The 115,343-nt window shown below is 42.7% G+C and carries 94 protein-coding genes (2 of these 94 running past the window's edge); 41 read left to right on the forward strand and 53 right to left on the reverse strand.

Going from position 1 to position 115,343, the window contains the following annotated elements; genetic code table 11:
* The 10 genes from OKW21_RS24530 to OKW21_RS24575 form a co-directional block, all read right to left on the reverse strand.
* Positions 1–2,877 carry the 5' portion of an ATP-binding cassette domain-containing protein gene (locus tag OKW21_RS24530; RefSeq protein WP_277484713.1) on the reverse strand. 207 nt of this gene lie to the left of the window's left edge, so only the first 2,877 of its 3,084 coding nucleotides appear in the window; the start codon lies at positions 2,875–2,877; the stop codon falls past the left edge of the window.
* Between the two features lie 128 nt (positions 2,878–3,005).
* Positions 3,006–3,368 carry a DUF1987 domain-containing protein gene (locus OKW21_RS24535; RefSeq protein WP_277484715.1) on the reverse strand — a complete coding sequence of 121 codons (363 nt, stop codon included), beginning with the start codon at positions 3,366–3,368 and terminating at the stop codon, positions 3,006–3,008.
* A gap of 47 nt (positions 3,369–3,415) precedes the next feature.
* Positions 3,416–3,958: a SiaB family protein kinase gene (locus OKW21_RS24540; protein ID WP_277484717.1), complete on the reverse strand. Its 543-nt coding sequence runs from the start codon at positions 3,956–3,958 to the stop codon at positions 3,416–3,418.
* Positions 3,959–3,991: 33 nt separating this feature from the next.
* Positions 3,992–7,405, reverse strand: coding sequence for a PAS domain S-box protein (locus OKW21_RS24545; protein ID WP_277484719.1), 3,414 nt, complete (start codon positions 7,403–7,405; stop codon positions 3,992–3,994).
* 92 nt (positions 7,406–7,497) lie between these two features.
* On the reverse strand, positions 7,498–8,328 hold the full coding sequence (locus OKW21_RS24550) for a GAF domain-containing protein (protein ID WP_277484722.1): 831 nt from the start codon (positions 8,326–8,328) through the stop codon (positions 7,498–7,500).
* A gap of 4 nt (positions 8,329–8,332) precedes the next feature.
* Positions 8,333–8,926, reverse strand: a complete 594-nt coding sequence (locus tag OKW21_RS24555; RefSeq protein ID WP_277484724.1) for a chemotaxis protein CheB — start codon at positions 8,924–8,926, stop codon at positions 8,333–8,335.
* A 25-nt stretch (positions 8,927–8,951) separates the two neighbouring features.
* Positions 8,952–9,776: a CheR family methyltransferase gene (locus OKW21_RS24560; RefSeq protein ID WP_277487783.1), complete on the reverse strand. Its 825-nt coding sequence runs from the start codon at positions 9,774–9,776 to the stop codon at positions 8,952–8,954.
* Between the two features lie 369 nt (positions 9,777–10,145).
* Positions 10,146–11,429, reverse strand: coding sequence for a M16 family metallopeptidase (locus OKW21_RS24565; protein ID WP_277484727.1), 1,284 nt, complete (start codon positions 11,427–11,429; stop codon positions 10,146–10,148).
* Between the two features lie 11 nt (positions 11,430–11,440).
* Positions 11,441–11,698, reverse strand: a complete 258-nt coding sequence (locus OKW21_RS24570) for a hypothetical protein (protein ID WP_277484729.1) — start codon at positions 11,696–11,698, stop codon at positions 11,441–11,443.
* A 21-nt stretch (positions 11,699–11,719) separates the two neighbouring features.
* The gene (locus tag OKW21_RS24575; protein ID WP_277484731.1) at positions 11,720–12,748 is read right to left on the reverse strand and encodes a glycosyltransferase; all 1,029 of its coding nucleotides are present in this window, start codon (positions 12,746–12,748) and stop codon (positions 11,720–11,722) included.
* Between the two features lie 360 nt (positions 12,749–13,108).
* Here OKW21_RS24575 and ruvC point away from each other — a divergent pair, with 360 nt between their 5' ends.
* The 12 genes from ruvC (at position 13,109) to OKW21_RS24635 (ending at position 26,437) form a co-directional block, all read left to right on the forward strand.
* Positions 13,109–13,696, forward strand: a complete 588-nt coding sequence (gene ruvC / locus OKW21_RS24580; RefSeq protein ID WP_277484736.1) for a crossover junction endodeoxyribonuclease RuvC — start codon at positions 13,109–13,111, stop codon at positions 13,694–13,696.
* Positions 13,697–13,700: 4 nt separating this feature from the next.
* Positions 13,701–14,795, forward strand: coding sequence for a DUF3616 domain-containing protein (locus OKW21_RS24585; protein ID WP_277484739.1), 1,095 nt, complete (start codon positions 13,701–13,703; stop codon positions 14,793–14,795).
* A 65-nt stretch (positions 14,796–14,860) separates the two neighbouring features.
* Positions 14,861–15,529, forward strand: coding sequence for an HAD family hydrolase (locus OKW21_RS24590; RefSeq protein ID WP_277484741.1), 669 nt, complete (start codon positions 14,861–14,863; stop codon positions 15,527–15,529).
* Between the two features lie 172 nt (positions 15,530–15,701).
* Complete coding sequence (locus OKW21_RS24595) at positions 15,702–16,373, forward strand: DUF4159 domain-containing protein (protein WP_277484747.1); 672 nt, start codon at positions 15,702–15,704, stop codon at positions 16,371–16,373.
* A gap of 99 nt (positions 16,374–16,472) precedes the next feature.
* The gene (locus OKW21_RS24600) at positions 16,473–17,231 is read left to right on the forward strand and encodes an acyl-CoA desaturase (protein WP_277484750.1); all 759 of its coding nucleotides are present in this window, start codon (positions 16,473–16,475) and stop codon (positions 17,229–17,231) included.
* Positions 17,232–17,404: 173 nt separating this feature from the next.
* The gene (locus tag OKW21_RS24605; RefSeq protein WP_277484751.1) at positions 17,405–18,076 is read left to right on the forward strand and encodes an energy transducer TonB; all 672 of its coding nucleotides are present in this window, start codon (positions 17,405–17,407) and stop codon (positions 18,074–18,076) included.
* Positions 18,077–18,132: 56 nt separating this feature from the next.
* Positions 18,133–18,546: a BlaI/MecI/CopY family transcriptional regulator gene (locus tag OKW21_RS24610; protein WP_277484753.1), complete on the forward strand. Its 414-nt coding sequence runs from the start codon at positions 18,133–18,135 to the stop codon at positions 18,544–18,546.
* Between the two features lie 6 nt (positions 18,547–18,552).
* Positions 18,553–19,533: a hypothetical protein gene (locus tag OKW21_RS24615; RefSeq protein ID WP_277484755.1), complete on the forward strand. Its 981-nt coding sequence runs from the start codon at positions 18,553–18,555 to the stop codon at positions 19,531–19,533.
* Between the two features lie 19 nt (positions 19,534–19,552).
* A complete protein-coding gene (locus OKW21_RS24620; protein WP_277484756.1) occupies positions 19,553–21,154 on the forward strand; it encodes a TonB family protein in 1,602 nt (533 codons plus the stop codon).
* 114 nt (positions 21,155–21,268) lie between these two features.
* A complete protein-coding gene (locus OKW21_RS24625) occupies positions 21,269–22,054 on the forward strand; it encodes a sulfotransferase (protein WP_277484759.1) in 786 nt (261 codons plus the stop codon).
* Between the two features lie 107 nt (positions 22,055–22,161).
* Positions 22,162–24,972 carry a PSD1 and planctomycete cytochrome C domain-containing protein gene (locus tag OKW21_RS24630; protein ID WP_277484761.1) on the forward strand — a complete coding sequence of 937 codons (2,811 nt, stop codon included), beginning with the start codon at positions 22,162–22,164 and terminating at the stop codon, positions 24,970–24,972.
* Position 24,973: 1 nt separating this feature from the next.
* Complete coding sequence (locus OKW21_RS24635) at positions 24,974–26,437, forward strand: DUF1501 domain-containing protein (RefSeq protein ID WP_277484762.1); 1,464 nt, start codon at positions 24,974–24,976, stop codon at positions 26,435–26,437.
* A gap of 14 nt (positions 26,438–26,451) precedes the next feature.
* On the opposite strand, the gene OKW21_RS24640 is transcribed toward OKW21_RS24635, so the two are convergent.
* The 3 genes from OKW21_RS24640 to OKW21_RS24650 all read right to left on the reverse strand — a co-directional run bounded on the left by OKW21_RS24640 (position 26,452) and on the right by OKW21_RS24650 (position 28,439).
* Positions 26,452–27,537: a potassium channel family protein gene (locus tag OKW21_RS24640; protein ID WP_277484763.1), complete on the reverse strand. Its 1,086-nt coding sequence runs from the start codon at positions 27,535–27,537 to the stop codon at positions 26,452–26,454.
* A gap of 85 nt (positions 27,538–27,622) precedes the next feature.
* Entirely contained in the window at positions 27,623–27,808 is a 186-nt protein-coding gene (locus OKW21_RS24645) for a CPXCG motif-containing cysteine-rich protein (RefSeq protein ID WP_277484765.1), read from the reverse strand.
* 1 nt (position 27,809) lies between these two features.
* Positions 27,810–28,439 (reverse strand): hypothetical protein, encoded by a 630-nt coding sequence (locus OKW21_RS24650; protein WP_277484767.1) that lies wholly within the window; start codon positions 28,437–28,439, stop codon positions 27,810–27,812.
* A gap of 205 nt (positions 28,440–28,644) precedes the next feature.
* Between OKW21_RS24650 and smc the strand changes: the two genes are divergently transcribed.
* Positions 28,645–32,190, forward strand: coding sequence for a chromosome segregation protein SMC (smc, locus tag OKW21_RS24655; protein ID WP_277484769.1), 3,546 nt, complete (start codon positions 28,645–28,647; stop codon positions 32,188–32,190).
* A gap of 438 nt (positions 32,191–32,628) precedes the next feature.
* On the opposite strand, the gene OKW21_RS24660 is transcribed toward smc, so the two are convergent.
* Positions 32,629–33,219: a pseudouridine synthase gene (locus tag OKW21_RS24660; protein ID WP_277484772.1), complete on the reverse strand. Its 591-nt coding sequence runs from the start codon at positions 33,217–33,219 to the stop codon at positions 32,629–32,631.
* A gap of 236 nt (positions 33,220–33,455) precedes the next feature.
* Here OKW21_RS24660 and OKW21_RS24665 point away from each other — a divergent pair, with 236 nt between their 5' ends.
* Positions 33,456–34,058, forward strand: coding sequence for a class I SAM-dependent methyltransferase (locus OKW21_RS24665; RefSeq protein ID WP_277484774.1), 603 nt, complete (start codon positions 33,456–33,458; stop codon positions 34,056–34,058).
* Between the two features lie 114 nt (positions 34,059–34,172).
* Here the strand turns inward: OKW21_RS24665 and OKW21_RS24670 are convergent, their stop codons facing one another.
* Positions 34,173–34,523, reverse strand: coding sequence for a hypothetical protein (locus OKW21_RS24670; protein WP_277484775.1), 351 nt, complete (start codon positions 34,521–34,523; stop codon positions 34,173–34,175).
* A gap of 24 nt (positions 34,524–34,547) precedes the next feature.
* On the reverse strand, positions 34,548–35,582 hold the full coding sequence (locus OKW21_RS24675) for an SDR family NAD(P)-dependent oxidoreductase (protein ID WP_277484778.1): 1,035 nt from the start codon (positions 35,580–35,582) through the stop codon (positions 34,548–34,550).
* A 206-nt stretch (positions 35,583–35,788) separates the two neighbouring features.
* On the opposite strand from OKW21_RS24675, the gene OKW21_RS24680 reads away from it, so the two are divergent.
* Positions 35,789–36,679: a hydroxypyruvate isomerase family protein gene (locus OKW21_RS24680; RefSeq protein ID WP_277484780.1), complete on the forward strand. Its 891-nt coding sequence runs from the start codon at positions 35,789–35,791 to the stop codon at positions 36,677–36,679.
* Here OKW21_RS24680 and OKW21_RS24685 read toward each other — a convergent pair.
* On the reverse strand, positions 36,676–37,365 hold the full coding sequence (locus OKW21_RS24685; protein ID WP_277484782.1) for a class I SAM-dependent methyltransferase: 690 nt from the start codon (positions 37,363–37,365) through the stop codon (positions 36,676–36,678). The genes OKW21_RS24680 and OKW21_RS24685 overlap by 4 nt on opposite strands.
* Positions 37,366–37,710: 345 nt before the next feature.
* Here OKW21_RS24685 and OKW21_RS24690 point away from each other — a divergent pair, with 345 nt between their 5' ends.
* Positions 37,711–38,394 (forward strand): outer membrane beta-barrel protein, encoded by a 684-nt coding sequence (locus OKW21_RS24690; protein ID WP_277484784.1) that lies wholly within the window; start codon positions 37,711–37,713, stop codon positions 38,392–38,394.
* A gap of 139 nt (positions 38,395–38,533) precedes the next feature.
* On the opposite strand, the gene OKW21_RS24695 is transcribed toward OKW21_RS24690, so the two are convergent.
* Positions 38,534–38,713, reverse strand: a complete 180-nt coding sequence (locus OKW21_RS24695; protein ID WP_277484785.1) for a hypothetical protein — start codon at positions 38,711–38,713, stop codon at positions 38,534–38,536.
* 256 nt (positions 38,714–38,969) lie between these two features.
* Entirely contained in the window at positions 38,970–43,166 is a 4,197-nt protein-coding gene (gene dnaE / locus OKW21_RS24700) for a DNA polymerase III subunit alpha (RefSeq protein ID WP_277484786.1), read from the reverse strand.
* Positions 43,167–43,875: 709 nt separating this feature from the next.
* Between dnaE and OKW21_RS24705 the strand changes: the two genes are divergently transcribed.
* Positions 43,876–45,189, forward strand: coding sequence for an NAD(P)H-dependent oxidoreductase (locus OKW21_RS24705; protein ID WP_277484788.1), 1,314 nt, complete (start codon positions 43,876–43,878; stop codon positions 45,187–45,189).
* Between the two features lie 59 nt (positions 45,190–45,248).
* Here OKW21_RS24705 and OKW21_RS24710 read toward each other — a convergent pair whose 3' ends face one another.
* The 7 genes from OKW21_RS24710 to alr form a co-directional block, all read right to left on the reverse strand.
* Entirely contained in the window at positions 45,249–46,322 is a 1,074-nt protein-coding gene (locus tag OKW21_RS24710) for a sugar phosphate isomerase/epimerase family protein (protein ID WP_277484792.1), read from the reverse strand.
* 196 nt (positions 46,323–46,518) lie between these two features.
* A complete protein-coding gene (locus OKW21_RS24715) occupies positions 46,519–47,496 on the reverse strand; it encodes a tryptophan 2,3-dioxygenase family protein (RefSeq protein WP_277484794.1) in 978 nt (325 codons plus the stop codon).
* 65 nt (positions 47,497–47,561) lie between these two features.
* Positions 47,562–47,963, reverse strand: coding sequence for a hypothetical protein (locus OKW21_RS24720; RefSeq protein WP_277484797.1), 402 nt, complete (start codon positions 47,961–47,963; stop codon positions 47,562–47,564).
* A gap of 227 nt (positions 47,964–48,190) precedes the next feature.
* Complete coding sequence (dapA, locus tag OKW21_RS24725) at positions 48,191–49,078, reverse strand: 4-hydroxy-tetrahydrodipicolinate synthase (RefSeq protein ID WP_277484799.1); 888 nt, start codon at positions 49,076–49,078, stop codon at positions 48,191–48,193.
* Between the two features lie 85 nt (positions 49,079–49,163).
* Positions 49,164–49,688 (reverse strand): class I SAM-dependent methyltransferase, encoded by a 525-nt coding sequence (locus OKW21_RS24730; RefSeq protein WP_277484801.1) that lies wholly within the window; start codon positions 49,686–49,688, stop codon positions 49,164–49,166.
* A gap of 115 nt (positions 49,689–49,803) precedes the next feature.
* Positions 49,804–50,550, reverse strand: coding sequence for a TVP38/TMEM64 family protein (locus OKW21_RS24735; protein ID WP_277484804.1), 747 nt, complete (start codon positions 50,548–50,550; stop codon positions 49,804–49,806).
* A gap of 79 nt (positions 50,551–50,629) precedes the next feature.
* Positions 50,630–51,820, reverse strand: coding sequence for an alanine racemase (gene alr / locus OKW21_RS24740; RefSeq protein WP_277484807.1), 1,191 nt, complete (start codon positions 51,818–51,820; stop codon positions 50,630–50,632).
* A 215-nt stretch (positions 51,821–52,035) separates the two neighbouring features.
* Here alr and guaB point away from each other — a divergent pair, with 215 nt between their 5' ends.
* From guaB to OKW21_RS24760, 4 genes are all read left to right on the forward strand, one after another.
* Positions 52,036–53,505 (forward strand): IMP dehydrogenase, encoded by a 1,470-nt coding sequence (gene guaB, locus OKW21_RS24745; protein WP_277484809.1) that lies wholly within the window; start codon positions 52,036–52,038, stop codon positions 53,503–53,505.
* A 127-nt stretch (positions 53,506–53,632) separates the two neighbouring features.
* The gene (locus tag OKW21_RS24750; RefSeq protein ID WP_277484811.1) at positions 53,633–55,723 is read left to right on the forward strand and encodes a GAF domain-containing SpoIIE family protein phosphatase; all 2,091 of its coding nucleotides are present in this window, start codon (positions 53,633–53,635) and stop codon (positions 55,721–55,723) included.
* A gap of 44 nt (positions 55,724–55,767) precedes the next feature.
* On the forward strand, positions 55,768–56,109 hold the full coding sequence (locus OKW21_RS24755) for an STAS domain-containing protein (RefSeq protein ID WP_277484814.1): 342 nt from the start codon (positions 55,768–55,770) through the stop codon (positions 56,107–56,109).
* On the forward strand, positions 56,106–56,564 hold the full coding sequence (locus tag OKW21_RS24760) for an ATP-binding protein (RefSeq protein ID WP_277484818.1): 459 nt from the start codon (positions 56,106–56,108) through the stop codon (positions 56,562–56,564). The genes OKW21_RS24755 and OKW21_RS24760 overlap by 4 nt, the downstream gene beginning before the upstream one ends.
* 48 nt (positions 56,565–56,612) lie before the next feature.
* Here the strand turns inward: OKW21_RS24760 and OKW21_RS24765 are convergent, their stop codons facing one another.
* From OKW21_RS24765 to pdhA, 5 genes are all read right to left on the reverse strand, one after another.
* Complete coding sequence (locus OKW21_RS24765) at positions 56,613–56,936, reverse strand: DciA family protein (RefSeq protein WP_277484825.1); 324 nt, start codon at positions 56,934–56,936, stop codon at positions 56,613–56,615.
* 132 nt (positions 56,937–57,068) lie between these two features.
* Positions 57,069–58,397 (reverse strand): aspartate kinase, encoded by a 1,329-nt coding sequence (locus OKW21_RS24770; protein ID WP_277484826.1) that lies wholly within the window; start codon positions 58,395–58,397, stop codon positions 57,069–57,071.
* Between the two features lie 54 nt (positions 58,398–58,451).
* The gene (ribH, locus tag OKW21_RS24775; protein WP_277484828.1) at positions 58,452–58,928 is read right to left on the reverse strand and encodes a 6,7-dimethyl-8-ribityllumazine synthase; all 477 of its coding nucleotides are present in this window, start codon (positions 58,926–58,928) and stop codon (positions 58,452–58,454) included.
* Positions 58,929–59,035: 107 nt separating this feature from the next.
* Positions 59,036–59,782 (reverse strand): tetratricopeptide repeat protein, encoded by a 747-nt coding sequence (locus OKW21_RS24780; RefSeq protein ID WP_277484830.1) that lies wholly within the window; start codon positions 59,780–59,782, stop codon positions 59,036–59,038.
* A gap of 105 nt (positions 59,783–59,887) precedes the next feature.
* Positions 59,888–60,850, reverse strand: coding sequence for a pyruvate dehydrogenase (acetyl-transferring) E1 component subunit alpha (gene pdhA / locus OKW21_RS24785; RefSeq protein WP_420870144.1), 963 nt, complete (start codon positions 60,848–60,850; stop codon positions 59,888–59,890).
* A gap of 193 nt (positions 60,851–61,043) precedes the next feature.
* On the opposite strand from pdhA, the gene recF reads away from it, so the two are divergent.
* Positions 61,044–62,156 carry a DNA replication/repair protein RecF gene (gene recF, locus OKW21_RS24790; RefSeq protein WP_277484833.1) on the forward strand — a complete coding sequence of 371 codons (1,113 nt, stop codon included), beginning with the start codon at positions 61,044–61,046 and terminating at the stop codon, positions 62,154–62,156.
* Positions 62,157–62,161: 5 nt separating this feature from the next.
* On the opposite strand, the gene OKW21_RS24795 is transcribed toward recF, so the two are convergent.
* Positions 62,162–63,694: a sodium:proton antiporter gene (locus OKW21_RS24795; RefSeq protein ID WP_277484835.1), complete on the reverse strand. Its 1,533-nt coding sequence runs from the start codon at positions 63,692–63,694 to the stop codon at positions 62,162–62,164.
* Positions 63,695–63,860: 166 nt separating this feature from the next.
* On the opposite strand from OKW21_RS24795, the gene OKW21_RS24800 reads away from it, so the two are divergent.
* The 9 genes from OKW21_RS24800 (at position 63,861) to OKW21_RS24840 (ending at position 74,698) form a co-directional block, all read left to right on the forward strand.
* A complete protein-coding gene (locus OKW21_RS24800; RefSeq protein ID WP_277484837.1) occupies positions 63,861–64,598 on the forward strand; it encodes a type III pantothenate kinase in 738 nt (245 codons plus the stop codon).
* A gap of 19 nt (positions 64,599–64,617) precedes the next feature.
* Positions 64,618–65,880 (forward strand): BamG family beta-barrel-assembly machinery protein, encoded by a 1,263-nt coding sequence (gene bamG / locus OKW21_RS24805; protein ID WP_277484839.1) that lies wholly within the window; start codon positions 64,618–64,620, stop codon positions 65,878–65,880.
* 353 nt (positions 65,881–66,233) lie between these two features.
* Positions 66,234–67,550 carry a tetratricopeptide repeat protein gene (locus OKW21_RS24810; protein WP_277484840.1) on the forward strand — a complete coding sequence of 439 codons (1,317 nt, stop codon included), beginning with the start codon at positions 66,234–66,236 and terminating at the stop codon, positions 67,548–67,550.
* Positions 67,551–67,664: 114 nt separating this feature from the next.
* Complete coding sequence (gene lptC / locus OKW21_RS24815; protein ID WP_277484842.1) at positions 67,665–68,207, forward strand: LPS export ABC transporter periplasmic protein LptC; 543 nt, start codon at positions 67,665–67,667, stop codon at positions 68,205–68,207.
* Between the two features lie 6 nt (positions 68,208–68,213).
* Positions 68,214–68,450 carry a hypothetical protein gene (locus tag OKW21_RS24820; protein ID WP_277484844.1) on the forward strand — a complete coding sequence of 79 codons (237 nt, stop codon included), beginning with the start codon at positions 68,214–68,216 and terminating at the stop codon, positions 68,448–68,450.
* Positions 68,451–68,513: 63 nt separating this feature from the next.
* Positions 68,514–69,824 carry a hemolysin family protein gene (locus OKW21_RS24825; RefSeq protein WP_277484846.1) on the forward strand — a complete coding sequence of 437 codons (1,311 nt, stop codon included), beginning with the start codon at positions 68,514–68,516 and terminating at the stop codon, positions 69,822–69,824.
* 128 nt (positions 69,825–69,952) lie between these two features.
* Positions 69,953–72,046: a peptidylprolyl isomerase gene (locus OKW21_RS24830; RefSeq protein ID WP_277484847.1), complete on the forward strand. Its 2,094-nt coding sequence runs from the start codon at positions 69,953–69,955 to the stop codon at positions 72,044–72,046.
* 219 nt (positions 72,047–72,265) lie between these two features.
* Entirely contained in the window at positions 72,266–73,981 is a 1,716-nt protein-coding gene (locus tag OKW21_RS24835) for a GMC oxidoreductase (RefSeq protein ID WP_277484850.1), read from the forward strand.
* A 12-nt stretch (positions 73,982–73,993) separates the two neighbouring features.
* Positions 73,994–74,698: a gluconate 2-dehydrogenase subunit 3 family protein gene (locus tag OKW21_RS24840; protein ID WP_277484852.1), complete on the forward strand. Its 705-nt coding sequence runs from the start codon at positions 73,994–73,996 to the stop codon at positions 74,696–74,698.
* A gap of 421 nt (positions 74,699–75,119) precedes the next feature.
* On the opposite strand, the gene OKW21_RS24845 is transcribed toward OKW21_RS24840, so the two are convergent.
* The 3 genes from OKW21_RS24845 to OKW21_RS24855 all read right to left on the reverse strand — a co-directional run bounded on the left by OKW21_RS24845 (position 75,120) and on the right by OKW21_RS24855 (position 82,614).
* Positions 75,120–77,519: an ABC transporter permease gene (locus OKW21_RS24845; RefSeq protein ID WP_277484854.1), complete on the reverse strand. Its 2,400-nt coding sequence runs from the start codon at positions 77,517–77,519 to the stop codon at positions 75,120–75,122.
* 80 nt (positions 77,520–77,599) lie between these two features.
* Entirely contained in the window at positions 77,600–80,011 is a 2,412-nt protein-coding gene (locus tag OKW21_RS24850; RefSeq protein WP_277484855.1) for an ABC transporter permease, read from the reverse strand.
* 221 nt (positions 80,012–80,232) lie between these two features.
* Complete coding sequence (locus OKW21_RS24855; protein ID WP_277484857.1) at positions 80,233–82,614, reverse strand: ABC transporter permease; 2,382 nt, start codon at positions 82,612–82,614, stop codon at positions 80,233–80,235.
* A 232-nt stretch (positions 82,615–82,846) separates the two neighbouring features.
* Between OKW21_RS24855 and OKW21_RS24860 the strand changes: the two genes are divergently transcribed.
* Positions 82,847–83,911 carry a WD40/YVTN/BNR-like repeat-containing protein gene (locus tag OKW21_RS24860; RefSeq protein ID WP_277484859.1) on the forward strand — a complete coding sequence of 355 codons (1,065 nt, stop codon included), beginning with the start codon at positions 82,847–82,849 and terminating at the stop codon, positions 83,909–83,911.
* Between the two features lie 59 nt (positions 83,912–83,970).
* Here OKW21_RS24860 and OKW21_RS24865 read toward each other — a convergent pair whose 3' ends face one another.
* Positions 83,971–84,531 carry a putative adhesin gene (locus OKW21_RS24865; RefSeq protein WP_277484862.1) on the reverse strand — a complete coding sequence of 187 codons (561 nt, stop codon included), beginning with the start codon at positions 84,529–84,531 and terminating at the stop codon, positions 83,971–83,973.
* A 404-nt stretch (positions 84,532–84,935) separates the two neighbouring features.
* Entirely contained in the window at positions 84,936–85,691 is a 756-nt protein-coding gene (gene ppgK, locus OKW21_RS24870) for a polyphosphate--glucose phosphotransferase (protein WP_277484864.1), read from the reverse strand.
* 245 nt (positions 85,692–85,936) lie between these two features.
* Between ppgK and OKW21_RS24875 the strand changes: the two genes are divergently transcribed.
* The gene (locus OKW21_RS24875; RefSeq protein ID WP_277484866.1) at positions 85,937–86,524 is read left to right on the forward strand and encodes a helix-turn-helix domain-containing protein; all 588 of its coding nucleotides are present in this window, start codon (positions 85,937–85,939) and stop codon (positions 86,522–86,524) included.
* Between the two features lie 618 nt (positions 86,525–87,142).
* Here the strand turns inward: OKW21_RS24875 and OKW21_RS24880 are convergent.
* The 5 genes from OKW21_RS24880 to OKW21_RS24900 form a co-directional block, all read right to left on the reverse strand.
* Positions 87,143–88,291: a DUF2911 domain-containing protein gene (locus OKW21_RS24880; RefSeq protein WP_277484869.1), complete on the reverse strand. Its 1,149-nt coding sequence runs from the start codon at positions 88,289–88,291 to the stop codon at positions 87,143–87,145.
* 179 nt (positions 88,292–88,470) lie between these two features.
* Positions 88,471–88,674, reverse strand: coding sequence for a DUF433 domain-containing protein (locus tag OKW21_RS24885; protein WP_277484871.1), 204 nt, complete (start codon positions 88,672–88,674; stop codon positions 88,471–88,473).
* 554 nt (positions 88,675–89,228) lie between these two features.
* A complete protein-coding gene (locus OKW21_RS24890; protein ID WP_277484872.1) occupies positions 89,229–89,684 on the reverse strand; it encodes a nuclear transport factor 2 family protein in 456 nt (151 codons plus the stop codon).
* Between the two features lie 264 nt (positions 89,685–89,948).
* Complete coding sequence (locus tag OKW21_RS24895; protein WP_277484875.1) at positions 89,949–90,725, reverse strand: transposase; 777 nt, start codon at positions 90,723–90,725, stop codon at positions 89,949–89,951.
* Entirely contained in the window at positions 90,644–90,958 is a 315-nt protein-coding gene (locus OKW21_RS24900; RefSeq protein ID WP_277484877.1) for an IS110 family transposase, read from the reverse strand. The genes OKW21_RS24895 and OKW21_RS24900 overlap by 82 nt, the downstream gene beginning before the upstream one ends.
* Before the next feature lie 949 nt (positions 90,959–91,907).
* Here OKW21_RS24900 and OKW21_RS24905 point away from each other — a divergent pair.
* Positions 91,908–92,840 (forward strand): NAD(P)-dependent alcohol dehydrogenase, encoded by a 933-nt coding sequence (locus OKW21_RS24905; RefSeq protein ID WP_277484879.1) that lies wholly within the window; start codon positions 91,908–91,910, stop codon positions 92,838–92,840.
* A 20-nt stretch (positions 92,841–92,860) separates the two neighbouring features.
* On the opposite strand, the gene OKW21_RS24910 is transcribed toward OKW21_RS24905, so the two are convergent.
* The 5 genes from OKW21_RS24910 to OKW21_RS24930 form a co-directional block, all read right to left on the reverse strand.
* On the reverse strand, positions 92,861–93,442 hold the full coding sequence (locus OKW21_RS24910) for a Crp/Fnr family transcriptional regulator (RefSeq protein ID WP_277484881.1): 582 nt from the start codon (positions 93,440–93,442) through the stop codon (positions 92,861–92,863).
* A 227-nt stretch (positions 93,443–93,669) separates the two neighbouring features.
* Positions 93,670–94,044, reverse strand: a complete 375-nt coding sequence (locus OKW21_RS24915) for a VOC family protein (protein WP_277484883.1) — start codon at positions 94,042–94,044, stop codon at positions 93,670–93,672.
* A 55-nt stretch (positions 94,045–94,099) separates the two neighbouring features.
* Positions 94,100–95,458, reverse strand: coding sequence for an IS110 family RNA-guided transposase (locus OKW21_RS24920; RefSeq protein WP_277484885.1), 1,359 nt, complete (start codon positions 95,456–95,458; stop codon positions 94,100–94,102).
* Between the two features lie 348 nt (positions 95,459–95,806).
* On the reverse strand, positions 95,807–96,262 hold the full coding sequence (locus OKW21_RS24925; RefSeq protein ID WP_277484887.1) for a cupin domain-containing protein: 456 nt from the start codon (positions 96,260–96,262) through the stop codon (positions 95,807–95,809).
* A gap of 526 nt (positions 96,263–96,788) precedes the next feature.
* Positions 96,789–99,182 (reverse strand): ABC transporter permease, encoded by a 2,394-nt coding sequence (locus OKW21_RS24930; RefSeq protein WP_277484890.1) that lies wholly within the window; start codon positions 99,180–99,182, stop codon positions 96,789–96,791.
* Positions 99,183–99,402: 220 nt separating this feature from the next.
* Here OKW21_RS24930 and OKW21_RS24935 point away from each other — a divergent pair, with 220 nt between their 5' ends.
* From OKW21_RS24935 to OKW21_RS24960, 6 genes are all read left to right on the forward strand, one after another.
* On the forward strand, positions 99,403–100,761 hold the full coding sequence (locus tag OKW21_RS24935; RefSeq protein ID WP_277484893.1) for a sigma-54-dependent transcriptional regulator: 1,359 nt from the start codon (positions 99,403–99,405) through the stop codon (positions 100,759–100,761).
* A gap of 56 nt (positions 100,762–100,817) precedes the next feature.
* The gene (locus tag OKW21_RS24940) at positions 100,818–101,405 is read left to right on the forward strand and encodes a hypothetical protein (RefSeq protein WP_277484894.1); all 588 of its coding nucleotides are present in this window, start codon (positions 100,818–100,820) and stop codon (positions 101,403–101,405) included.
* An 83-nt stretch (positions 101,406–101,488) separates the two neighbouring features.
* The gene (locus OKW21_RS24945; protein WP_277484895.1) at positions 101,489–102,874 is read left to right on the forward strand and encodes a sensor histidine kinase; all 1,386 of its coding nucleotides are present in this window, start codon (positions 101,489–101,491) and stop codon (positions 102,872–102,874) included.
* 15 nt (positions 102,875–102,889) lie between these two features.
* Positions 102,890–103,777, forward strand: coding sequence for a sugar phosphate isomerase/epimerase family protein (locus tag OKW21_RS24950; RefSeq protein WP_277484897.1), 888 nt, complete (start codon positions 102,890–102,892; stop codon positions 103,775–103,777).
* Between the two features lie 80 nt (positions 103,778–103,857).
* Complete coding sequence (locus tag OKW21_RS24955) at positions 103,858–104,445, forward strand: HD domain-containing protein (protein ID WP_277484899.1); 588 nt, start codon at positions 103,858–103,860, stop codon at positions 104,443–104,445.
* A 214-nt stretch (positions 104,446–104,659) separates the two neighbouring features.
* The gene (locus OKW21_RS24960) at positions 104,660–105,007 is read left to right on the forward strand and encodes a hypothetical protein (protein ID WP_277484902.1); all 348 of its coding nucleotides are present in this window, start codon (positions 104,660–104,662) and stop codon (positions 105,005–105,007) included.
* A 52-nt stretch (positions 105,008–105,059) separates the two neighbouring features.
* Here the strand turns inward: OKW21_RS24960 and OKW21_RS24965 are convergent, their stop codons facing one another.
* Complete coding sequence (locus OKW21_RS24965; protein WP_277484904.1) at positions 105,060–106,412, reverse strand: neutral/alkaline non-lysosomal ceramidase N-terminal domain-containing protein; 1,353 nt, start codon at positions 106,410–106,412, stop codon at positions 105,060–105,062.
* Between the two features lie 199 nt (positions 106,413–106,611).
* Between OKW21_RS24965 and OKW21_RS24970 the strand changes: the two genes are divergently transcribed.
* Complete coding sequence (locus OKW21_RS24970) at positions 106,612–107,472, forward strand: aldo/keto reductase (RefSeq protein ID WP_277484906.1); 861 nt, start codon at positions 106,612–106,614, stop codon at positions 107,470–107,472.
* Positions 107,473–107,665: 193 nt separating this feature from the next.
* Here OKW21_RS24970 and OKW21_RS24975 read toward each other — a convergent pair whose 3' ends face one another.
* The 5 genes from OKW21_RS24975 to fucP form a co-directional block, all read right to left on the reverse strand.
* Positions 107,666–109,177 carry a RagB/SusD family nutrient uptake outer membrane protein gene (locus OKW21_RS24975; RefSeq protein ID WP_277484908.1) on the reverse strand — a complete coding sequence of 504 codons (1,512 nt, stop codon included), beginning with the start codon at positions 109,175–109,177 and terminating at the stop codon, positions 107,666–107,668.
* Positions 109,178–109,195: 18 nt separating this feature from the next.
* The gene (locus OKW21_RS24980; protein WP_277484912.1) at positions 109,196–112,603 is read right to left on the reverse strand and encodes a SusC/RagA family TonB-linked outer membrane protein; all 3,408 of its coding nucleotides are present in this window, start codon (positions 112,601–112,603) and stop codon (positions 109,196–109,198) included.
* 93 nt (positions 112,604–112,696) lie between these two features.
* Entirely contained in the window at positions 112,697–113,728 is a 1,032-nt protein-coding gene (locus OKW21_RS24985) for a FecR family protein (RefSeq protein WP_277484916.1), read from the reverse strand.
* A 131-nt stretch (positions 113,729–113,859) separates the two neighbouring features.
* Complete coding sequence (locus OKW21_RS24990) at positions 113,860–114,486, reverse strand: RNA polymerase sigma factor (RefSeq protein ID WP_277484918.1); 627 nt, start codon at positions 114,484–114,486, stop codon at positions 113,860–113,862.
* A gap of 258 nt (positions 114,487–114,744) precedes the next feature.
* On the reverse strand, positions 114,745–115,343 hold the end of the coding sequence (gene fucP / locus OKW21_RS24995; RefSeq protein ID WP_277484920.1) for an L-fucose:H+ symporter permease. The gene runs 673 nt beyond the window's last position; 599 of the gene's 1,272 nt are visible here — the last part of the coding sequence; its start codon lies beyond the right edge, outside the window; its stop codon occupies positions 114,745–114,747.

Raw genomic sequence — 115,343 nt, forward strand, 5'->3', positions numbered from 1 at the left:
AGGCTCATTAAAAACAGGGTCTATACGTTGTAATAGTTTACCTTCATACTCTATGATACGGTCGGAAACATTGATATTACGCACCAAATCAGCTAAGCTCTCATTAAAGTACCTATTTTTATAGTCATTCAAATCATACTCAATGCCTGGTTGGCTTTCAAAGTAGTACACTAACTTTTCCTGCTTCTCTACTGCCTTATTAAAGCTCTGCATATAGTGCTTCTTCATTCCTTCAAAATAGGCATTTACCTTATTGATGTTAGCTTGACTTAAACCCTCAAGCGTAAACAATGAATTTAGATCAGTATCCTCTAGCCCTTCTTTATAAGCTTCTTTTGTAAGTTCAGTTTTTAATATATGTAAATCTTTTAGAACGAGACTCCGAACTGAATCACGCTCATCCCCCACGTGCTCTACTACAAACTGTAGCTTACTTTCCAGTTCAGGAATCAAATACGCAGATTTAAAATCTGCCTGGCGTTCTTGTTTCTCAAGCTCATAATAAGGTCTCTCGTAAGAATTCTCTTGAAACTGGTACACTGCCATTGCTTCGTAAGCCCAGCGTGAAGCCATCATATCTGCCACGATGGGGACCTCTCCCTTAGAGCTGATCATACTATTCAGTTTATCAAAATTGAATAACAATCCGCATAAGATAAGTTGAGGAATCAGCAGTAATGGAATCAGTATGTAAACGGTGACGGCAGAATTAAAAGATGCAGAAACATTTAATCCCAGAATACATGCAAAGCAGGAAACTGAAAATAAAACCAGCCAGAAACTCAGCGTCATTTCTTTAATTTCCAGAATAGAATTACCAATAATCACAAAAGTAAGTGTCTGGACTGCAGAGAGAGCAAAAAGAATTAATACTTTAGATGACAGGTAACTATTCCAACTTAAATTCAGAAAAGATTCCCGCTTGAGTATTTTGCGATCTCGGATAATCTCCTCCGCACTTACTGTTAGCCCCATAAACAAGGCTACTACAATAGACATCAACAAATAAGCAGGAATATTCTCATTAAAACGAAATGAATAAACTAGGCTGCCTGCATCTTTATACTTAATGATTAGTGATAAGAAAAGCGCTAACACTGGAGCTTCCAGAAAATTAATCAGCATGTATTGTTTGTTACTTACTTTCGATAAGGTATCGCGAATAGTAAAAAGTACAGTTTGCTTGATTCTGGAAGGAATACTTAATGACTTAGGTGGAGCATCTTTTTCTTCGGCAACACTTTCAATATTAAAGCTCTCCTGATACATTTCATGCCATTGTGGAGGAGAGACTTTTCGTTTGTTGGTAAACTGACCGTATTCATCTACTACCTTAGCTTCAATGATGTTGAATACCTGCTCAGGGTTTACATTACCACATTCATGGCACTGCCCCCGTTCTGCGTCTACCTGGTTAGAAGCTCTTTTAAAATAGGTCACTGCTTCCACAGGATTACCATAAAATATAGGATAGCCTCCGGTGTCCAATAAATACATCTTGTCAAACATCTTATATATGTCTGACGAAGGTTGATGGATAACAACAAAGATAAGCTTCCCCTTGAGGGTAAGTTCTTTCAGAAGGTCAATAACATTTTCAGAATCGCGTGAAGACAGACCAGAGGTGGGTTCGTCTACAAACATTACAGCAGGCTCACGAATAAGCTCTAGTGCAATATTCAACCTTTTCCGCTGACCACCGCTTATCGTCTTGTCAAGCACACTTCCTACCTTCAGATCTTTACGATGCTCGAGTCCCAGGCTTTCCAGTGTAGCTAGTACAAGCTTATGGATTTCTTCCTCTTTCTTATTTGCAAAACAAAGCTTTGCGTTATAGTAGAGATTTTCATAAACCGTAAGTTCTTCAATCAGCAAGTCATCCTGAGATACATAGCCGATCACCCCCTGAATCTGATCTTTTTGCAGATGAATATTAAACCCATTGATAGTAACTTCTCCATCTGAAGGTGTTTCTATACCAGCTAGTACATTAAGCAAAGTGGTTTTACCTGCACCACTAGCCCCCATGATCCCTATTAATTTGCCTGGCCCTTCAGCAATATTGATATCTCTAAGGCCAATGGCATTGTTAGGGAAACGAAACTCAAGATTCTTAGCATTGAAAGAAATCTTGGTAGTAGATACTTCAGAAATAAAGTTCCTGATCAGGTCACTATAGTAAAGAGCAGAACCCGTAGGAGCCTTGATCGTGCTACCATTGGAAAACAAATAAGACTGATTGGGTTTCATAATGAAACCATTCAATACTACATCGTCCTGCCCTAGATATTTGACAAAATAAAGGTCAACACTATTTACCCTCAGAAAAATAATCTCTCCGCTAATATCCGTATGAATATGCTTGGCCGCTGTGATATTCTCTGTCGTAGCACTTGCTACCAAGATATCTTCAAAATCGTTTCGGCTCTCAGGGAGATTTAAGGCGAAGCCCTCAATCAGCTTAAACTCATCTTTTACAATATTAAAAGCACGGGATACGGTATCAATAATATCAATTCGTTGATCCGTAAAGTTACCATCAGAACCTACCAACTCCAGTAACTTAACCAAAACGACTACTTTCTGCTTTTGTGTAAGAGTTTTGTTAATCTTCTTACATATCGCCAATGTCTTTACAGAATCTTTAACTGAGGTAAGTTTCTTCTTCCTTACCTGTACTTCCTCTCCTTCTTCTTCTTCTTTGCCATATTCGGCAAACTGATCATAAAGCTCAACATATTCTTTTATTGAGTCATGATCTAGCTCTTGTTTAAAGAAGTTGATAACAAAATTACGCTCAGTGTCTGTAACTCCTCCATCCTGCTTGGTGATAATAGCAAAAAGCTGGGTTAATGCTTTAAGTATTTCCTCGCTCATGTTATTCTACTGGTTCTGATATAGATATACTTTTAATGTGGCTTTTCTCTAAAAGGAAAAAAGTGAGTAGCAAATAGCCTTAAAAAACTTGTTATGCAAGTAATTGTCAGTAGCTAGACAAGTGATTATTAGTAAGTACTAAACTCAAAATCTACCTCAACAAGCTCAGAAAACTCCTGTCCGGCCTCCTCCATATCTTCATCATCTTCATGAAAGTACCAATGTATCTTGGCCCCACTGATATCTTCAAGTTTTGACAGTACATCTAAAATCAGTTTTGATGAGGCAGTATTAAAATATTCAAGTTTAAAGACAAACTCACTGCTGGGGTTAGGTTCAGCCGCATAAGTTTCTAACCAGTCTAATACTGGCTGATAAAACTCTGCCGAATCTTCAGGTAATGATCTTCCTGAGATTTCAAAAATACCATTTGCTTTATCTAGAATAATTTTAGGAGTATCTTCTGTTCCTTCTAAATTTAAAATTTCCATTATAGTTCGCTTTATTTGGGTTAAAACTTATTATACATGAGCATAAATTACTCTCTTCCAATGGTGGTCCTCAGCGCGAAGAAAGAGCGTTCATTATCCATAGGGATAAACTCGTACTCAAGCTTCCTACCTGATTTTCTTGCCATATCTACAAAGCCAAGTCCAGCACCACCCTTCTCGGAAATTGTAGTGCTTTTTATTATCTCCTTGTAAAGCTGCTTAAGCCCATCTTTATCAAGTTCGTTTACCTGGTCAAGCTTACATTTAAGCTTCTCCACGTCAACATTATAAAGCGGGTTACCAGAAGCAATGATGTACTCATCGTTCTTTTTGCCAATCATAAACACAGCATCATAACTGACACTTTCGTCTACCTTATACCCTTCACCATGCTTTACAATATTCTGGAGACACTCAACCATTACGTTAAAGACTTTTCTTTTAATAGAAGATTCTTCTCCCATGGAATCCATGTTTCGCTCTGCCATCGAAAGCACTGACTTAGTAATTTCTTGAGTAAATTCTCCTTCGTACACTAAAATCAGATTTTGCTCGCGCATTGATTTGTGTAAGTCATACACATATTTCATGACTCTGTGATTTTGGTTACCTTAATTAATTTATTAAAATTTAATACCGATCATTAATACATCATCTGTCTGTTTCTCTTCGCCTTGCCATTCTTCCCAGGTGCTAGCAAAAATATTATGTACTTCATCCATAGGAAGCGTATGGTTTTCTTCAATCAGCGCTCTTGTACGTTTAGGACCGAACTTTCTGTTGTCAGGACCTCCAAATTGATCAGGGAAACCATCAGAGCAGAAATAGATTGAGTCACCTTTACTCATCTTCAGCGTATGAGTAGTGAAGTTTGTCTGGTTTTTGAAGATTCCACCTCCAATAGGAAATTTATCTCCCTTAATTTCATTCATTTCCCCCTTCTGCATATGGTACAGAGGACGGTGAGCTCCCGCATACTGCACCTGGTTCTTATTAATACGGCAGAGAGAAATATCCATGCCATCCTTTGATTTGGAGCCATCACTATCCTGACGAAGTGTTTGTGTCACACCTTCGTCCAGCTGGTCCAGGATTTCACCTGGCTCAGTAATCTTTCTACTTCTTACGATATCATTCAATAAGAAATAACCGATCAGAGAGATAAGCGCTCCCGGTACTCCATGACCCGTACAGTCTACCGCTGCGATGAACATATCTTCACCTCTCTGTAAGAACCACGGGAAGTCTCCGCTAACTACATCTTTGGCTTTGTAAAAGATAAATGACTCTGGAAATACACTTCTAATAATTCTGTTATCAGGAAGAATAGCACCTTGTATACGCTGTGCGTAATTAATACTATCATTAATCTTTTTATTTTTATTCTGAATCTCAAGCTCAATCAGCTTTCTTTCTGTAATATCATGTGATACTACGAGTACCGACTCTAAACTGTCTCCTTCATCAAATTCTGGTATAGCATTGACATGCATGATGTGCTCTCCATCCTCAGCAGGGAAACCAATTTCTTTAGCTACTTTACCCTGAGTTTCCTTTACATCATTGAGTATCTGCAACCACTGTTCCACTACTGATGAATTAAGACCTGACTCATCAATATGCTTATGTAGAAAGTGGTCAGGCTTCTTACCAGTATACGTCTCAATCGTAGGGTTGATATAGAAGAAAGTGCCTTCCTGGTCAAATCTGGTAATAAGGTCAGGGGAGTTCTCAGAAAGCGCTTGCATTTTACTACGCATACGCTCTTCCTGCTCGGCTCTTTTTCTTTCCGTAATATCACGAGAGTTAAGTACAATTCCATTTACCGCAGGGTCATCCAGCAAGTTGTTACCAGTTGTTTCTACCCATACTTCACTGTTATCCTTGGTCTGATAGACATATTGTACAGTAACAGACTCTTTAGGATTATCCAGTAAAGTTTGAAACATCTGGCTAAATACTTCTACTCCATCTGTTTTGATATATTGTAGATCACTCTGCCCAATCATCTCCTGTTGGCTGTAGCCAAATATTCTTTCTACCGATGGACTGATATAGCGAATATTTCCATTTTCTTCATAAATCGTAATTACCTCAGAGGCATTCTCCAAAAGTGAAGCCATACGTTTCTGGGTACGCTCTACTTCATTAACCTGTTCTTCTAACTGCTGATTTGAGCGCTGTAACTCTTCCTGCGTAGCTTGCATCTCTTCGGCATTCTGGCGCAGCACTTCTTGTTGTTCCTGCAGTTCATTACTCATTTTCTGAGATTCGCTCAGCAGATTACGCGTTTTTTCGTTTACCTTAATATTGAAAACCGTACGGGCGATAATCAAACTGATCTCTTCCACAAACTTGACATCACGAGCACTGAACTTCTCAAAGCCGGCAAATTCCAGCACTCCATACACCTCCTCATTGGCTATAAGCGGTACGATGAGTAAAGCCTCAGGCCGCTGATCTCCCAGCAAACCGGAAGTCACTGAAACATATTCATAAGGAATTTCGGTACGTAGGATAGTATCCTGTTCTATGGCTGACTGTCCAACAAGACCTTCTGCAAACTTAAACCGGCCTTTTAAGTGCTTTTTCTTATTATAAGCATAGCTGGCCTTCATTTCTATAAATGTGTTGTCTTTATCCTCATCATTAACCACATAAAAAGCACCCTGAATAGCATTAATTTTTTTGGTCACATAAGCTACCACCTCGTCCCCAAGTTCCTCAAGGTTATTATGTGAGCGAAGTATATCACCGATTTCTGCTACACCAGTAACAATCCAGTTACGCTCCCTATCTCTTTTCTCGGATTCCTGAATACTGTTACGCATATTAATAAGTGCATTTCCCAGTGTGTCTTCCTCACTTAAAGGTGTAAATTCTGAATCAAAATCTCCTTCTCCTATCTCATGAGCAAATTCAGCGGTTCTTCTAAGCGACATGGCAAATTGGCCGGTTACCTCAGCCATTTGTCCAATTTCATCATCACTATGCTTAACCACACTTTCCGGTAATATCCCCTGATTCATCTGCTTAAATATTTCTTTAAGAGATAACAGTGGCCCTATTAAGAAGCGCGAGAATACAATACTTATCAATAAAGCGACAAGTACCACGATAGCACCGGCAATCAGGAATTTCATTATCATTCCCTGAAGGTTAGCCTGGATCTCATCAGTATCAATTTTACTAATGATCCCCCACTCTACTATAGGGATATAATCCCAAGATGCCAAAACGGCTTTTTCTCTGTAATCTTTGTCAATTGAAGCCCCAGCAGTCATCTCTGCGGCACGTTGCATTGCTTTTTGCTTTACATCCCCCAATGTTACTCCTTTGGCCAAGGCTGCATTTCCGATATGGCGGCTAGGGTTTAAACAAATTGCTTTGTTTTTGTATTTTTTGCTTAAAATAATTTCACCACTTTCACCCAATCCAGTGGTATCATTAACCATTGAGAAGACAGGTGCTGCCTTAATTTCGGTCATCAGAATACCATTATGACTACTCAATGGCATTCCCATCGCTAAAAAGTGCGCATTTTCTTTCTGATAAATATTGCTGAAATATATAGATGACAAGGAGTGATTCAGCGCATCAACATCAGGAGACGCAAAGTATTCACCTGCCTGTTGTACCGGATCATCATCATTAGTATATAGAATTTTGCCCTGTGTATCAAGTAAATAGATATGATGTAGATCAGTGTTGTTTCTAAGTAGTTTCTGAGTTTCATTCGCTATCAGCTGATATGCTGCTGTACTATCTTCACTTTCCCCACTATTGATAGATTCCATCACCTGCGCACTAGAGAAAGCCACTACTAACTCTTTTATACCTGACTTCTGCTGACCGAAGAAAGTCTCAAGCTGGCTCTTTTTCAGACGGGTAATAACTTCCAGTCTTCTAAGGTACTGATCCTGCAAATTTCTATTTACCAAATTGTAAGCAGTGAAACTGATAGCTACTACAGTGATTAGCACCACTGTTAATACCAATCCAGTTATCTTACTACTTATATTTATCTTCTTAAACATACTTTATACACTATGGCTTTGATATTAATATTGTGTTCAGCTATTCGCGCAGTAAATAAGCTACCGCAAAATGCGAGATAAATGACTTTTTTTTAGCGTTTAGCTTTTTCTAAACTTACATTGTCATCATTTACAAGTTTTAGCGTTAGTTTATCAAAAGTCTGCAGTAATGCTGACTCATGCTGCGAAGTGAAAGCATGGAATGAAGCGATTTCCACCACTCCAATAACTTCATCAGCTTCTTTGAGGGGGATAATTATCAAATGACGTGGTGAAGCCCCCCCTAGCCCAGAAATGATTTGAATGTACCCTTCAGGTACAGCATTAATATTCACCAGATTACCTTCTTTAGCTACCTGACCGGCCAACCCTTCCCCATACCTGAATATTTTCTTTTCACCTTCAGGTAAATGGTAAGCATATGAAGCAAACAGTTCTATGTAATTTGAGTCTTCATCCTGACGACTAATGTAAGCTGTCGCCTGGCTGGCCTCTAACGCTTTACATACTACGGATAATGCTTTATTGAAAGCAGATGTCATATCATCTTCAGATGAGAGTATTTTCTCAATAGCTTCCTGATCTATAAAGATGTCTTTTTCAGAATCGGCTGTACTTTCAATTTCATGTTCCTGTTCTTTGCTTCCAAAATTTTTGGCTTTTGAAGCTACTTGATTCTTATAAACACGACTGTCTGAGATAAGTACAGTCGCAGCACTTAAACCTAACAAAGCTGTTATACCTGCAATGAGATGCAGCCTGAAAAGAATGGGTTGTAATTGCCCAACTACATTCAAATCTACCGCTGGAACAGCTTGCATCATTTGATCGGGTAGTTGGTATAAAGTATAGGCTGAGAAAGCTACCCCTACGAAGAATAAGATAGTAAAAGTAAAGCCTAATCTCTTTGTAATAGCTTGCATAACTTTATTTATATAGTTTATTTAATTCTTTTAGAAAATCTAATATCTGGTCTACTTTCAGCACATGATCAATGTCTGTCAGTTGCAGAGCAGCTTTGGGCATAGTATCAATCATGCATTCGCCAGGGTCTTGGACGATTGTCATTCCTCCTCTTTGCTTAATTTTCATCATGCCCACAGCTCCATCACGATTGGCACCTGAAAGCAATATTCCTATCAGTTTATGTTTAAAAACATAGGCCGCTGTCTCCAGCGTAATATCTATGGCCGGACGAGAATTATTGATCATCTCTTCAGTAGAAAGTGAAAACCGATTTCCCAATTCCACCGAAAGATGGTAATTGGAAGGAGCTAAATATACTCCCCCTTTTTTTATGCTTTCTTTGTCGGTAGGCTCTGTAACCTCTTTGATGCTTTTAATAGAAAGAGCTTCTACGAATCCGTTACGCACATGCTTGAGACGATGTAAGCACATAACAATAGGGAGCTCAAAATCTTCAGGAATACTAGACAAAATCTTAGTTACTCCCTGAAAACTCCCCGCTGACCCTCCAATGACAACAGCTTTATATATATTGCTTAAATTATACTGGCTCATGTTACTTGCTACCCTTAATCTTTCCCTATTCCTTTATCTTTTTGTAGATTTTTTCTTCGTTATTAGCGACAATAAATCGGTTCGCTATTTCACACCAGATTAAAGATTCCTTGGAGCCTATTGCCAGATATCCATATTTAAATAAGCTTTCATGTAACTTTTTCAGGACCTCATTCTGCAGATTTTGGTTGAAGTAGATCATTACATTTCGGCAGAGGATCAAATCAAACTTGTTAAAAGGGGTGCCTCTTACTAAATCAAAATTTCTAAAGGAAACTCTTTCCAGAAGTGATTTGTCGAAAACTGCTAATCCATTCTTTTCTTCATAGTAATTTCTGACTGACTCTGTACCCTGATAACGTATGTAGTTCTTTTCATTTAACTCCATATTCTTCAGAGAGTACTCTGCTTTCATAGCTCTATTAAGAATAGGCTTGTCTATATCAGTAGCTATGATGTTAACCTTTTCCAGTATCCCCATTTCTTTGAGTAAGATAGTCATAGAAATAACTTCTTCCCCTGAAGAACAGCCAGCATGCCAGATGCTAAATGTATCGTGGTTGAGCAATATGTTAGGGATGATATGATCTCGTATTTCTCTCCAGAAAGAGGGGTCACGAAACATTTCTGTCACATTCACGGTAATTTCAGCTAGAAAAGTCTCAAAGAAGACAGGGTCAGTCTCAATTTTCTTGATCAATTGTTCTACAGAAGAAAATTTATGCAGTTCCAGAATACGTTGTATCCTCCTCTTAAAGGATGACATCGCGTAATCGGTAAAATCATAACCATGGCAGTTTTTGACTATTTCAGTGATACGTCTTATATCGGCAATCTCTATTTCCTGCATTTTGCTATTAAAAGTTCTGTTTACTCCTCCTATACTAGGTATAATTCTCTGACTATCGAGCATATTCTTATCCTGAATTATTATAACGATTACCGCCTTTCCGGCTGTGGCTATTTTTACATAGCATTGCAAAATAAGCTAAAATCACAGAAGCTTTAGCAGGAGAGCTATAAGGAGACAGAAAGGCTATGTAATGTTATGAACATCAAGCCCCGGATTGCTGGAGAAATGCCAGTACAAACAAATTTCTTTACAAGAATATGAAGTACTAAAGAAGTGAACGTCTTTAAAAATAATGCGACGACAAAAAAAAAGTCGCACACCTCTTTTCACCGTGACGACTTTTTGAGTATGACTAAAAAAGTATTGTTAATAAGCGCCAACAATGACTTCTACCATATTTTCTTCTACCAGGTACTTCTTAGCCATTTCCTGTAAACTAGCTGCATCAATGGTATTGATGGTATTCAGATAGCTTTTGTAGAAATTATAGGTGAGTCCATAAAGATGGATATTTTTGAATTTTTCAGCCAAAGCAAAAGGCGTGTCAACAGATGCCATTAATCTTCCAGCCATGTAGTTTTTTACGGTATTTAGCTCCGTATTGCCTAAGGGCACATCTCGTAAATGAGCCATTTCTCTATAAATTTCTTCAATAACCTGCGCTGTAAACTCTTTTTTTACCTCAGTACCTATTACAAAATACCCCGCATCGCGCAGCGTAATCAGCCCGGAATTGATACCGTATGTAAACCCTTTATCTTCACGAATATTACGCATCAGCCTTGAGCCGAAATAGCCTCCTAGTATTGTATTCAAGATTTTCATCTTATTATAGTCAGGGTGATTTTTTGTAAGCATAGGGCAACCCATCCGGATGGATGATTGCAGGTTTTCTGCTCGCTCAATAACGGTTCTCTTTTTTTGCGTAAGTACTGCTTCGGGTAGATCATCTTCAGAAGGGGAGCTTGCTACCAAGGGCAAACCACCAAAATATTGTTCTACTGCCTGAAGTACCTCTGTGTTTACGTCACCGGAAATGATGATCTCCAATTGATTCTTCAGTTGGTGCTGAAAAAAAGCCTTCAGCTCATTTGATGTAATTGAAGGGATGTCTTCTTCCTGCAAAGTCCGACCATACGGATGTTGAGCTCCGAAGAGTGCCGCCTTAAATTTTTTGGAAGCCAACGCATTTGATTTTTTATTATGCAATTTTAAATGCTGTAGCTGTATCGTCTTTAACTTTTGGAATTCATCTTCAGGAAATACGGATTCCGTAATCAATTCTCTGAGCGTATTCAGCAGCGGCTGGGTATGTCTGGTCAACATGTACATATCAACCGACGAATAATCCAGGCCAGGAGAAAGTTGTAGAAACGCTCCGTACTTATCTATTTCATTGGAAATGGTGACTGAATTATTTTGCTCCGTTCCCTCAGCCAACATCTTATTGGTAAAAAAAGCTACGCCATTCTTTTGCTCATGCCTGATACCTCCGTGCCTGAATATTAACTCTAAACCTACTACTGGCTGCTTGCCTGATCTGATCATATGAACCGGGATACCATTGGAAAGTTGGGTAGTCTCTGCTTCCAAAAAGTCAATATGCCTGATAGGCCTGGCAGGTGGTGCCACTCTTCTGTCTAATGTCATATAGTCTTTCTTTACATTCTCCCATTATGTGCCAGCAAGCCTGTTTTACTGGCCAGGTAATAATATTTTTTATACTTGTTATCAAAATCTATTTCGCCCTGAACCGCTTCTCCTCCAACACTTAGAAAACACTTAATCCAACCCTTATTGAGCAGTGCACGCAGGGTTTCCTTTAACGTATCTTCTCCTATATCTAACTCTTGCTGCAGTTGATTGAAACCAATTACAAAATAAAGTTCATCCAATACATCAAACTCTATGTCCGTCATAGAATATTATTTTTTCAGAAACTAATTGTATTGTCTTTCTTTCCATTGATAACCGCCAAAGTTAGCGACTATCCCAAAGAAAACAGCATATAGAGAATAAATTAACTGCAAGGCAAAAAAGTTAGGCACCGACAGTTTTTCGTTCATATCATGCAACACTGCTTTTAAGAAGACAAACTCTGCTATTCCTTTTATTAAAAGTACTGTCAGTATTATTGGCCAGGAAAAATACCCGCTTATGCTCAGAATCAGAGCAGTGATTAGTAAGGCATGAAAAGTAAAAATAAATATTGCCAGCAAAGCTGTGGACACCCGTTTATGTAGTTTCCATTTTCCTGCCCAACGCTTACGCTGATGATAAAAGTTCTTCAAACTTCTTTGTGTCCCAGTACGAACCACCGCATCCTTGCTTTTTAAAAAAAAGGTTTGTCCGGTAAATTTTCTATGAATCTTTTGCATCAAAAACTCATCATCTCCCGAAGGGATATGCATACTATCGCTGTACCCTCCTACTTCTACAAAAGCTTTTTTGATAAAAGACAGGTTGGCACCATTACACATGTTGGGCTGCCCAGCTTTCAGACTCGCTGCTCCGGCACCAATCAGGCTGGCAAACTCTATTCTTTGCAATTTTTCGAAAAATGACTTCGTTACTGTAAAGGTCACCGGTCCGGATACCATCACTGCATCCCGAGCCTGAAAAAACTGTAATATTGTAGCTATCCAATACTTGCCAACCCGGCAGTCTCCATCTGTGGTTATTATGATTTCTCCTTTAGCCTTTGCCACAGCCTGACTAATTGCCAGCTTCTTATGCGAACCTTCAAAATCCTTAGGTAAGTCCAGTTGGCATAAACACAAATCAAAATGAGTATTGTTAAATGACCTGACTAATTCCACAGACTTATCCACTGAATAATCATCTACTACAATCACCTCCAATTGATCTTTAGTAAATACAGTATCATTCAGCCAGCATTGTTGGTTGATATCTTCCAGCAAAGAAATAATATTTTGTGCTTCGTTACGAATAGGTATAATGATACTCACCTTTTGATGACTCCTGAAGCCAGCCTGTGTTGTAAAGAATGGTATTTGTTGCCAGTAGTACCATAAACTGATTGTAAGACAAATATAGATGAAGGACAAAAAGCATAACAGGACTATCAGCATGGGCAGATACTTATATGATCAAAGGTATGGCAGGGAAAAAACTTAACCCATTTCAATACTACTTTTTATTCTCACTTTGTATTTATGTCAAATTAATTACTCATAACATACAATTTTATCTGCCCCATAGCTTGTTCCTGAGCTTCAACCCCATAAGACTGTACACGGCTCAGCATTGGTTTGTAAACATATGGATTGTATCTTGCCCTGGTTCTGCGTAAACAGTTAATTGGTAAAATGCAACAGACAGATTTGCAGGAGAAGATAATTCTAGGAATTGACCCTGGCACTCAGGTGATGGGCTATGGCATATTGAGTATCCGTGTTGACCACAAGAAGCATAAGCAGATCGAACTCTTACAATACGGGGTTATTCGGCTTACCAAATACAAGCAGCACGAACTAAAGCTAAAAAAAATATTTGAGCGCGTGCTTGGCCTTATCAATGAGTACTCTCCAGACGAGGTAGCTTTAGAAGCTCCCTTTTATGGTAAAAATGTACAGTCTATGCTCAAGTTAGGCCGGGCACAGGGGGTAGCTATGGCTGCTGCACTGAGCTGCCAGATCCCTATCGTGGAATATGCTCCCAAGAAAGTCAAGCAATCGGTCACCGGCAATGGTAATGCTTCTAAAGAACAGGTAGCACATATGTTGCAAAGTCTGCTGAAATTTCCTGAGCAACCTTCTGCCGAACAACAACTCCTGGATGCTACCGACGCTCTTGCGGTAGCACTCTGTCATCACTACCAAAAAGCCACTCCGGTAAGACAAGCCAAAAGCTGGAAGGCTTTTGTAGCAGATAACCCTGAGCGTGTTAAAGGATAAGAATATGAATAAACCTAAGCATGAGAAAATTCTTCTTCAGTTTGACGAAGAAAGTAATTTCGCTGATTGTGAAATCAGAAGCGAACTTTCTACAGTAGCCCGCACCGGGAGTAACCTTTGGCTGGCCTTTGACGAAGGGCTGGGACTGGAAAGGCTCACCATCAATGATAAGGGGTACGGAAATCACATCCGTTACCTAATGAGTGACTTTATCCACTTACCGGGAGGTGAGGATGAAATTGATATTGAAGGTATTGCTTATGCTGATCACTATCTTTGGTTAGTAGGATCACACAGCTTGAAGCGGGACAAACCGGAAAAAGATGAATCTCTCTCCAAACAGGTAAAAGCCTTAAAAAAGATAAAAAACGACCCAAATCGCTATACCCTCGCACGTATTCCTGTAGTCTTGAACAAAAAAACAGGAGAGCATGAGCTGTTTAAAGAATGTCCGCATCCTGAAGATCCAAAAAAAATGCTGACTGCTGCCAAAGTAAAGGCCGGGAAAAAGCAAAGTAAGCTGAGCAAAGCGCTGCGCAATGATAAGCACATCTCTCCCTTTATGCATCTGCCCGGAAAAGACAATGGTCTGGACATAGAAGGCATCGCAGTACACAAAGGTCGTATTATGTTGGGACTTCGTGGCCCCGTACTCCGAGGTTATGCTATCATCCTGGAAGTTGCGGTCAAAGAGAAAAAGAAAGGAAAGAAGCTAAAACTGAAAAAAATCGGCAAACACGGAAATAGATACCGCAAACATTTTGTTCATCTGAGAGGCATGGGCATCCGTGAACTGGCATATGCTGACAATGATCTGCTGATATTGGCAGGGCCCACTATGGATTGTGATGGCACCATAGCACTCTACCGTATGAAAAACGGTCCTGATGATGCCAAAGAAAGTATTACCCACCGAGACGGTATAGAAAGAATATTTAATATCGCCATGGGACATGAAACTCCCTACGGCAAAGACAAAGCCGAAGGAGTCACACTTACCGAAGACCACAATATTATGGTTGTGTATGATGCTCCTGCCGATGAACGTATGGTAGGTAACAGTGATGCTTACGCTGACGTATTTGAGTATAAGTCGTAAAGTCAGTCTATTTTCAGGCTATAAATTATTAATAACCACGAAGAAAGAGTAAAACAAAAAAATTTATGAATAGTAATCTCGCCATTATATTTGATATGGATGGTGTCATCGTTGATAACCACCAGTTTCACCTCAAGTCATGGCTTCAATTCTTTGAAGAGCATAATATATCCATGACTGAAGAAGAGTACAAACAAAAGGTCAATGGGCGAACCATGGAGGAAATCCTTACTAAAATCATGGGTAAGGACCTGTCAAAACAGAAGTTGCGAGACCTTGGAGAAGAAAAAGAGAAAGTGTATCGGGATATGTATCGCCCCCACATCAAGGCTACCGATGGGCTTCCTGAGTTTCTGGAAGAGCTCAAAGTACGAAACGTACCTCGTGCTGTAGCTACCTCTGCTCCGCCTCCCAATGTTGATTTTACCATGGAAAACACCGGCCTGCGTCTCTTTTTTTCTACCATCATAGATGACACAATGGTAAACAAAGGCAAGCCTGATCCTGAGGTATATCTGACAGCCGCCAAAAAACTGGATATGAAGCCAGAACAATGCATTGTGTTTGAAGATGCTATACTTGGAATTCAGGCAGGTAAAAACGCCGGCATGAAAGTTATTGCTGTAGCTACCACGCATAGCCGGGAAGAACTGGAAGCAGGAGAAGCCGACTATGTGGTAGATGATTTTATGGGACTGACTGTAGAAAAGCTATACGCGGAGCTAAAGTTATAGCATGTTCAGCGCTAAAGGGCTTATAGGGTTTTTAACCTACACAGATAGAACTTTTTCATACTTAGTTGTAGAATTATCTGCTATGTTTTGAACCAACTGGCCTTAATATCTCTTAATAAAAGAACAGTAACCAGCTTTTTGAAGAGCTGGTTTTTTACTTAATTTCATGTACATGAACTTTAAAGCACCTATTCTTTTGGTATTCATCAGTTTCTTGAGCATTACCAGCCTGTATGCACAAAATGGTGGAATCAAAATAGCCAAGCTTAAATACAATGGTGGAGGAGATTGGTATGCTAACAAAACGGCCTTGCCAAATCTCATCAAGTTTTGTAATGAATCTATCAACACGCAAATTGCTCCGGAAGAAGAAGTGGTGGAAGTAGGCAGCCCTGAGCTGTTTTTATACCCTTACATCTACATGACCGGTCACGGCAATGTCGTATTTTCAGATGAAGAAGCTGAGAATCTCCGAAAATACCTTATCTCAGGAGGGTTTCTTCATATTGATGATAACTACGGTTTAGATGAATTTGTGAGGATAGAGATGAAAAAGGTGTTTCCTGAACTGGAATTTGTAGAGTTACCTGATGATCATAGCATATATAACCAAAAATTCAACTTTTCTAAAGGTCTGCCAAAAATTCACGAGCATGACGGTAATGCTTCCCAAGGTTTTGGTCTGATTTATGAAGGACGCCTCGTATGCTTTTACACCTTCGAAAGTGATCTGGGAAATGGATGGGAAGACCAGCGCATACACAACGACCCTGAAGAAGTGAGACAGCAGGCCCTCAAAATGGGAGCCAACATCATTTCTTTTGCTTTCACTCAGGAGAGCTAAATTATTTAAACTTTTATTTATATTAGTTGTGCTGTTTGAACTTTAACGTCAATAAAACATTTATTCACAAAGTATTATCCATATTAAATTCTCAACTCAGTGATTATTATTGCATTCTTTATTGCCCACTGGTATTTCTCTTTGTTTTGCCAGACTTTCTTCCTACATCGTTATGCAGCACATAAGCTGTTTACGATGAATCGCTTCTGGGAGCGTTTCTTCTTCATATTCACCTGGATGTGGCAGGGTTCATCTTACCTGAGTCCCCGGGCTTATGCCATACTTCACCGTATGCACCATGCCTACAGTGATACCGAGCATGACCCTCACTCTCCTCATCACAGCGAAAACCTATTTGATATGATGTGGAAGACCAAAGACATCTACAATGGTTATGTAAACCACGAGGTAGAGCCTGAACCAAGATTTGCTAAAGATTTGCCCGAGTGGGATTCTTTTGAAAAAGTTGCCGATAACTGGATGGTACGTACTGCATGGGGCGTAGCTTACAGCTTGTTTTATATTTGGGCTATCTCAATTGCTCAGTTGCCCGGAACTCACTGGCTCATGTATGGATTATTACCTATTCATTACCTGATGGGACCCATTCACGGAGCTATTGTAAACTGGTGTGGGCACATGTACGGCTACAGTAACTATGATAACCGTGATAAGTCAAAGAACACATTAGTGTTTGACTTCCTGATGTTGGGAGAATTATTCCAAAACAACCACCACCGTCTGCCCAAGCGTCTGGACTTCGCTGCTAAATGGTTTGAGATTGACCCCAGCTATCCCGTGATCAAGATGCTGGAAAAATTACAGATTATCAAAATAAAGAAACTTAAGAAAGCCTAGCCTTTCTTACTCCGTATAGCCGCCTTTTGCTCAGCAGAAGGCGGTTTTTTTATGTCTTTCTGGTATTTAAGAGTAAGCCAAGAAAGAAAGTTTCTTCAAAACAACTAATAAATTAGTTGATAAACTAAAAAATTAGTTTTACATTAGTTTATATCATCAAACACTGCTTAGCTATGGAAAACAAGAAAAACCGCACCTTTAACCTTGAAAGCAAACGAGGGCTACACTTTAGCATCGGCTTAGTAGTGAGCCTGGCAATTATTACACTGGCCTTTGAATGGAAATCGTACGACAGAGGCCCTATTGTAAATTTTGGCAGTCAGGAAACTGTTTTTGATGAAGTCAAAGACATGCCTGTAACTGTACATCAACCTCCCAAACCTCCTGCTGTATTACCCGAGATCAAGGCAATACCTGATGATGAAGAGCCTGAAGTAGACATGGATTTTATGCTTGACATAGATATTGATCAATCCACTGCTATTGCAGAGTATGTACCTGAAGACATTCCCGATGAAAAACCGGATGATACGCCTTTTATTTTCGTAGAAGAAGAGCCTACTCCCGCCGGTGGTATGCAATCCTTCTACCAGTATCTAAGCAAAAACCTGAATTATCCGAAAAAGGCGATCCGCAATGGAACAGAAGGTAAAGTGTATGTACAGTTCGTTGTCAATACCGACGGCTCTCTTACCAATCTTAAAGTACTCAAAGGCATAAGCCCTGAATGTGATCAGGAAGCTTTACGTGTGCTGGCCAACGCGCCCAAATGGAAACCCGGAAAGCAGCGGGGTCGGGCCGTAAGGGTACAGATGAGTATGCCCATTGTATTTAGTCTCCAATAAAAAAATAGCTTGTAGGCTAACTCGCTGAGTGGGCCTACGATATGAATTAATGCATTATGAAAGAACCCAAACCCTCTGTAAAAGAATTAACAAAGGCCGAAGAACAAGTGATGCAGATTCTCTGGCAACTCAAAAAAGGATTTGTCAAAGATATACTGGAAGAGATGCCTAAGCCCAAGCCCGCCTACAATACAGTATCCACCATTGTGCGGATACTGGAAAAAAAAGGCTTTGTCGCTTATAAAGCTTATGGCAAAACCCATGAATACTACCCGCTGATCAGTAAAAAGGAGTATAGCAGTTACTTCCTCAAAAATTTTGTGGGTAGCTATTTTGGAGGCTCATTCCATAAGCTAGTCTCTTTCTTCGCCCGGGAAAACGATATGGACATCCACGAATTTGAGGAAATGATGAAGTATGTGGAGCAGGATATCAAGGAAGAAAACGATGAGGAGGCTGAAAAAAATTAAAAGCCTATGCGTTGGATTCAGGAAAAACCGATCATTATCATACCCATCGCCTTGCTGCTGGCACTTTTGGTCCTACCGATGTTTGACGAGGATAGCCAACCAAAGACAAAGCATGCCTCAGTGGCTCCTGAGAAATTTCCCAGCACAGGCTTTCCGGATTATGATCTGCTGCCTGATAAGCTCAAGCAGCGGATGGAAGAACTGGTAAAAGAAGATACAATGCACCGGTACAGCTTTTACTATTTTTTTGAAGTGGATGATGTGAACCGTCACTATTACATAGATGACTATTCCATGAATACCATATTGATCTCACAAAAAGCAGAAAATCAGGAGGCACTGGCTTTGGTAGATGAAAGGCTCATGGAAGATGATGGCAGGGGATTTAGCATAGTCCGTCATCCCCAGTACTGGGACTGGATAAAGGACAGAGCTATGAAGGAAAAAGCGTTTTCAAATAAGAACCTGGTTCACTATGTCTTTCCTGAGGGAAAAGCTGACTTCAGAGACTTGAGAGTGGGTATTTTTAAAGATACTACCAACTACCTCAGCATGTATGAAGATGAGCTTACGCATGACAGCAAAACCTATGGCCTGAGAGAAGTAGATACCCCTCCAATTCCTAAAAGAGGTATGGCCTATTTTCATGAGGTCATCAGAAAGTTTCTGGAAGATAAACTCGTCTACTTCAACTTCTACAGCATGGAAGGACTAGTGAAGGCAGAATTTACCATTGGCGGAAAAGCTGACTCTCCGCAGATCATTGAAGGCTTCAGCACCCGGGAAAGTGAGCTGGAAGAAGCCTATAAACTGGATGGCCTGATCGTCAAAGCACTGAATGATCCAAAAGTACGCTGGAAGTCAGGCGTAATAAATGGCAAAAAAGTAAATACCCGGGTAAGCATGGACTTTCACTTCGCATTTAATGAGGAAGGGAACTTAACACTGAGCATGTCAGACCTGTACCCGGCAACTAAAACTTTTTGAAATACTAAATCATACCGATATGAATCATCTGCTAATCTATTTGCTGGAAAGCAGCATTTGCCTGGGGGTATTCTATCTCTTTTATATAATGGTGCTGCACGACCAGCCCAGCCATCAATATAATCGTTTTTACCTCCTGGCTACTTCTCTACTGTCACTTGTGCTACCGCTGCTGGAGATCCCTATTTTGGTATCTGAGAGCGTAGGAAAAGTAGCAGGCAATTACCAGAATTTCATTTTGCTCAACCCCGCTCTTCTAACAGAAACCCAAGCCGAAACCAGTATGCTGGAAAAACTACTCAACTGGCAAAATGCCCTGCTCTTGTTGTATGGCTTTGGCGTCTTACTTACTCTAACCCTTTTTATAAAGCAAAGCAGCCAACTGATCATAACAGTGAGAAAAAATCAGAGCATGCCTCGTAAGAAATACCGGCTGATCTATACTGAGGGCAAACTCCCCACCTCTTCCTGCTTCAGTTTCTTGTTCTGGGATAACACGCAGAAGTTAACGCAGAAAGAAGCCGCGCAGATTATCGCCCACGAAGAGGCGCATATACAGCAGAAACATAGTTATGATGTATTTTATATGGCAGTACTCAAGATATTCTTCTGGTTTCATCCGCTGGTATATCTCTATGAAAGAGCGTTGATAGATGTACACGAATTTGCTGCCGATGCTACTGCTATTGAACATCAAAATCCCGGTAGCTACGCGAAACTCCTAACCCGCAAGCTGTTTGACGGACTACAATTGTCACTAGTGAACCACTTTTATAAATCAAGAACTTTAAAACGAATCAAAATGATGCATTTAAAGAATCAACAAACACCACGATATAAACTACTACTGGTAATCCCTTTATTTCTGGCGGTATTTTTCACCTTCTCCTGCCAGACAGAAGAAGAGTTAGAGCAGGAAGCCATTGCTACAACTTATGAAGATGTGCAGGCGCAACTTCAGCAGATAGAAGGTCAGATAAATACGCTGACTTTAGAATATTTTGATGATTATTCATCAGTACGTAATGAAAAGGCGAAATTGTTTAAAGAAAGGGGAGAAACTATTAACCCAAAGACTTTTGAATTAGAGTTATGGGAAGAAACGGCTTCCCTTTCTACTTATAGAAAAGTTGAAACACTATTTTCCCGCCGAGATGCTCTGAGAGAAAAACTGGCAACGCTTCCCGATCCTGATGGAATATATACAGTGGTAGAAAACCAGCCGGAGCCGGAAGGAGGCATCAAAGAGTTTTATCAGCACATTGGCCAGAACCTGAAATATCCTGCTCAGGCTCGTCGTATGGGCATAGAGGGCAAAGTATTTGTACAGTTTGTCGTCAATGAATATGGCGAGCTTTCAGAGTTTCAAACCCTCAAAGGCATAGGTGCCGGCTGTGATAATGCAGCGATTGAAGCACTTCAATCAGCTCCCGCATGGAACCCCGGTACTACCCAAGGAAAACCGGTTAAAGTACGTATGGTCATGCCAATCACTTTCAAGTTGGATCATGGAGATAACAGCAGTACCAGAAAGGTTGAAGAAGCCTCAAAGGAATTAAGCAAGCTTGAAAACAGCGAGAATAACCTGGAAGAAATTGTAGCAGTTGGGTACACGAAATAGCAGTGCGATAACTTTACAAATATTGAAGCCAGGCCAACGACGGTTTGGCTTTTTATATATTTTTTTACCTACACATATAGCATTAACTATCTTTGAGCTTTCAACTGGCTCAACATGACTTTCGTTAACTATCTCAGAACGCTTAGCATACTCCGCTTCAAGAAATCTCTTCAGCTTCTTCCCCTGGGCAGGCATCGTGAGTACACCCCTTTCATTATTCTTTGTCACGGTCGTACCGGCTCCACACTACTGCATACCTATCTGAATTCGCACCCTGCTATTGTATCTTCAGGAGAATATGCCGGAGATTACATCAAAAAAGCCAAGGGTGAAATGGAAACTCATTATTTCAAAAATCATATTTTCAATGCCCACCCAAAGCCAATCAAAGCAGTAGGGCTCAAATTCTTTTTCAGATACAGTGATTATGCACGAGGAGAAACCTGTATTCGGGAACTACGGGAAATGTCATCATTGAAAGTGATCGTGTTGAGCCGAAAAAACATGATACGAACTGTTATTTCTTCTCTTATCGCTGACAAAACCGGGGCCTTGAGCTACTGGGGCGACAAGCATCAGCTTGACACAAAAGACAAGCGACTTTATGTAGATACTGATGAATGCATCAGGGAGTTAAAAAAGATGGAAGAAGAACGAAACAGATTTGATGAAATATTTCAAAATCATCAACGTCTGTACCTGAGCTATGAAGAATTATTGTCTGAGAAAGGTTTAACGCTAAACAAAGTACAGCGCTTTTTGAATGTAAAACCTCGTATACTTTTCACACTATTAAAGAAGCAAAACCCGGAACCATTATCCCAATTAATTATCAATTTCAACGAATTAGAAAAAGCACTAAATGACACTCCCTGGCAATCCATGCTATATCAGCCATGAAGAAAACAGTAAGCTCAACAATAAATTTCTAAGCGACAAAGCCTGTTTGATAAAGTATTGTTTTTCAATATATTAGTAAGCATAGCAGGATCATTAAAATCCGGGGCATGCCATATAAAAAACTACTACAACCTAAGCTTTTTTTACTACTACTCTCAACTCTATTTCTGAGCTTCCTCATCTATAGTTTCTACCCTCAAAACACACTTAGCGAAGAAGAAGCCGAACTGCTTTTTGCCCACGAGGTATACCCTATTTTACAGGAAAAATGCTTTGCCTGCCACGGAGATGAGAATCATAAGCTGGAAGGTAATTTTGACATACGCACATTAGCCTCCGCCCTGAAAGGTGGGGAGTCCGGGCAAGCCGCGCTAAAACCTGGTGATGCTGAAGGGAGCCTGATATATAAGGCCGTTACCTGGATGAATAGCGAACTGGAAATGCCTCCCAAGGAGAATGATCGCCTGAACGAAAATCAGATTGCGCTACTCCGCTCCTGGATTGAGGCAGGCGCTCCCTGGCCGGAAGCAGAAAGGCGTACTTTTCTGGTAGAAAATACCGAGTGGAATTACTCTGATGGCATCAAAGTGAAGACCAGCAAAGCACTTTCTCCTAGCTGGCAAAACCGCCGATACAAAGCCGAAGACCTCTGGGCTTTTCAGCCTATCCAAGTTGTTGAAATACCAGAAGATTATCTATCCGAAAACACTAACCCTATTGATGCTTTCATCAACCGAAAGCTGGCAGAAAACGACCTGGAAGCTGCGCCATCAGCAGATAAACTCACGCTCATCCGCCGACTGAGCTTTGACCTAAGCGGCCTGCCCCCCACTCCCGAAGAGGTGCAGGCCTTCCTACATGATACATCTCCTGACGCCTATGTAAAGCTAGTGGAAAGGCTGCTTGCCTCTCCTCGTTACGGTGAGCACTGGGCGCGCCACTGGCTGGACGTGGTACGCTATGCCGATACCGATGGCTATTCCAATGACTTTGAACGTCCCAATGCCTGGCGCTATCGCGACTATGTCATTCGCTCATTTAACCAAGATAAGCCTTACGACCAGTTTATCATGGAGCAGGTTGCGGGAGATGAACTGGATGCTGATGATCCTGAAATGCTGGTGGCAGTGGGTTATCTGCGCATGGGGCCCTGGGAACATACTGCCATGAGCGTAGCTGCCGAAACCCGCCAGTTGTTTCTGGATGATGCCACCAACAGCATCGGAGAAACTTTCCTCTCTCTTCCTTTGCGCTGCGCCAGTTGCCACGACCATAAGTTTGACCCCATTCCCACGCGAGATTATTACCGCATACAGGCAAGCCTCGCCCCGGTGCAGTTTGCCGAGCGTCATGCCCCCTACCTACCTGAAGAAAATCAGGAGGGTTTTGAAGAAGGAAGGGCAAGGTTAAAACAACTGATTAAAGAGGCTAAGGATGAGCAGCAAAAAATTCTTAATAAAGAAGAAGAAGCTGCCAAGCGCTGGATGCAGCAAAAAGGCTTGAAGTATCTTTCTCCTAAAGAAAGAAGAAAGCTTCCCGAAGATCAGCAGCCTCCCCGTTTTTATGGACTCAGCAATCAAGAGTTAGGTTACCAGAAAGTGCTTAACAAGCGTCTGCAAGTGATCAATCATCAGCTAGGACGCTACGAGCCACTGGCTTATTCGGTATACAATGGCCCTGTGATAGAAAACCCTCATAGCGGAAGAAAAATGCAGATGCCAGCTGAGGTAGGCGATACCATCCAATCTACTTTTATCTTAGGCGGCGGCTCGGTTTATGCCCAGCAGGAAGAAGTAACTCCAGGCGTACTGAGTGCCATCAGCACCTTCACTGAGGAAGCAGAATCTCCACTGCCTGACGCTATTCCGCAGGTAAAAAATGGCAGAAGGCTGGCTCTTGCCCGTTGGCTTGCCAGCCCGGAAAACCCACTGACTACCCGTTCTATCGTCAACCGCATCTGGCAATATCATTTTGGCAAAGGTATAGCCGGTACTGCCAACAACTTTGGCGTAATGGGTAAAAAGCCTACTCATCCTGAGCTTCTGGATTGGTTGACAACTTACTTTATTGATCATGGCTGGTCTATTAAAAACTTGCACCGCCTGATCGTTACATCCGAAGCATATCGCCGTTCTGGTATCCATCCTGAATTTGAAGCGGTCAGTAATCAAGATCCTGATAATCTACTGCTATCTTACTTCAGTCCCCGCCGGTTGAGGGCCGAAGAGCTTCGGGATGCTATGCTACAGATTTCCGGTGAATTGAATACTACCATGGGTGGCCTGCCGGTAAAGCCCGAAATCAACCGGGAGGTGGCATTGCAGCCCCGCCATATTATGGGTTCAATTGCCCCGGCTTATCAACCTTCTCCTACGCCAGAAGAAAGAAACCGCAGAAGCATATATACCTATCACTACCGGGGAATGCCCAGCCCTATGCTGGAGGTATTCAACCAGCCGAACCCGGATATCTCCTGCGAGGGACGTATTGCCTCAACAGTTACCCCTCAGGTTTTTACCTTGTTTAATAGCAGAAATAGCCATAGCCGTGCCCTGGCGATGGCGTGGCGACTGGAAGAAGAAGCCACTACGCTTGAGCAAAAGATTGAAAGAGGTATAGCCTTGGCCTGGAACCGGGATGCTCAACCGCAGGAAGTGGTTTCTTCTGAAAAATATATACAGCAAATGATTAGCTATCATGAAGAAAATACGCCCATAGCACGAAGCTACCCGGTAAAAGTAGAACGCACTATGTTTGAAGAAATGACCGGGGAAGAATTCTCATATACCGAGCGCCTGGATGTCTACCAAAATTATCAGCCAGATGCCCAAGCTACTGAAGTACCTCCTGAAACCCGGGCGCTGGCAGATTTTTGTCTGGTGCTTTTCAATACCAACGAATTTATTTACGTCTACTGATATGAGCAAAAAGAACCGCCCCAGCAATCAGCAACGCATTGCTAACCTGAAAGCTTCCGCGAATTTAAACCGCAGAGATTTTCTCTACGGTTTGGGGTCCAGCTTAGGCGCGCTGGCTTTCAGTAGCATGATATCCGCTGACCAGGCTTTTGCCAGAGCTACCTCCGGTGGGCCTTTGGCCCCTAAAGCACCTATGTTACCTGCCAAAGCCAAAGCTTGTATCTTTCTGATGATGGAAGGTGGACCCAGCCATATTGATACTTTTGACCCCAAACCCAAACTCAGTAAGTACCATCTGAAGGAATTTCAACAGGGAGGAGAAAATCTTTCTGCCATGTCATCCGGAAAAAGATATTATGTGGAAAGCCCTTTCCAAACACGAAAAGTAGGGCAGTCGGGTGCGGATATGAGTGAGCACTTTGTGCATCTGGCAGAAGTAGCCGACGACCTTTGCTTTTACAGAGGGGCACAGGCCGAATCGGTTAACCATCCCACGGCCATGTACCACATCAACACCGGCAATAAGTTTGGGGGTGATCCCGGACTGGGAGGCTGGGTAACTTACGGCTTAGGCACACTGAATGAAAATCTGCCTGCCTTTATCGTACTTCCTGAGGTAGCCTATCCCCAGGGTGGAGCTGGCAACTGGACCAATGGATTTTTACCGGCTTACTACCAAGGTACCCCCTTGCGTTCGGTGGGCTCTCCTATTCTGGATATTGAGCCTCCCCCGGGAGTAAGTCGCTATCATCAGCGGGAGAGCCTGGACTTACTCGCTGAGTTGAACCAAAAGCATCAGCAGGAGCATCCCGCTCACGAAGAGCTCAAAGCCCGCATGGAAAATTATGAACTGGCTTTCCGTATGCAGATGGAGATTCCCGACATCATAGACATAGAGAAGGAAGATGAGAAAACAAAAGAGATGTATGGTGTAGGAGAAGAAACTACGGATGCCTTTGGCCGTAAATGTCTGCTGGCCCGCCGTTTGGTAGAGCAGGGCGTTCGTTTTGTCCAGGTATATTCTGGCGGCTGGGATTCGCACGATTATCTGGCGCGTGCACACGGTAAACTCATCCAGAGTATAGACAAACCTATTGCTGCACTCATTAAAGACCTAAAAAGACGCGGCATGCTGGAAGAAACACTGATCGTCTGGTGCGGTGAGTTTGGACGCAGCCCGGACAATGGTGTAAGAGGTGGTGGCGTAGCTTACGGAAGAGATCATAACCCTAATGCGATGGCGATGTGGATGGCGGGTGGTGGCGTTAAAGCCGGGCATACCATAGGAGCTACTGACGAAATAGGCAGCAGTGCCGTTGAAGTTGTTCATCCTCTAAAAGATGTACATGTCACATTATTAAGATTGATGGGCCTGGATGACAATAAGCTCACTTACTTTCATGGAGGAAGATATAAACAGCTGTCTCAAACTGGTGGAAATGTAATCAAGGAATTGCTGGCTTAGTCAGGATTGCTGCTTCACTTTACTTCATCGGTATTTCCTCTTTCCAGAACTCGTCCTTCTGTGGTTTTGAACAGTTTTTTGATCTTATTCTTGGCAGCTCCGCTGCCAATCATCACCAGGTAATCTCCTGCCTCAATCTTTGTCCCTTTGGAAGGGTTCTTCAGAAGAATACGTTTACCATTAACTTTCTTGTTGAGACCTACCAGCACACAATCATGCTCTACTTTCATCTTGATGAAAGAATCCAGATAGTCTTCTCCGGCAAAAGGGTTTTGCTCATTCACTAGAAACTCGAGTAAATCGTACTCTTCTCCTTCCAGCGCAGTAGTCATGATGGATTCTGCCATTAGCGCTACGTCCGGCTCAAAAGTGTAGCTGGCCACCAGGCGCGAAGCGATCTCAGTTTTAGAAACCACATAGCGAACCCCGGCTGCCGCAAAGGTTTCCTTTAGGCTGGGATTGTTTAAGGAGACTACGTAATTCAGGTCGGGAAATTTCTTCTTGAGGTTAAGCAGATAAATCAGCACTTCGGTGTCATCCGTAAAATTGATGAATACCGTAGCTGCCTCCTGAATGTTAGCTTTGCTAAATGCTTCCAGATTGCTATAGTCGGTAAATAGCACAAAGACCTCCTTGTTGGAATAGGCTTCGTGGATCAGGTCTATTTCACTTTTATTATTGAGAATAATGGCTACCTGCTTGCCGGAACCTACTACCTCATCTACAACCTGTTTACCGAATTTGTCCCAGCCAATGACAATGATGTGATGTTCAAAATTTGTTCCCAAAAGTCCTAAACGTTTTTTCTCTAAATATGCTGAATATTGATTGGTAAGCTGGCTGATAAGATAGCCTATGAGACTTACACTTCCTATAATAAATACCAAACCCACTAACCTTCCAAAAGTGGAAACCGGATAGAAATCTCCATAACCTACAGTAGTAAGCGTTACAATTGTATACCAGAATGCGTCAGGCAAGCTTTTAATGTTGCTGTTCTCTTCCCCACTTTCTGCGGTGAACAAAAGATAGGTAATGATAAAGTATGCAGCGATGGCTGCCAGAATGATAAGTAGGTTTTTTTGTCTTTTAGATGCCAAGGAAGAATGGTTAGCGAGTAATGATGAATTTACACTTAATTTTTAATCTGCAATTAAGACTCTGAATTTTTGCAGGCTGAAATTTCTAATCCATTTGCTGGGCCTCAAAGTTAATGACTGCTTCCTCTGCCACATCTACCGTAAAACTTAGTTGAATCGGGTTACAACAAACTTCACAGTCTTCCACATAAGCCTGCTTAGAAACAGAAAAATCCAGCAACATAGAAATTTGGGCCATACAATAAGGACAAATAAAAAAATGTTCAATCATTTTAAAAATGTTTCCTATTAATAATCTCACTTAGTATGATCGCTTTACGAGCATTGTTAGTATTTCTAAGCGAAGCAGCTATACTACTGGCAAGTTGCTTACTCTTTGCTTTACGGCTGGTTTTCTTTACGGTCAGTTTCTTGGAAATCACCTGGTCCTCTATGTTGATTTTATCGCTGATCTTCTGCGCTACCTGCCCCTGATACTTTTTCCCTTTCTCCTTATACCTATCAAATGATTCCGCTCTTTGCTCGACTTTTCTTCTTCCCTTTTCAACTTCCTCATCGACTTTTCTTGAAGAGAAAGGGTGTTCATAATCATCCTCTTCTGCTTCATTTTCCATCTGTGGTTCAGGCTTTCTTTTGGGTCGGGGACTCTCCTGTCGGGGACTCTCCCCGGTAAGCTCTCTCAATATTTCTTCAAAAGTAGTAGGCTGCTCTCTTTGCTCAGGCTCAGGCTCATCCGGTGAGCTTACTTCCGGCCTTCTTCTAGGACGCCTTGTCTCAGCTTCAGTTTCTTCCTCTGCCTTACGTGTTTCCGCCTGCTGCTTCTTTCGCCTGTTCAAAAGATTAGACCCTAGTGAGAAGAGGGCAAAGAGGACAAAGAGCGCGATTTGTATTAATTCATCCATAAAAATGCTTCAATTATGCTGAGCGTTCAATATTTTACTAACCCAGATTAGTATTTTGACTAAAACAATAACATTATGTTATTAGTGTTATAGTTAAAGAAAAAAAATGTCTTTAACACAGGAAAAAGTGGCTTTTTTAACCGACTTTTAACTTAACAAATCTAAAAATTATTTTTAAGTTTGTCCCTTTTCCGCAGGAGATGCTATGCAGTTAACACGACTTGAGATCAAAGGCTTTAAGAGTTTCGCAGACAAAGTTATCATTAACTTTGACAAGGGGATTACCGGTGTGGTCGGTCCCAATGGCTGCGGTAAGTCTAATGTGGTAGATGCTATACGTTGGGTACTGGGAGAGCAGAAGACCCGTATGCTTCGCTCCGACAAGATGGAGAACATCATCTTTAACGGTACCAAAAAGCGTAAAGCCACCCAGATGGCTGAGGTTTCGCTCACCTTTGACAACACCAAAAACCTTATCCCTACCGAATACACCCAGGTGACCATCACCCGCCGCTATTATCGCTCAGGGGACAGCGAATATATGCTGAACGGCGTTACCTGCCGCCTGAAGGATATCACCAACCTCTTCATGGATACGGGTATCGCTTCCAACAGCTATGCCATCATTGAGCTGAAGATGGTAGATGAGATTCTTAATGATAAAGACAACTCTCGCCGTAACCTGTTTGAGGAAGCCGCCGGTATCAGCAAGTTTCGTACCCGCAAAAAAGAGACGCTGCGAAAATTAGGAGACACGGATGCTGACCTGGAGCGGGTGGAAGACCTGCTCTACGAGATAGAGAAAAATTTAAAATCACTTGAGAAGCAGGCCAAGCAGGCAGAAAAATATTATAAGACCAAAGAGGAATATAAAAACCTGAGTGTACAGCTCGCCAAAGTAACGGTCAGTTCGCAAAGGGAAAAATTACAAAACCTGCATAAGCAACTGGAAGCAGAAAGTGACCGCAAGCTCAGCCTCAACCGCCAACTCAGTGAAAGTGACGCGCTGATAGAGCAGCTCAAAACTGATCTGGTCAATAAAGAAAAACTGCTTTCTTCCCGCCAAAAATCGCTGAACCAGCACGTGGAGCAGATTCGCAACTACGAGAGTGATAAGCAGGTAAAGAATGAAAAGATGCGCCTGCTTAAAGACAGGGAGCTACAGCTTACGGAACAGTTAGAGCGTGACCGTTATAATATTGACCAGATCAGCGAAAGCCTGGAAGGGCTACGCTGGCAGCGATCAGAAGCGGCCGAAAACCTGGAGATCACCAAAGACAAGGTAGCCCAACTCAAGCAGGAATACGAAGAGTACAAGACTAAGACCAATGCGCTGAAAGAAGAAGTCAATCAGGCAGACGGTGCGCTAAGAGAGAAGCAGGATGAAGTCTACCAGATCAAAAAGACACTGGAGATCAAGCAAATGCAGCTAAGCGCTACCCGCCAGGATCTGGAAAAAACTTCTGCCGATACCAGCGCTCAGCAGGCTGATATGAGCCGCTACGACGAACGGGCTGCCGAACTGGAAGATGAATTGCAGACACTCAGAGACGAACTCACCGAAGCCGAGCAGGCGGAGCAGGATCTGCAGCAGCGCATGGAATCCCTGGCCGAAAGTATAGAGGCGAATAAGGAAGAACTTTCTAAGACCAACCGTACCCGCGACGCACTGCAGAATGAATATAACCTTACCAAGTCTCTGGTGGATAACCTGGAAGGTTTCCCTGATGCTATCAAGTTTATCAAGAAAAATATTGAGTGGGCCAAGAAAGCACCGCTGCTTTCAGATATCATTAGCTGTGGTGAGGAGTACCGGGTGTGTATAGAAAACTACCTCAGCCAGTACATGAACTACTACGTAGTGCAAAGTCGTGCTGAGGCTTTGGAAGCCATTAACCTTTTGAGTGATGCATCTAAAGGCAAAGCTAATTTCTTTATCCTGGATGAGTTTGAACATTTTAAGCCTGCTGCCAGCAAAACTTTTGATCATGCGGTATCCGCTGCTGAGATCGTAGAATATGACCCCGCTTATCAGGCTCTTGTGCAGTACGTACTTAACAATGCCTATATTGTCAATGGTGATTTTACCATTCCTGAAGATAAAGAGGCTTCTTTTATCACCAAAGATGGGCGCATTGTGCAGCACCCCTTCAGCATGGCGGGAGGTTCCGTTGGCCTATTTGAAGGTAAACGTATCGGGCGTGCCAAAAATATGGAGAAGCTTAAGGCACAACTCAAAGAACTGGAAAAAGAGGTAGAAGCCCAGCAGCAAAGCATACAGGAGAAACAGTTGCAGTTATCCAGCCTCAAGCAAAGCTCTCCCAAAGAAGCTATCGCTTCTTTGCAAAAAGAGATCAGCCAGATTAGCCAGGAATTTGTTTCAGTGAAGACCAAAAAGGAGCAGATGGCTGAAATGCTATCCAGCAATGCTCAAAAGCGGGTGGACACCGAAGACCACATTCAGGAGTTGCATGAAGCCTGTGCCGAGTTGGAACCGCAGGTAGCTGAAAAGGAAGAAGAACTGATCAAGCAGGAGAGTAAAATCAAAGCGCTTAAAGAAAGGCTGGCTGAAGAAAACGAAATACTGAGTGAAAAGTCTGCTAACTTCAACCAGGAGAACATACAGTTTTATCAGCAGGAAAACCGTGTGAGCAGTATTTCACAGGAGATCAGTTTTAAAGAAGAGGCTTATCAAAGCAGCGAAAACAATATTGCTAAAAACCAGCAGGCCCTTAAAGAAAGTGAAGCGAGCATCAAACAACTGCTGGAAAGCAGCGATGTGAGTGAAGATGAGCTGCTGGCCATGTATGAGGAGAAAGAGCAGATTGAGATAGGCGTTAATGAGGCGGAGAAAGACTATTACTCCGTTCGAGGTGAGATTGATAAGAACGAAAAAGCAACCCGCGAAATCCGTAACCAGCGAGAAAACAGCGACTCTCTGGTGCTGGAAATTCAGAACCAGCTCAACAGCACCAAACTGGAGCTGAGTGGCGTAAAGGAAAGGCTTTCCGTAGAGTTTGAGCTGGACCTGGACGAGCTCATGAAAGAGCAGGTTTCTGAAGAGGAAAAAGCGAATGTTGACCCTGAGGCACTCCGGGAGAAGCTCACCAAAATTAAAGATCGTTTACAGCGTATCGGACCCATCAACCCTATGGCGATGGAGGCCTATGAAGAGATCAAAGAGCGTTATGATTTTATCAACAATGAAAAAGAAGACCTCCTGCAGGCTAAGGAATCTTTAATCACAACGATTGAAGAAATTGATACCGTAGCCCGTGCTACTTTCATGGAAGCTTACGAAAAGATTAAGGAAAACTTTGTGAAGGTGTTCCGTTCATTGTTTACCGAAGAGGATGACTGCGACCTTAAGCTGACCAATCCTGATGATCCCTTAGAGTCCAGTATTGACATCATTGCCCGGCCTAAAGGAAAGCGCCCGCTGACCATCAACCAGCTTTCGGGAGGAGAGAAAACGCTGACCGCTACTTCTTTGCTGTTTGCGATCTACCTGCTCAAGCCCGCGCCATTCTGTATCTTTGATGAGGTAGACGCACCACTGGATGATGCCAATATTGACAAGTTCAACAACATCATCAAGACCTTCAGTAAGGACTCTCAGTTCATCATCGTGACCCACAACAAGCGTACGATGGCCAGCACCGATATCATCTATGGGGTAACCATGATCGAGCAGGGCGTTTCCAAGGTAGTACCGGTAGACCTGAGGGAGTTTGAGCTTGCACCTGAATAGAGAAAAGCAAAGCCCAGCCCCAGGCAGATAACTTCAGGATAGCCAGTACCAAAGTGAAATAAAAAGTACCCAGCCACTTTCTGGAACCTGTATCCTATTGGTCCTGAAGCCTCAAAATCAAAAAAGTCGGACTTCTCAGTCTGCCTTTACGAGCACCCTGCATATTGTAATCGTAGGACGCATCGTCGTGTCCCTTACGATTCGATTATAGAGGCGTTTCATAGCAAGCTGTACTTCAATGTCCTCCGCCCGATCTACTTGACATGCTCACGCCTAGCCTCTGGAAAGGTCAGCCAGTAGACCATGCTCATCCATCAAAACCGACATTTGCCCATATGCTGTTGAGTATTTTTTTACGTATGTCAAAAATCATCTTTTCGCAACTCACATTGTATCCTCCCCACACAGGTATGTACCGAGCATGAAATATATTCCTTCTCAATACTCTTTACCAAGGTCAAAACGATCTACTTCAACCACTTCACCTGAGTGTAGATTATCCAAGGTAATACCTCCGATACGTACCCGAATTAATCTTAAGGTAGGAAAACCCACCGAAGCAGTCATTTTACGAACCTGCCTGAACTTTCCTTCGGTGATGGTGATTGACAACCAGCTTGTTGGGCCGTGCCTTTCGTCTCTTATCTTTTTTGCCCTTGGCTCAAATTCTGGGGCTGGCTCCAGACGAGCAGCCTCACATGGCAGGGTCAGATATTTTTTGCCGTTTATCGCTATTTCTACCCCTGCCTTCAAGCGCGCTACAGCTTCAAGGGTAATTTGACCGTCTACCTGTACATAATATTCCTTTTCTATCTTCTTAGATCGCACCAGCGCACTTACTTTACCATCTGTAGTAAGTAATAATAAACCTTCGGAGTCCTCATCTAATCTACCAATGGCCATTATGCTTTCAGGAAAGTTATAGAGTGCTCCCAACAGCTTTTTGTTTTTCCTCCTGTTCTGGTTGTTAACAAACTGCGACAGATAACCGAATGGCTTATGAATAATAAAGTGGCGATGTTTTGTCATTACATTTATTCTTTGCATCACAGGACTTCAAGAGCCCTTTTATAATTTGAAATAATAGAACCTGTATACAAGGGCATTTAGCCTCATTTTATTGTGCTCCGGAATTGCTCATCAAGTAAATAATCATTATATAGTTATAACAATAGCTTACTAATATTATGAGCCTACTTAAACAGAGCATAAGGTCTGCAATGAATATTGGCATTTTGTTTAAAATATATGCAACCTTATCCTACATGTGGCATAAAAAATCCATTGAAGAAGCTATTGCCAAAAACGATTTAAGATTAAACTTAGGAAGTGGAAAGACCACAATAGATGGGTGGTTTAATCTTGATATGGCTGTAGGTGCAAGAATCCTTACAATGAAACTACCGGGTGGGCTAAAAAAATTTAAAAACAACTCTGTACGATATATTTATACGTCACATTTTTTAGAACATATTGACTACCCTGATACAGCTTTGGCAATTGTTAAAGAATCCTATCGTATACTTATACCCGGAGGTACATTAAGAATCATTGTGCCGGGTATTGAAAAAATAATAAAGGCTTACGCTGAAAACGATGAGGCTTTCTTTGCGATTCAAAAAGAGATGCACCCTGCCTGGTGCAAAAGTAAGCTTGATCATCTTATGTATGCGCTACAACAGGAAGGTGAACATAAATATGGCTATGATTTTGAGACTATGAAAGCATTACTTATTCAAGCCGGTTTTGATAAAGTGGTTGAGAGTGATCATAATCAGAGTCAAGAAGAAGCCCTTAGAATAGATTACAGGACCCGGGTTGATAATCACGGACGATATTTGTCTCTTTACGTAGATGCTGTTAAGTAAAATTTTTTTTACTGTGCCTACTAACCAATTATGGTAGCTACCCTTTAAGATTATCATTTATAGAACTTCAGGCAAACAATTTCTATGATTAATTTAATGGGTTTTGAGTTTGTTTTAAGTAAGCTTACGCCCATAATAATTTCTAAAGGCCATGAGTTTCCGCTTTTTGAGGTAGGTGAAATCACGCTCATGGATATGGGCTTCTCTTTCAAAACTGATCTGCTCATAAGCCTGCCGGTGGGTTCTGCCTTTGAGCCTGCCTATACCATATTCTAACAGGTAGCATAAGTAGAAAGGAAAGACCAGCAACTCACGCTGCTGCCGGAGATGTATCCTCTCATGGTTGAGCAGTATCGGATCATTCCTATCCCTTTCATGCCTTACAAATACAAAAGGATAAAGCGTAATAGCCCGGGCAAAATTTCCGGTGATCACTTGCAACAGCTGTGGCGCATGAATGACCATAGAAAGGACTATTTTAATGAGCTATCAATATTCATTGTTCCTTCGGGCCGCTCTATCTGTCACTGCTTCCAGCAAGGCAGGCACCCAGTCGGATTTACTGTTAGTGCCCTTAGCCCTTTTCTGACCAATGCCACCGGGACTGGGCAGGATACGGTTCACCAAACCCATAACATCCGCCACCAAACCGGGAAAAAGCCCATTAGCTGCTGTGATAGCTTTGGCCTGTAAAGGAATGATCAGCGAAGTCTCACCATGTTTACAGGCACTTACAATGGATTCAGCAGCCTTTTTAGCATCCATAGAAGTAAAGGGTTGAGAAGCAAGAATTTCCGCCAAAGCATGCTCCTTCTTATGCTGCCCTTTATGCACCATGTGCTGTAGACTACCGGTACGCATTAGACCGGGACACACAGTAGTAATGTAGATGTTGTGCTTTTGCATTTCAGCATGAAGGCTTTCTGACAGGCCTACCAGCGCATGTTTACTGGCTGAGTAGGGAGCCAGATGGGGCACCACTACTTTACCAGCCAGAGAAGCAATATTAACAACTCGTCCTTCTCTTTTCTTCTTCATCTCCGGTAATAAAGCTTCCATCAGGTGATAAGGTGCCCAGAAGTGGATATTCATTGCCTCCTCATACTCCTTTTTTTCCATCTCCTCTTCCGGTGCTATCTGAATTACGCCGGCATTGTTAATAAGCACCTCCACCGCTCCGAAGTGCTTCTTTACTCGCCCAAGCATATCATGAAGCTGATTGGTCTTTGTCAGGTCACAGACTACCGTATATACTCCATCCGTACCATAAGTCGCTGCCAGCTCGTCAAGATCTTCCTTTGCCTTTTTCAGCTCACCTTTATCTCGGGCACAAATAGCTACTTTGGCTCCTTCTTTCACCATCAGGCGGGCGATTTCCAGGCCTAAGCCTCGTGAGCCACCGGTAATTAATACAACTTTCTGTGTAAGGTCTATACTACGGTGCTTGTGGGTGAGCATTCGCGCCAAAGCTATACCGGCTATGCTGGCAGCTGTCCAGATCAGTTTTTTTTGGGTGTCGTTCATAAAAGTAAGTTTAAAAAATCATTCGCTATTCCGGCAGTAAGTCTACCGGAATAATCAATTTACTTAAAGTATAACGTATGAGAAACAATTGTTTGTTTTTTCTTAACCTGAATTTTCGGGCGAGTTAAAGACAGTAGCAGCAAAATTTTTGGATAAGCCCAGAATACTTTATCTTCCGGCTACAACAACCTTTAATCTTAGTCATTATGAATCAGCAGAATAGAAGAAGTGCGCTCAAGAAGATAGCCGGCAGCGCAGCAATGGTACCTTTGGCCGGGGCACCCTTGACAAGCATGCCCTTTCAATCCTCTGAGAAAAAACATGTACCCTTAAAGGGCAATATCAAACATTCTGTATGTAAATGGTGCTACAGGGATATCACATTGGATGAGTTTTGTAAGGAAGTCAAAAAGATGGGCATCACTTCGGTAGAGCTTTTAGGCCCTGATGACTGGCCCACCTTGAAAAAACATGGTCTCACCTGTGCGATGGCTTCCTGCCTGAGAGATGGTTTCGGTATTTCTAAGTGCTTCAACCGTACTGAAAATCACGCACAGCTTTATGATATCTATGCGGAGAGCATACCGCTGGCCGCCAAAGCAGGATTGAAGCAGATCATCACTTTCTCCGGAAATCGTGACGGCATGGATGACGAAACAGGCATGAAAAATTGCGCAGAGGGCTTGAAGAAAATTATGCCTATTGCTGAAAAGCATGATATCATTATATCCATGGAACTGCTCAACAGCAAAGTAAACCACCCGGACTATATGTGCGATCATACCGAATGGGGCGTAGCGCTATGTAAGATGGTGGGCTCAGAAAATTTTAAGCTGTTGTACGACATCTACCACATGCAGATTATGGAAGGCGATGTAATTGCTACCATACAAAAACACCACCCTTACATTTCTCACTACCATACCGGAGGAGTGCCAGGCAGAGCAGAGATTGACGAAACGCAGGAGCTATACTACCCTGCCATCGTTAGAGCTATTGTGGATACCGGCTTTACAGGATTTATCGCCCAGGAGTTTATACCCAAACAAGACCCGCTGGCCTCACTGCAAGAGGGGGTCCGGATTTGTGACGTCTAACGTTTTTCGGCAACCCACGCCCCGTAATAAAAAGCTTTACTGAACATACGTGGGGCATGAAATCCCGCCTCCTGTAGTAATTCACCCAATCGGTGTATTGACAGGCGGTGGGTATCCTCCTGTACATGCTGCAAGCCCTGGTCTATCATCTGGCTTTCCAGGTCTTTGTTCATCATATACTGACGAAAATATTTTAGTTCTTGCTGAAAGTTATCCGAAGCATAGATATCCGAGATAATCAATGGGGCTCCTGTATGAAGCCGTGCTGCAATATCACGCAACAGTTTTAGTTTACCGTCCTCATCATCAGGGATAAAATGTAAAACCAGTATCAGCGTGGCTGCATCATATTTCTGCTCGGTTGGCAAATCACTTACTACACCGGTTTTAAGCATTAAAAGTGGGTCATTATCCCAATAGGCAAGTTTCATCTGAGCCAAACGAATCATTTGAGGAGAGGGATCTATACCAGTAATTTTCCAGCCGCTCACCTGTTGTTTGATCTCTGCAATTTCCTGTCCTGTGCCACAGCCAGCAATAAGCAGTCTGCGCTCTTCTTCAGCAGGAAAATAAGCATTAAGTATTGCGGGAATAGACTGTTGTACAAAACGGTAATTAGGTACCCAGGTTGGAATTTTATCGTCGTATTGTGTGGCGCGATCACCCTCAAAAAACTCAATATGCATAATCTAACTAAGATTTTTAGGCAAAATGCCCAATCCCTTCAGATTATACAAGCCTTTGCTCAAAAGCGAAAAGATTTAAGGGTAAATGCAACCTCAAACTCATTTTCATAATCTAGTTAATACGAGCGCAAACATGAAAATAGTAACTGTCTGTATTTCCTCAAAGCATGATAACTTCAGGAAAATTATACGTGTAATTACCAGATAACACACTTAAGATACATAACAAGCGTTGTGCTTTCATAGTATAATTTGGTGAAGACGTTTCATACTTGCAAAATCTCAATACCTTTGCGGACATACTGAAGAAGAATTTTTAATAGCTTAAAATCTAATCAAACAATAATGAAAAGAGTATTTTTAATATTTTCCCTTCTACTTACCTACTCACTGGTACAAGGCCAGGAGCAGCAGAGTCAATTCACCTCGGCACAACCTGACCTTCCGGGTATGCTGATTTTTGACTATGGCGTCAATATATTGATGAATGCTCCTGAGGAATTTGAAATCAGAACCATACGCTCTCGCAGTATTGGCTTTCATTATTTGTACCCGGTCGCTTTGGGTGAATCAAAGTTTTCATTCCATCCGGGTATAGGTATTTCTTCACACAACTATACTTTTTCAGATGAGGTAACCCTGATGGACGGAGATTCAACTGAAATCGTTGAACTGGACAATGAAGCATTCCCTAATGTAGATAAAACCAAGCTTTCTGTTCATTTCATCAATATTCCTATGGAATTTCGCTTTTTTGCGAATGATGACTATCGCGGGTTTACTGCTGCCTTGGGGGGTGTAATAGGCCGCCGTTTACTGTCTTACTCCAAAATCAAATACAATGATGATGACTATGCCAAGAACCGGAAAGACTTTAACCTAAATCCCTGGCGTTATGGCGCACATGCAAGGGTAGGTTTCAGAGGAATCACCCTTACCGGACAGTATATGTTCTCCGAAGTATTTGTTGCAGACGAAGGGCCGCAGGCTAATACACTTACCGTGGGCATAACCATTTCATTATTCTAGACCACTTTGAACAGTTATTCTATTTTAGTAAAAATGTCATCTTCTTTTTAGCAAGGACTTTATATTCTACGCTCATAGAAAAGAAAAGCAGAGGCTAGCCAATACGCTGCTTTTCTTTTCTTACGATGATTTAAGATTTTTACTTTAGAATCAATTTTTGCATTCGCAGATTCTCCTGCCTGATGCTCACCAAATGCAGTCCGCTGGTCAGGCTCTTACTCGAGTTCAGCCTGATCCCCTTTTCAAGTTCTTCAGGCATCATATGCTCATAGAGAGATTGCCTGCCGTAGCTACCCAATAGGCTTACCTCTACTTCCACACATCGCGGATTCGCTGCTATGTTCTCCCCAATGCAATGTACCCAACAACTATCCGCTGCATCACTGGCAGTGTCTGCTCATTTATTTCATCTTGAGCAATGTCAGCCTTACTGGCATCTAAGGTAGGGTAGTTGGTCCAGGACCTGTTATGCCCCAGAGCTCATTGATGTTATCCCAAACTACTCAAATAGCGTTACCAAGGCTTTTAGCATAGCATGCACACGGTTCAATTCATCTTACCTGGCAAATAAGGGCTTAATTAGCCTCTAGTTTATAAGTAATATCCTTAAGCTTTTCTACTGTTTCAAAAAAGCTATTGACAGGGTTTACTTTAAACTTCCTGGACATGGTATCTACAGTAATACTCTCCATACCGTCTTGCAGGTAAACTTTTAAGGCACAGCTACCCTGATAATCCAGGAGAAGTTTTTCCAGATCTGATACTAATTTATCATCCAGAACTTCTACAGGAATTTTGAGTTGAACACCTTTGGTCATTTTCTCGCGGATCTCACTTAAAAGCTGCACAGACTGAGGGCGAAGTTCCCAGACATCCGGTTGATTGTAGCGTTCCTCTACCTTCCCTCTTATGTATACAAACTCCCCTATAGACAGCCGATGACGGTTACTCAAAAAGTCTTCTCCAAAGAAGGCAAGGTTCAGAGAAGTCTGATAATCTTCTATGGTTACCAGGCCAAAAGGCTTACCAGTACGAGTCTGCCGCTCCTGAAATGAGGTGACGATACCTGCCACAGATATATCCTGATTCTTATAATTCGGTACCTGGTCTACCGTGCATGTACAGAAGTTTTCAATTTCTAGCTTAAACTGATCTAAAGGATGTCCAGAGATATAGAACCCAATTACCTCTTTCTCAATTTTTAGTTTTTCTATCTCACTATAAGGTTCGCAATCCGTAAGCCTGGGTAGAGGAACATCTACTCCATTACTACCTCCGAACAATGATTGTTGCGCGGACTCTTCTTCCTGTTGTAGTGTAACTGCATACTTACATGCTTTTTCTATCAGACTGGCATCTCCTTCTTCAGTATGTAAGTATTGCCTTCTATGCAAGCCATCAAAACAGTCGAAGGCACCCGCCATTGCCAAGACCTCCAGCGTTTTCTTATTGACCTGTCGGAGGTTAATCCGTTTGGTAAACTCAAAGATATCTTTGTAAAGCCCTTCTCCATCTCGTTCTTCTATGATGGCACTTACCGCATTTTCACCTGCGCCTTTTACAGCCCCTAAGCCGAAGCGGATCTGTCCTTCTTTATTCACGCCGAAGAAATACCTGCTTTCATTAACATCTGGCCCCAGCACATTGATACCCTGGCGCTTACACTCATCCAGAAAGGCAGTTACCTTATCGGAATTGTTCATATTGTGGGTAAGAACAGCCGCCATGTATTCTGCCGGATAATTCGCTTTCAGATATCCCGTCTGGTAAGCTACTACTGAATATGCGGCAGAGTGTGAACGGTTAAATCCGTACTGGGCAAACTTCTCCATAATGGAAAAAACCTCCTCAGCTTTGCCCTTTTCAATCCCATGTTTTTCTTTGGCCCCTTTGACGAAAATCTCCCGCTGCTTGTTCATCTCCTCTATCTTCTTCTTACCCATCGCCCGACGCAGCAAATCCGCACCGCCGAGAGAGTACCCTCCCAGGATCTGGGCTGTCTGCATGATTTGCTCCTGGTACACCATAATACCATAGGTATTTTTGAGGATACCTTCCAGCAGCGGATGAGGATATTCCACCTGTTCGCGCCCATGCTTGCGGTCAATGAAGTTAGGAATGAACTGCATGGGCCCCGGACGGTAAAGGGCGTTCATAGCAATCAGGTCTTCTATATTGGTAGGCTTGAGTTTTTGTAACCATTGCCGCATCCCATCTGACTCAAACTGGAAAGTACCTACGGTATCGCCCCGCTGATAAAGTTTGTAGGTTTCTTCATCATCCAGTGGAATCGTGTCAATGTCAATTTCAATACCATGATTTTGTTTAATATTTTCAAGGGCTGTTTTGATGATGGTTAGGGTTTTTAACCCCAAAAAGTCCATCTTCAACATACCTGCTGACTCCACCACCGAACCATCAAACTGCGTGATAAAAAGGTCAGAGTCTTTATCTGTCTTTACAGGAATATATTCCAGCAGGTCATCAGGAGCAATGATTACTCCGGCAGCATGTATGCCGGTACCTCTCACCGAACCTACCAGCGTTTGCGCCAGGTTTACTACTTCTGATTGCTTATCCCTACCTCGCTTAATTTGCTGTAACTCCGGTACTTCAGCCAATGCCTGCTCAAAGGTAGTCCCTGGCTTTTCCGGTACAAGCTTGGCGATGCGATTGGCTTCCGGAAGTGGCAGTTCGCTCACTCTGGCTACGTCACGGATAGACATTTTAGGAGCCATGGTGCCAAACGTCACAATCTGGGCTACCTGGTTACGTCCATATTTCTTAATTACATAATCTATTACTTTTTGTCGGCCATCGTCATCAAAGTCAATATCAATATCGGGCATGGAGATACGCTCAGGGTTGAGGAATCGCTCAAAGAGTAAGTCATACTCAATCGGATCGATATTGGTGATTCCGGTACAGTAAGCCACTACTGAACCGGCTGCGGAACCACGCCCCGGCCCTACTTTCACCCCCATTTTTCGGGCAGCGTTGATAAAATCCTGTACAATAAGGAAGTAACCGGGAAAACCCATGTCCTTGATGATCTTCAGTTCGTGGTCTATCCGCTCACTAATCTCTGGCGTGACCTCCCCATAATGGCTTTTTGCGCCTTCATATGCTAAATGACGCAAGTAGTCATCCTGGTCCTCAAACTCTTCGGGTATTTCAAAGCGGGGCAAAAGAATGTCTCGCTCCAGTTTGAGTTCTTCCGTTTTCTCTACAATTTCATAGGTATTAGTGATGGCTTCCGGTAAGTCCTGGAAGAGACGCTTCATCTCCTCTTCTGTTTTGAAATAAAACTCATCGTTAGGCATCCCAAAGCGAAACCCTCTTCCCCGCCCCTTAGGCATAGACATTACATCACCATTTTTTACACAGAGCAGTGTATCATGGGCATCAGCATCAGCACGCCTGGTATAATACACATCATTGGTAGCGATTACCTTTACATTGTACTTTTTAGCAAAGCGGAGCAATATGTCATTTACACGATTCTCTTCTTCCAGACCATGACGCTGAAGCTCTACATAAAAGTCCTCACCAAATGTTTCTTTCCACCAGACAAAGGCCTCTTCTGCCTGATGCTCCCCTACGTTCAGAATCAGATCGGGCACCTCACCGGAGATACTACCGGTAGTTGCGATCAATCCGTGCTTGTACCTCTGAATTAATTCTTTATCAACACGAGGGAAACCACCATAATAGCCTTCAATATATCCTAATGAACAAAGTTTGGAAAGGTTTTGATAACCTTCCTGATTTTTGGCCAGCAGCAGTTGCAGACTCCGCTGGTCTTTCATGTCTTTGGTAAACTTTTTCTGATGGCGATCTTCTACTACGTATACATCGCAACCTATGATAACTTTCAACCCTTGTCTTTTGCCTTCGGCCACCGCCTTAAAAGCGCCAAAAAGGCTTCCTAAGTCGGTAATTGCCACGGCGGGCATGCCTTGCTCTTTGGCTGCTGCCACGATATTTTTAAGACTGGCCGTACTCTGGAGTATAGAATATTGCGAGTGTACGTGTAAATGACTAAAAGGAGCAGTCTTAATTTCTTTGACTGGCTCATTACTTAGCGGAATAGTTGGAGCTTCTGACTCTTTTTTCTCCTTTTCAGCACGGCTGGCAGCCTCAAGATCCGGTGCTTCGTAGATGATTTTGTCCAGTGGTACTTCATCATTATAGGGCTTAACCACTTTTTCTTTGAGTAATCCAAAAAAGCAGCGCGCAGTAGCATCAACGTCAAAAGCAGAGTTGTGTGCTTCGTCAAAGCCTACACCGAAAAGCTTCTGATGGAGTTCAGAAAGAGTCGGCCATTTGTACCTTCCTCCACGTCCACCGGGAATTTTGCAAAAGTCAGTAGACTCATCTTTGGTGTCCAGCTTCTGTATATCCATCAGATGTGTAGGAAGACCTGTTCTAACCAACTCTGCGCCGGTGATATTAATATCAAAGTCTACATTATGACCTATGACTACCTGGGTACGCTCCAGGTCTTTGTTAAATATCTCAAGCACCTTTTCTAGAGGATGGCCTTCTTTCAGCGCCCGTTCTGTAGAGATACCGTGAACTTTTTCAGAATTGAAAGGAATGGTAAACCCTACTGGTTTTACGATGTAATCCTGCTGGTTGAGCAATTTTCCGTCGGCAGCATGCAACTGCCAGGATAACTGCACAATGCGGGGCCAGTTGTCCAGGTCTGTAATTGGAGCATTATAGTCGCGGGGAAGACCGGTAGTTTCAGTATCAAAGATCAGGTACATAGCGCTTGTTTTTCTCTTTTTACTCAGAATATGAGATTAAGTACTTCAGGATGCTTAACTCTCTAAGAAAGCGTAAACAGTCGCTTCAAGTAACAAAATCTGGTCATTTTATCTCAGCAAAACTAATAGAAAAAATCAAAGTATTTCTTAGTCTTCCATGTTTGTACGCTTATGTTCTGGTCATCTCAATATTTGAAAAAGGTGATCAAAAAGTATTATGCATATCAAGAAAACTCAACCCTCAGCTACGGTATTTAATGGTGCAAACAAGATAGACTTGCTGCTAAACCATAGTCACTAGACTTTCAATACTCAAACAGATCAGAAATTTCAATCATTTAACATTAAGTATAAGCTATTGCAATTTTTTTTGTGTATTTTAACAAACAAACGCTGAAACAGCCTAGTTAATTACCTCAACATCAATCATACAGTAGCGAATTCTCTATATAGTTCTTCTGAATTGAATTCTCTCTGATTGTATTACAGCAATTCCTTTTACCATTGAAGTTTCTTTGTGTGCAGCAAAACCCTGAGGGTGAAGTACACATTTCATTTTGATCTTCAAATCGTACAAAAAATGCGTAAAAAATATTGTTTATCTAATACATTATATAATTTATTTATATATAGTTAAACAATTTATGGTTTTTGTGTATTTCATTGTAGCTTTGGCTTAAAACTCGCTATATATTTAACTTATCAAGGAATGATTATTATTGACAATGCTTTGAGTTTCCGAGAAGAAGCTGGTAACCCTATTAAGGTCGGGGTAGTAGGGGCAGGCTTCATGTCGGTCGGACTAATTAACCAAATTGAGAAATACACTCCCGGCATGAAAGCAGTGGCTATCTGTAACCGTACTCCTGAGAGAGCTACCCAATGCTATCAGAAAGCTGGGGTATTAAATGTTAGTATCTGCAGCAATCATCAACAAATAGATGATAATATTCTTGCCAATAAATATAGCGTTTGTGAAGATCCCGAAGTATTGTGCAGATCCGAAGAGATTGATATCGTTGTAGAAGCAACGGGGGCTATTGATTATGGAGCTCAGGTAGTATTAACTGCGATCAAGTACAATAAACCTATTTTGATGTTAAACCCAGAGTTGGATGCAACCATTGGACCTATCCTTAAGCATTATGCAGATCAGTCAGATGTAATGCTCAGCCAAACTGATGGTGACCAGCCAGGGGTGATTATGAACCTTTACCGCTATGTAAAAGGACTGGGACTTACTCCCATGGTTTGTGGGAATATCAAAGGCTTCCTCGATGAGCATAAAAATCCTACCGATATGGAGGAGTTTGCCAACAATGTAAATCAGGGCACACGTATGATTACTAACTTTACTGACGGGACTAAGTTATCCTTTGAACAAGCTTCAGTGGCTAATGCAACCGGGATGGGAGTGGCAAAGCGAGGTATGAGTGCTTACAGGTCAAAAAAGCATATTGACGAACTCACTGATATACATGATGTCGATGAGCTCAAAGAACTGGGGGGGATCATTGATTTTGTGGTAGGTGCCAAACCTGGGCCCGGGGTATATGTATACGGCATCACTGATGACCCGATGGTAAAGGATTACTTAAAGTATCTAAAAATGGGCCCTGGTCCACTATATAGTTTTTATACCCCTTATCACCTTTGCTTTTTTGATATTCCCAGTTCCATCGCCAGGGCATTCCATTTCAATGACCCAGTGATGTATCCGCAGGGTGGCCCTGTTGTTGAAGTAGCAGCAATTGCCAAACGTGACCTTAAAGCAGGAGAAACCTTAGATGGATACGGAGGCTACCTTTCTTACGGAGTATGTGAGAACTATGATATCGCCAGAGAAGAGAACCTCTTACCCATTGGTTTGGCTGATGATGTCATCCTTAAAAGAGACATACCTAAAGACCAGGCTCTTACTTTTGACGATATTATCTACCCTAATGATCGTCTGGTCTATAAACTGTATGAGGAACAACTTAAGATATTTGAACCTGCCACAGCTACAGTAAAAGCCAGGTAAAGCAAAAGAACAAAAGCTCAATACAAGCCCCTGTTTTCTAAATAACAGGGGCTATATTTTTAGGCATATTCAGGTGTAAGACGCTCTCTTACTTTTTCCAGCAAGCTCTTGGTGGCCTTGATACCTTCCACAGCTTCCAGGTCGTTACCTTCATATTCTATTCCTACATAGCCACGATAGCCTGCATCTAGTACAATGCGCATCATTTTTTCATAGTCAGTATGAATCTCCTCTCCCTCAGAATTAAACTCATGTGTCTTGGCACTTACTCCTTTGGCAAATGGCATCAGCTCAGTAACGCCTTTATACCTATCGTACTCATCTAAACATTCGGGAGTAGGGTTTTCAGGAGAATAACCTTCTGTTTTAATACAGAAGTTACCAAAGTCAGGTAAAGTGCCCAGGTTAGAACGATTCGCCATTTTCATTACACCTGCCAGCCACTCTCCATTACTGGATAAGCCACCGTGGTTTTCTACCAGTACATTGATGCCTGCTTTCTCGGCATATTCAGCTAACGAACCCAGTCCGTCGGCAGCGAGCTTTTGTTGTTCTTCAAAGCTCCCCTGGCTGGAAGCATTGACACGGATTGAATGGCAACCTAAAAACTTAGCAGCATCTACCCATTTATAATGGTTTTCTACAGCTTTTGCTCGCTCAGCAGCATCCGGGTTACCAAGTTCACCTTCCAGATCACACATGATCAGTAATGCTTCTACCCCTTCACTATTGCAGCGATTTTTAAGCTCACTCAGGTATTCAATGTTTTTGGCTTTGTCGTAAAAGAACTGGTTTACGAATTCTACACCATCAATGCCTAACTCACGGGCTTTGGCAGGGAACTCAAGATTACTGATTTTACTGCCGGAGACAATAGTATTGTAATCGCTCTGAAATTTTTCGGCGATTACATTAAAAGGCATACTCCTGATTTCCGGATTGAATAAATAACTGTTTAAAGACCACTCTGCAAGAGAAATTTTAAAGAGCGGTTCCCCCGAAGCAGCCGCTGTGGTTCCGACCGTTTCCTCTCCTTCAGCACCTTTTTTTGAAGAGCTATTACAAGCAAATCCGGCAACCCCTAAGCCTGCTGATATGGCAAAAGATTGCTTGATGAAAATTCTACGTCTCATAAGTTATGTAAATGTTTTAGTAGGAAGAAAAAGCCAAAGGCTTGCTTCTACAAAGAAAGTATTTAGCGTGAAAAATACACTATTGTGTCAGGAAGTAAAAACTCTCTTGCTAAGAGGAACGTTTTTTTAATGAATTACTACAAAATAAAAAGAGTAGAAGCTCTTTAATAGCAGAAAGGAAGTGTTTTGGAGGAATTTAAGTTTCTTTTTCGCTTTTATCACCCACTTGTTTCATTACCCAGGATTTGCCCCAGTTTTCTTTCTCTTCTTCCGACCATAATTCTGGGAAGAATACTACGCGTTGAAAGCGGGGGGGTAAGTACTTGCGCCAGTTGGTACCACCTGTTGCTCCTTTTACTTGATTATTGTTGACAAGGTGACGTACTGCTGCTTTGAAATGGGCCAAAGGCCATTGTACATTTGCCCATTGGTCAAACTCCCGCAGCGCTGTAATGATGTCAGCATCGCCTTCTTTTATAAAGCGCTGCATACGTTTGCGGAGATGTTTCTGCTTGTACTCTTTGGCTTTGCGAGTCATCATTTTATCGTACTTCTCTTCAAACTGACGCAAAGTAAGGGTCTTGGTACCACTCTGTATATCCCGGGCCCCGGCCTTCCAGTACAGGTTATCCATGTAGGCATCAATAGGATCATCGGGAGAAAGCCAAAGGACATAGTCAGCATGCACCAGGTTGATTAAGTCAGTAGCAAAGATTTCTATGAGGCGATATTGTACAGACTGAAATCCACTGGAAGGCATCAATGTCATTCTGAACTTAGCAAATTGTTGTCTGTCCAAACCTTCTGTCATGATAGAGAAGGAATCGGTGAGTTGCCTGAAGTAGCGATTCATACGCTGTACTTTGTCATAAAAGACTGAAGCTTCAGTAAGCTCACCGGCATTAATTTGCTCCAGTTCCCACAAAATCAATTTGAAATAAAGTTCTGTAATCTGATGATAGGTAACAAAGACCATCTCATCCTTTTGGTCCGTACGGGGCTTCTGGAGGCTAAGCAGTGTTTCAAGCTCAATATAATCCCAGTAAGAGAGATAATCGGCATGTTCCAGCCCTTCAAGATAATCAGATAGGCTTTGACCTTGCTTGGCAAACTTATCTGAAAGCTTTTCCAGTTTCTCCAATACTTCCGGAGAGAGTGTAATTTTATCAATCATTGTCCGTACATTTGAAAAGGTAAGTATATAACGACTAAACTGATTGGGGTGTTATACCAACAGTTTTACAAACCGCTATCCACCATATATACAAGATGCCACTTTTTTTTTACTGGCTCATATACCATTTTAAAGTAAAACCCGGCATTTTCAGTAAATATTTCGTCCGTAGCCAGAGTATCGCTTACCTGTAGTTTCCTCTCAAACTCTGTACCTTCCAGATCTGGTTTCTTAAGCATCACCCACTCATCCCTGGTCCACTGATAGGCAGAGTCTTCTGCTTCGTCCGTCGTCTTAATACCCGATAGCGGAAATTGTATTCGCTCCATTTGAAAGCTGCTATCAGTAAGAAATTTATCGTAAAATTCGTTAAAATCCTCTTTTGCAGTCTGAACCTTGGAACTACGGCAAGCTACTGCTAGCAGTAAAGCTAAAAAAATCAGGTTACTAATGGTAAACTTTCTCATAAGTGCGCAAGATACATAATTTGTCGGCTAATGGGTAGAATTCTCATTTCAACTGCTTGCCACTTGATAGCCATGCCCAAAAGAAAAAGCTGATAAACAAAGTTCATCAGCTTTCCCACATCATATTTAAACCTTAAGCCTGAATGCGCAATCGTCATTCATTGATAAAGACACCCATCAGCCTATAGAAGGTTGGAAAACGAAGAATCAATGATTGCGCATAAAGCTTACCCCAGTTCATTGATTAGTTTGATGTGTTTCTCTATTTCTTTCATTGTAGCTTCAGTAGGCTCACATAAAGGAAGCCTGATTTTGGGGTTGCAATAACCTAAGTGGTGCATTATGGCCTTGATTGGAATAGGGTTGGTCTCTTTCATACTCAGGTTCATAATATCCAGGATACGATAATAGGAGCTGCGCGCTTTGTCCCATTCTCCGTTCAGACAATCACGTACCATTTCAGAGGTTGTATGAGGGAGACAGTTAGATACGACGGAGATCAAGCCATCACCTCCACAAGCCATAAAAGGTAAGGTGAGAGCGTCATCCCCTACCAATACACAGAAGTCATCCGCGGTACGGCGCATCACATCCATCATCTGATGAATATCTCCACTGGCTTCTTTTACCCCTACGATATTCTTATGCGCTGCCAGCCTCAGCAAATTATCCGTTTCCAGGTTGATTGCTGTTCTCCCTTTGATATTATAAATAATAATGGGCAAATCTACCGCATCAGCAATAGCGGTAAAGTGGCGATATAAGCCTTCAGGAGTAGGTTTATTGTAATAAGGGTTGATTACCAGGTGGCCATCCGCACCGGCATCAGCTGCTACCATTGCCAGTTCTATACTTTCCCGGGTATTGTTAGAGCCGGTACCATGAATGACCTGACACCTGCCATTGATAGTCTTCACCGACCAACGCAAAATTTCTTTATGTTCTTCATGGGAAAGGGTAGGACTTTCTCCTGTAGTGCCTACAAATACGATCCCCTCTACGCCTGATTCTATCTGCTTCTCTACCAGTTTTTCAAAATCGTCCCAGTCAATTTCATTTTGTTCGTTGAAAGGTGTAATGATGGCAGTATACGTACCCCGAAAAAGTTTGTCCATAATGGTAATTTTTACTTAAGCTCCCCGCAATTATGATTTATACCACAAAGTTACAAATTTCACTGAGCGAACCCATACCAAACTTTCAAGTCTTTTGAAGAATCACCACCTGCTTCCGATCATGATAAAGTATGTGGAACCCAAAGTGGTGTGCGATAAAATGAAATGTGTCGGTATGATAGAAGCAAACATGCGTAATATCTCTGCGGTACCACCACTGCTCAAAGCCTGCTAATGAATGGTATAGATTGGTCATTACACAAAGGAGGCCTTTGGGACGCAATAGGCTGTACAAGTTCAATAGTTCTTTGCCCGGCTGGAAGAAATGCTCAAAGGTTTCAGTAGAAAATATGAAGTCATACTTTTTTTCAGGCTTTTTAGGAAAAAAATAAAGATCATAATGATCACAATGCAAGCAGTACTTCTGATGTAATAGCTGTACAAGTACAGGCGCAGGGCCACAGCCATAGTCTAAACCCTGCATGCCTTCTTTCAGATAAGGCAATATGGGTTCAATAGACTTTTCAAGAAAGCTCACGTAGCCTTTATCTTCAATGCTATTATGATGCTGCTGATAACGTTTTTTTTCTTCTTCAATAGACGGAAGCATGCTCCTGGCCAGAAATATCAGCTTGCAATGCTTACAAACATAGTAACAACCACCATCCTGTGTAGATAATTGTTGATGCTGTTGTCCACTACATAAGGGACAAATAACCGTCTGATTAGCCTGCTGCCTGTTGATGTTTTTTATTTTTATACCATCTGATTAAGAAATAAACGGCAAAACCCACTATTGTTGCTCCTGAAATCCAAAGCATACCTGTCTCTAAGCGCTCGGTATTTTTTCCCAAAATCGCTATCATCGCAATAAGAGGAATAATACCGGCAGTGGTAGCTGTTATAAATTTCACATAGCGCATTTCTCCCAGGCCAGCCACAAAACTAATGGCATCATTAGATAAAAATGGTGAGACTCTGAACAATACTACTGCCCATACCCCATACTTTTGAATGTACCCATTGACTTTTTCAGCAGACTTCTGGCCAATAATTTTATCTATAAAGGCATTGCTGGCATGATAGCCTATGAAATACGCTATAGTAGCCGCTACAGCGACTGCAACATAAGAAATCACAGAACCCCACCATGGGCCATAAGCTAATGTAGAGACAATCATAAGTAAAGGAGAGGGGATCACAATCAAGAACATCTGAACAACCATCGCTGCTACGATGATCAGTGGTCCCCAAAAACCAAACCCGTTTACCCAGTCTTTAATTCGCTGATGATCGTCGCTGGTAAGCACCTCATAGGCAGTACTCATAAAATCTTGCACGCTAGGGATCAAAAAATAAGAAAGAGCCAATGCTAACACTACGGTTCCACTCAATACAAATACCCAAATACTTTGCTTACGTTGTTCTTCCCTTTCCTGGAGTTTTTTCTTAATCCTGCTCTTGACACTCATAAAAATAAATTGATGGTAGCTAAAAAAATTGTTTGGATAGAATGTATAACCCTGCCTGTGGATAAATTGTTATGTAGAACTAATCCACTATCTGCCGCGGTATATCCGCAGGCAAACGGCTCATAAGTTCATTATTCAGTTGGTTGGCAAAGTCTGAGAATGAACTGATCGTAATACTACTGTTATCCTGGTTACCGATCAGGATAACTTCATCTCCAACCTCTACCCCTTCAATGTGGGTGACGTCTACCATAAATAAATTCATGTTGATTAGTCCGCAGATGTTAGCCCGTTTCCCATGGATCAATACAAAGCCTTTGTTGGAAAGAGAGCGTGAATAGCCATTAGCATAGCCTAAGGGGATAACTGCTACCTTCATATTACGCAGAGCTTGATAGCTGGTACCGTATCCAACAAACTCACCTTCATTTACATCTTTGAGATGCATAATATCGGTTTTCCAGGAGATTACCCTGTGCAGAGGATTGTCACTTACCTGGTTGATTTCTACCAGATGCATATTATATACATCGGGGCTCGGCCATAGTCCATAAAGTGCGATACCTACCCTAACCATATCCATTCTGGCTTCAGGAATGGTCAAGCCTGCTGCTGATGAAGCAATATGCCTTAGTTTTGGAAGAACATTCTTCTGCTGAGTCGTTTCATATGCTTCATTGTATCTGATCATCTGCCGCCTGATTCTGAAATGATTGGCCAGCGTCTCTGCGCCTGCCAGATGGGTACAAAGCCCACGAAAATCGATATGCTCGGCATTAGCCTCTATCAGGTCAAGAGCTTCCTGCATTTGCTCAATTGGAAGCCCGGTTCTGTTACCCCCAGTTTCTACTTCCAGGTGAATGACAGCTTTCTTTCCTACGCGCTTTGCTGCTTCTACAGACTGACGAATACGCTCAAGGTCAAACACATAGTACTGTATGTTATTGTAAATTACCCATTCCAGGTCTCGGGAGTAGAGGATACCCATGATCATAATCTCACAGTCAGGCAGGCATGATCTAAGCACTTCCTGTGCTTCATAGCTTGAGGCTACCGAAAAATGTTTGATACCGCATTTGATCAGCATAGACACAAAATGCTGTGTACCATGGCCATAGGCATTGGACTTAACTACTGCTGAGATGATAGGGTCAGCCCCTATCTTATTACGAACAAAAGACACATTATTCTGGAGTGCGCCTAAGCTTAAATCTATTCTTGAAGAGTGTCGTACTATAGACTTATCAATAGAAGGTATACCTGTTATCAATGTAGTAAAATAATTAAACTTAATATGTCACCGTAGCAGTCCAAATGGAAATGACTTTTAAAGTACAAATCACCTGCTAAAATCACAACTTAACAGCCTTAACACTTATCTATCTTAAGCAGGTAAAAATAAATTAGCCTGCTTTCTAATTTATATTTTAATTTATCGTGGAATGTAAGTAACTTTGACCGGCAAATAAATCTTCTTATTTGCCTATGATGACTGACCCATCTAAGTTTTTGTACGAAGCGTTCACATATGATGATGTGCTGCTTGTACCTAATTATTCAGAGGTTCTTCCCAGAAACACCGACACTTCAACCCAACTTACCCAAAACATAAGGCTGAACATTCCCTTGGTTTCTGCTGCTATGGATACGGTAACTGAGTCTGAATTGGCAATCTCAATTGCTTTATCCGGTGGGCTGGGTTTTATCCATAAAAACATGTCTATTGAGGCGCAAGCACACCAGGTAAGAAAGGTGAAGCGCTCACAGAGTGGTATGATTCTGGACCCCATCACCCTGGATATCAATGCTACGGTATTTGACGCCAAAGCGATCATGCGGGAGAATAAGATTGGAGGCATCCCTGTAGTAGATAAAGATCGTCGGCTGCTGGGTATTGTGACCAATCGTGACCTACGCTTCCTGAAAGACATGAACCAGCCTGTGCGGGAGATCATGACCAAAGAGAACCTGATTACTGCTGACCTTGGGGTAGGACTGGAAAAAGCAGAAGATATTCTTCAGGAGTACAAAATTGAAAAACTTCCCATTATTGATAAAGCAGGCAAACTTAGCGGCTTAATTACTTATAAGGATATCCTGAAAAACAAAGACCGTCCTAATGCCTGCAAAGACGAATATGGCCGCTTGAGAGTGGGGGCTGCAGTGGGCGTTACGCACGATATACTGCAAAGAGTAGAAATGCTCAAAAACGCAGGCGTGGATATTATCAGCATAGATACAGCTCACGGTCACTCTAAAGGGGTTATGGAAGCCTGCCGTAAAGTCAAACAAACCTATCCTGAAGTCGAACTGGTTGTGGGTAACATTGCTACAGCAGAAGGAGCTAAAGCACTTGTAAAAGCAGGAGCCAATGCTATTAAGGTAGGTGTAGGACCAGGCAGTATATGTACTACCCGTATTATCGCGGGTGTGGGAGTCCCTCAGCTTTCAGCTGTCTATGAGTCAGCCAAAGCTATAGAAGGAAGCGGAGTACCCGTGATTGCTGATGGTGGAATCCGCTTTTCTGGTGATGCTGTAAAAGCCATTGCCGCAGGAGCCAGCAGCATTATGATCGGTTCACTGCTGGCAGGTACCGATGAAGCTCCCGGTGAGGTGATTCTTTATGAGGGCAGAAAGTTCAAATCTTACCGTGGCATGGGCTCAGTAGAAGCCATGGAAGAGGGGTCTAAGGACCGCTATTTTCAAGATGCCGAAGACGATATTAAAAAACTGGTTCCCGAAGGCATAGTAGGGCGGGTTCCTTATAAAGGTATGGTAGACGAAGTTATCTATCAGCTTATTGGTGGAATACAGGCAGGCATGGGCTACTGTGGTGCCGCAGATATTCCCAGTCTGCAAAAAGCCAGATTTGTTAAAATTACCAATGCGGGCTCACGAGAAAGTCATCCTCACGATATTACTATTACGCGTGAAGCTCCCAACTATAGTCCCTGAAGGCTAAAGTAATTTACAAATTACGAAACTTCTCCATTCCATAATTTATATTAGCTTTGTGCTAGCAGGCAGTTTGCTGTACGATTTACGTACAGCAAATGCTTTTTTGCCACGCTATTAATGCCACATGCGCTTTCACAAAAATGTCATCCGGTTTACACTCTTTCTGGGTATTATCAGTTGGATTCTGCTGGTTGTCACCGACCTCTCGCTGTTATTTGCAGATATAAATAACATCAGGCCAGGCATACCTGCTGAAACACGATTGGTGCTGCTCAACCTATTCTTTATTGCCCTATTTTTCTACTACAGGTATATAACAGGAAGAGCAGAGAGGATTAATTTTATTGACCTGCTCTGGCGGGTGTTCGCTACCGGGCTTCTGGCAACTATTGTTGCGCTAACCATCGTCTTATTTTACAACTTACTAGGCGATAGCCGACTATCACAAAATATATTCCTCAGAACTTTTTTTTACCATATTAATATTGGGCTGGTTACTGCTTTCCTCACCTCTACCATTATGGTTTGGAAACAGCTCATACTATACCAAAAATCAAAGAGACTCATAAGATTGTGGCAGATGTTTGAGTATGCGCTTTTAGCCAGCATTATACTCAATTTTTTCCCGATAGTTGAGTTCAATATTATCTACAATATCATTCTTGCCTTACTCCTGATACTAGGACTGGTACTATCTATTAACCTTAAATGGGTAGCTTATCTTGATTTTAAGCAGAAGTGGAAGAGCATCATCATCATGCTTGCCATCAGTATTTTTCTTGTTCTCTTCCTCAACAACTTATATTCATTTGGGCAAACTTTTGACAATCTGTATGAGTCCCCACTCCTTCCCATCAATATACTGGATGTAGCGTTTATATTAGCACTCTTCGGCTTTACCTTTGTTTACAATATATTCTCCCTGTTGGTCATATTGTTCAACCTTCCTACATCATCAGTATTTGAGCAAAAGCTGGAGGAGGTAATCAACTTTCAGAGGTTGAGCCAGTCCACGCAGGCAGGCTATAAAGTAGACCAGATCTTTGAAATACTACTTGAAAGCTCTGTAAAGGCTGTATTTGCAGATGCAGCCTGGGTAGAAACAGATGACTTTGAGCAGCACATTTTGTTGACAAGAGGGGTGGAAGAAGAAGAGATTCCTCTACTAAAGGAAAAACTAAAAGGTGATGCTTTACAATCCGACGGAACCAAAGGGCTTAGTAAGCCACGTCTGTCGCGTAAAGACTACCGCTCTCATCGTAAAAAACATCGTTTGCTTCAGCTCCCTGAATATAAGTCAGTACTTTGGATACCTTTGGTGGTTAAGAATAATACTATTGGCACCCTCGTAGTGCTAAAGGAAGTAAGTGACGGCTTCAACAAAGAAATGGTAAGTATCATTGGTACCTTTGCCAGTCAGGCATGTATCTCTGTAGAGAACTTCCAGCTTCTCAATGAAACGATTGAAAATGAACGTTATAAAGAAGAACTGGAAATTGCGAACCGTGTACATCAGAGCCTTCTTCCGAAGGAACCCGTATCTAATGAGGTCTTTGAGATCGCTGCTTTTTCAGAAGCTGCCGATCAGGTAGGTGGCGACTACTATGACATCTACCAGATCAATGAACACAAGTTTATCATCATTATCGGAGATGTATCAGGCAAAGGGACTTCTGCGGCTTTTAATATGGCACAGATGAAGGGGGTATTTCATAGTCTGGCTCAGCTTGATCTCTCTCCCGATAAGTTTCTTGCCTATGCCAATAGCGCCTTAAGCCGCTGTTTGGAGAAAACTTCGTTCATCACAGCTTCATTCTTTGTGGTAGATACCCTTCAGTCTACTATTGAGTTTGCACGAGCAGGGCATTGTCCTACACTTTATTACAGTGCGACCAACCAGTCTGTCACTTATCTGGAAAATCAGGGACTGGGCCTGGGAATAATTCGCAACGAAAAATTTAATCAATACATAGAAGTAACAAAGGTAAACTATTCGCCGGGAGATATCGTAATGCTATACACCGATGGTATCACTGAAGCGGCTAATTCCGCTAATGAGCAGTTTGGTTACGAAAGACTTCAGCTTTTCTTAGGAGAGCACGCTACTGAAGATCCGAAAGTAATACAGGAAGCTCTTCTGAAAAATATTTTTGCATTTTGCGAAGGTCATGCTTTAGATGATGACTATACGGCTCTCATTATTAAGTTCAAATAGGGTAAAAGAACATTACGCGCTAACTAGCGTATAACTAAATAGTTATGGTAGATGTAAGTGTTGATTTTGGTGAAAAATACTGTTTAATCAAAATAAATGGAGAGGTAGATGCTAGCTCGTCTATACATTTGGATGAGGCTATGCAAAAAGCTGTAAATGCTGAATGTCCAAGGATTTTAGTAGATTGCTTAGATCTTCATTATATTTCATCAGCAGGCCTGGGTGTTTTTATGTCATATATCCAAGAGTTGGAAGCCAAAGAAAAAAAGCTTGTGCTGTTTAATATGAACGAAAAAGTGTATAAAGTTTTTGAGATATTGGGCTTACATCAATTACTGACTATTGTTGATAAGGAAGAAGACGCTAAGAAAGATTTTGTCGAATGAATTACAGTTTCAAAGTACCGTGTTGCAAGGATAAGCTGCAAAGTATCAGAGATTTTGTAACCAATATTCTGGGTCATTACAATCTTTCAGAAGTTGATGCACATCAACTGGTACTGGCAGTAGATGAGGTTTGTGCTAATCTTATGATTCATTCTCACCATTGTAATCCGGATGAGAGCATTGAGCTTATTATTAATGTAGACGAAGGTGCAGGAATTACCTTCGAAATCAGAGATGAAGGTGCGGGTTTCAATATCTGTGACTATAAGGAGCCTAACCTTAATGATATTATTGGCACCAAACGTAAAGGAGGAGTTGGTCTAATGCTTGTCAGGCGAATTATGGATCATATAGAATTTGACTGCTGCTCCAAAAAACGCCACAATATCTATCGTCTTCGTAAAAGCATCACCTTTGCTCCTAAGCCTCCACTTCTTATGAACAAAAAAGCCTGATTCTAAATCAGGCGTCTTTATTTTCAAATCATTATTGTATCTAACTCCTTAGAGGAATACTACATCTTCTACGATTACTTCCCCAAACTCCCGAAGAAAAATAGATAGAATCTTAGATTTGGACATATTTAGCTCCTGCTTAAGTGCTGCGGAACTCAGTTTTACATAAAGTTTACGGTCTTTGATAAAAACCTTGTCGGTCCGCCTGGCAATAGGAGCCCCCATGAGTCTCTCCCAGGAGTTGATCAGCTGTGTCTGTTCGTATTTAGCTTTTAGTTTGTAAGTATCCAAAAGTTCCCGCATAGCCTCGCCTACTGTAGAAGTTTCCGCTTTCCGCCCGGAGGGCGCTCTATTCCATCTTTGGTACGTCATTTATGCTTATTTTCTATTTTGCTACAGGCTAAAGTTAAAAATATACGGGAGCATTACTATACCTAGGTAGGCAAAAAACATTTCTCTGTCAGAACTGAAGCTTACTAAGATGCTACCGACCAAAGACTTAGCTTACCTTTGCTGACCAAATATTTTTTCATTTAGCCGGGTAAGTGTCTCTGCCTTATATTCACTGTCTATCAAAAGGGAAATGTTAAATTTACTTCCACCATAAGATACCATCCGGATTGGAATGTCGTTCATGGCATCCAGCACCTGCTTAAGCATTCCTACTTTAGAAAAAGGCATATTTCCGACAATACAAATGATGGTATGATCAGTATGGACCTCCACATCGCCGAAGTCTTCAAGTTCTTGCTTTATCACTGACAAATGGGTGTTATTATCAATAGTCAGTGATACTGCCACCTCAGAAGTTGTGATAAGATCGATGGGTGTTTTATAGTTCTCAAAAATCTCAAAGACTTTCCTCAAAAAGCCATAAGCCAGCAACATACGTGAGGACTTTACTTTAATGGCAGTGATTCCATCCTTAGCCGCCACTGCGGTAAACCCTCTTTCAGGATCAATGTCGGCGGTAATTATTGTGCCGGCAGCGTCTGGCTTCATCGTATTCAGGAGTTTCACTGGAATATTAGCATGCTGCGCCGGACGAATGGAGGAAGGGTGTAAAATTTTAGCCCCGAAATAAGCCAGTTCTGCAGCTTCGTCAAATGAAAGCCTGGGAATAGGATAGGTATGCTTTACGATCCGTGGATCGTTATTATGCATGCCATCAATGTCCGTCCATATCTGAATTTCAGTAGCTTTTACTGCTTCTCCTACCAAAGAGGCAGTATAATCGCTTCCACCTCTTTGAAGATTGTCAATGCGATTGTTACTGTTGAGGCAGATGTAGCCCTGTGTTACGAACAATTCCTGCTCAGGATACTGACTTAGCAACTGCTTAAGGTGTTGCGCTATGTAAGGGGTATCCGGCTCATTAGCATCATTAATACGCATATATTCCAAGGCGGGAAGAAGCACGGCATTAACACCTTCCTGTTCTAGATATGTAACGAAAAGCTTGGTTGAAAGTAGCTCTCCCTGTGCCAGTATTTCTTTCTCAACATCCACACTGTAGTCACTCTTATCCATAGCGCGCAGCACAGAAAAATGGTTTTCTACAATTTCAAGCCCCTTTTCAAAGCTAGCCGAATTGTGTAAAAGGCTCTTGCAGTATACCTGATACGTATCATAGAGTTTTTCAATAATTGCACCTGCTTCAGCATTGTCCTGTTTTGATAAGGCTGTAGCGATACTCACCAGGGTATTAGTAGTACCGGAAACTGCCGAGAGGACTACGATTTTTTTTCCTTCTTCTTTATTGATCAGGTCTGCGACGGCATGCATCCTCTCAGGACTCCCTAATGAGGTACCTCCAAACTTGAGAACTTTCATAGTAAAATTGGATATTTATGTAAAAAAATACAGTGCTTGTGCTTGCTATTTTATCTAGAACCCGAGCATCTTAATAGCGGTAAAGGCTGCTTCATCGCCTTTGTTGCCATGCTTACCTCCTGCCCTGTCCTGAGCCTGTGCCAAATTATCTGTAGTGAGTACCCCAAAAATAACTGGTTTATTATATTTAAGATTAATGTCTTTAATTCCCTGTGCTACTGCCTGACATATATAGTCAAAGTGTGGTGTTTCGCCCTGAATCACACAGCCAATGGCGATCACAGCATCTACGGCAGCATCCTCAGCCAGCCATTGTGCACCCAGACATAGTTCAAAGCTACCAGGGACCCATTTGCTGGTAATATTAGAAGCAAGGGCTCCATGCTTTGTTAAAGTATCAAACGCGCCCTCATACATGGCTCCCGTGATTTCTTCATTCCACTCTGCAGTTACAATAGCAAACTTCTTTGTTGAGATATCAGGAAGTTGGTCAGTCTTGTGGTCACTTAGGTTTTTATGGGCAGTAGACATATAATACAATATAGAGATTCATAAAAAAAGGATAAGACCATGAAGCGGCAACCTGAAACCGCACAGCCTTATCCTCTACTTATCAAGTAAGGTACAGTGTATATTTATTATTGCTCGGAAGCAAGACCTTGTAGCCGGGTTTGTTGTTTTAACGCCTGTTGGTATTCCGTAGCTTCAGGAAACTCTTCTATGATACGGTCATAATTTTCAATTGCCTGAGCATAGTTTCCCATTGCTTCATAAGCTAAAGCGGCTTTCACTAAATATTGAGGGGTAAAAAACCGATTAGGCTTATAATCAGCGGCCTTATTATAGTGGCTCACTGCTTCCTCATAATTTTCTAGTTCCATATAAGCATCACCGAGCAAAGCATAAGCACGTGCCTGCACCAGCATATCAGATGCACTAAAGTCACTGAGGTGATCAATTGCATCATTATATTCTCCCTGACGTAGATAAGCAATCCCCGCATAATAATGAGCAAGGTTCGCCGCTTCAGTACCGCCGTACTCGTCTATGATCTCCAAGAAACCATAATTATTACCATCGCCGTTTAGGGCGCGATTCAGGCTATCAGCCTCAAAATAAAATACAGCCTGGAACATTTCATCCTGTGCAGCTGTATTCTGGCTTTCCATATAATAGGTATAACCAAAAACTCCGGCAATGACCAGGGCTATAGCAACACCTATACCCAAAGCCACATTTTGATTCCTCTTGTTTTTAAAAAAGGTTCCGGTTTTATCAACCAGGGTTTCCCTGAGCGCGTCAGAACTTTCCAGTAGTTCGGTGTTATCGTGCTTTTCACTACCCTTAGCCGACTTCTGCTTGTTTCCTTTTACTCTATTCGCCATCTTATATAATTTAAGGGTGCAAATCTACATTAATTTCTCTTAAACATAAAAAAAGAGCTTTACGTTTCTTTGCAAAGCTCTTTTAAATTTTATTTTAAAAAGAAATTAATCTAATATGAAGGGATAATTTTCCTGAGCGTATACGTCCTTCAGCGCTTCTTCAGGATCAGGAAAAGGAGACTCATCCGCATATTTTATGCAGTCCTCTACTTGTTTTTTCACTTTATCCTCTATCTCTTTGAGTTCATCCTCAGTAGCAAATTTATGCTCTAGTATAGCGTTCATGCACTGCACTATGGGGTCCTGCTGCTTGTACTCTTCCAGTTCTTCTTTGGTACGATACTTAGCAGGGTCAGAGATGGAATGCCCCTTATAGCGGTAAGTTCTGAATTCAAGTAAAGTAGGTCCGTCTCCTTTACGGGCTCGCTCAGCAGCCTCTGCCACCGCATGGTGTACGCTTTCCACATTCATGGCATCTACCGGAAAAGAGGGTATATCGTAAGACTCACCTAATGTGTAGAGTTCTGTTACGTTACTGGTACGCTTAACCGAGGTCCCCATTGCATAGCCATTGTTTTCTATAATAAAGATGACTGGTAGCTTGAATGTCATAGCCATATTGAGGGTTTCATGAAAAGAACCCTGGCGAGTAGCTCCATCACCCATGTAAGTAGCGCAAAGGTTATCTGTACCTTTATATTTTTCGGCAAAAGCTAAACCAGCACCCAATGGAATTTGTCCACCCACAATACCATGCCCGCCATAGAAATGGTTTTCTTTATCAAACATGTGCATAGAGCCACCTTTTCCTTTGGAAACTCCGGTAATCTTACCGAAAAGCTCAGCCATAATGTACTTTGGATCTGTACCGAGCGCAATAGGATGAGCATGGTCACGATATGCAGTGATATATTTGTCTCCTTCTTTTAAAGCAGAAACGGCACCTGCGATACAGGCTTCCTGTCCGATGTATAAATGACAAAACCCTTTGATTTTTTGACGGCCGTACTGCTGTCCTGCTTTCTCCTCAAACCTTCTCAACAGGTACATCATCTCGTACCACCACATATAGGTTTCTTTAGAAAATTCAGTTTTTTTGGCTTTAGAAGATGTTTTCTTAGTTTTTGACTTTTCCTTTGTACTACTTACTGCCATAATACTTTAATAATTAAATAATGGAGTTCTTCTTGGAAGTAAACACATAGGCTGTGCTACTGTTTTACCCTCGCAAAATAACACAAAAACATTCAACAACGAACTAATGTGGCTTGAAAATATAAGTTTGCTCAACTTCAAGAACTATGAGGAACTTACGCTGAGCTTCTCTAAACAGATCAATTGCCTGGTAGGAGAAAATGGCAGCGGAAAAACCAACTTGCTGGATGCTATCTATTATTTGTCATTGACTAAAAGTGCATTTAGCAGTACCGAGGCACAAAATATACGCCATGAAGCCCCTTTTTTTATGCTCAAGGGTTTATTCCATAAACAGGACGAAAAGTATAACGTACAGTTTAGCTTACAAAACGGGCAAAAAAAACAGTATAAAAATAGCCGTATTCCTTACGAAAAACTCAGCGAGCACATCGGGCTGTTTCCGGTAGTACTCATTACCCCTGATGATACTGATATTATTAAAGGAGGCAGCGAAATACGTAGAAAGTTTTATGATGGCATCATTTCTCAGATCAATGGTGACTATCTGGATCACCTACTTCGCTATAACCACACCTTAAAACAGCGGAACTCCCTTCTCAAGCAGTTTGCCGAACAAAATTACTATGATAATGACTTACTCGACTCATATAGCGATCAGTTGTTAGATAGCGGTGAGCGAATTCATAATTACCGCAAAAAATTCATAAACCAGTTTTTTCCAACCTTTATCAAGCATTACAATAACCTCTCCGGACAGAAAGAAGAGGTAGAGATTACGTATCAATCCGACTTTGAGAACCCGCAATTCAAAAAGCAGTTTTATAAAAATTACCGCAGAGACCTGCTTGCTCAGCGTACCACACAAGGGATACACAAGGATGATTTTCTTTTTGAGATTAATGGCTTTCCGGTCAAAAAATACGGCTCTCAGGGGCAGCAGAAGTCTTTTGTCATCTCGCTAAAGTTAAGCCAGTTTGATATTATCAAGGAAGAAGTGAAAACCAAGCCCATCCTTCTGCTGGATGATGTCTTTGACAAGTTGGACGATTTTCGCATTGGCAAGCTCAGCGAAATGGTAGCTGCTCAGTCTTTTGGACAGCTTTTCGTCACAGATGCCCGCCCAGAGCGCACTTATCAGATTTTTGATCCCATAAAAGCTGACAAAAAAGTATTTACCATTTATCAGGGGCAAGTAACGCAGGTAGATAGTATGTAATCTGGCTAGGCCGGGATAAAAGCGAAAAATATTAACCAGACCAGCACTAAAGCCGGGAGCAAGATAGGCAATGAAAAACGAATGATATACCCAAAGAATGATGGCATTTTGATGCCAATCTGCTCAGCAATGGATTTCACCATAAAGTTAGGCCCATTGCCGATATAGGTCATGGCACCAAAAAATACTGATGCTACCGAAATAGCGGTAAGTCTGAGTACACTATTCGCATATTCACCCTGGGCAAAAGCCACTACCTCGCTAGCATCGCTAATACTGGCTCCCTGCGAAGCCATAGCTGCTGCCAGAAAGTTTAAGTAGGTAGGCGCATTGTCCAGAAAACCGGAAAGTAGTCCAGTACCCCAATAAAGCGTATTATGAGTAATCAGTGCCGCTCCTGCTTCTGAGCGGGCAAAATCACCGACCAGCTCAAGGGCGGGCATCATCGTTCCGAAAATGCCAACGAAGATAAACGCTACTTCTCTTATAGGCTCAAAGTTGAAATCATTTCCTTTGAGTGCTTCTTTACTGGCAAAACGAAAGGATAGATAAGCTACAGAAAACATGATAATTTCTCTCACAAAAGAGAATGTAGCACCGTCGTATTCTATGCCGGGCACAAAATCTAATTTGTTGGGGTCTATAAAAACTGCGATAACGACTATGCCCAACCACAAAAAGTTACGCGTACCTACTAACGAAATTTTATTGGTATAAGTAACCTGCTCTTCCTCCAGGCCATTCTCCGGCTTGTTTCTGCTATCCACAACGAAAAATATGATGACTACAATTAATAATGTAACCGCCCATTCCATCAAATTGTGCTCCAGTGTCCAGAAAAACGGCACCCCTCTCAAAAAACCTAAGAAGAGCGGAGGGTCACCTATGGGTGTTAATGCACCTCCTACATTACTTACCATAAATATGAAAAACACGATATGGTAGGCTTTTATCCTGTTTTTGTTGAGACGAATAAAAGGGCGTATCAATAACATGGATGCCCCGGTGGTTCCTATCAGGTTAGCGATAATTGATCCGATAATAAGCAAGATTGAATTGGCCAGGGGCGTAGCTTTTTTATCTACTTTGATCAGTATCCCCCCTGAAGCAATATAGAGTGACGACAGCAGAGCAATAAATTGCACATATTCTGCCAGAGCGTGCACCGGTTCATGCTGATTGTGCAGCACAAAGAGGTAATAAGACACCACAATAACTGCCAGCAGGACCGCAACAATGGGATAGTTCTTATGCCAGAAATGTTCATAGAAAAGCGGACCGGTAGCAATCATCAATAATAGCACCACAAAGGGGATGACCGTCCAGCCGGGAGCACTTTCGTGATGCTCTTCTTCAGCAGAAACATGCTCTTGCTCATCTCCCGCACCATGATCCTGCTGGATATCATATGCTGCTGTTGCATACGAGTTTTCATGGCTTGAGAAAAAAGTATCAGATACAGGATTAGCCCTGAGAGAGGAGATTGAAAATAACGTAAGGATAAGAAAAATCAAAAGAGTATACGCGCCCTTGCTCATCTAGAATGGTTAGTTTGTGTATGTAGTCAAAGCTAATAGTATTCAGAAAACATAAGCTTTGATGATGTCATTTTACAATTTTAAGCTTTAAACTTAAAACTGATATGAGCAAAGATAGTATAATCGTAAAGTTTTTGAATTTAAATTCGATAAACCACAAATATTTTTGAAGAATTTAGTTGTAGATATCGGTAATTCTTTTGCAAAAGCAGGCTTATTTGTAAACGGACAGGTGCAACAAACCTTTCCTCAGTTGAATGCAGATGAGGCATATCAGCTTATCTGTCAGGGAAACTATGATGCCCTTATGATATCATCTGTAGCCGGAAAGCTGGCAGATTTAGAGGAAAAAGTAGCCAGACACTCACATTACTTTCTGCTTAATGCTTCTACGCCCCTGCCTTTTCATAATCACTATCAAACGCCCAATACACTTGGCACAGACCGAATTGCAGCAGTAGCCGGAAGTTTATCATTATTTCCAGATCAAAATGCTTTAGCCATAGATGCGGGTACCTGCATCACATATGACATTGTTGATGCTCAAAAAAACTATTGGGGAGGCAGCATTTCACCGGGTATACAAATGCGGGCGAAAGCCATGCATAATTTTACTTCCCGCTTACCGTTAGTTGATATATTACATAAAGAAATAAAAGAAGTTCCTCTGGCAGGAGACAGTACCCTTTCAGCACTCCAAAGTGGTGTGTTACATGGTACAATAGCAGAAATAACCCAAATGATTCGGATGTATGGGGACAAATTCGGAGATTTGCAGGTTGTAATCTGTGGAGGGGATGCGATCTTGTTGAATCAAGGGATTCGTACTGCTCATAATATTACTATTGTGCCTGAACTTATTTTGATTGGACTCAACAGAATTTTAGAACATAATGTATCATAAAATTTCATATGCATGCCTTTTGATACTGCTTAGTGCGGGTATCACTTTTGCTCAAACAGACAGAACTCCTTATTCTTCACAGGGACTGGGAAGTCTGAATGGCCCCTCTCTGATGCATAACTCCGGAATGGCAGGCCTGGGCATAGCCACTGGTTCTGGTTTGCACATCAATAATGTCAACCCTGCTTTGCTTTACCAAAATAGCCTCAGTGCTTTTGACGCCGCATTCCAGGTAGAGTACAAAAGTATGTCCAAAGATGGAGAGTCTGCTACTAATATAGGTGGAGGTTTAGCTTATGGAATTTTTGCTTTCCCTATTGTCAACAACCGCTGGTCTATAAGCATAGGCTTATCCCCTTATTCCAATGTTGATTACATGATACAAGAGTCCCGTATTGTTACCAGCAATGACGAAGTAGCCAACCTTACTCAGGAAGGGAGCGGTGGGTTAAGCCAGATTCATTTCTCTCATGGTATCAGAGTTTTTAAGGGCTTGGCGCTAGGAATTAAAGCCTCCTACCTCTTCGGAGCTATTGATGAAAATTTAAGCATCCTTCCTGTTACCGGCGATGACCTGAATCTGGTCACTACTTACAGCGATAACATATTTTACAAAGGAGTAACTATAGAGCCCGCACTGCATTATTCGCTCAAGACCGGCAATAATACTAGTCTGAACCTGGGCGTAGTGTACCAGCCTGAATCCTCTTTAAATGCTGTACGAAATATCAATTTTGAGAACCGTCAACTGAATAACAACCAGTTGGTAAGTAGTGATACCATTGTAAATGACCAGGAAGGCAATGTAATACTGCCTAGAAAACTAGGCGTTGGGCTTGCATTGGACAAAGCCTTCAAGTACATGGTAGGCGTAGATTTTACAATGCAGGATTGGGAAGATTTTGGAGCATATCAGTCAGATGCAGACGATAACAATAGTCCTCGCACCAATGATGGTATGCTAAACGCTTACACTCTGGCTGTAGGTGGTCAGATTATCCCCGATATCAACTCAGTAAACAACTATTTTAAAAGAGTGGCTTATCGCGCAGGCTTCCGTTATAATGTAACCCCATTTAACGTGAATGATACACAAATCACTAACATGGGGATTACCTTCGGCTTTACGCTTCCTATGAGCAACTTATCCAGTCTTAACCTCTCCTTTGAGGCAGGTACGCTGGGCACTACCGACAATAATTTGATTCGTGAAAATTATTTTAAGGCCGGTCTGGGAATCAGTTTTAACGATCGTTGGTTTATACGAAGGAAATACGATTAAGCTGTTCTAAGCTTTTTAGCAAGTCTTTTATAAGCAAAAAGTTACTTGCTCAATAATTTTCAATAGTAAGAAGCTCAAAATTGGCTTTTAGGAAGGCCACATATGGCATCCCCAAGGTGAATTTTGGCATTTGTTAAATATTAATTTTGATTTTGTAAGCTTTAGGCGTTATTTTTGTATTTTCATTAATAAAGTGCGTGTAACTTTTAGGATTGTTTTATCATTCTGTATCCTTAAAGTTATTAAGTCGCTGCAACTATACATAAACATTTTTGTTTAGGGTTTAAGCATTGATAGATTTATTAATGGCTTAGCATGTTAAAATTAATCTATTCACCAATAAAGAAGGAATCATGAATTTTATGCTGAATCAAAAATCATTCTGGTCGGCCTGCCTTCTGTTCACGATGTTTGCTACAATAGCAAATGCTCAAGATGGATGGAATTGGCCTGAGGACAAGGCAACTGCGCAAGAAAAAGTCGTGTTATATACCGACATGAAGAAGGCGAAGAATTATGAAGCTGCCCTCCCCCCATTGAATTGGTTATTTGAAAATGCTCCCAACCTTAACAGTTCTATCTATATTAATGGAGCTGATATATATGAAGAGCTAGCACTTAAAACTAAAGACCCTCAAAAAAAGCAGGAATATGTAGACAAAACTCTTAGCATGTATGATCAGCGTATTGAGCACTTCGGTGATGAGGTCAATGTCATGAACCGTAAGGCCAGTACTTCCATGAAACTCATGTATAGTGATAAAAGCAACTATGACCAGCTTTATGATGTTTACAACAAAGCACTCGAGGTTTCTGGGGATAAGCTAGCTTATTACAATGTTACCCCTTTTATGAACATAGCAAAGGTGCAATATGAGCGTGGTAAGTTTGAAGCTGAGCAGGTAATTGAAATATATGACAAGCTTAGTGCCATCAACCAGGCTAATATTGAAAGTGGCCGTAATGCTGAAAAATACAAAGATCAGCAGGAAAAAATAGATGCGATCTTTACTGCTACTGTCACTGTAAGCTGTGATTATATTCAGGAGAAAATGGTACCTAAACTGGAAGCAAATCCTGATGACCTGGACTTAGCCAAAAAGATCATCGCGCTTTCACTCTCTTCTTCCTGTACCGACATGCCGTTCTTTACCCAGGCAGCTGAAGCTACTTTTAATAAAGAACCTAATGCCGGATTAGCTAAGACTATTGCTTCTCGTAAGTTACAAAATGAAGATACTGAAGCTGCCAAGGAATGGTTTAATAAGTCGCTGGAGTTGTCTACTGACGATGCTCAGAAGGCTGAAATCTATATGGACCTTGCATCTATCGCCCTTAAAGAGGGAAATAAGTCTGGTGCCCGTAATAATGCTCTTCAGGCTGCATCATTAAGTTCTGAAGAAGCGGAAAAAGCTTACAATATGGTGGGTAATATGTATTTCTCAAGCTATGACCAGTGCAAACGCGGTGAAGATATGGTAAAAGACCGTGCCGTATTCCTGGCTGCTTACGATATGTACAAGAAAGCCGGAAACTCTTCTGGTATGGCTCAGGCTAAAGCCCAGTTTCCATCTAAAGAAGAAGTTTTTACGTACAATTATAAAGTGGGAGACTCTATAAGCGTAGGCTGCTGGATTGGCGAAAGCGTAAGCATACAGACCAGAGATTAAAATCCTATAAAATATTCCTTCAATAGCCATTCTCTCTTTTGAGGGGATGGCTTTTTTTCATACAACTATTCAGCATAAAAAATGGTATACTATTGAAAAGTATGAATAAGTGAAATGTTAAGAAGAGCAATTATATTGGGCCTTTTTTGTGTGTGTGTTGCCTGCTCGGATGATGGCCAAAGCCCTGATGACTTCAAAGGGTATGACGGTCCGGTGATGGAAGCGACAGATGTGGAGCTACTGCATAGTGACTCTGCTATTGTCATTGTCAGGCTCACAGCAGACCGTCAATGGGAGTTTGAGAATCAGGATCGTGAATTTCCAGAGGGTATCTTTATTGAGTTTTTTGAAAAAGATGAAACTAAAGAGGCCTCCATTAAAGCTAACCACGGTTACTTCAACAAGCAGGAAAACAAGTATACTGCTACCGGTGATGTAGTAGTACAGAATTATAAATCCAACGAAAGACTTGAGACTGAAGTACTACACTGGGAACCTAATAAAAACGAAATCTATACTGATCGTTATGTGGAGATTATCACTAATGGCGATGTATTAATGGGCGAAGGACTTACTTCAGATGAATCTTTTACTGATTGGCAAATCCTGAAGCCAAAGGGGACCCTGCCCCTCAATGAACAAACACCAATAGAATAAAGATACATGCGGTTACTGGATGCTATTTTACTTTCCCTGAGTGTTGCGTTTTTTATTATCGGAGTACACCAGACAATGGTGGGTAGCGAAACTATTGCTGAAGGCGTAGCAAACGCCTACGTTTTCTTTATGGCTTCCTTAATTTTACTATTCTGGTACAGAGTACGCCGAAAAAACCAGCAGCAGGAGAAAGCACAAGAAAAAAAAGGAGAGAAAAACAAAAAGAAAAAAAGATCAAAGTAAAATGAAACTACTATGTTTACCTTTTTGCTCACACTCAATACCCAGTGATTGCTAAACCAACATATGGATTATTACAGCATTACCATAGTATTAATATGTCTTTTGTTTTCTGCTTTTTTCTCAGGAATAGAGATTGCCTTTATCTCAGCCGATAAATTAAGGATTGAATTAGCCGGTAAACAAGGAGCGCTTTCTGGTAGATTACTGTCTCACTTTCTTCAAAAACCCTCCCGTTTCATAGGCACTACGCTGGTAGGGAATAACATAGCCCTGGTACTTTATGGTATTTTTATGGCAAACCTGCTGGAGCCATGGCTGGTGGGGCAGCTCCCGGAAATCATCAACAATGATATCACGGTACTTACCCTACAAACCATACTGGCAACTATTTTGGTACTTATCGTGGCTGAATTTACTCCGAAGAGTGCCTTCTTGATAGACCCGAACGGACTATTGTCTATTTTTGCGATTCCTATCACCATGATTTATTACATCATGTATCCATTTGTGTGGATCATAGATAAAGTATCTCAGTTCGTCATCATTTATGTTTTGGGATTCAAGTACCGGGAAGATAAACCTGTTTTCGGACTTACTGACCTCAATAATTATATCAAAAACACACTAAGTGAAGAAGTGCTGCAAGAAAGTAGCAAGCAGCATATCCAGCAGTCACCTCCACGGGTAGATACTAAGATTTTCAGCAATGCGTTAGAATTTAAGACTGTCAAGGTAAGAGAATGTATGATTCCACGTACTGAAGTGGTAGCTGTGGATATTGAAGATGATATTGGGGAGCTTAAGGAAGCCTTTATGCAGAGTGGCCACTCCAAAATTATTGTGTACAAAGAATCAATAGATGAAGTGATCGGCTACTGTCACTCGCTGGAGCTTTTTAAAAAGCCCGAGACTATCAGCCAGATTCTAACGCCTATCATTATCGTACCGGAAACCATCCCGGCCAACGAGCTGATGATTCAATTTATTACCGAGCATAAGAGCCTGGCCCTGGTAGTGGATGAGTTTGGCGGAACTGCAGGAATTGTGAGCATGGAAGATATTATAGAAGAGATTTTCGGTGATATACAGGATGAACACGATGCGGAAGACTGGGTAGAGATGCAACTGGATGAGCATAACTATCTCATAAGCGCACGACATGAAATTGACTACCTTAATGAAAAATTCAATTGGGTAATTCCTGCGGGAGATTATGATACGCTAGGGGGGTATATATTATCGCTCACGGGAGAAATTCCTACCACCGGCGATGTTGTCAGGGTCCCCCCTTTTACGTTTACTATCATGTCTATGCACGAAAACAGAATAGACAATGTGAAAGTGACTGTTAACAGTAAACAGCAGGAAGCTTGAAAAAATATTGATCTCACTGAAAAAGAGTAAGTTTCAGGTGGGAATCATTGACCTTCTCTCTATGTTGAACTTTGAAATTAGAGGCGAATACATTTATTTTGGGATTCTTTTTATAAAGTGAATAAACAATGGCATTAATCAGTAAGATTCGTGAGAGGACTGCCTTAGTCGTAGGCTTTGTCGCGCTAGGCCTTTTTCTATTTATTGCAGCGGATGTTTTTACGTCAAGCTCAGGGCTTTTTAGCCAGGAAGAGGCAGAAGTAGGAGAGATAGCCGAACAGGATATTTCCATACAGGAATACCAGCAGGCTATAGAAGAAGTAAAGTATAACTTTTCTGTCAATACCGGACGTAACCCTACGGAGAGAGAAATGATATCCATTCGGCAGCAGGCTTGGGATAAGCTTATTGCTGACATTGCTTTCACCGAGCAGTTTGAAGAACTGGGAATACAGGTGACAGAGAGTGAGCTCGTGGATATGGTACAGGGTAATAATATCACTCCGGAGATTCGTCAGGCATTTACCAATCCCGAGACCGGGGAATTTAGCCGGGATCAGGTGGTAAGCTATTTGCAAAACCTCCCTCAGTTGCAGCCTCAGCAGCAGGTAGCCTGGCAGGTATTTGAAAACAACCTGAAAACCGGACGTAGAAGAATCAAGTATGATAACCTGATTACTTACGCTGACTATATCACCACGCAGGAGGCACAACAGCAATATAAGGCTGAAAATACCGTAGCAGAAGTACAGTACCTATATGTTCCTTTCTACGCTATAAGCGATACTGCAATTAATGTAACGGATGCGCAGCTTCAGGCTTACCTGGATGAACATCCTGATGAGTTTAAGGTAGAAGAAGGGCGTACACTAAGTTATGTTTCTTTCTCTATCGCACCTTCCGGAGAAGATACCACCTACTTCATGGAAGAGATTGAGCAATTGAAATCTAACTTTGCCAGTGCTTCCAATGACTCTTCTTTTGCTGCTATCAATACCGATGGTACCGGACAAGCGTATGGCACATATGCTCCCGGACAAATTCCTGCTCAACTGCAGGGCGTTCCTTTACAGCAAGGTCAAGTTTACGGACCTTATCCAAACAACGGAGCTTACACCCTTTTCAAAGTCTCTGAAGCTACTGAAGATACTGTGTCTTATGCCAAAGCAAGTCATATCCTTTTCAAGACCGAGGAAACTCCGGAGGCTGAAGCCAGAAGTAAAGCTCAGGATGTACTGAATCAGCTCATCAACGGAGCAGACTTTGCCCAACTGGCCCGTGAAAACAGCGAAGATGTGACTGCCTCTCGAGGTGGAGACTTAGGCTGGTTTCCTGAAGGCCGGATGGTAACTGAGTTTGAAGATGCCATTTTTTCAAGAAATGAAGCAGGACTGATCAGGAAGTTAATTAAGACTGACTATGGCTACCATATCATTAAAGTTACTGAAGCCCCTACAGATCAGGCATATAAAATCGCTACAGTAGTAAGGGAGCTTTACCCTAGTGATGCTACCCGTGATCAGGCTTATCGCAAAGCGGATTACTTTGCCAGCAGTGTTGATAATGCCAGCAGCTTCACCACCCAGGCACAACAGGAATCACTGGATATTCAAACTGCCGAAAATATCGCTAGTTCAGCTCAGAATATTCGTGGCCTAGGGGATGCCCGCCAGATCGTACGCTGGGCTTACAATGATGCTTCTGTAGGCGAAATATCTACTGTATTTGAGCTAGACGATTCCTATGTAGTAGCAGTACTTACCGGCAGCAGAGAGGAAGGCACCGCTTCACTTGAAGCTGTGAGAGATGAAGTCGCTACCAAAGTGAGAGCGGAAATGAAAGGTGAGCAAATTGCTGAAAAGCTAAAAGGCTTGACAGGGACACTTGATGAAATCGCCAGTGCTTTTGGTACTGATGCCAGCGTTTACTCCAGCAGTGATTTAAAGATGAGCAGCAATACCCTCCCCAACGTAGGCTTTGCACCCAAAGCGGTAGGTAAAGCATTTGCACTTGATGCAGGAGAAGTCTCAGAACCTATACAGGGTGAGAATGGCGTAGTTATGATTCAGCTTGATGCAATCACTGAAGCTCCTGAAATTGCTGACTACTCTACATACAAGGAGCAGTTGCAACAACAGGCCAATCAACGCAGTAGTTTCAATATTTCTGAAGCGGTGCGGGAGTTCGCTGATATTGAAGATGAACGCTATAAGTTCTACTAGAAGTTACTAAACATTACGATATTTATGAGGCTGCCCCAAAAAGGCAGCCTTTTTTTTACCAATTCCATCTCTTGATTTTTCTTCATACAATCCAAGTTTTCTTCAAAATATTTAGATTTTACAGAAAAACATATTTACTTAAATAGGTTAATTAAAACTCACCAAGTATCTTCCAAGAAATAGCCTCATTTATTCTACACAACCTAATTCATAATCTAGATGCAAATCAAGAAGTCTTCAAAAGTCTATGACGCCATCATCGTTGGCTCAGGAGCAGGAGGCGGCATGGCTGCTAAAATACTCGCTGAATCCGGATTAAATATTGCCATTGTTGAAGCAGGTCCATTCTTTGACCCTACTGACCCTGCTCAAATGACCCAGTTAAAATGGCCCTGGGAATCGCCCCGTAGAGGAGCCGGCACTACCCGGGCCTTTGGCGATTTTGACGCTGCCTACGGCGGATGGGAAATTGAGGGAGAGCCTTACACCCGAACGAATGGCACTGAGTTTGACTGGTTTCGCGCCCATATGCTCGGAGGCAGAACGAATCACTGGGGAAGAATCTCTTTAAGGTTTGGCCCTGATGATTTCAGAAGAAATGACCTGGACGGGCTAAGCGATAACTGGCCTATCAGCTACGATGATGTCAGTCCTTATTATGATAAGGTAGACAAACTCATAGGAGTTTTCGGAAGTAAGGAGAATATGCGGAATGAACCGGACGGATACTTTCTGCCTGCTCCTAAACCCAGGCTGCACGAATTATACTACATCAAAGGAGCCAGGAAAGCCGGCGTGACGGTAATTCCCGCCAGAAAATCAATGCTTACCAAGCGCATTAACAATGACAGGGGCGTTTGTTTTTACTGTGGACAGTGCGGAAGAGCATGTTCTGCCAAGGCTGACTTCTCTTCCGGTACTTCATTGGTTTTTCCTGCGCAAAAGACTGGCAAGGTAGACCTCTTCGTGAATTCAGTGGTAAGAGAAGTAACTACCAATAATGAAGGCATTGCCACCGGCGTTTCTTATGTCAACAAAGAAGACCGGCAGGAGTATCAACTCAAAGGCCGTACAGTAGTGCTGGCAGCCTCTGCCTGTAGTTCAGCACGTATCCTCATGAATTCCAAGAGTGCTCAGCACCCCAATGGTCTGGGCAATGGATCAGATATAGTAGGCAAATATCTGCATGACTCTACAGGGAGTAGCAGAAGTGCCTTCGTTCCTGAGCTGATGAACCGTAAAATCTACAACGAAGATGGCGTAAGTGGCATGCACGTGTACAGTCCCTGGTGGCTGGACAATAAGAAGCTGGATTTTGCCAGAGGCTATCACATAGAAGTTGGAGGTGGCATGGGGATGCCTTCTTACGGATTTGGCAATGGGATCACGGAGATGAACAAGTTTATCGGTGAGCAGACAGGAGGCTATGGCAACAAGCTGCGCGACGATGTCAAGCGGTTTTATGGCGCTTTTATTGGCGTAGCGGGTCGTGGAGAGTGTATCGCCCGGAAAGATAACTACTGTGAAATTGATCCTGATGTGGTGGATGAATGGGGAATTCCGGTATTGCGCTTCAATTATACCTGGTCTGACCATGAGCGCCTTCAGGCTAAGCATATGCACCAGACCTTTGAAGAAATCTTCCATGCCATGGGCGCTACTGTGCTAGGCAATACTCCGGGCAAAGATCAGGATTATGGACTGGCTGCCCCCGGCAGAATCATCCACGAAGTAGGTACCACCCGTATGGGTAGTGACCCTAAAACTTCAGTAGTCAACAAACACCAGCAGTTACATGAAGCTAAAAACGTCTTTGTAGTAGATGGCGGACCATTTGTTTCACAGGCTGATAAAAACCCTACCTGGACGATACTGGCTCTATCCTGGAAAACCTCTGATTATATCATTGACCAATTCAAAAAACAAAATATCTAATCCTATTACATCATGGACAGAAGAGAATCATTAAAATCAATGTTGTTAGGTTCTGTGGCGGGAGGATTAATCATCAATGGTTGTGCCCCTCAAGAAGCTGAAGCTCCCCAGGCCCCTGTGGCAGACAATAATGCTTACGGACGTACCGATGAAGAAAAAGCCCGGGATCAAAAACTTTTTGAATCGGAGTTTTTTACTGAGCTGGAATTAAATACAATCGCCACCCTCTGCGACCTGATCTTACCGGCAAGTGAAAGTGCCGGTTCGGCTACTGATGCTGGCGTGCACGAATTTATCGCCTTTATCGTAAAAGACATTACAGCCCATCAGACTCCCATTAGGGGTGGGCTTATGTGGTTGAATAACAGGGCCAACAGAAAGTTTGACGTCGTATTTGACGAGTGTTCAGAAGCACAGCAGAAAGAATTACTGGATGAAATCGCCTATCCGGATAAGGCTTCTTCCGAAGTAGCTCAGGGGGTAGAGTTTTTTAATCGCATGAGAAACCTGACTTTAACTGGCTACTATACTTCTAAAATGGGCATAGAAGACCTGGGCTATCAGGGGAACCGCCCTAATGTATGGGATGGGGTACCTGAAGATGTATTGAAGGAGCACGGCATGGCCTATGATGAAGAGTGGCTGGCTAAGTGCGTCAATCAGGAAACCCGCAATGAAATCGCTCAGTGGGATGACAAGGGCAACCTGATTACTTAGTTATTAATGAGTGATTCATGGGAACGCTTATCAATAGGTTGACAACAAAAAGGCAGACGTTCCACGCTGGGAGTTACATTGCGTTGAGCGAAAGCCAATCTGAGAAGAAGGCAAGTATTGCTCTACCAAGCAGCGTAATTTTGCTATTGAAAGCAGGGCACTATTAGTACCCGATGTGGGCTAGTTATACTATCAAAAGTAGCCGACTTAGCACATCAAAAGTAAGCTAGTTATGCTACCAAAAGTAGTCGACTTAGCATACCAAGTGTAAGTTACTTTTGCACCCTGCTCTCACTTATTTGTTCATCGTATTGATGGAAATAGACTCTATTTTTAACAAGGGTCTAGTCAGAAGCGTCGCACCCCTCCTGACTGGCCCCTTGTCCTTTGGAAAGAAAATCAGTATATTCTTTATTATTCCTTACTCGTCCCTCAGCGAGTTTACCGGATTAGCCAGGGCAGCTTTGACAGACTGATAGCTTACGGTGAGTACAGCAATCAGCAGCGCCAGTACGCCCGCAATGATAAACGAGGTCAGACCAATATCAATTTTATAGGCAAAGTCGTTGAGCCACTGCCGCACAGCAAAATAAGACAGTGGTATCGCTACTACAAAAGCGATGATGACCAGCTTAGTGAAGTCTTTGGATAACAGCAGCATGATGCTTTTTACCGAAGCCCCCATCACTTTTCGTATGCCTATCTCTTTACTACGCTGCTCTGCCATGAAAGAAGCCAGCGCTAACAATCCCAGACAGGCAATGAAAATCGCCAGAATAGTAAAGCCACCGAAGATCATCCCTACCCGCTGATCAGCACGGAAGAGCGCATCAAAGTCTTCATCCAGAAAGCTGTAGTCAAAGGGCGTACCGTCAGCATGTAAGTTCCATTGCTCTTCCAGCAAGGCTAATGCATGAGGTAAATTATCAGAAGCAACCTTTACCTCCACAAAATTACGTTTGTCGGAAAGTACAATAACCAGCGGCTCTACTGCCGAATGCAGGGATTTGAAATGGAAGTCTTCTACCACCCCTACAACTTCTGCCACATACATACCACCTATCAAAACAGTGTTACCTACGGGCTCTTTCATCCCGAGTGTTTTTACTGCCTGTTCGTTAAGGATCACTGCGTGATAGGCAGAATCCGATGCTATTTCACGAGAAAAGTTACGCCCCTCTTTCAGTTGAATGCCCATGGTAGGCAGGTAATCATAACTCACCATGATATCGCTCAGTACCAGGGCATCCTCATCACGATATGCACTACCACTACTGCTATCGCTCGGGCTAGCCGGAATAAAGCCAGTAGCTTCATAGCCACCCAAAGGCGATACATTGGTAAAACTCATGCTTTGCACTTCGCTCATCTGCAGCAGGGCATTTTTGAAGCTGTCAGTATTCGTTCCTAAAGCCAGTGCATTTTCAAGTATGATCACATTTTCTTTGTCAAAACCCAGGTCTTTGTTTCTGACAAACTGTAATTGTTCATATACCAACAGGGTACAGACAATAAGTACGATAGAAACGACAAACTGAAATACTACCAGTGAGTTTCGTAAGTAAGCATTTTTACTTCCTGCTCCTAAGCGCCCTCTGAGCACTTCAACCGGTCTGAACCTGGTCAGATAAAAAGCAGGATAACTCCCTGCCAATACGCCTACAATGATGCCTAATAACAAAACGGAAGGAAGAAACCAGGGAGAAGAAAGAGGGAGTTGGATATCTTTGTCCGCAATCTCACCAAAAGGTATTCTGAGCAGTTCGGCCAGGCCCAAAGCCAGCAGCATAGCGACTAAGCTCAGTAGCAGCGATTCCGCCAGAAATTGCTGTACCAATGTAGTACGTCTGGATCCCATTGTTTTGCGTACGCCTACCTCTTTGGCACGATCAGCCGAACGGGCAGTTGCCAGGTTCATAAAGTTGATACAGGCAATCAGTAGGATAAAGAATGCTATAGCACCAAAAATATAGAGGTATTTGATATTGCTATTCGCCTCATACTCTCCCAATATGTGGGAATGCAGGTGAATATCAGTCAGAGCCTGGGTAAACATCTCTATGGTATACCCCATCTCCTGAAACATTGCGTACTCCCTGAGATACTTCTTTAACAAAGGGTCTAAATTGGCTTCAACTTCCTCAATAGCAGCCCCTTCACGCAAGAGAAAGTAAGTAGCTGCATCAAGTTTACCCCAATTTTCTTCCTTGCTTATGGGATCAGTAATATATGAGTATATGATATCGAAGTGAAAGTGCGATGCCTGAGGCATGGGCTCCATGATACCTGTGATCTGAAAAAGCTCTCCATCCATGAATATTGTCTGCCCTAGCGGATCTTCTTGCTGAAAATATTTGCGGGCAGTTTCCTGAGTCATCACTACTGAATTTGGTTCCTGCAAGACTTTCTCAGGATTACCTTTGAGCAGAGGAAAGCTAAAAAGTCTGAAGAAATCCGGGTCAGCAGCCAGTATCTTATCTTCTTTGATCGTAATCTCGTCCTTCATGAGAATACTACTCCCTCCACGGTTCATTCGTACTACCATTTCCACTGCGGGAGTTTCTTCTTTAAAAGGTTGTGCGACCGCCGGACTTACTCCAGCTCCTATAAACCCGCTTTCTCCTACTTCTAAATGCGTAGCCAGGCGATAGATACGATCAGCCTTCTCGTGGAAACGATCATAGCTGAGTTCCTGCAGTATGTATACCGCAATCAGTAAGGTACAAGACATGCCGATAGCCAACCCCAGAACATTGATGATAGCATAGAACTTCCGTTTACAAAGATGACGGAATGCGATGGATATATAGTTTCTGATCATATGTTTGTTGATTAATGAAGAGATAAGAATGAATAATGATGACTTGCTATCATTATTCATTCTTCACCTGACATTATGATTTACTCGTCCCTCAGCGAGTCTACCGGATTAGCTAAGGCTGCCTTGATAGATTGAAAACTGATCGTAAGCCAGGCGATGAGCAGTGCAGCGAGTCCGGCCAGGACGAAAATTCCAATGCTGATTTCAGTACGATAGGCAAAATTGTTGAGCCAGCGCTCCACCATCCAATAGGATAAGGGGGCGGCTACCACAAATGCAATAAGTACCAATTTTAGAAAATCACTAGCGATCAGGTGGTTGATCTGTACCACTGAGGCACCGAGCACTTTTCGGATGCCTATCTCTTTGGTCCGGCGGGCAGTTACGAAAGCCACCAAGCCCAGCAGCCCCATGCTGGCCACCAGAATAGCCAGCGCGGTGAACACCTTCAGCACATTGCCCAGCCTTTGCTCAGCACGAAAGATACGGTCAAAATCCTGATCCAGGAATGAATAGACAAAAGGGTTCTCCGGTTCAAACTGAGACCAAATCCCTTCTACCTGAGCCAGCGCCGCAGAAACATCACCTGTATTGAGCCGAACTATCGCATAGTCGCTAAGGTAAGTAGGTGAATAGTACTGCATAGCCACCGGCTTTACTACGCGATCAAAAGACTCAATATTGAAATCTTTCACTACCCCTATTACCTCCAACTGCTCTTCGTCATTTTCACCCTTATTTTTAATAATTCGCTTACCCAGAGGATCTTCCAAACCTAATGCCTTTACTGCTGCTTCGTTGAGTAACAGGCCACTTTTATGGTCCGAAATTCTATCTACCCGAAAAGCTCTGCCGGCTATAACTTCCAGTTCCAGGGTAGAAATATAGTCCTGATCTATCAGAAACCACTGCATACCCTGACCGGACGCGGCTCCTTCCTCCCGGAAGTCACGCATGCTACGAAGCGACTGCAAAGGCACTCCGGAAGCAAAGCTTACCTGCTTGACTTGTGATTGCTGGAGGAGGGCTTCTTTAAATTCTTTCCAGCGTTCTTGAATCTCTTTATCATTTTTGATCACCAGCACATTCTCCCGTTCATAACCAATGTCTTTGGTCTGTATATAATGAAGTTGCTGAACCACTAAAGCTGTAGAGATAATCAGGCCGATAGACACGACAAACTGAAAGACAATCAATGCGTTACGCAGACGCCCTATCCCAAGGGTAGAATTGAGCTTACCCTTTAGGACACTAATAGGGCGAAAAGCAGAAAGATACAAAGCAGGATAACTTCCTGAAAGCAGCCCTATCAGGATGATACCTCCTACAAGCGAGGCTAATAAAAGTGGATGGTTCAACCAATCGAAAATAAGGTCTTTCCCTACCAGCTTATTGAAAGGTATACGCAAAATCTCTACGGTAGCAAGTGCCAATAACATGGCGATCAGGCTCACCATTAGGGATTCCAGCAAGAACTGAAACACAAGATATTTGCGGGGAGCACCCAGGACCTTGCGTACACCTACCTCTTTAGCGCGGCGGGTAGCCTGGGCGGTAGTCAGATTCATGAAGTTGATGCAGGCCAACAGGACAATCAGTATAGCGACAATCATCAAAACGTATACCGTTTCTATACTTCCATTGGCCTCATGCTCCCTCATCAGGTCTGAATGGAGATGAATATCAGAAACAGCCTGCAGCTCATATTCTAACTGTGTACTCTGTTCAGGTCCAAGTTCACCCGCTGCCATAAAGGGCCGGGCATGCTGCTCCACAATCTGATCCAGCTTTTGCTTCAGTGCTTTCCTCTTTTTGGGATCATCGGCTACGCTAGGTCGTACTTTCAGATAGGTATGCATAACATTCCATGCCCAGTTGTCAGAATTTGTGATCTCCTGATAACCGGTAGTAGCGACCAGCATGTCAAAAGGGAAATGAGTAGCTCCGGGGTCCACTACTCCACTAACGAATCGAGCGTCACGGCTCCCTCCGAACAAAATTTCTTTGCCCAGCACTTCACCTCTCTCTACCGCACCTTCACCAAAATAACGTTCGGCAGTAGCCCGGGTGAGAACCAGCGCATTGGGTACCCTGAGCGCGGTTTCCACCTCACCTGCAATCAGCTTGAAGTTCAGCACTTCCAGAAACTCAGGATCAACGATAAAGATTGCTGTTTCCCGAAACACTTTCTCCTGGCTCTGGTCTTCTTCCAGTGGCAGGCGCATGGTAGAATGGTTCCAGGTGAAGGCTCTGGCTACCTGCTCCACTTCGGGTATGCTACTCTTGATGGCTTCTGCCAAAGGCGGCGGCGTAGTGGCTAGCTGATAGTATGCTCCACCATTGGTAATTACTCTAAATGTACGTTCTGCATCCTGATGAAAGTCATCATAACTCAGTTCATCCATCACATACCAGCCAATCAGCAAACTGCTACTGATGCCCAGTGCCAATCCTACGACATTGATAAAAGTGTAGAACTTGTTTTTAAGCATATTGCGGAGGGTGATATTGAGGTAATTTCTAAACATAACAAGTAGTGAATAATGAAGAATGAACCTATTCCTCTAAGTACAAACACATTTCCAAATTTAATCTTAATACACAAGCATCTGATTAACAATAATTTACATATGAATGTGGATTTTCCTCACCTGAAATTGTCATGAAACCGATACACCTTTCCGTTCATATCCGTACGCTCTCCCTTTTATTTTCACTCATTCCTTAGTGAATCTACCGGGTTGGCGAGAGCTGCCTTGAAAGACTGATAGCTGATCGTAAGAATCGCAATAAGTAAGGCCAAAACGCCTGCGATAATGAATGAAGCCATTTTGATATCAATTTTATAAGCAAAGTCGTTGAGCCACTGCTGTACGGCAAAGTACGCCAGAGGGACTGCCACTACAAAGGCAATGATCACCAGCTTGGTAAAATCTTTAGACAGCAGCAGCACAATACTTTTTACCGAAGCACCTATCACCTTGCGGATGCCAATCTCTTTGGTACGCTGCTCGGCCATGAAAGCCGCCAGTGCCAACAGCCCCATGCAAGCGATAAGAATAGCCAGCGTAGTAAAGCCTCCGAAGATCATGCCTACCCGCTGGTCGGCACGGAAGAGCGCATCAAAGTCTTCATCCAGGAAACTGTAGTCCATAGGCGTACCATTAGCATGCAGGTTCCACTGTTCTTCTATTCTACTGAGTGCCTGCTGTAAGTCGGTGGATTTTACTTTGATCTCTGCGTAGTTGGGCTCGTCTGCCAACACCAGCACCAAGGGCTCTACTGCCGAGTGTAAAGATTTGTAATGGAAATCCTCTGCTACGCCCACTACCTCAGATTCAAACTCACTATTGGTCATGACTTTGCTGCCTACGCCCAGGCCTAAAATTTTTACTGCCTGTTCATTCAGGATGACGGCATAGTTAGCAGAATCGGAAGCAAGCTCTCGAGAGAAATTACGTCCTTCCTTAAGCTTGATACCCATAGTAGGCACATAGTCATGACTCACCTGTATATAATTGAGCACCAAGGCATCTTCATCGCGATAAGTAGTATCATTCTCAAGTGCGGGAATAAAAACGGTAGCATCGTATCCGCCCAGTGGAGACACATCCGTAAAGCTCACTCCCTGCACTTCAGTTTGGGTTGACAAAGCATGATAAAAGGCCTCTTTGTTGTTTCCCAATGCTTTAGCATTATCGAGTACGATAATGTTCTCTTTGTCAAAACCTAAGTCCTTATTCCTGATAAACTGAAGTTGTTCGTAAACCATGATGGTACATACGATCAACACAATAGAAACTACAAACTGAAATACCACCAGAGAATTGCGCAGCCAGGTATTTTTGCTACCACCGGCCAATCTGCCTCTCAATACTTCCACCGGCCTGAATTTGGTAAGGTAAAAAGCAGGATAACTCCCCGCCAGTATGCCTACCAATACTCCTAACAAGAGTACTGTTGGAATAAACCAGGATGAATGCAGCGGCAATGGTATGTCCTTTCCGGCAATGTTACTAAAAGGGATTCTTAGTAATTCGGCTAAGCCCAAAGCCAGCAGCATAGAGAGTAAGCTCAATAGCAGCGATTCAGCGAGAAATTGGCGGATCAATGTGCTTCTGGCAGAACCCATTGTTTTACGTACCCCTACTTCTTTGGCACGATCGGCGGAGCGGGCAGTAGACAGGTTCATAAAATTGATGCAGGCAATCAGCAGGATAAAAAGTGCAATGGCTCCGAAAATGTATAGATACTTGATATTTCCATTCGCTTCAAACTCTCCCTGCATATGGGAAGACAGGTGAATATCGGTCAACGGCTGCGTAAACATTTCAACGGTATAGCCTAACTCCTGAAAGAGATCATATTCCTCAAAGTACTTCTTTAGCAAGGGGGTAAGCTGCGCATTTACATTTTCTATGTCAGCATTCTCCTGTAGTAAAAAATAGGTAGCTGTATTCAGGTTCCCCCAGTGTTTTGCCTTATTCTTAGGGTCTGACAAAAAAGAGTAGATAATATCAAAATGCACATGTGAGGCAGCGGGTACCGGTTCCATAATGCCTGTCACCTGAAAAAGCTTATCATCAATTTGTATACTTTGCCCTATGGGGTCTTCATCTTTGAAATATTTACGGGCAGCTGCGGCTGTCATTACCACTGCATTAGGTTCACTCAGCGCACTGGCAGGATCACCTTTTACCAAAGGGAAGCTGAACACCTGGAAAAAGTTGGAGTCAGCGGTCAGCACCTTATCTTCTTCAATGGTGATTTCATCTTTTTTAAAGGTCATATTGTCCCGCTGGTTCAGCCTGACTACCATTTCCACTTCAGGGATTTCCTCTTTAAAAACGTCTGCTGTGGCCGCACTCACTGCCGCTCCGGTAAACCCGCTTTCTCCTATCTCCAGGTGTGAGGCAAGGCGGTAGATGCGATTTACCTTTTCATGAAAGCGGTCATAACTTAACTCATCCAGTATGTATACAGTAATAAGCAACGTACAGGCCATCCCTATCGCCAGCCCCAGCACATTGATCGTAGTATAAAAAGGCCGCTTGCGCAGGTTACGGATTGAGGTTTTGAGGTAATTTTTTAACATAATGCCGAATGATTTGTGACGTATGATTAATGAAGCGGGACATTCATCATTGCCCATTAATCATCATTCAATTTAGAACGTTCAACTTTCCCGCCAGACAAGATTCATATTTATAAGTCACTGAATTTCAGTTTATTCACCCTTCATTAATCATCATTCATTAAAAAGACTGTATCGTTTTCGTGACACCCAGTGTTTGCTTTCGTGACATCTGATGAGCTATATTTATCCAATGAAAAGCTTTTTCCCTTACTTTCTCCTGAGTTTTTTGCTGTGGCAATGTCAACAATCTCAGAAGCAGTCCGAAAAACCTGAGACAAAAGCTGCTTCCTTTTCTTTTCAGTGGCAACACTTGAACACTCCTACCCAAGCCAGCCTGCGGGGGCTATCGGCTGTAAGTGAAAAAATAGCCTGGGTCAGTGGCAGTGAAGCTGCTTGTATCATGACTACCGATGGAGGACAAACATGGCAAAGCTTTTCCTTTGAAGTGCCCGACTCTCTGCAATTTAGGGACATAGAAGCTTTTGATGCGCAAACTGCCTACCTCCTCAGTGCAGGCTCTCCCGCCCTGATTTATAAAACGACCAATGGCGGTCAAAACTGGACACTACAGTATGAGAATACTAATCCAGACATTTTTCTGGATGGCATGGCTTTCTGGGATCAGCAGCATGCTCTGGTGATGGGTGATCCGCTGGAGGGTTATTTTACAATCTTGCGTACTGAAGATGGTGGTGAAAACTGGAGTCGTATCCTTTCAGAAGACCTGCCCAAGCCCAAAGAAGGAGAAGCGGGCTTCGCCGCCAGCGGTACCAATATTGTGGTTAAGGGAGAAGCTTTTGCCTGCTTTGCCAGCGGCGGAGGTGCTTCCCGGGTTTTTTACTCGGTAGATGGCGGACAATACTGGCAGTTTAGCAAAACACCCATGAAACAAGGTGAACCCTCACAAGGAATTTTTTCTATGGCCTTTGCCGATACCCTGAGCGGTGTAGCGGTAGGCGGTGACTATCTCATTCCTGATGATACCTCTCGTATCGCCTGCTATACGGTAGACGGGGGCAGGAGTTGGCAACTGGCGGAGCAGATGCCCGGTGGCTATCGTTCGGGCGTGGCTTACTTTCCTGAAGATCAGCTTTTCATTGCTGTAGGTACCAATGGTTCTGATTACTCCACTGATTTCGGCAAAAGCTGGACACCCTTAGATAGCATAGCTTACCATAGCATACAAGCTGTAGCGGGTACATCCACTGCCTGGCTGAGCGGAAGTGATGGAAGGGTGGCAAAGCTGAGTTGGTAGAGCACAAATAAATCCCAGCAGTGAAAATATACTATTTCTAAAGGTGGGATAAAGGCTGATTAATAAAAGTAAAAGCTGCGGCAAAAGTAGCAATGTATGATAGTGTATTTGTGCACTAAGCCAACTGCCTGCAATGCATTTTCTAAATTCACACCGGCTTGGAAGCGCCTGTTACGGATGGTTAACACATCAAAGTTAGTATAATTAGCATAAGCACCGGGCACATTTTTACCACTACTTAGGATTGCCTCCTTGGCCTTTACTATATTTTTAGCCGTTTCCTGATAAGTTTGAATTGACTCGTACGTCTCATTAGCCTTGTTATGCTTTCCCTGATATTTGGTGAGATCATAATTGTAGCATTTTTTACCTTGGGTGATTAGTTCTTGCTTCTTATTGATATTTCCACCCCCTATGAAAGTATCAATACCTTCATCATATGTTGCATCTCCATGTTCTGAATAAAACTGTAATGCTCCATACGGGACCGTAAATTCTGGAGAGCGTGTTTTTCTGATTCCACCATGTGCTGAGATGACTAAACTTGTAGCATAGACACTCTCATCTCCGGAACCAAGAAAAAGATACATATTGTCGCTATCACCAATAGACCGCATCATAAGACTTTAGTTTTTACTTAAAATAGTAAAAAAACCAATCTGATGGATGTAAATAATGAAATTAGTAAGATATATTCATCTATCCATAAGTTAACCTAATGCTGAATAGATCGCTTCTTATTCCCAACGTAAAGTCAAGCATTACGCTCAACACCCGGAAATAGTAGTTGAAATTCCATTTACCGTTTCTTCTCAGCTTGCGTATCTATTTTACAAGCAATGGGAACGATTTGCCGGGTGGTAATCGAGATATCATTACTCATTGCAGAATACCAGGACGACATATTGTTAACTAGCCTTTAAGCTTCCTGATAAACATCTTCATACGTGAAGTGCTTCATGGTATTATACCTGATATGTCAACGGCATTTTTTTCTTTGTACTGGTCTGGCCAGGCCGAACCTTTAGCCGGGCAGGGTGTGCAGGGTTTCAGCATGCATGGCAGCACCTATGATTCCGGCATTATTTCTGGCTTCCGCTACTATTATGGGAATATCTACGGTCAGATAGTCTTTAAACTTATCGTACTTTTTACTGATCCCGCCTCCCAGAATAAAGTAATCGGGTGAGCATATGCGTACCATGTGGTGCAGGTAGTAGTCAAAGCGACCGGCCCACTCTTTCATAGACAGGTCTTCCTTTTTACGGGCAGAGTCCGCGGCATAGTACTCTACCGGCTCACCATCTTTATACAATATCCTGCCCAGTTCCATATTGGGGATAAGCTGGCCATTGTAGAACATACCGGTGCCGAGACCCGTACCAATGGTAATCATCATCACTTTACCCATCAGCCCCTTGCCCGCTCCCAGTTTCATTTCGGCCACACCCGCCAGGTCGGCATCGTTGGCCAGGTAAAAGCTGAGGCCTTCGCAATGCTCACTGAACAGTTCATCAGCCTGCATGCCTATCCATTTTTTGCTGATGTTGCCTGCTGTCATGGATCTACCCTTGATGATCACTGCCGGAAAGCTGCATCCTACGATACCTTTCCAGCCAAAGTGCTCCACGATTTTGCTGACCGTTTTGGCCACCCGCACAGGCTTTGAGGGTTGGGGGGTATCCAGCCGATACCTTTCAGATATTAGTTCACCTTTGACAGTGTCTACAATAGCTCCTTTGATTCCTGAGCCGCCTACATCCAGACCTAAAATCTCCATATTATTTAGTCATTGTTAACAGGGCGTAAGTATAACAAAAAAATCGTAGAGGTGCAGATAGCCGAGAAAGTCTGTGCATTACTAAAAATTTGTATGTCCACCCTAAAAAGAAGAAAAATACAGCATTGGTAAAGACTGCTTTTTGAGCCCAAAATGCTATTTTGACACAAATGTCATAAGAATGACGCAGGGCTGACACAGGGAGATGAGGGTAGCGTAGCTAGTTTTAGGAAAACTTAAAAATTATGGAAAGTAAACCTATTTTATCCGAAAGAATACGCCAGAGAAGATTACAGAAAGGCTACTCTCAGGAATTTCTGGCTGATAGCGCTAAAGTCAGCATCCGCACCCTGCAAAGAATTGAAGGCGGACAAACCGAGCCTCGCGGACATACGCTGATCGCTCTGGCGGATGCCCTGGACGTAGCTATTGAAGACCTGATGGACTTTACCAAAAAAAGTGACCGCTCTGTCCTGCATCTGATCAATCTTTCTGCGCTCTCTTATTTTGTTTTGCCCCTGGGCAATATTATTCTTCCCCTCATCATCTGGATTTTATATAAGGATAAGGTGGAGGGAGCGAATCAGTTTGGGAAGAGGCAAGTTTTCATTCAAATTGGTTGGACTATGTTGATATTCTTTTCTATCATACTTTGGATTTTCTCTCCATATCTAAATAATGAATGGGGAGTTAATATCAATTCCACCTTCGCGAATACTTTGCCTCTTACTGGTACTTTTTTGTTTTATGTTCTGGATGCCATCTACATCATCATCGTATCTATACTGATAGCTAAAAACAAGAAGGTGTCCTTTTTAGGATTGGAACGATAAGCATTTTTGGAAGGAAGCAGGCAGGGTTATAAAAAGTAAGGCGCCCTTGAGCGCCTTATAATAGAGTCTATTCTAATTTTTTACAGCTTGTATCATTGAAAGAAGAAAAAACATTTTTCAGGTACCACTGCGTCAGTCGCCCAGACGGGGTCGCCCAGACGGGGTCGCCCAGACGGGGTCGCCCAGACGGGGTCGCCCAGACGGGGTCGCCCAGACGGGGTCGCCCAGACGGGGTCGCCCAGACGGGGTCGCCCAGACGGGGTCGCCCAGACGGGGTCGCCCAGACGGGGTCGCCCAGACGGGGTCGCCCAGACGGGGTCGCCCAGACGGGGTCGCCCAGACGGGGTCGCCCAGACGGGGTCGCCCAGACGGGGTCGCCCAGACCAACACCGGTGGATCACCCTTCCGGCATCCTGACCGGGAATCGCCATTCCGGGTCATCCCGCAGTGGCGACTGCCGTCAGGGATCTTATGCGTTATGCAAGCCATGGATATGCAGGGCTAAGATTCCTCCGCAAGCTACGGAATGAACTCGCAGGGAAGCCTGTCGCAGGGACGCCTGTCGCAGGGCAGCCAGTCGCAGAGACACCTATCGGTCAGAATATCCTCTAACTTCAGTTAAAGTCTTCTCCCTTCTGCAAAGTTTTCTACTGCTGCCTGCATGCTATCCTTGTTGAGTTGATCGGGAGCTTCTGTGGCCGCCATTTTTGCGTACTTGATGGCTTTTTTATAATCGCCGGTAGCGGAATAGCCACGGGCCAGGCCTACATTGACCGGCCAGGTATCAGGGTATTTTTTGGCATTCAGCTGAAAGATTTCCAGCGCCTTTTCTTTCTCTCCCTGGCTGATCAACTGTCTGCCATAGGCATGAATCTGAAGCGGCGTAGCTGTAGGGTGATTAATCGCCTGCATCATGATCTCATCAGCCTCACTTCCCCTTTCAAGCTTACTCAGTATACCTGCTTTGGTTTGTAAGGTAGTGAAGTTCTCCTGGCCAATGTAAGGCATGCTCACCGCATTTTCTGCCCACTCCAGGGCTTCTTCCAGATGGGTATCATTCATCAGGCAGTAAGTGGCGGCCTGGTTCCAGCCCTGCCAGCTAAAGCCGGCGGTAGATTGCAGCTCTTTGCGCATATTGTCTACATACAGCTTCTTCATGTCGGGCACGCTGATCGTAAACGGTACTTTCACATTTTCCCACATCAGGGCTAGGGTAGTCTGATCAGGCTGGCGGTCCATGAACTCATAAGTCAGCCACTCATGGAATTCGGATTCCTCAGGTTTTATTTCTACCCGCAGGGCATCCTCACTTTCATCATAGAAATAACTTCCCCAGGCCGAAGCGTTTCTGGAAAGGATCAGTACCCAGGGCTGGTTTTCTTCCACAATCATATGCAGGCCATAGGTACCGGCAGCAATGCTTTTGCCTTCCACCTCCATAGCGTGCGAAAAGGTAATGGTGGTATTTTCATTGGCACCGGCTCTCCAGGGAGCCGCCTCAGCGCTACCGAAGCCTAAGTTCGTCAGGCCATAGGGTACGAGCTGTCCCCAAACTTTCCCGGTACGGTCTTCACCATTGGGTGCGGTTACGTCAGGACTATTATACTGGATGGTGACATGGGCCAGTGAGCCTATGTATTGGGTGGTTAAGCTTTTCTGGTTGTCACCGCTGGGAGGCAAGGTAACAGACTGGGCGAGTAAGCCGGGGCTGGTTGCCAGCCATACAAAGCTGATGGCCAGCAGAGGGTAAAGGAGCTTTTTCATCATTCTCAGAATTTGGGTTAGGGATACTCCTTCAATTTAAAACAATTCCCCTGTCACACCTAAAAGCAAAGCCTTCACTTTCACCCTGACAAAAAAATTCCCGCAATTTGCGGGAAGGAATTATATTATTTTTATGAGCGCTAGCTATCTCTCAGTATCTGAGCCGGCTGTTTATTCACAGCTTAATTGATTCCTAAGTTAAAGTATGCAAAAACAGCTTGAATGCCTTCTTTCTTCAGGTGGGGGTAAGATCGCAATATTTTGTCCTCTGTCCAGCCATTTGACAACCTCTCCAGGATAAACTCAACTGATATTCTGGTACCCTTGATGATAGGTTTACCTAACAAAATATTTTTATCTGATACTATATGTTCCTGCCAGTTCATAGTTAAACTTACGAAAATTCAGAAAAAGTTGTTCAGGGCTATCTTAAGAAGAGCTTGAAGCCAGAAGCGCTCAGTGATTTCATTTCTGTCGCTAATACGATTGCTTCTGCTCTAGTTTTGGAAGAGAGATAATCGGTGTGGTATTGGATACAACCTTAGACATTTATAATATCTTCATTCAAATCATCAATATCATATTCACCAGGAAGTGAAACATTGTATCTGGCAAGCAACTCCTGACGAGACTTTAGCAAGTTCATAAAGCTTTATTAAAGCACTGTTTTCATTTCTGATTCAAAATCTTCATTACGTTTCAAAGTGTTAGCTGAATACGCTGGATATTCTGTATTTATCATTCCTTTCACCTCATCTTTTATTCTTTTACATTAAAAAGCGAAATCACTGCCGATTTGAAGGTTAGGATGTGTCTTTTTTTATGTTTAGTAACGGTTCAGCATAAAAGCAGTAGCAGATTATATGTTTTATAGCTTTTGTTTGCCAGTTGTAGGGTCTTTTGTCCGAACCTCATCCGTGACTTCTAGCTTTAATGTTTACTATTCAACTTTAATAATCGTTGCTTGTCGCGCGATTATACTCCAACTATTATTGGAGTACTGCCATACATGTGTAAACCTCCTTGTCACAACTTTACCCGCATTCATCTGCTTACCTTGTGGTTTAATCACTTCTCCTCCCATTACAATTGCTACGTTATCGTTAAACAAGATTCTCTCAATATTCCTTTCAAAGGATAAGTAATTAAGATCACCAGATCTAAAATGGGTTTTAGTTCCTTCAACTGTCCCTACCACATTGGCCGGAGTATTTACTATCATTTTTGACGACCAAATTTTGTCAAATAGTGCAAGCGAGTCACCATTTAATACCGATTCTCTTTCAAGTTTTTCCAATCGTCTTATTTCAGATTCTCGTGAGTCCTGCGCCAATGCAACATGAGACACTCCTGTCACACAAGCTAAAATTGTTAGGAACTGTATAATGTGTTTCATAATTTTTATCTCTAAGGTTATCATGTCAGACCCTATAGATGCCAACGGTTCGCACATATGACGGCCGACGAATAGGAGGCTGGCCATTATGTGCTTTGTGTGTGCCTTGAATGGTAAATATAGTTCTTTAAAAGGATGTCCCAAAGGGTGAAAGCCGCCGGGGCCCGGTCCTGTAGGCGGGGGAGTCGTTACCCCAAGCTAAGCAAGTGGCAAGGTGGTTTGGAGTGATCCATGCACTGAAGTAATCGGACCGATTTCTATGATTTACACAAGTGTGTACTCATAATTTTTGTCATATTTCTGGTTATTTCTCACGACGGCAAATATGCGTAAGACCAGTTTGTTTCTTACGGCATTGATTACTGACATTTTGTTCTTCCCCTGGGCTACTTTGCGTTGATAATAATCGCGTAATTCTTCACAATGGTTAATCGCCGAGAGCGCAGACATATGCAGAAGAGTTTTGACTGTTTTATTAGCCAAGTGAGACACGCGGTCCTTGCCCCTGATACTAGTGCCTGATCTGTACTGGAAAGGTACAACTCCAGCATAGCAAGCGTACTTTTTGGCATCAGTGAAGGCCTTAAACTCATTAGTGGTGATGATTACTTCTCTGGCTGTCACTGTCCCAATGCCCTCTACGCTGGTAACCAGATTGAACAACCGGTTGAGTTCCTCGTCCGAGCGGATCAGTTCATCCAGTTGCTTGTTGACCTGGACCAGGTCTTTCTCTAAAGCCTTTAGTGAGTGCTGACAGCACCGTTGCATTTTCTTTTGCAAAGCTTTACCTAAAAACTCCCCGCTCTCTTGCAGTGAGGACTTAAGCTGCTTTTTAGCATTGATGAGCCGGGTGCGAAGTGCTGTCAGTATTTTGAGTTCTTTGATGATCGGACGCGTAGCTTGCCAAAGCTTTACACTGTCTTGGTTCCTGTATGCATAAAAGGCAATACGTTCCGCATCTACTTTGTCATTCTTACCACGTTGTAAGCCGACTGAGTGCTTAATGCGTAGAGCCGATTCAAGCGGGGCTTCCCAAGCCAAATAGCCGTGTTTTTCTCTGAAAAATAGTCTAGCAGAGGGTAGTTGTAAATTCCGGTATGCTCCATACAAAACAGGCTCTCCTCTAGCTTACAACCAGACTGCTTGACAAAGTTTTTGACACCTTTACTATTGTTTTCTGTCTGGAGATGTAGAACTACCTTTCCTGCGCTTATCAGACAGAAATCTAGTGTACTTTTTGAGACATCAATACCGATAAAATATTTAAAATGCATAGCTTTATGTTCAACAGTTCCACATAGCGAGTCAATACGCTTGTCCACCTTCAATACCTTACTAGTAGGTCATGAGCCTAAATTTCTATTTGAAGTCTTAGGGCAAGCAATCCAGCAGAGGATTAAATCGGTCCATAGGTCTTTAATCCTGGCCGAGACGATAAAGTGCCTCTGTGGTAATGGCTCTTTCTAAGTGTGCAAATATGCATAACTCTATTGAGTTACACACATTCGCACACTTTAGTAGTAACAACTGCTTTCTTTGAATTTTAATACTCTACAAATCTAAAGGCCGAGCGGCCAGACTGCGGTGTCTGTACTGACGAACAGAGACTACATATTGAGGCTACGAGACCGGATGAGGTAGCACATCATACCGAAGTCCAAAACCTCGCAAGAGGATAGTGTTGAAATAGTAGATGTAGCAATGATAGGCACAAGCCGACGCGGCGCGGGGTATTTACCTTACCAAGGGAGGTCTCAAGTTCCACTATTGGATTCTTGAGAAGTCACAGCGTCGGCTGCCGACAGAGGTCATAGTAGCTGGAGGAACGAGCAGGGATTGCTAATACCATACCCCTGAAGTCTCACAGAACAGTGAAGGACCGAATGTTAAATTCGTCCTAAATGTAATCGGGAGGTTTACAGATTAAGAGTCTGCCAGCCTTGTCTTAGAATGGGCGGAGAGAAACCTCTCAATCTCAGCGAACCGCTGGTTACGCGATCGCGCCACGATGGCCCGTACGACCAGTGGTATGTGAGGCGCACCAGTGAGCTACAAGCTCACTGGCCGTCTACACGATTATCGGCTGCCTTTCATTAATCATTCTTTTTCAGGATTTTTTACAACTCACGAATTCAGTTTCACTTCTTAACCCAAGTCAATGAAATTGGGATTCAACCAGATTAATTTTACTTCTATAATTATTTAACCAATAAAGTAGAAATTATGAAAGCAATAGAATGTTTAAAGTATGGTGATGCGGAAAACCTTGTTTTAAGTAATGTTGAAAAACCAACACCAAATGATAATGAAGTACTTATAAAGATACGTGCTACTTCAGTAACCACAAGTGACGTTCTTATTCGTGGACTGAATGAACCTCTGATTCCCAGATTCATACTCCAACTCATATTTGGTTTTGGAAGTCCAAGAAATCCTGTTTTGGGGATGGTAACATCAGGGATTGTAGAGAGTAAAGGTAAAGATGTGACATTGTTTGACGTAGGGGATGAGATTTTTGCTTATGGTTCTATTTCACCTACCAACCGCCGTTTTGGTTCTTATGGAGAATATATATGTTTACCAGAAGATTGGAATCTTGCACTAAAACCTGCGAATCTTAGTTTTGAAGAAGCCGCAGCAATTCCATATGGAGGTTTGCTAGCTTCTCATTTGTTAAAGAAGACATCTATAAAAGAAGGAGACAAAATTCTCATTTATGGAGCTTCAGGAAGCATAGGTACTATGGCGATACAATTGGCGAAAAATACGGGTGCCCATGTCACTGGTGTATGCAGTCTTCGGAACTTTGACTTAGTCAAATCCCTGGGCTGTGATCAGATGATTGACTACACAGCAGAAAATGCTGAAAAACAATTGGAAACTTATAAATATGTTATTGACGCTGTAGGCAATTCAAAATCATCGGCACTAAAAGAGAAGAGTAAAAAAACACTCACTCCGAACGGTAAATATATCTCCATAGATCATGGGACTCCTTTAACGACCAGAGAAGCTTTTTTTAATTTAAAATCGTTGGCAGAACAAGGGAAGATTAAACCTGTAATTGATAGTGTTTATCCTTTGGAAAGAATGGTCGAAGCCCATAAATATGTAGAAAAGGGACACAAAAGAGGAAACGTTATTATTACTGTTTAGGATAATCCAACTATAAAGGATTAATCAGTATTTGAAGCGATTCGTTTTCTAATGCGACTCAAAGATTCTGGTTGTATCCCTAAATAACTTGCAAGTTGATATTGGGGTACCCGCTGTATTAGGCCCGGCCTTGATTTTATTAATTTCAGATAGCGCTGTTCAGGTGAATCTGTGTAATAGGAAGACAAAGCTTCTTTTTGCTCTAGAAATGCAGCTTCCATGATGGTTCGTGATATGGTCTCAAATCTGGGAAATCGTTTGAATAGTGCCTGGGCTTGTTGCTCGTCTCCCACAACTACAGTCGTTTCTTCAACACAAACCCAATTATGCTTTGCAGTATTATCTGTGGCAAAGTTATTTAATGAAATTGCCCATTGCTCTTCCGTAAAGAAATTAGTCGTTTTTTCATCACCTTCTGTTAATATATACTCTCTAACGCAGCCTTCCAGAATAAAATATGTATTTGCTGAAATTTGTCCTTCTTGTAATAAATAAGCTCCTTTTTTGAAATATTTTGTTTGCATGCTTTCAGCTATAGCTTCTGACTCTTCTTTGGAGAGAGGTGATATTTTTGAAAAATAACTTACAAATTTGTTTCCCACAATAAATTCACATTTTCTATCGATTTACCTATATCACCATCTCGCATACAGGTTGCCGACGGTCTCGGGTATGACAAGTGCAGGATTTCGGATCTGATTTCTTGTTCGTCTACCGCAAAGTTATTTAAGTTGTAATGTTTTCATTTTTAAGCAGTCAGCCCGCATTTGCTATAGCCTTTGTTGGCAACTGGCTTTTCTCACATGATTTCGTGTAGTTCACATTTTTGTCATTTTAAATGTGCTAATAAATTGATAGTTACACCGTTAGGATCTTTTACAAAAAATCGTCTTACTCCCCAAGTTTCGTCAGTAATTGGATATACTATTTCAATATTTTGTTTTTTAGCTCGTTCATACCAATCATCAATGTCCGTAACCTCAATTGATAAAAATATTGCTGTATTATCTAATGTTTTATTTTTTTCGTTTTGAAAAATCGATACTTGCGCAGTTGAGTTTTCTTTGGAAACAAAGGTCAATATCCATTCCATATCCATCGCCAATTCCATCTCTAAAAATTCGGTATAGAATTGCTTGCTTTTTTCTATGTCATTTGAATAAATATTGGGAACAATTCTTCGAATGGCCAATTTGTTTTTCATTATAATAATTGCTTTTTTTTCAGCTTCTGACTAACGTAAAATTTAGTGTTGATTATCAAGTAGTTACTATTCCTAATTCTTCATTAGTTAATCCAAATTTATCAATTTGCTTTCTGATCCTTTTGACCAAGCCCAGCTTTCTTTTCTGATCCAAGTAAAGGTATCCTTCCGGATTGACATAAGGCGCTCCTTTCACCACCATATTCCAGATAATTACCGCCAGTTTCCTGGCTGTGGCACTAATAGCTGATACTCTTCCTTTTCTGAAGTTAATGCGCTGAAAAAAGTCTCTTAATGGTGTAGAGTCCTTGAGATTTCCTATGGCATTAGCTGCATTCCGCAGGGCTATTTTCAGTCTGTTACTTCCTTTAGGAACTTTGCTGGATAGCAACTTTCCCCCACTCACTTTATTGTTCGGGGCTAGCCTCAACCAACTGGCGAAATGCTTAGCTGTGGGAAACTTTTTGATCCCTTCCAATCCTACTTCGCTCATCAGTGACAGTACAGTAGAATAACTCATGCCTTCAATAGCCAGTAAATCTGTGCCCTCAAACATCTGGTAGGATTTTAGATTCAGGTCAATGTCTTTCGGGGTATTCTTATTTATTCTTTTATGAGGTTTGGGTTCAATATGATGCTCTCTTTTATGGTCATCACTGCCTATGATCTCATCTAACTTTGCTGCTATCATTTTATCACATTCCTCAATCTTGAGTTGAAGATGGTCATACATTTCCAGTTCCTGCTGAAGGGCAAAAAGATAATCCTTCCTGCCATTGGACTGCAAAGCCCTGGCAATTTCCTCTTCACTCTTTCTGCAATTTCCATGGCGTAGGGAGGCAAGATTTTTAGGATTTGTTTCTCCAGCACAGACAGAGCGGATAATCAGCAGACCTGTAAGACCGCAGATGTCCTTCACCACTACATCAAGTCTAAGATTAAGCAGCCTTAGGTATTTCTGCATCTTCTTAGAGGTAGAAGCCGCTGAATGAAGCAAGTTGGCACGATGACGACAATAAGTTCTGAGTTCTTCAGTCTGACCATCTGGAAGAAAACTGCTGGTGAGTAACCCCAATGTATGAAGCTTCTGTATCCATTGGCAGTCTTTGATATCAGTTTTTTTGCCTTTAATATTCTTGGTGAACTTCCCATTGCAAAGGATGACGTGGAATCCCTTTGAAATTAGAACCGCATATAGATTTTGCCAGTAAGTTCCGGTACTTTCCATTGCAATAGTCTTAACAAGATTATCTTTTAACCACTCTGCCATTGCGAAAAGGTCCTGATTGTAGACCCCAAATTCCCGAACATCTTGTTCGGATTGACCAATAGCCACCCAGTGGGAGCGACTGCCAACGTCAACACCCGCAGCTTGGGGGTTGACGACTTCCATAGAGATTGATTCCTGTTCCATGATATAGAATTTTTTTGAGCTCTAAGGAGATGTGCTTTTGGCAAGAAAATATTCTGAACGGGGTTGCTGTAACCAGCACCGCCACTGAAGTAATCGCAAGCATCTCAACCAGGATTGCACCCGTGCTTCCAAATGGAGCAACAGTTTAAAAATCGGCCTTACAAAGAGCTTTACCAATTTAAGAAAAAGTTGGATAGCGTACTCGTTAGCTTTAGAAGTAAATGTTTCAATATATAAAGGATTGTCGCCAACGGCTCGTGTAACTGCAGTGTGAAGCGATTAGCGAACATTGTCAGCTACGCATTGTTCTCTACTGGCTTCCATTTAGATTTTAGAAATAGTTTCAACTTAAAGCGGTGGACCAACAAACTCTTGTCCGTGTTTGGCAGATATTTGAGCCATTTTGTCCATAGTGAATTCCCCTGTGGCTAAAGCATTATGGAATTCCCGAAACATCTCTTCAATGGTCTGTGCCGGAGAAAAGATATAACGTAATCTTCCGGGAGTACCCCCCACATTTTTAAAGGCATGAAGTGTTCCCCTTGGAATAAAGGCTACATCACCGGGCTTAAATTCATACATTTGACCTCCTACTTCGGCGATAAATTTTCCTTCCAAAAAGAAAAAAGTTTCATCCTGATGGCGGTGAACATGTCTGCCCGGACCAACTCCCGGCTCAACAATATCTTCAAATATTGCCTGGTTGCCATTAGTTTGCTTACCTGAAAGAAGAATTTTCAAGGTGATCGCATCTGGAAAAATAAGTGTTTCAGCAGAATCATATTTACTGTGTACTGGATTCATATTGCTTATTTTATGATTGTAATTATTGTATTTCTTTTTCTTCCTGCTTGCAGAGCACTATAGTTGCAATATATATTGCTGCTATACCCATAATACACAAAGCAATATAAGCATATCCCTATAAACTCCCTTAGCTATTTCGTGAATTGATAAGGCTTTGCTCTTATGCTTGGCAAGTGTTTCCCAACATCTGTGTATGATGAAGAAGATTGGGTGTTAAGCTGCTTCATAGAGGCAAATCCCTGAAATCTGTTGCTTATCCATCATAGCGGTGTATGATCCTTAGCGCATAGGCAACCAAGCATAATTTCCTTAACAAATAGCTAGAGATAATTATAAGTTAGTACAGAGAAGAACCTATCATAACTCCTTCAATTGTCATTTTGAGCGTTAGCGAAAACTCTTTTCTATTTAATAGGCTTATATTTTCAAAAACGGAAAGGATGCTTCCCTGCACTCAGCATGACTTATAAGACAGGCTTACGGTTTACAAAATAATCCCAGACATTACTTTGCTCATTGTTTATCAATCATTCCTCAGCGCCTGCGCGGGATTGGTACGGGCAGCCTGCAAGGATCGGTAGGTAATGGTAGTCAGGGCAATCAGTAGCGTAATCAGTATACCTGCGGCAAACAATCCTATACCCAGATCAATCTTGTACTCAAAGTTTTGCAGCCACAAGCGCATCACATAATAAGCCAAGGGTGCTGCTACCACAAAAGCAATCAGGATCAGCTTCAAAAACTCTACCGAAAAAAGCCTGACGATGCTGCTCACTGATGCGCCCAGTACCTTGCGTATGCCCACTTCTTTGGTTTTCTGCTCTGCCATAAAGGTGATCAATCCGTACAAGCCCAGACAGCCGATGAAAATCACAACCAGAGAGGCTATGGAAAGGATGACCGACATATTGCGTTCGCCTTCATAAAACTCAGCAATGGCTTCATCTATAAAACTGTAATCAAAAGTATATTCAGGATAGATCGCTTTCCAGCGACTTTCAACTTCTGCCAGAGTATTGCTTATATTATTGGTGTTGATCAGCACATGCGCCTGACGGAAGTTACTGGCATCTATCAGGACAGTAGGCTCAATCGTATTTCTCAGCGATACGGTATGGAAATCTTTCATCACGCCTACGATGGGCAATGTTCTGCCCCAGATGTCTACCTGTCGTTCCAGGGCTTCCTCAGGTGAGCTAATACCTACTTTGCTAAGAAACCTCTCATTGACCACCAGCCGGGTGATGCTATCCGATTCAATGAGCCCTGTACCGGCCAGCAGTTGCAGTCCATACACATCTACGTAATCTTCATCTACATATTTCACCTGGGTATGATAGGTGGTCTCATCACCATCAATGGTAAAGGAAGTGACGGATACTGAGCCGGAAGAAGGGCTGCTGTAGGCCAGACTGACATTTTCTACCGTATTGATACGAAGCAGCTCATGCTTTAAAGTCTTTTTGCTTTGCGTATCTTCTCCCGGTAGGAATACTGATACGATGCCCTTTTGATTAAAACCCAGATCGGCCTGCCTCAGATAACGGGTCTGGCTGATCAGCACCAGCGTACCGATGATGAAAGCCTGGGCAATGACGAACTGAAAAATCACCAGAGCTCGGCGGAGGTTATAGCCTTTTTGGTTAGAAAGTGACATGCTCGTTTTGAGCACTTTGCTGGGCTCAAAGCGCGTCAGCACCCAGGAGGGATAGGCGCCCGAAAGCAAGCTGACAACCAGCAGTACGACAAACAGAAAGATGAACAGGGAAACATCCTGCAGTAAGTCCATTTGCAGATCAAGCTCCAGAAAGTCGTTCATCCTGATCAGCAAAAGTTCTGCCGCACCCAGAGCCACCAGTACGGAGATGAAAGTGATGATGACAGCTTCGCCCATAAAAATGCGCATGAGCTGAGTGCGAGAACTGCCTAAAGCTTTGCGTACGCCTACTTCCTTGGCCCGCTTGGTAGCGATAGCGGTCGCCAGATTGACAAAATTAATGCAGGCAATCAGCACCATAAAGGCTGCTATTATGCTCAGGGAATAAATGACAGGCATAGGAATGGTCCCGAAACTGTAGGCAGATCTGCTTTCGTCAAAATGCACTTCCTGAAGAGGCTGTAAAGATAAGATTACCTGCATTCCCTCCATTTGCATGTCATCATACTTGCTCATAAAATCAGGCAGCCTTTCATTGACTAAGGCAGGTGACTGCTCTTCGGCCAGCAACATAAAAAGCTGATTATCACTGTCAATGCTCCCCCAGCCACCATCTTCCAGCATGGCATCTTTTACTGTGGCATAAGAGATAAGCATCTCAAAAGGCAGGTCGGTATTCTCGGGATGATCTTTGGCAATGCCGGTAATTTTCAGCTCAGTTTCTTTGTTGAGAGTAACACTTTGCCCCACAATCTCCAGCTCCTGCCATTGCTTGCCAAAATATTTCTCAGCCATAGATTCGGATAGCACTACCTCATTAGGATCATCAAGCGCGGTAGCCGGATTACCCTGCACAAGCGGACGGTCAAATATTTTGAAGTAAGTGGGTTCAATATACACCAGCCCCTCTTCTTCCTGAAAGTTTTTCGCTTCATCGCTTCCGCCATTGATTGTTATCAGTCCACGTCCAAAATACGACATGAATACCGCTTCTTCTATGTCCGAAAAATCTGTGCGCAAAGCATCCGGCAAGGGCACGGGCACGCCTCCGGTATGGTCGGTATTTCCCTGATAGGTGGTGGTGCGTACCAGCCGATAGATGCGATCTGCTTTACTGTGGTAAGTATCAAAGCTCAGCCAGAAACGAATCAACAGGAACAATACAATGCTGCAGGTAATGCCCAATGAAAGCCCCAGCACATTGATGGTAGTGTGGCTCTTATTTTTCCAGAGGTTACGCAGAGAGCTTTTGTACATCATGTTTATTAATCATTGTTCATTAAAACCGTTCAACTTCTTCGCCAATCGTTATATCATTCTATAATTAATTGATTATCAGATCATTCATTCATTATTAATCATTCCTCACCTGAAAAACTGTATCGTTTTCGTGACAGTGGATTGTCCGCTGGCAGCACATAAATGCACATCTGTTTTATATGATAGCTTTTTATTAGCTTTAAATAAAGAAACTAGAACATTGGAGAAGCAGGACAAGAAAATACTGATCATAGATGATGATACGGACGTGCTGGGAACGGCCCGCATGTTTCTCAAACAATTCTTCTCACAGGTAGATACGGAACAAAATCCCGCTAACATCAACAGCATTGTTTCGCGTGGAGATTATCATGTCATTCTGCTGGATATGAATTTTCGCAGAGGTGAGCATGACGGACGGGAAGGTTTGTACTGGCTGGAACGCATACTCACCATTGCTCCGCAAACCGCGGTAGTACTCATCACTGCCTATGGAGATATAGAACTGGCGGTAGAAGCGATGAAGCAGGGCGCTGCCGACTTCGTACTCAAACCCTGGAAGAACAGCAAACTGCTGGATACTATCTATAAAGCTCTGAGCAAAGGAGGACAGCATGCACCTTCGAAAGATAACACTGAAGCTTTACAGGCACCACAGATGATCGGTCAGTCTGCAGTTATGCAAAAGGTATATGATATGATTGACAGAGTGGCTGAAACCAATGCCAATGTATTGATTTTGGGAGAAAATGGTACCGGCAAAGAGATGGTCGCCCGTTTGCTCCATCTGAAGTCAGGGAGAAGGAATAAGCCTTTTGTAAAAGTAGACATGGGGGCCATTACCAACAGTCTGATGGAAAGCGAGCTCTTCGGACATCAGAAAGGGGCCTTCACTGATGCCTATCAGGACAAAGCCGGTAAGTTTGAACTGGCCAGCGAAGGCACACTTTTTCTGGACGAAATTGGTAATTTGTCTAGCTCTCAACAAGCTAAATTGTTAAGTGTGCTGCAAAATCGTACACTAAGCCGGGTGGGCAGCAATGAAGAAATCCATCTCAACATCCGCCTGATCTGCGCCACCAATATACCTTTATACGAGATGGCAGACCGTAAAGATGATGGATTTCGACAGGATTTACTCTATCGTATTAATACCGTAGAGATTGTGGTACCTCCCTTGCGCGAGCGTAAAGACGACCTCCTCAGGCTAGCAGAACATTTTCTGGATATCTATGGAAAAAAATACAACAAGCCCGGGCGCCAGCTTAGTAAATCAGCTTTAAAAAAGCTGGAGCATTATCACTGGCCGGGAAATGTGCGGGAACTACAACATGCCGTAGAGCGGTCTGTTATCCTGAGCCAGCACGACACTTTGCAGCCGGAAGACTTTGCTTTCAGCGAGGGTAATATCCTTAGCCATCAGCCGAAGGAGGAAGAGGCGCTTACACTGGATGAAAATGAAAAGCTGTTCATCCAACGAGCCCTGGAACGCCACCAGGGCAACGTAACCCGCACTGCTCAGGCACTGGGCCTGACCCGCACCGCTCTTTATCGGAGGTTGGATAAGTATGGCTTGTAAAATATACAGATCTGGTAAATTTCAAAGATTTGTCAGATCTCCTAAAAACTCTAAAGATGAGTACCAAAGACGATATCAGCATTTCCCTTGAACCGGAAACGTTCTATCATATATTCAACCGTGGAAATGATGGCATTCCCATCTTTTACCGCCAGCATAATTACCTCTATTTTCTACAAAAATATGATAGCTATATGTCTAATTATGTAGACACCTATGCCTACTGCTTACTCCCCAACCATTTTCATTTGCTGATTAGAGTAAAAAAATGGGAAGATGTATTTCAAGCAGCCAAAGCTGATTTTAAGAACATAAGTCATATTCCACCGCATATCCTGGTAAGTGAAAAACTAAGGCGTTTCTTTCTAGCTTATGCTAAAGCCATTAACAAGCAGGAAGAGAGAAAAGGAAGTTTGTTTCAGAAAACGTTCAGAAGAAAGAAAGTCTCTGACGATGACTATTTTACAAGTCTGATCTGGTATATTCACCATAACCCTTCGCATCACAAAATATCTGATGACATAGAAAATCACCCTTGGAGTTCTTACCCAAGATTGGTACTTGAAACTGCAAATAGGTTAAAGAAAGCAGAGTTATTTACCTGGTTTGCTAGTAAATGGCAATTTGTAGATTTCCATAAATAAAATTTTGCTGTAAATAAGATTAAGCATTTACTAACGGAGTAGCAGATCTGGCAGATTTTTGAAATCTGTCAGATCTATTTACCATGAAGTCATTCGCCCTAAATACCAGCATACGTGTAGCGCTGCTACTGATCACCATGATAGGCTTTGCCTTTATCTTGGGCAGAGCTGATTTGTTATTCAACCATATTATTCTGGGGGCACTACTCATCATACAGGTATACGAACTCATCCGTTATGTCAACCTTACTAATCGTGAATTGGCTAAGCTTTTACTTTCTATCCGCAATAGTGATTTCACCATCAGTTTCAGCAGCCAAAAGGGAGGCAGGCAGTTTCGTGAATTGAACGATGCCTTCAAAGAGATCATTGAAGCTTATAAGCAGGTGAAGATAGAGAAGGAAGCACAGTTTGAATACCTTAAGCTGATCGTCAAGCATATCAAAATCGGTATCATTTCTATCAGAGGAGATGAGGAGATAGCACTGATCAACCAGCCGGCGCTGGACATGCTGCAAACCGGCCGCTATCACTACTGGCGTAATCTAATGCTCAGCCATCCACGTTTTGTGGAGGAAGTAGAACAGCTCCGGGAAAATGAAAGTAAGCTGATTGAAATCCCCGTCAAAGGTGAAAACAAGCGCCTCTCAGTGCATGTTAGTTCTGCCATTCTGCTGAAACAACCTTATAAGATCATCACCTTTCAGGATATAGAAAAAGAGATTAACCAGAGTGAGATTGATGCCTGGCACAAGCTCATCCGCATTCTCACCCATGAGATCATGAATTCCGTCACGCCCATTTCCTCTTTAACTGAAACCATGCTGATGCTACTGGAGAATCCCGAAGGACAGCTGAAAACACCCGGCCAGGTAGATGAGAGCTTGCTGGAAGACCTGGCTTTTTCGCTGCGCACCATACAAAAGCGGAGTGATGGACTCATGGGCTTTGTGGAAGACTACCGTAAGCTTGCCAGAATACCCCAACCTCAAAAAGAAATTTTTCAGGTAAAAGAACTCTTTGAAACCATCCACCGACTCATGCGTGCCGAATTGCAAAAGCAGGGGGTTCAACTAGACACTAGCGTCTTTCCTGCTAATCTACACCTTAGTGCCGACAGGAAGCAGGTAGAACAAATACTGATTAACCTGCTCTCCAACAGCATTCAGGCTTTGGAGCATGCCAAAAATCCTGAGGTGAGCCTGAAGGCCTACGAAGAACTGACCCAAATTATAGTAGAAGTAACTGATAATGGATTTGGCATAGAAGAAGACAAGCTTGACCAGATATTCGTCCCTTTCTTTTCTACCAAAGAGAAAGGTTCCGGCATTGGCCTCAGCCTTTCACGCAATATTATGAACATGCATGGAGGCACCATCAAAGCCAGCTCAAACAGAAATGAGCAAACTACTTTTTCTCTGTTTTTTCCCAAAACTTCTGAAATAATACCTGCTACTTCCGACAACTGATAACCAAATAGACTTATGTCCCTAATCCGAATGCTGTTTCTGTTCCTGATCATTTCGCCCCTATGTGCACAGGAGCAGCTTGACAATCCTTTCTTTGTCTTTAACAATGGCCTAAAAGATGCACAGTATGACAGTCCGGAAGCACAGGTACAACTGCTGCTGGACAATGGGTATGATGGTATGGAAAAAGAAGGACTGGAGAACTTTGAGGAGGTGTTAAATGAATTACATGAGAATGATCTCAAGCTCTTTACCATTTACATCAATGTGAATCTGGATAATCCTGAGCAGCCCTATGATCCGCGCTTGGAGGAAGTATTTCAAAAAATTCAAGGCACAGGCGCTATGCCCTGGCTGTACGTTACCGGTAAGCAACATCCCTCCTCTTCTCCTGAATACGACCAAATTGCCATACCCATTTTACAGCAGATTGCCGATATGGCACAACAGTACGGCACCAAAGTGATGCTCTATCCGCATATGTATTACTGGGTAGAGTGCATAGAAGATGCCATGCGGGTAGCAGCCAAAGTAGATCGTCCTAACCTGGGCTATACCTTTAACCTGTGTCATTTTCTGGCGCATAAAAACCGGGAAGGAGTAGACCCTGTGCAGGCTTACCCTCTTTTGGCCAAACAGTCCATGCCCAGGCTTTTTGCCATTAGTGTCAATGGAGCGGATATACATGCTTCTGATCCCGATAACATCTGGCAATCTTATATTCAACCGCTGGGAGAAGGTAATTTTGATACCTACCAGTTTGTAAAAACTTTTGTTGATTTAGGTTTTAATGGTCCTGTGGGATTGCAATGCTATAACATTAAAGAAGACAAAGCTGTACATCTCCAGAAGTCTATGCAGAGCTGGAGGAAATATCAGCAAAGGATGTCTTCTTCACGTTAGCCTATTGTTAACCTAGACTTAAAGAGGCAATAGGAAATATTATTGCCTAATTCCGTATTTTAACAATAAATTTCAACCTTATGCAAAAGGAAAGGTCTGTAGACCAAACCATCAACAAAGTATTCGGACTGTTTGATAAATACGGTCATGATGAGTATGGAGAATCAATCACTCAGCTGGAACACGCGGTGCAGAGCGCCCAACTCGCTTCCAGAGAAGGATATGAGGACGAAGTTATCCTGGCAGCTTTATTCCATGACATCGGACACCTGGCAGCTAACGAAAAGGAGGACAAAAGCTTTATGGGTGATTACGGAGCAATGAGCCATGATAAGATCGGTGGAGATTATCTCCGGCACTTAGGCTTTTCTGAACGTATGGCGCAGCTGGTAGAAAACCATGTGCAAGCCAAAAGATATCTGACTTTTAAAGAAGCAGATTATTACAACAAGCTTTCCGAAGCCAGCAAGCAAACATTGGAATACCAGGGAGGTAGAATGAATGCTGAGGAAGCAGCAGCTTTTGAGCAGGATGATCTGTTTAAACTGAGTCTGCGTATGAGGCACTGGGATGAAAAAGCAAAAGAAATTGGTATGCCTACTCCTGATCTTGCTCCTTATCAGGACATATGCAGGCAATATTTGATGAAAAAAAATACACAAGTGTAGCGATTTTGCGTTCACAGTGTGTAATGTGTGGGGAAAAAGATTCTACACTTTTTATTCCTCAATAAGCATATACCCCTTTAAAAATCCTTTTTCAGCCTATTTAAAGGTAGTGGTACGATTTTTTCACTTTATCTAGCAGGTAATTTTAGAAAAGGAGGATTTATGAAATTCATGCAATTTTTTTTCTTGGTGAGTGTGGTGTCCATCACCGGCTTTGTGTTGGTCTGAAGATAAGATCACCGCCTCAGATTTTTACCAGAATTATCTGCATAGCGATGCGCAAGTGATTGAAAAAGATGCGGAACTTAAGCCTATCAACGCATCTGAATTACCTTCTAAAGTGATGGAAAGCTTTGCGAATAGTCCTTTTGGGAAGCATACTATTTCACAAGTGTACCTCATTCCTGCAAAAGAAACTTCTGACCTGATCTCGCAGATCGTGAGCTACTCATTGCAGGACACTTCTGAAGAAACTTATTTATTGTCGCTGAAGGGCAAAGAAGTTGAAACACAATTGCGCTTCAGCAAAAGTGGAAAGCTGATTCACGTTATTTCAGCCTAGTAAGATTTTACCAAAACCAAACCTGCGGACTTTTGTCCGCTTTTTTTATGTCCTATCGTGTAGCCTCTGTCATCAGCTGGCTAAACCTGTTCATCACTTCTGTCATATAGCTTCCGGTATAAGGGCCAAACCAGTTCATTTCCCTGGCTTCCCGATGCTTCTCACCATAGTGGCTGTCGGGAATCACATAGCCAATGTAGCTGCCATTAAAACTTGTGACGATCAACTGTGCCTCTTCCGCACTCAATTGCTCATACAGCATACCTGAATAGTCCGCTGGCGTTCCCATCATTAGAATATTCCCCAGCTTTATTCCACTGATCTGAGGGTAAAGTTCTCCCAATACCGCATTAAAAAGCCATGAACGCACACTCCAGTTATCATTAAGCTTAAGCTGAGGCTTTCCCAGGTGAAATGGAATATCCGCATAAATCAGCTGCGCTGTAAACTCAGTTTCTATACTATCCACATTTTGTATTAGAGGCTGGGCCAGTTGCTGTGCGTAAGCATGCATTTTTTCATAGGTGAACTCTCCTTTCCGTATTGGGCTATGGCTTCCTACTGCCCCGGCAGCATAGGCGACAAAATCTATGGCAGTATTCTGTTCCAGTATTTCTACCAAAGCAGATGGATAATCAGCTGACAGATCCATGCGCTTGCTGTTAAGAAAAGTCGCATGAGCGGCATAAGTACAAATCAGAGCGGTATTACCTCCTTCCTGCTCCAGCTTTATTACTCTCAGATACGGATCTATCTCTCCTCCTTTCACTAATCGGTTACGCACCAACTCAGGAACAGCAAACGCTTCATACCCTACTTTTACAGGACTACGGCTAGCATATGCTTCCTGTATGGCATCAAGGGTTTGCTTCACGATATAGTCTACCAATGCTGAATTATATCCTCCGGCAGTCAGCTTTCCTCCAAAGCCCCGGGCCCATTCCCCAAAACCATTGTGGGTATGCACAGCGGTAAAATACAGATGTTGAACAGGGAACTGTGCCGTATCTACCGCATAGCGTATGGCATCGGCCAGATCAGGATGCACAATCATCAGTTCATAAGTGAGCCAGGCTACCGTTTCCTGCTGACTGGAAAATACCACTGCCCGTACATGCAGAGAATCATGCACCCTTTCATACTCCCCTTTCCAGCCATAGCCCATCAGGCTGACCGGCTCCCTAGGAGTAATATTTTTTGCACTCCAGCCAGCCTGAACTGTATCGGCTTGGGTTCCTTCAGAAGAGGCCAGTGCATTCTTCAGGCTATCCAGCGCGCCCAGTGTAGCCTTATAATAGGCTTGCTCCTGATAGGGAGAGTCATCAATGGGGGCTATACTTATCATCAATATGGCCCCCAAGAGGATCAAGAAGATCAGTAGGAGGCGGACAACTTTCTTCAGCACATTCAATCTATTCAGTCGGGACTTAAGTGTTTCTTAAAACTAACAACTTAACTGGATTATGTCATCATATAAGATAATTCGTCGTGAAAAGGGCCTCACAAATATCAGTTTTTCATAACCCTAGCAGTACGAAGCTGTTGTAACTAGGTGAACATTTTTTTGATCAGAACGATCTTTTACACTTGATATAAAATTGATTATGAAAACCAAAACAATAAACGCTGCTGCCGCTGGTACTTTTAGCTTAGGTAGCGATATCACTATCAACCGACTAGGCTATGGAGCCATGCGCATTACCGGAGAAGGTATCTGGGGCCCTCCTAAAGATAAAGCTGAGGCTATACGAGTGCTTAAAGCCACCCAGGATTTAGACATCAACTTCATAGATACCGCCGACAGTTATGGCCCCTACGTATCAGAAGAGCTGATTGCCGAAGCGCTTCATCCCTACCCTGAAAGTTTGCTGATCGCTACCAAAGGAGGTTTGGAACGCGGCGGACCCAACCAGTGGTCGGTCAACGGACGTCCTGAGCATCTTGAAGAAGCCCTGAAGGGCAGTTTGAAACGCCTGAAGGCAGAGCGCATTGACTTATATCAACTACACCGCTTTGACGAAAAAGTACCTGCTGATGAATTTCTGGGAAAGCTAAAGGAGCTTCAGGGACAGGGATATATTCGCCATCTTGGCCTCTCTGAGGCAAGTGTAGATCAGATCAAACAGGCGCAGGAATATTTTGAGGTCGTCAGTGTGCAGAACAAGTTTAGCCTGACCGATCGTAAGTGGCAGGATGAAGTAGAATGGACACAAGCACAGGACATAGGTTTCATCCCCTGGTATCCGCTGGATTCGGGAGCAGTAGACAATGATACGCTCCAGTCTATCGCCAAGAAGCATGATGCTTCGGTATACCAGATTGCGCTGGCATGGTTGCTGGCTCACAGCGACAATATTTTACCCATCCCCGGTACCAGTTCGGTAGAACACCTAAAAGATAATACCGGAGCCGCGCACATTAAGCTTGAGCAGGATGATATGAAGCAGTTAAACGACTTGGCTTGAAAGCCATCATAAACCAGCACATAAGCAAAGAGGCTTGATGAAATTTCATCAAGCCTCTCTTTATTAAACCAGCTATTAAACATTATTTCAAATAATAAATTCCGGACGGTCGCCGTGCGATTGAAGATTTGCAAACCACTAACTATAGGCTTTTAATAAGTTTTTAACCTATAATCTTCAAGCTGTAACCCTATTAATACCCGGGGTTTTGCGGTCTGAGATTAGGGTTTACATCAAGGTCAGTTTGTAGCAACGGCATAAGATAATCACGGTTAGGATCAAAATTTGGGTGTGGTTCTAATGAACCGGGTTCAGTAAATACCTCTTCACCCAATCTCCTACGCTTGATGTCATACCACCTTTTATACTCAAAAGACAATTCAAGACGCCTTTCTTCCAGTACCAAATCAATAAAATCATCCTTAGTCAAACCCAAAGAAACATCTTCGGGAAAGCTGGTCATTTCTCCCTCCCAGTTTCTTGCTCTGGCTCGTATTTGATTTACATAACCAACGGCTTCAGCATTAGGTCCACTGACTTCCGCCAGAGCTTCCGCGGCAATTAACAGGACCTCCGCATAACGCATGGCTGAATAATTATTGTCTGAGTCTCTGGTATCGCCACTAGCAGTACCTGGAAAACGGTTATACTTGGCGATGTGAGGCCTTTGTGTATTATCAAATTCAGTATAAGGCACCAAAACCGAACTCTCAAAAGTAGAGTCTTCAAAACTTACTTCCTTACGGTAATCGCGATCATCCCAGGTATTATACACCTCCATAGAAGGGACCAGTACACTCCATCCTACCTTGTCACTTCCCCTGATTCCTGTCATAGGCCCCATGATGTCATCATCAGCACCATCTGAGCCATCTTGCAATCCCAAAAAATCAATGGCGAATATGTGCTCCTGGAGATTATCTGCTATTTCTGCTCTGAACAGATCCTGATAGTCAGCTTCAAGTGCATACCCAAATCTGTCTTTATTATCAATCACCCACTTAGCTTCGTCATACGCACTTTGGTAATCTTCCAGGGTAAGGTAAACTGAGGCCAGATAAGATGCCGCCGTCCCTTTTGTTGCTCTGGATCTTATTCCTCCGTCCTGGGTGTCAGGCAGCCATTCTTTAGCGAATTCCAGATCTTCAATGATTCCGGTATATACATCAGAAGCCGGTGTCTTTGAAATATCCTGAACAACATCAGGGTCAGTAATAAAAAAATCAATATAAGGGATATCACCAAATACCCTTACCAAATGATAATAACTGAAAGCCCTGATGAATCTGGCTTCGGCGATCAGAGGATTAATTTCACTTTCTGATACGTCCAGGGTTTCTGCACCGGCAATGGCAGCATTGGCAGCACCAATAGTCTGGTACCAGTAGGGCCAGAATCTGCTCACCATGCCATTATTAGAGTCCATATTAAAATCATTGACCTGTTGCCTTTCTGCTGGGGTCCCCCGGTCTCCAATATCTACCATATCACCTCTGAGCATGAGGGCAGATACAAATTGTCTTCCATAAAGACGCTCGGTTGATATCCATCCATAGGCACCAAAGATGGCTATTTCTACATCCCCGGGAGTACTAAAAAGTGTTTCAGGCGATAGCAGCCCTACCGGTTTTTCCTCCAGATCAGCACAGCCACTAAAGCTGATGATCAGAGCAACAATCAAAGTTTTATTAAAAAGAGTTTTCATAATTCAATGCTTATTTGCTTAAAAACCAATATTTAACCCCACTGTATAAGACTTGGCGTTGGGATAACTTCCGTAATCCAAGCCAAGGTTACGATTCCCGTTTTGCTCACCTGCGGTTCCATAGTTTACTTCCGGGTCATATCCGGGATAATCAGTAATGGTAAAAATGTTCTGTGCGCTCACATATACCCTTAGCTTGCTGATATTTAAGCTTTCCAACAGGCTTGCTGGCAAAGTATAGCCTAATGCGAGATTTTTCAGGCGCACATAACTGCCATCGTAAATCCAGCGGGTAGAAACTCGACGGGTACGACCATTAAATGCTTTAGGCACATCCGTATTGGTATTGCTGGGTGTCCAGCGGTTCAAGGCCTCAGTAGTAGCATTATTGATACCGGACATCAGATTGAGCTCCATCAGCGTATAGCTTAGGATATCATTGCCCTGAGAACCCTGAAAGAAAATATTCAGGTCAAAGTTTTTCCATTTAAAATCATTATTGAACCCCCAGATAAAATCGGGATGAGGGTTACCAATAATGGCTCTGTCATCACTGTTAAGCGTACCATCAGGTGTTTCCGTCAGATTGCCTTGTTCATCCCGGCTGGCGATATCCCTGAATTTCTCTCCTCCGGCTTCCTGCTCAAATCCCCCGCCTTCCAGAAAATCATCACCTTCCTGATATACACCATCATAGATCCATCCGTAGTATGTTCCTACCGAGTATCCTTCGCGCAAAATTTGGGTATCACCCAGTCCTACCATATGCCCTGGGCCTGAGCCATAAAATATATCATTACCATCAGGCAAAGAAAGCACTTCATTACGGTTGGCTGAGATGTTGAAGTTAGTCGTCCATTGGAATTCTCCGGTCAGGTTCCTTGAAGAAATCATGGCTTCCCATCCTTTATTTTCAACTTTTCCCAGGTTTCTTAACTGTTCCGGATAACCCGAATACTGAGGCAAACGAACATCAAAAAGCAGGTCAGTAGTTACCATGCGGTAATAATCTACGGTCAGATTGATCCTGTCATCCAGGAACCCAATGTCGGCTCCTATGTCAAGCTGTGCGGTAGTTTCCCAGCTTAGGTTTTCATTGGCAACCTCGGTGGGTCGGGCGGCATTGACTGCCTGTCCTCCGATTACCGAGTACACGCTGGAAAACCTGGCAAGTGTCTGATAGGGAGATATTGCCTGATTACCTGTCAAACCATAGCTTACACGCCATTTCCAGAAACTCAGCCAGTTAACATCATCCATAAACTGCTCTTCTTTCATATTCCAGGCAAATGCCCCCGAAGGAAAAAATGCCCACTTATTGTTTTTACTAAAGTTAGATGCACCATCATAACGGGCGTTGAAAGTAAGCAGGTAACGATCTAATAATGAATAGTTTAAGCGACCATAGTAAGACTCTATCTGCCATTCTGTGAGTCCGGAGTATGGTGCCTGGTACACTGAAGCTGACCCAAGCCCCCAGAATGAGAAGGAGTCATTAATAAAAGACTGGCTCCTGCCCGCCCAGCCTTCAGAAGAAGAAGACTGAAAAGAATATCCTGCCATCACTGATAGGTTATGCATTTGCCCGAACGATTTGCTATAAGTCAAATAGTTTTCATTCAACAGCAAGGTGTTCTTGCTTCCATCTACACGTGCATCACCTCCTCCGGCATTTCTACCTTCCTGAAGTGTGGTTGGTGAATATCTTCCTCTTCTGCCGCTGTTGGTAGTAGCCCCAAAAGTTGTTCTGAACTTGAGGTTTTTGAAAATATCATATTCAGCATAAATATTAGCCTGAAAGCGGTCATTGATAGACTCATCCTGTAATTGGGTAGCGATCGCATAAGGATTGTCAATTGGGTCATTCAGGCGTGCAATGGTAAAGGTGCCATCTGGATTATATATGTTTCTGTCTGGCTCAAATTTGAAAGTAGATGAAACCACTCCGGGGGTTAACCCACCAGATCCTTCCTGCGTCCTGACACCATCCGTAGTATTTCTTTGTGCAAATAGGTTGACACCCAGATTAAATCTTTCTGAAGCGTTGATGTCGACATTACTGGTCAGCGAAAAACGGTCAAAGGCTGAATTAATAATAACGCCTTTCTGGTCAAAGTAAGAACCGGATACGTAATAGTTAACCGCCTCATTACCACCGGAAACTGATAGTTGGTAATTCTGAATGGCGCCAGTTCGGAAAATTTCATCCTGCCAATCCGTTTCACCTTCACCTGCAGCAATGCTCGGCCTTGCCTCCTGTATATAATCAGTAAATTGATCGGCATTCAAAAGATCCAGCCGGTTAATTTCATTCTGGGCAGAGTATGAAGTATTAAAATCAATTTTGACATCACCTGATTTACCACGTTTGGTGGTAACCATGATCACTCCGTTAGCTCCCCGAGAACCATAGATCGCAGTAGCTGAGGCGTCTTTCAATACCTCAATTGATTCAATATCTTCTGGTGGAGGGAGCGCTGCCCCTACAAAACCATCTACAACATAAATAGGATCGCTGCTGGCGTTGATGGAAGTACCACCACGAATTCTTACTTTTAAATCTGCACCCGGGGCACCATTATTAGATTGAATGTTTACTCCGGCCGCGCGTCCCTGTAGTGCCTGCACTGTTCCCTGAGCGGGATAAGCGGTAAGTTCTTCAGATTTTACGGAAGATACAGAGCCGGTAAGGTCACTTTTTTTCACCGTACCGTAACCTACCACCACTACTTCCGATAGGGATTGAATATCAGGAGATAGTGCCAGATTAATGGTACTCCTGCCATTGATGGTCACTTCCTCAGTACTATAACCTATTGATGAAAAAACCAAAGTAGTAACATCGTCGGCTACCGTAAGCCTGTAGTTGCCATCCAGGTCAGAAACAGTACCAGTAGTTGTATTTTTAGCCAGAATATTGACGCCTGGTAGCGCTTCACCGCTTTCCAGATCAGTAACTTTTCCACTAATGCTCTGCTCGTACTGTTGAATGAGAATACGCTTCATCTCCTGACCCTTGACCTTGTTCAGTACCAGCTGGTGATTTGCCTCCGGTACTGATAAACTTTGGGGAAGTAGTTTCTGAGGCTGCGCTGTAGTTTGAGGGACAATGATAAAGTTATCTCCTTCAAACTCTTCAAAATTGAGCTTATAGTCATCCAACACCTCACGCATCTTGGCAGATAACTTCTCCTTCTGCGTTTGAAGCAGATCATCTACTTTTTTACGGTTTACAAATTTGTTATCCAGCACATCAGACTCATAGTTGACTGATATCCTGAATTTCTTTTCCAGCAGATTACATAGCTCGTACAAAGCTACCTGCTTTTCATCCTGAATGTATACAGGGCTTGCAGTAGGCTGATTTGCTGTCTGTATACTGGCAGTCATGTTTTGTGCCAGTGCCGGACTACATACTAGTGCCATTCCCACTAAGCAAAAAATGCTTATTCGGAAACAGGCTTTTAGATTGAGTACATCCTTGTTCATAAAAAAAAATTTAGATTGAATCTATATGATTTAGTGACCCATTCGGATCGTATTGCCTTCTTGCCGGACCGGCACCTGGTAGATCGCACTAAGCATTTGCAGTAGTGCCGACATATCATCTTTGGGTGGTGAACCACTAAACTTTCTGTCTTTGAGCGAAGCTTCAGTGATTTCTACTTCCAGCCCGTAATATTCAGTAATGGATTTTGCCACTTCCTCTAATGGAGTATCCCGAAAAGACCAGCGTTGCTCTGTCCAGGTAGTATATTCATCCACTTTCACTTTGCTGATGGCAATCTTTTGGTTTGCCAGGAGGCGAGCATGTTCACCGGGCCGCATCACTACTTCTTCTGCTGTCTCTACTGCGCTGAGTAGCTTTATTTTTCCTTCCCTAAGGGTAACTTCAGTCTGCCCATCCCGATTTCTCACGTTGAATTCGGTTCCCAGCACTTCTACATTCAATTGGGTAGCGTGTACTACAAACTTTCTTTTCTTCGCGGAAGCGTCTTCATTTATGATTTCCTGCTTACTTACCTTGAAAAGTGCCTCTCCTTCCAGCCAGACCTCACGATCCTCCTGCTTCTCCCAATCCCTGGGATAGCGGAGCAAGGAGTTGGCATTGAGGGTAACTTCGGAGCTATCCGGAAGTATGATGGATTTGGTTTCGCCATAAGCGGTGGTCACAGTATTATAAGTATCCTGAAATACGCTTAGCAGAAAGTAGGTGAAGACAGTCAGGACCACAATAGCAGCAGCATAACGCATGTATAGGAGAGCAGGGCTGTGCGATGCGGATGAACTTACCGGCTGCACGTCATCTTCTCCGATGGAAGCAGCAATGCGTGCCTGAAGTACACGCTTCTCGGTACCGGAAAGTGATGCTTTATGAAACGAAAGAGAAAGAAGGATGCTTCGAGCTTCTTCCACTATCTCCTGCCGCTTGACATCAGTACCCATCCAGGCTTGCCAGTAGGAATCTAAGTCCGGAGAAGGATGCCTGATCCAATCTACGAATGCATCATCGGAGAGTAGCTGATCCAGTAAGGAGTCATCCAAATTCATTGGTAGTTTCGGTTGTTGTATTAGTTTCACTTACTAAGAGACATACCAATAGAAAACCTTCCCTACCAAGAGGAAAAAATTTTTAACTTTTACAGAACGTTCATTATTTGAACGCAATAAATGTAAAGTCGCTAAATAATAAGGGGGTTTATTAAATGAATCAACAACACAAAAGAGTGTACAGCTTTTTCGTGGAGTAAAAGTTTGAGCGATTTCAGTGCTTTGGTCATCAGCTTGTAGAGTGACTCAACGCTTATTCCCATAATTCCGGAAATTTCTTCATAGCTGAAGTTATCGTAATATTTCAGGAAGACTACTTCTCTCTGGCGAGCCGACAATTGTTTGATAGCGCTTTTCAGAAGAGACGATTTTTGAGAACGCTCCTGCTGAAATATGAGAACGCTTTCATGAGAGCCTGTTGAGAAAAGCTCAAACATGGATTCGTCACAAAAGGACTCCAGATTTCTTTTTTTCAGGGTGCGCAGCATTTTTCTGCGTAGAGAAGCATAGAGGTAAAACTGTATGGATTGCACCTTAGCCAGATGAATTCTCTTCTCCCAAAGATTGACAAAAAGATCGTGCAGGCAATCCTTAACAAGTTCGCGATCGGCATGTATTTTATACCCGTAGTTATATAGCTCATCTACATACTCCTGATAGATCTGGAAGTAGGCCTGCTTACTTCCTTTACAAAATGCCTCCCACAAAAGATCAGTTTGATGAATAGGCTTCAAATATGTATTTCGCTGTTCAGACATTGCTTCTCCCTTATTCCACTTTTCTTAATAATACTCGCATTAATTTTAATTTTTTCAAAACGTATGCATTATTAATCCCTTAAAGTAGATAAAATTAACCAGGAAGGTTCATTCCATGCACTTTTTAGCCAAAAAACATCACCCACTATGGTTTAAAGAACTATTTCAAAAAAGCTCCTAACAACTGCCAAGGCTATTTTAACAAATGCACGCTCACAGCCAGTGGTTGATTTGTGAGTAATTTAAGGATGCATAGAATCAGCGACTATACTGTGTCTCCTGCTTTGCTTTTCTTCGGGCCAGCCTTCCATAGACAGCTACCACCAGAAAGCAGAAAAGTGGTACCAGATAGGCAAGGTGTATACTACCTGTAATGTCAGATACCTGACCTTGCACTGAAGTAATCACTGCACCTCCCAGGATCGCCATGATCAGTCCTGACCCTCCTACTTTGGTATCATCACCCAGACCTCTCACTGCCAGGCCGTAGATGGTAGGAAACATCAATGACATACAGCCTGAAATTCCTACCAGCGCATATACGCCTACATAACCGTTTCCTATCACAACAATGAGTGTACAGGCTACTGCCAGGATAGAAAGCAGCGCCAGCAGGTTACCGGGTTTGATTACCTTCATCAGGGCTGTGCAGATAAAACGGCTGACGGTAAATAATACCAGGGCAGCCAGATAGTAAGATGCAGCTTCATCTTCATCTACCTGCAGTTCAAGCATTACATAGCGTATGGTATAAGACCAGACGCCAATTTGCGCCCCCACATAAAAAAACTGGGCGATCACCCCCCACACATAGTTTGGGTTTTTAATCAATCGCTTAAAAGTTGGCCCCAGATTCA

Source organism: Catalinimonas alkaloidigena (assembly GCF_029504655.1).
Classification (GTDB): domain Bacteria; phylum Bacteroidota; class Bacteroidia; order Cytophagales; family Cyclobacteriaceae; genus Catalinimonas; species Catalinimonas alkaloidigena.

Bases quoted from the DNA above. Each gene is read 5' to 3' on its own strand.
- OKW21_RS24535 (WP_277484715.1), bottom strand. From the start codon at position 3,368: ATGGAAATTTTAAATTTAGAAGGAACAGAAGATACTCCTAAAATTATT.
- OKW21_RS24540 (WP_277484717.1), bottom strand. From the start codon at position 3,958: ATGAAATATGTGTATGACTTACACAAATCAATGCGCGAGCAAAATCTG.
- OKW21_RS24545 (WP_277484719.1), bottom strand. From the start codon at position 7,405: ATGTTTAAGAAGATAAATATAAGTAGTAAGATAACTGGATTGGTATTA.
- OKW21_RS24550 (WP_277484722.1), bottom strand. From the start codon at position 8,328: ATGCAAGCTATTACAAAGAGATTAGGCTTTACTTTTACTATCTTATTC.
- OKW21_RS24555 (WP_277484724.1), bottom strand. From the start codon at position 8,926: ATGAGCCAGTATAATTTAAGCAATATATATAAAGCTGTTGTCATTGGA.
- OKW21_RS24560 (WP_277487783.1), bottom strand. From the start codon at position 9,776: ATGCAGGAAATAGAGATTGCCGATATAAGACGTATCACTGAAATAGTC.
- OKW21_RS24565 (WP_277484727.1), bottom strand. From the start codon at position 11,429: ATGACATTAGACAGAAGAGTGGCACCACCTGCCAGGCCTATCAGGCAT.
- OKW21_RS24570 (WP_277484729.1), bottom strand. From the start codon at position 11,698: ATGACGGACATAGAGTTTGATGTATTGGATGAACTTTATTTTGTAATT.
- ruvC (WP_277484736.1), top strand. From the start codon at position 13,109: ATGCAACAGACAGATTTGCAGGAGAAGATAATTCTAGGAATTGACCCT.
- OKW21_RS24585 (WP_277484739.1), top strand. From the start codon at position 13,701: ATGAATAAACCTAAGCATGAGAAAATTCTTCTTCAGTTTGACGAAGAA.
- OKW21_RS24590 (WP_277484741.1), top strand. From the start codon at position 14,861: ATGAATAGTAATCTCGCCATTATATTTGATATGGATGGTGTCATCGTT.
- OKW21_RS24595 (WP_277484747.1), top strand. From the start codon at position 15,702: ATGAACTTTAAAGCACCTATTCTTTTGGTATTCATCAGTTTCTTGAGC.
- OKW21_RS24605 (WP_277484751.1), top strand. From the start codon at position 17,405: ATGGAAAACAAGAAAAACCGCACCTTTAACCTTGAAAGCAAACGAGGG.
- OKW21_RS24610 (WP_277484753.1), top strand. From the start codon at position 18,133: ATGAAAGAACCCAAACCCTCTGTAAAAGAATTAACAAAGGCCGAAGAA.
- OKW21_RS24615 (WP_277484755.1), top strand. From the start codon at position 18,553: ATGCGTTGGATTCAGGAAAAACCGATCATTATCATACCCATCGCCTTG.
- OKW21_RS24620 (WP_277484756.1), top strand. From the start codon at position 19,553: ATGAATCATCTGCTAATCTATTTGCTGGAAAGCAGCATTTGCCTGGGG.
- OKW21_RS24625 (WP_277484759.1), top strand. From the start codon at position 21,269: ATGACTTTCGTTAACTATCTCAGAACGCTTAGCATACTCCGCTTCAAG.
- OKW21_RS24630 (WP_277484761.1), top strand. From the start codon at position 22,162: ATGCCATATAAAAAACTACTACAACCTAAGCTTTTTTTACTACTACTC.
- OKW21_RS24635 (WP_277484762.1), top strand. From the start codon at position 24,974: ATGAGCAAAAAGAACCGCCCCAGCAATCAGCAACGCATTGCTAACCTG.
- OKW21_RS24645 (WP_277484765.1), bottom strand. From the start codon at position 27,808: ATGATTGAACATTTTTTTATTTGTCCTTATTGTATGGCCCAAATTTCT.
- OKW21_RS24650 (WP_277484767.1), bottom strand. From the start codon at position 28,439: ATGGATGAATTAATACAAATCGCGCTCTTTGTCCTCTTTGCCCTCTTC.
- smc (WP_277484769.1), top strand. From the start codon at position 28,645: ATGCAGTTAACACGACTTGAGATCAAAGGCTTTAAGAGTTTCGCAGAC.
- OKW21_RS24660 (WP_277484772.1), bottom strand. From the start codon at position 33,219: ATGACAAAACATCGCCACTTTATTATTCATAAGCCATTCGGTTATCTG.
- OKW21_RS24665 (WP_277484774.1), top strand. From the start codon at position 33,456: ATGTGGCATAAAAAATCCATTGAAGAAGCTATTGCCAAAAACGATTTA.
- OKW21_RS24670 (WP_277484775.1), bottom strand. From the start codon at position 34,523: ATGGTCATTCATGCGCCACAGCTGTTGCAAGTGATCACCGGAAATTTT.
- OKW21_RS24675 (WP_277484778.1), bottom strand. From the start codon at position 35,582: ATGAACGACACCCAAAAAAAACTGATCTGGACAGCTGCCAGCATAGCC.
- OKW21_RS24680 (WP_277484780.1), top strand. From the start codon at position 35,789: ATGAATCAGCAGAATAGAAGAAGTGCGCTCAAGAAGATAGCCGGCAGC.
- OKW21_RS24685 (WP_277484782.1), bottom strand. From the start codon at position 37,365: ATGCATATTGAGTTTTTTGAGGGTGATCGCGCCACACAATACGACGAT.
- OKW21_RS24690 (WP_277484784.1), top strand. From the start codon at position 37,711: ATGAAAAGAGTATTTTTAATATTTTCCCTTCTACTTACCTACTCACTG.
- dnaE (WP_277484786.1), bottom strand. From the start codon at position 43,166: ATGTACCTGATCTTTGATACTGAAACTACCGGTCTTCCCCGCGACTAT.
- OKW21_RS24705 (WP_277484788.1), top strand. From the start codon at position 43,876: ATGATTATTATTGACAATGCTTTGAGTTTCCGAGAAGAAGCTGGTAAC.
- OKW21_RS24710 (WP_277484792.1), bottom strand. From the start codon at position 46,322: ATGAGACGTAGAATTTTCATCAAGCAATCTTTTGCCATATCAGCAGGC.
- OKW21_RS24715 (WP_277484794.1), bottom strand. From the start codon at position 47,496: ATGATTGATAAAATTACACTCTCTCCGGAAGTATTGGAGAAACTGGAA.
- OKW21_RS24720 (WP_277484797.1), bottom strand. From the start codon at position 47,963: ATGAGAAAGTTTACCATTAGTAACCTGATTTTTTTAGCTTTACTGCTA.
- dapA (WP_277484799.1), bottom strand. From the start codon at position 49,078: ATGGACAAACTTTTTCGGGGTACGTATACTGCCATCATTACACCTTTC.
- OKW21_RS24730 (WP_277484801.1), bottom strand. From the start codon at position 49,688: ATGCTTCCGTCTATTGAAGAAGAAAAAAAACGTTATCAGCAGCATCAT.
- OKW21_RS24735 (WP_277484804.1), bottom strand. From the start codon at position 50,550: ATGAGTGTCAAGAGCAGGATTAAGAAAAAACTCCAGGAAAGGGAAGAA.
- guaB (WP_277484809.1), top strand. From the start codon at position 52,036: ATGATGACTGACCCATCTAAGTTTTTGTACGAAGCGTTCACATATGAT.
- OKW21_RS24750 (WP_277484811.1), top strand. From the start codon at position 53,633: ATGCGCTTTCACAAAAATGTCATCCGGTTTACACTCTTTCTGGGTATT.
- OKW21_RS24755 (WP_277484814.1), top strand. From the start codon at position 55,768: ATGGTAGATGTAAGTGTTGATTTTGGTGAAAAATACTGTTTAATCAAA.
- OKW21_RS24760 (WP_277484818.1), top strand. From the start codon at position 56,106: ATGAATTACAGTTTCAAAGTACCGTGTTGCAAGGATAAGCTGCAAAGT.
- OKW21_RS24765 (WP_277484825.1), bottom strand. From the start codon at position 56,936: ATGACGTACCAAAGATGGAATAGAGCGCCCTCCGGGCGGAAAGCGGAA.
- OKW21_RS24770 (WP_277484826.1), bottom strand. From the start codon at position 58,397: ATGAAAGTTCTCAAGTTTGGAGGTACCTCATTAGGGAGTCCTGAGAGG.
- ribH (WP_277484828.1), bottom strand. From the start codon at position 58,928: ATGTCTACTGCCCATAAAAACCTAAGTGACCACAAGACTGACCAACTT.
- OKW21_RS24780 (WP_277484830.1), bottom strand. From the start codon at position 59,782: ATGGCGAATAGAGTAAAAGGAAACAAGCAGAAGTCGGCTAAGGGTAGT.
- pdhA (WP_420870144.1), bottom strand. From the start codon at position 60,850: ATGTGGTGGTACGAGATGATGTACCTGTTGAGAAGGTTTGAGGAGAAA.
- recF (WP_277484833.1), top strand. From the start codon at position 61,044: ATGTGGCTTGAAAATATAAGTTTGCTCAACTTCAAGAACTATGAGGAA.
- OKW21_RS24795 (WP_277484835.1), bottom strand. From the start codon at position 63,694: ATGAGCAAGGGCGCGTATACTCTTTTGATTTTTCTTATCCTTACGTTA.
- OKW21_RS24810 (WP_277484840.1), top strand. From the start codon at position 66,234: ATGAATTTTATGCTGAATCAAAAATCATTCTGGTCGGCCTGCCTTCTG.
- lptC (WP_277484842.1), top strand. From the start codon at position 67,665: ATGTTAAGAAGAGCAATTATATTGGGCCTTTTTTGTGTGTGTGTTGCC.
- OKW21_RS24820 (WP_277484844.1), top strand. From the start codon at position 68,214: ATGCGGTTACTGGATGCTATTTTACTTTCCCTGAGTGTTGCGTTTTTT.
- OKW21_RS24825 (WP_277484846.1), top strand. From the start codon at position 68,514: ATGGATTATTACAGCATTACCATAGTATTAATATGTCTTTTGTTTTCT.
- OKW21_RS24830 (WP_277484847.1), top strand. From the start codon at position 69,953: ATGGCATTAATCAGTAAGATTCGTGAGAGGACTGCCTTAGTCGTAGGC.
- OKW21_RS24835 (WP_277484850.1), top strand. From the start codon at position 72,266: ATGCAAATCAAGAAGTCTTCAAAAGTCTATGACGCCATCATCGTTGGC.
- OKW21_RS24840 (WP_277484852.1), top strand. From the start codon at position 73,994: ATGGACAGAAGAGAATCATTAAAATCAATGTTGTTAGGTTCTGTGGCG.
- OKW21_RS24845 (WP_277484854.1), bottom strand. From the start codon at position 77,519: ATGATCAGAAACTATATATCCATCGCATTCCGTCATCTTTGTAAACGG.
- OKW21_RS24850 (WP_277484855.1), bottom strand. From the start codon at position 80,011: ATGCTTAAAAACAAGTTCTACACTTTTATCAATGTCGTAGGATTGGCA.
- OKW21_RS24855 (WP_277484857.1), bottom strand. From the start codon at position 82,614: ATGTTAAAAAATTACCTCAAAACCTCAATCCGTAACCTGCGCAAGCGG.
- OKW21_RS24860 (WP_277484859.1), top strand. From the start codon at position 82,847: ATGAAAAGCTTTTTCCCTTACTTTCTCCTGAGTTTTTTGCTGTGGCAA.
- OKW21_RS24865 (WP_277484862.1), bottom strand. From the start codon at position 84,531: ATGATGCGGTCTATTGGTGATAGCGACAATATGTATCTTTTTCTTGGT.
- ppgK (WP_277484864.1), bottom strand. From the start codon at position 85,691: ATGGAGATTTTAGGTCTGGATGTAGGCGGCTCAGGAATCAAAGGAGCT.
- OKW21_RS24875 (WP_277484866.1), top strand. From the start codon at position 85,937: ATGGAAAGTAAACCTATTTTATCCGAAAGAATACGCCAGAGAAGATTA.
- OKW21_RS24880 (WP_277484869.1), bottom strand. From the start codon at position 88,291: ATGATGAAAAAGCTCCTTTACCCTCTGCTGGCCATCAGCTTTGTATGG.
- OKW21_RS24885 (WP_277484871.1), bottom strand. From the start codon at position 88,674: ATGAACTGGCAGGAACATATAGTATCAGATAAAAATATTTTGTTAGGT.
- OKW21_RS24890 (WP_277484872.1), bottom strand. From the start codon at position 89,684: ATGAAACACATTATACAGTTCCTAACAATTTTAGCTTGTGTGACAGGA.
- OKW21_RS24900 (WP_277484877.1), bottom strand. From the start codon at position 90,958: ATGCATTTTAAATATTTTATCGGTATTGATGTCTCAAAAAGTACACTA.
- OKW21_RS24905 (WP_277484879.1), top strand. From the start codon at position 91,908: ATGAAAGCAATAGAATGTTTAAAGTATGGTGATGCGGAAAACCTTGTT.
- OKW21_RS24915 (WP_277484883.1), bottom strand. From the start codon at position 94,044: ATGAAAAACAAATTGGCCATTCGAAGAATTGTTCCCAATATTTATTCA.
- OKW21_RS24920 (WP_277484885.1), bottom strand. From the start codon at position 95,458: ATGGAACAGGAATCAATCTCTATGGAAGTCGTCAACCCCCAAGCTGCG.
- OKW21_RS24925 (WP_277484887.1), bottom strand. From the start codon at position 96,262: ATGAATCCAGTACACAGTAAATATGATTCTGCTGAAACACTTATTTTT.
- OKW21_RS24930 (WP_277484890.1), bottom strand. From the start codon at position 99,182: ATGATGTACAAAAGCTCTCTGCGTAACCTCTGGAAAAATAAGAGCCAC.
- OKW21_RS24940 (WP_277484894.1), top strand. From the start codon at position 100,818: ATGAGTACCAAAGACGATATCAGCATTTCCCTTGAACCGGAAACGTTC.
- OKW21_RS24945 (WP_277484895.1), top strand. From the start codon at position 101,489: ATGAAGTCATTCGCCCTAAATACCAGCATACGTGTAGCGCTGCTACTG.
- OKW21_RS24950 (WP_277484897.1), top strand. From the start codon at position 102,890: ATGTCCCTAATCCGAATGCTGTTTCTGTTCCTGATCATTTCGCCCCTA.
- OKW21_RS24955 (WP_277484899.1), top strand. From the start codon at position 103,858: ATGCAAAAGGAAAGGTCTGTAGACCAAACCATCAACAAAGTATTCGGA.
- OKW21_RS24970 (WP_277484906.1), top strand. From the start codon at position 106,612: ATGAAAACCAAAACAATAAACGCTGCTGCCGCTGGTACTTTTAGCTTA.
- OKW21_RS24975 (WP_277484908.1), bottom strand. From the start codon at position 109,177: ATGAAAACTCTTTTTAATAAAACTTTGATTGTTGCTCTGATCATCAGC.
- OKW21_RS24980 (WP_277484912.1), bottom strand. From the start codon at position 112,603: ATGGCACTAGTATGTAGTCCGGCACTGGCACAAAACATGACTGCCAGT.
- OKW21_RS24985 (WP_277484916.1), bottom strand. From the start codon at position 113,728: ATGAATTTGGATGACTCCTTACTGGATCAGCTACTCTCCGATGATGCA.
- OKW21_RS24990 (WP_277484918.1), bottom strand. From the start codon at position 114,486: ATGTCTGAACAGCGAAATACATATTTGAAGCCTATTCATCAAACTGAT.